Genomic DNA, 115,343 nt, shown 5'->3' on the forward strand with positions numbered 1-115,343 from the left:
AACGTTGTTCCTGATCGCCTCCGCTGCTTCCGCAGTCTGTCCTTCGCTTGGTGCACTGATTGCCATTCGCGCCATTCTCGGCCTTGGAGGAGCATGCCTGATGCCCGCATCGCTGTCGCTGCTTGCTCATGCTTTCCCAGAAGCAGGCGAACGTGCCCGAGCCCTCGGAATATGGGCTGCGGTTACTGGAGGAGCAATGGCCGCAGGACCAGTAGTTGGCGGCATCTTGGTGGATACTCTCGGCTGGCGCAGCATTTTCCTGGTGAATCTGCCGCTCGCCCTCCTCAGTCTGCTCCTGACTTCCCTTATGATTCGTGAAACTCCCCACAATCCGAAGAAAGGCTTTGACGCATCAGGCCAGTTCACGGCTATTGCAGCCATTGGCGCACTATCCTTCGCCCTAATGGAAGGGCAAGTGTACGGATGGGGTTCACCGATCATTATCTCTGCATGCAGTTTGGCGGTGCTCAGCGCCATCCTCTTCTTTAGGGTCGAGGCGATAGGAAAGGCGCCGCTTCTCCCATTAGCGTTGCTGAGGAGCCCGACTTTAGTAGCTGGAATTCTTGCTGGGATGGCAATCAACATCGGGCTGTCGGGGATTTTGTTCGTCATGCCGTTGTTCTTTCAGCAAGCCATTGGCTCATCCGCCCACATAGCTGGACTATCGCTTCTTCCGTTGACGATACCGTTAGCGTTTAATCCGATTTTTACGGGTCGGATCGTGGGCCAAATCGGGGCAAAGATACCGATGACGTTTGGCTTTTGCCTTGGGGCAATGGGGACACTCCTGCTGGTATGGGCGGATCAGAGCACGAGCTACGCCATCATGTTTTTCGGCTTGTTATTCATCGGTTTCGGTGTCTCTTTCACCATTCCCGCATTGATGGCAGCCGTGATCTCCTCTGCCCCCAAGGATCATACCGGTGCGGCAGCAGGCGCTTTAAACTCGAGTCGACAGCTTGGCGCGACGATTGGCGTTGCCATCATCAGCTCAGTCCTGACTGGCAGCGAATCTTTTATCACCGGAATGCATGGGTCTCTTATCGTTTTAACCATCATCTTAGTTGGCGGGAGTTTATTATCTTTCGCGTTTATCGGAGGTAGAAGAAAAACTGTGAATCAGAGTCAGGACGCTAAGGATTGATCATTTGTTGCCGTGTTAGGTTGCATCTTCACAATCACAAATTACGCGAATCATTTGCTATTTTTGTATATACCTGTTATGCTAAGGAAGAATTATTTTTGTTCGCATGAGAGGATCACATGGGTAACCATTTTTCGTCTAGATATTCCTGAGAGCAAGGATAGTAATAAATGTGTGTAGAACACTAGGAGGCAACAACAATGGAACAAGGTACAGTAAAATGGTTTAACGCAGAAAAAGGATTTGGATTTATCGAGCGTGAAGGCGCAGAAGACGTATTCGTTCACTTCTCCGCTATTCAAGGCGAAGGTTTCAAATCTCTTGACGAAGGTCAAAAAGTAACTTTTGACGTTGAAAAAGGCCAACGCGGCCCACAAGCTACTAACGTTCAAAAAGTTTAAGTAACGAACAAAGAAAAAGACTCTCTTTCAGGAGTCTTTTTTTTTATGCCTAGAGAAAAAAAGAAAAACCCTACTCGCAAATGAGTAGGGTTTTATTCAGGAACAGTAAATGGTAGACCCAGTATACCATAGTCTGCTGCGAATCCCTATTTTTTATGTTTTCAAATTTAGAACTACCCCGTAATCATCCGATTCACTTGCCCCGTAATCAGCAGCATCGTTTGCAGAACAGGCATCATGCTTACCACATCCGAAGACTGGAAGCGAACCGTGCGCCCTTCAATCAGCTCTACCCCCGGCATCCAGCTCACCGCTGTGGCAAACTGAGACTTGGTAAACTCCACCTGGATCGTATTCTCTGCCTGCTGCGGGAGCGGCTGCACCGTGCTGCGTTGGAGCAGCGCCTCTTTTGCTTTGCTGCGGATCAGCTCGCGGGCACGCACCGGGTGCATGGCCTGGGAAGAGAGCCCCGTGATGCCTGTTTTGACGACAGCCGTGAAAACTCCCGGGATATCCTCCTCCACCTCCTGCGCCGTTTGCGAGTCACCTGTCACCAGCACGACCGGCACGCCAAAATCTCCCGCGATCGCGGCATTCAATCCTGCCTCGCCTACCTCTTTGCCATTCAAGACAAGCCGATGAATGGCAAGGCCGGACAGCGTGTGATTGAGCACCGCATCACCCGTTCCCGCTTTTCCGTGATAGCCGATGAAAAAAGCGGCATCGCAGCTGCTGTCGATCCCCTGCATCATGCACAGCGGCTTGAAAAATCCGCGAATTACATCTGCCTGCGGGTGCAGCTCCTCCAAAATCAGATTGTTCATCGGGCCATGCGACTCGTTGACGATGATCTGGGTCGCCCCCGCTTCCAAAGCACCTTCGATCGCGGCGTTAACATCCTGCGTCAGCAGCCGTCTTCCTGCCTCGTAATGGCGCCGCCCCGGGATCGTATCCTCCCACTCCGTGATTCCGGAAATCCCTTCCATATCCAATGAAATAAACACTTTCATCCCTACATGCCTCCCGAATCGAGATTATGCTCCCGCTTCCACTTTTGGCAGCTGGCGAGAGAACAAAGCGAATCGCTTGATGACTCCCTCCGGATCGCGGACAAAGTGGACCGGAGTATCGATGTTGCGACGTGTGAACAGAAACGCATCCTCGCCGATCGGGCGAAGCGAAAGCTCAGTCTCACCCATGACGAGAACCAGCTTCCCTTCTGCCTCATCCAATCGGATACTCACTTGGTCCCCTTCCCCTGACTGGTATGTTCCTTGGTACTGCTCCAATCCGGCGAGCGGCACCTCGTATTCCGCAAAGGCAGCGTATTGGGTATCCAAGGGGCGGCCAAACAGGCTGTTCAAGAGCCCCAGCGTCAGATCCGTGATCGGTGCATCATCCACATTGGTCAGCAGGATTCCGGTCAAGCCCGCTTCTGGAACGATGAACATCTGCGCTGTGACTCCTTTTATGCCTCCGGTATGCTGGATCAGAGTATGTCCCTCGGAAAAAGGTACGATTCCCAATCCGTATCCGTAGCTGCGTACCGAATCGATCCTGGCATGCGGCTCTACCATTTGGGCCACGCTTTCTTTGGAGATGATGGTAGCGCCATGAGAGCTTCCCCCTGTACGGTACAGCTCGGCGTAGCGAAGCATGTCACGAGAAGAGGCTTTGAGGAAGCCCGCAGCGCGCATCGAGGGCGAATCCCACCAGACAGGAGCGCGAAGCACCTGACGAACGCCCTCTTTCACCTTGGGGGTATACAGCATGGCGACATTGTCGTTCTCGCCCAATTCCTCCACATGGAACACGGACCGATCCATCCCTAGCGGCTGCAAGATCTGTTCCTGGATGTACGACTCGTATGATTGGCCGCTGACGCGCTCCACAATGGTCCCGAGCAGCCCAAAAGCGTCGTTGGAATAGCTGAACTGCGTTCCGGGAGGCCCGAGCAGCTCAAACTTCAGCTCGCCGATATAAGCCATCAGCTGTTCAAACGTATCGATCGGCTCGTTTCCGTATTCGGCAAATTGCTTCAGCAGCTCTTCCGCGGTCGGGTCAGCCTCGAGGCTGCGCTGCATGGCAGGAATCAGCGAAGGAAGTGGCGGCAAGCCAAGCGTATGCGTCATGAAGTGATGAATCGTGATCGCCTTTGTATGTGCCTCATCCGGCGTTCGAAACTCGGGCAAGTACTTCACCACCGGATCGTTCACCGACAGCTTTCCTTCCTCCTGCAGCTGCATGATGGCAAGGCATGTGAAGGACTTCGTTATTGACCCGATGCCAAACACGGTATCGAGGTTAATCGGGGTGCCGTCTTCCCGATCCCGATAGCCAAACGTTCTCTCGTAAAAGAGTTCGCCATCCTTCGCCACCGCGACAATGGCTCCCGGCACCTGGAACTCATCGAGGAGATTTTGGACATACGTCTCATAGACGCCTTCCCATTCATGCCGTTTCATGGCACGCCTCCTTCGCCTGTTCCTTGATCAATTGGCGGAAGTGAAACGCCACGCGGATGACGGTGCCTGTCTCGTCACGAACAAAGCGGATCCATTTGGTCAGTCCCGTGGGCATTTGAAAAACAAAGCTGTCTTCCCCTACCGGACGAAGCAGGAAATCCGTTCCCAGCACGGTAAGGATGAGTCCGTCTTCGTTATAAGCGACGTTTACCTGCTCGCCCTCTCCGGAACGATATTCGCCGATAAAGGCTTTCAGCATGTCTGGTGTCACGGCATAATCTGGGTAGCTAGCGATCGGTTCTTCGACTGGCAGGGCTTGGGCTGTATTGATCGTGGCCGCAAGCAGCTCAGCGGAAGGGGCTCCGTCCAGATTGGTCAGGACGATGCAGGTGAGGTTCTCCTCGGGCAGGATGCATAGCTGGGCAGCAATGCCTTTTAGCGCTCCGCCGTGCTCGATCAAGGTCCCGCCGCGAAACTCTGGCGTCACCATAAACCCGTAGCCATAGTGGCGGGATGGCTCCAGTCCTGCATAGTTGCCGATCATCTGCCGGACGCTCTCCTCGGAAAGGATGCGCTTGTCACCGACTTTTCCACCTGTCCGGAAGATTTCGGCATACGCGAGCATATCGCGCCCTGTCGATTTCAAAAAGCCGGCCGCACGCATGGATGGAGCGTCCCACCAGAGCGGGGCGGCGATGACCTCTTTGCCTTCTTCGGTCTTTTTGTTCGTATAGAGAGTCGTTACATCGGAGTAATCGCCCAAGTCTTCCGTCAAAAATACGGTGTGCTTCATGCCAGCCGGATCGAGCAAGTGCTCCCTGACGAAGCTTTCGTACGTCTGGCCGCTGACTCGCTCAATAATCGCTCCCAAGAGAGCATAGCCGTCATTGCTGTAGCTAAACTCCGTGCCAGGTTCACCCAACAGCTCCACATCGAGGTCTGCAATAAAGGCCATCAGCTGCTCGTAAGTATCAATCGGCTCATGCGCAGCCAGATCGATTTTGCTTTCAGCCCCTTGCAAGGCGGGGTCGATCTCCATGCTGCGACGCATCGCATAATACAGGGAAGAGAGCGATGGCAGTCCGGATGTGTGAGACATGAAGTGTGCAATGGTGATTTTCTTCGTCCGCTCTTCGTCTTTCGTCCGAAACTCGGGCAAATAGGCAACAACCGGATCGTGAACGGACAGTTTGGCCATTTCCTGCAGCTGCATGATGGCTACGCAAGTAAACGATTTGGTAATCGAGCCGATGCCGAATACGGTATCCGGCGTCACTTCTGCCTGCTTTTCCGCATCGCGATAGCCGATCCCCTCTGCATAGATGAGCTCTCCCTCTTTGGCAATCCCGATAAATGCTCCCGGCAGCTTGGCAGTCTCCATCAATTTTTGTGCATACGCCTTCAATTGTTCCATCTCACGCTTCCCCCTTCACGCTTCGCTCCAGCACATAGGCATGCACCGGATCATCATTTTTTACCAAGCCCATGACTGCATAGCCTTTTGAAAATGCTTCCTTGCAAAGGCTGCGCAAAGCAAGCCTCCACTCCATCGCCGTGTCGAGATGCTCTTGCTTCATTTTTTGAATGGCCGCAGGGACACTGAGCAGGATTCCGTCATGCGCTCCCACGCCTTGGCGAATGACGGGACGCGGCTGCTGCCGCTCATTCTCCTCCCAGTCCAGCACCACCGGATAGCCTCGCCATTTGCTCTGTTCCAGCGACGTCCCCTGGATGGTGCTCTTCACCCGCTCCGAGCCCAGCTCCCACTCCAGCAAAAAACGGTCGGTCGGCATCCCCTTGTTGATGCCGTCCCCCATGTCGCCGTAGTAAGATTCCATGTAGGTCCTCACCGTCCCGCCCAGCTTGCACAAATTCAGGTAGGCGTTGCGTGCTTCGAGCGGATCGTACGTCCAGGTCATCTTTTCATAGCCGTTTTCCATCGCCCACTCACGCTGGCAGAGCTTCAGCTGCTTCCCGATTCCCCAATCGCGGTATTCAGGAAGGATTCCGAGCATGTGGGAACACAAATGCGCCTTCCCCTCTTTGAAACCGGCAAACCCATAGCAAAAACCAACAGGCTTCTCCTCGTGGTAGGCTGCAATCACGACACCGCCGTTGTGGATCGCCGCCATCAGCTGAGGAACGGGGGAAATGCTGCTCGCCCCCCAGATCCTTCGCTGCAAGTCTTCCATTTCCACCATCTGGGGAGCCGTCATCATGATGCGATACTCCAATTCACGCTGCATGGCAGAGTTCACCTCGAGATCATATCGTCACATTCGTCTGTGAATAGCTTTTCTCCATCACCTGCAGGGCTTTCACCACGTCCCAGTTGATCTCGTACCCAATGCCGGGGCCATCCGGGACTGCGAGAATGCCGGGCTTGGCGAACTCCACTGCTGGCGTGACGATGTCTCGCTCCCAGTAACGGCTGGATGTCGCGGTATCTCCCGGGATGGTGAAGTTGGGCAGCGACGTGATCGCGATGTTGTGCGCGCGGCCAACCCCGCTCTCAAACATCCCTCCGCACCAGACCGGCACATCATGAGCGAGACAGAGATCGTGGATTTTCTTCGCTTCCGTAAGGCCGCCCACTCGCCCCACTTTGATGTTGATGATCTTGCAGCTGCCCAGCTCAATGGCGCGCCTAGCATCTTCAAAGGTATGGATGCTCTCATCGAGGCAAATCGGGGTTTTCATCTGGTGCTGCAGGCGGGCGTGATCGACGATATCATCGTGCGCCAGCGGCTGCTCGATCATGATCAGATTGTAGTCGTCCAGCTCCTTGATCAAATCGAGCTGATCGAGGGAATAAGCGGAATTGGCATCAGCCATCAAAGGCAACGAATCGCCGAAGCGCTTGCGTAAGCCTTCAATCAGGGCAATGTCAAAGCCTGGCTTGATCTTCACCTTGATTTTCTTGTAGCCATCCGCCACGAAGCCTTCTACCTTGGCAACAACTGCATCCACAGACTTCTCGATCCCGACGCTTACGCCCACCTCGATCTCTTGGCGTGTCCCGCCCAATGCCCTCGCCAGTGAGATTCCTTTCTGCTTGGCATGCAAATCCCACACTGCGCTCTCCAATGCGGATTTCGCCATTTGATTTCGGCGAATGGGGGAAAAAAGGCGGGCCACGTCCTCAGGGGACTCGATGGTGCCGCTCAGCAGTTTGGGGATCAGAAAGGTTTCCAGCATGTACAGAACCGTTTCTGTCGTTTCTTCATTATAGAAAGGAGTAGGCATGGCTACGCTTTCCCCGTATCCCACTGCTCCTTCGCTGTGCACGCTGACCAGCAGAAAGTCTCGCTTTGTCTGCTGTCCAATGCTTGCCTCAAACGCTTCCTTCAGCGGCAGGTGCAATCGCTTGATCTCGACTTTTTCGATTTTCATTGAACGTGGCTCCTCTCGCCTTGCCCGTATAAATGGCAGGCTACGACATGATCTTGATCCATGGCAAGCTCAGTGGGCCGCACCGTCTTGCAGATCTCCATCGCATGGCTGCAGCGAGGGTGAAAAGCGCAGCCAACCGGGGGATTCGCTGGACTCGGCACATCGCCGCCCAGCACGATCCGCTCCTTCTTTTTATCAGGGTTGGGTACTGGCACGGCTGAAATCAACGCCTGCGTGTAAGGGTGCAGCGGCCTTTCAAAGAGGCTCTTTTTATCCGCGATCTCTACAATCCGCCCCAAATACATGACCGCGATGCGATCGCTGATATGGCGGATCACTCCTAAATCATGGGAGATAAACAAGTAGGTCAATCCCAAATCATCCTGCAGTTCATCGAGCAGATTCAAGATTTGGGCCTGAATCGAGACATCCAGTGCGGACACCGGCTCATCGGCTACGATCAGCTTGGGCTTGACCGCGATGGCACGGGCGATCCCGATGCGCTGGCGCTGCCCGCCGCTGAATTCATGCGGATAACGGTCAGCATGCTGCGGATTCAGTCCGACCAGACGCAGCAGCTCAAGGACGCGTTCCCGCATCGGGCGAGGATCAGCTTGGGAGGCTCCGACAGACAAGGCTTCGGCCAAAATGGTAGAGACAGTCAGGCGGGGGTTGAGCGATGAATACGGGTCCTGGAAGATGATCTGCATCTGACTGCGCTTGCTCCGCAGCTTGGCTTCCGGCATGGAGACGAGATCCTCTCCATCAAATCGGACGGAGCCATCCGTAGGCTTGATCAGCTGCAGGATGCTGCGGCCTGTCGTCGATTTCCCGCAGCCGCTTTCTCCCACGATCCCCAGCGTCTCTCCCTTCTTCACCCGAAAGGAGACCCCATCCACTGCCTTGACATGACCGGATGTCTGCCCGAAGAGCCCCTTTTTCATCGGAAAGTAGGTTTTGAGATTCTCCACTACCAGCAGATTCTCGCTCATATCGCCAACTCCTTATCCTGATAGACCCAGCATTTGACGGAGTGAGTCCCCGTCGAGATGACTGGCGGCTTTTCCCTCCTGCATCTCTCTACCGCATGCGTGCAACGGGAGCTGAACGGGCACCCTTCCGTTACCTCACCCAAAATCGGCACATTTCCGTCGATCGGCGTCAATCGGTTACTCTCGGTCTCCAGGCTGGGAATGGACTGCAGCAGCCCGACGGTGTACGGGTGCTTGGGATTCGAGAAGATCGTCCGCACATCCGCTTCCTCCACAATCTCCCCGTAGTACATGACCATGACTCGGTCCGCCATTTCTGCCACCACGCCCAAATCGTGTGTGATCAGCAGAATGGCCGTCTTGGCGTTTTGTTTCAAATCGTTCATCAAATCGAGAATTTGTGCCTGAATGGTTACATCCAGCGCGGTCGTCGGTTCGTCGGCGATGAGGAGGTCCGGCTCGCAAGCCATCGCCATGGCAATCATGACCCGCTGCTTCATCCCGCCCGAGAGCTGATGGGGATATTCGCCTGCGATGCTCTCGGGACGAGGAATTCCGACCTTTCGCAGCATCTCGATGGTCTTGGCACGCCGTTCTTGCTTGGTGAGGCCTGTGTGCAATCGGAAGACCTCGTCAATCTGCTTGCCGATCGTATGGACGGGGTTCAGCGATGTCATCGGCTCCTGGAAAATCATCGAGATATCACGACCGCGAATCTCGCGCATTTCACGTTCGGGCAAATCATTGAGGACCTTTTCCTTGAATCGGATACTGCCATCGAGCGATCCCGACTTTTTGGAGATGAGCCCCATGATCGACAGGGAGGTAACGCTTTTGCCGCACCCTGATTCTCCGACAAGCGCTACCGTTTCCCCTGCCCCGATCTGAAAGCTGACTTGATTCACCGCCGTAAACGTCCCCCTCTCTGTCTTCAGCTTCAGAGAGAGCCGTTCGATACTAAGCACGGTCTCGTTTTGCTTCATCGTGTAGCCCCCTATCCTGCGATGATCCGTTACTCGTTTCCGATAAAATGCTCATACGCGGTCTGCGTCAAACTGGCAATCATGCGCTCGCCCTCTTTCGTCGATGCGTTTCCGGTTGAGAAGACGGCGATGGTAAAGGCGCCTTTTCCCTCCGGAAGATAAACGATGCCCACATCGTTGACGACACTCCCGATGGTTCCCGACTTGCAGGCGATGATCGTCTTATCCGGCAGCAAATACGGAATGCGATTGCGCAGCTGCTGCCGCTTCATGATATCGAGGATCCCGTCGCAGACTTCCTGGGACACCAATTGCCCTGTGGCGATCAGCTCCAGCAGCTTGCCCATGTCTGACGGGCTGGACACGTTGTTTTCCGGAATCGGCTGAAAGATGACACTGTCCGCATCAATTCCCGTGGTCTGGAATTTTTGCTTCAGCTTGTGAAAGCCCTCCAGCCCTTTTTTCTCGCCGGCCAATCCCCCGCCGACACTGAGCAGCTCCCAGCAGCTGCTTTTGATGGAGATACGGTCTAGCCCCAGCTCTTTCATAAAGGCATCTACCCGTTCGGTTCCTACGAGCTCCAGCACTTTATCCGTCCCGAGATTGTCGCTGACGATGATCATCAGCATCGCCAAATCTTTTACCGCTACCTCTGCTCCCGGCAAAAACTCCTGCAGCACGCCCGATCCGGGTACCAAGTCATCCTCGGTCAGGCGGATGCGCTCCGCAAGGCTCAGCCTTCCTTCATGGACATCCCGGAACAAGGTCGCAAGGATCGGTACCTTGAACGTGCTCGCCATCTGGAAATAGTGATCCCCGTTGATGAGCGCTTCCTCCTGTGTCTCCAGGTGCTTGACTGCCACCCCGAACGTCGCATTCGTTTCCGACAGCACTGCCTCCAGCTTTTTCTGCAAACTCATGTGCATGCCCCTTTCGCAATGAAACCCGATTTATTTTGGATCAAGCGCATCGCGCAACCCGTCGCCCAAAAGATTGAAGCCGAGTACCACCAGCATGATCGCCATCCCGGGGAATATGGACATCCACCACGCCTGCCCCAGAAAGGCTTTGCCCACGTACACCATCGCACCCCACTCCGGAACTGGAGGCTGCGCTCCCAAGCCGAGGAAGCTGAGTGCCGCCGCCGCGAGAATGCTGCTGCCGAACTGCACCGTCATCAGGACGATGATGGGAGACAAAATATTAGGCAAAATGTGCTTCGCCAAAATCACCGCATCGCTGATTCCCAGCGCCCGCACCGCTTCGATGTACTCCTTTTCCCGAATCGAGAGAACAGAAGCACGTACGATCCGGACATAGGAAGGAATCACCGCGATGACGATCGCAATCATGGCATTCGTCAGCCCCGGCCCCAGTACCGCGATGATCGCGATGGCGAGCAAAAGCGCAGGCAGCGCGAGCAGGATGTCCATCACCTGCATGATGTAGATTTCGAGTCGACGGTAGTATCCCGCGATGATTCCCAAAGTCACCCCAATCGCAGATGCGATCGTGACCGTGATCAAGCCTGTCAGTAGCGAGATCCTGCCTCCATGCAGCAGGCGGGAAAAAATATCGCGGCCAAAATCATCCGTCCCCAGCAGGTGCTTGGCCCCAGGTCCCATCATCCGGTCCTTGAAGTTCATCTGATCGATCGGATACGGCGCGATCCATGGTGCCAAGACGCAGCCGACGGTAAATATCAAGAGAATCACGGCGCCTGCCATCGCGGTCTTGTTTCGAAGCAGCCGTTTGATCACCTGTGACCAGTAGGACGGCGATGGAGCAATCTGAGGTTCCACTGCTCGCACGGGAGGGTGCGTCTCATGCCCTACTTCTAGTTGGCTCAAGTTTCCACTCACGTTCCTCACTCCTTCCTACTCGTATTTAATCCGTGGATCAAACCAGCTGTACAGCAGGTCGACGATCAGGTTGGTGATGGCAAACAGAAAAGCGATAAAGAAAACAAGTCCCTGGATCGTAGGCAGATCCCGTTTGCCGATCGCTTCGATCGCCAGGCTGCCGAGGCCTTGCAGGGAAAAGATCGTTTCAGTCACGACGGCGCCAGCCAAAAGCGCGCCAAACTCCAGACCGATCAGCGTGATGACGGGGATGATGGCGTTTTGCAGGCCATGCCTCAGAATCACCCACTGCCGGGGTGCCCCTTTCGCCTGAGCTGTCCGCATGTAATCCTGCTTGATCACATCCAGCATGCTGGAGCGTGTCATCCGGGCAATCATCCCAGCCTCTCCCAAAGCAAGTGTCACCGCTGGCAAAACGAGCGAGAAGAAGCCGTCGTAGCCGGAAATCGGGAAGATCGGCAGCCTGTAGGCAAAAATCCAGATGAGAAACAGGGCGATCCAAAAGCCGGGAGCAGAAATCCCGATCAGCGAGAAAAAAACCACGACCCGATCCACCCAGGTATTTTGCTTTACGGCTGAGATCACGCCGACGATCACCCCGATGATCGTGGCCAAAACGACACTGTACAAGGCCAATTGGAAAGTAATCGGGAAACGGTCCACAATTTCCTGCCAGACGGTATAGCCCGTTATGTAGGAGGTGCCCAGATCGCCCTGCAGGAGCCTTCCCAAAAAGCTGAAGTATTGCATAATCAACGGCTTGTCGAGTCCAAGCTGTGCGTTCAGTGCAGCGATCGCCTCATCCGTGGGGTAATCCCCGAGCAGATACTGCACGGGGTCCCCTGGAATCAAATGCACCAGCAGAAAGATGAGGATGGTGACGCCGAGTAGCGTCCCCAAGAGCGACAGCAATCTTCGGAAAAGGTATCGTTGCAAACGCCCCACCTCCCTTTCGTTATTTGGTAATGCGGATGTCCGCAAACGGAATGTCGCCAGTGAATGGGTTGAGCTTGTAACCTTCGACATTGCGTGTCGCCGTTACGGATTCGCTGGAGTAGAGCGGCACCCATGGCGCATCGTTTACGAGAATCTCCTGCGCTTCCTCGTACACTTTCATGCGCTCTTCCTCGTTCATTGTCGTGCGTCCTTTGGCGAGCAGCTCATCGACTTTCGGATTCGAATAGTGCACGCGCTTGGAGTTGTCGGTCTGCATCAACAGGTACAAAATATCCGGGTCATTCAAGCCAAAGTAAAGGAGGAACAGCTCATGGTTTCCTTTGATGGCGCGATCCTTGACTGTCGCTACATCCGTCACGGCGATCTTGATGTCGACTCCAATCTCTTTCAGCTGGCTTTGCAGGATTTGTGCGACACGCTGGAGTGCTGGGTCATCGGATAGGAGCAGTTCAAACGAGAGTGGTTTTCCGCCTTTATCCGCGATTCCATCGCCATTGCTGTCGGTGTAGCCCGCTTCAGCCAAAAGCTGCTTTGCTTTGTCCACATTGTGGCCGTACATGTCCTTGGCCATGTTTTCGATCTTTTCACTGTATCCGGGAATGGTCGGAGGGAGTGGGCCGAAGATCGGCTTGGCGAATCCAGACAGCGCGAACTGCACGATCGGCTCGCGATCTACTCCCATCGCGATGGCTTGCTTGATTCGGACGTCTTTGAAAATCTCTTTCTGGTTGTTAAAGCCCAAGTACTTCATGCCTTGTTCCATGCTGGTCTCGATTTTGGTTCCGGGAATGGCCTTCAGCTCTTCCACATATGTGCTCGGCACCTCTTGCAGGATGTTGATGGTCCCTTTTTTAAACTCGAGGATGCGCGTGTCGTCATCCTTCAGGAAGCGGAAGACGAGCTTATCGACATGAGGAGCTCCCTGGTTCTCTGCGTATGGCATTGCCCATTTGTAATCCGGGTTTTTGACATAGGTCACGGATGCTCCGCGCTTGACCTCTGGATGCATGAAAGGCCCTGTCGCGAGGGGCGCTTCCCCGAATTGCTCGCCTTTTTCCTTTAGGCGCTGGGGATCGAAAGGAGAGAGGAACGTTCCCACCAGCATGTTGGCGAATGGGGCAAACGGCTCTTTGAAATACACCTTCACCGTGTTGGCATCTGCCGCCTCGATCTTTTCAATCGGGCCAGCGAGATCCTTGTTTGGCGAAATGGCTGCAAAGCGCTCGATTGATGCTTTCACCGACTCCGCCGTCAATGGGGCTCCGGATTGGAACTTCACGTCTTTGCGCAGCACCAGCGTCCAGACTTTTCCGTCATCCGAGACCTGCCAGGATTCCGCCAAATGCGGGACCAGCTTTCCTTGCATATCGCGGGTCAGGATCGAATCGTACGGCTGGCTGTTGGCATTGTCCAGCCACGTCGTCTTTTGCGGGTCCAGTGTATCCGGCTCGACAGGTGCAGCTACGACGAGTGTCCCACCCGCTGTCGCAGTCTGTGGAGCTGTATTCGAGTTCGTGTTGGTGCCAGCGCCGGTACCTGTGCCTGTCGAGCTGGTGCCTGTGGTCGACGAACATGCAGCCAGCAGCAAGGTCACACTGAGCCCGATCGTCGCCAAGCTCGTATAACGTCTCTTCTTCATGAACATTTCCCCCTCGGATGATTTACTGACTTTCCTGGACGAACGGATAAAATTGCTCGCTTGTCTGGTCGTACCGCTTGATGCGTTTTTTCACCCGCTCCCGATCCGCCTGGGACACCCCGCTCACCACCGCATTCAGCAGCGTAAAGATCGATGACATTCCGCGGAGCGTAGCGGGCGGCGGCGTGGTTACCTTGAGCAGCACATCTGCCAAAGGCCCGAGCGGACAAAGCTCATGATCCGTGACAACCAGAATCTTGCCTCCCTGATCCTTGACCGCATTGGCAAATGACAAGGTATCCTGCAAATAGCGTGGAAAAACGAGAGCGATGAGGAGCCAGTCTCTGTTTATTTCCGAAATCAACTGATTGCCATCGTCCAGCTGCCCCCGGTACAGATGCGTATCCCCCTTGATGATATTGAGCGCAAAGGATAGCCAGTAGGCAGGGGCAAAGCTCGTGCGGCCGCCCACCACAATGATCTTTTTGGCCTTCACGATGCTTTGGACCGCCTGATCAAACAGGTGACGGTCAAGCCCGATCAACGTCTTTTGGATAAAAGACACGTCCTGCTCCATGGTAAAGGAAATCACGTCATCGCTATCGTTGTACTCATAGGTCGCGTCATGATAGGTCTGTACCAAACTCTCACGGATGACCGGAAACAACAGCATTTGCCGAAGCTCGTTCTGAAGCTCGGTAAATCCGGAATAGCCCAGGGAGTAGCAGAGGCGAATCACGGTCGTTTCACTTGTCCCACTGTAGGCGCCAATCACTTTCGCTGGATGGAGAGCCACCTGATTCGGTTCATCGAGAATGTACCTTGCTACCAATTTTTGCTGGTTCGTCAACTGCTCATATGATTTGCGAATGCGCTCGTGCACGCTCCCCATCAAATCCCCCCTCTTTATCAGGTCAAGCCGGTCATGCCGTTTGTTTGCCGATGCTTTTGCTGTGCTAGGAACCTGCCGGGACGGGATCGAGAGGATGGACGGGTCTGTTCAGGCGTTTGTAGTCAAAGGATTGGAACCGCAGAGTCGTGAGTCCGGGAGAATCCACGGTAATGATCTGTGCACTGAGCGGTTCAAAGCTCGCCCGGAAATGCTGGCTGGATTTCAAAGAGACAATTTTGAATTGCGTGACATCGATGCCGTGAAGGAGGAAAACCTGCTCATCCAGCACCTGCGTCTTCACCGAGCAGACGAGAATATCGACCCCATTTGCCTGGAGGCGCACCGATTTTCCCAGATCCACCGGAGAGCCTTTGCCCATCGGAGACGAAGTAATGAACTTCCCATCTGTCAGTGCTTTGACGTACGCCGTAAGCGTAATCGGCTCGCCGTGCAGGTTGTCGGTCTTGCCCCCTAGCTGCACCTCAATCGTCGCCCCCACTCCTTTTTCATGAGCCAGTGCGGCAACCTCCGGATCGTAGATGAAGCCAAAGCAGGCATCCTGCAAGTCCGCTTCCAGCATCGCCCGCAGCAGGTAGGTGCCATCTCCCGGAGTCCCTCCGCCGGGATTGTCGGACGTTTCATTCAGGACGACTGGGAACTTTGTTGCTGCTTTGGCCATTTCCAGCCCTTCTCTTGGTGACAGGACTTGCGGTTCAAACTCCATTCGCTTTTCCCAGATCAGGCTCGCGACGTCCTCTGCAGCCCGCTTTGCCAGCTCTTCATCGCCGTTGGACACTGCCACCACCGTCACGCCCAGCTCGGGAATGTCCGTGTACGGGAAGCCGTGGAAGAATGCGCAGTCTACCATTCCCGGTTCCCGCTCCCATTTATAGCAAACTTCGTTGATATCTTTGGCTGGTGAGAGATTCGTCGTAGAAGTAGGAACGATCAAAGGCAGCTTCACGCGGTGCATGCGCGGTGCCAGCTCGCCCTTGACCATCTTTTCTGCCAGCTGGACCGCCTCCAGACCGCGTTCGTAGCAGTCTGTGTGGGGATAAAGATGCACGCCGAGCAGAATATCTGCTTGCTGAATCATTTCGTCCGTGATATTTCCATGCAGGTCCAGCGTGACAATCAGAGGGATATCGTAGCCCACCTGCTGGCGAACTGCTTTCAGCAAGGCCCCTTCCAAATCGTCAACGCCCTCCGCGACACCTGCCCCGTGAAGAGACAAGCAGATCGCGTCTACCTTCCCTGCGTTTGCAATTCCAGAGAGCAGTTCGTCCTGCAGCGAGTCAAATGTCTCCTTGGTGATCGTGCCTGCTGGATACGCATTCGCTGCAAACGCCCCCACCACTTCAATGCCGCGCTGTCTCGCGCCGTCGACCATGCCTCCCAGGAAATCCCGGACCCCGGCGTGCGCCGACACAATCTCGTCTCCTCGCGCCCACTCCCACAACTCAAAAAGCTCTCGAGTCGTCGGGACATTCGAGAACGTGTTCGTTTCGTGCATGACTTCCCCAATTACGATCTTCATCACTGCTCAGCCTCCATTATTTGATGGATTTTCAAGCACATTCCGTGAATCCGCGTTTTGAAGTTTACACTTTATGATGTATGCGAGAATGAAGTTCTAACTCTAGTTGCATTATAAGCGCGGAATCGGAAAAGCTCAATATCAAATTCTGAAAATAATCACTATTTCGGTTTTTTTGTCGGTAAATTTATTTCTCGCACGAGTGGTATCCACACGCATGAAAAAAGGCGCCTATTGATTAGGCACCTCACCACGCACTATGTAAGGGATATCATGAACTGTGACAAGATGTTAATCGTTTGGGGGGAATTGGTAACTATTGATAGAATAAATATGAAGATAAAATTGTGCACAGGAGGAGATAAAACGATGGAAAAAAACAAATTACTACGAATGGACAATGTTGGCATCGTAGTAGAATCCCTTGATGACGCAATCTCTTTCTTCGAGGAGATTGGCTTGAAGCTGGAAGGGCGAGCTACTGTCGAAGGTGAATGGGCCGGTCGCATCACCGGGCTGGGTTCACAGTGTGTAGAGATTGCTATGATGGTTACCCCAGATGGCCACAGCCGACTTGAACTTTCGCGATTTCTCACCCCACCTACTATATCAGATCACCGAACTGCTCCTGTAAATGCCCTCGGTTATCTACGAGTCATGTTTGCCGTTGAAGACATTGACGAAATGGTATCCAGACTCACTAAGCATGGTGCTCAGCTCGTTGGCGAAGTGGTTCAGTACGAGGACTCGTATCGGCTCTGCTATATTCGTGGAGTTGAAGGACTTCTAATCGGTTTGGCGGAACAACTCGGTAAAAAATAAGTGACGTTTAAAAGCAGTGTGAAAGTATTTCGAAGAAGTCGGGTGCATCGCCTAAACGATAGCTCAATAAGCCGCCTCTTCAACGAGGCGGTTTTCTGATTGTAAAAATCAACACCAGGATTTAACATAGCCTTTCTTTAAAAAAGTTGTCATCCAGTAAAAACTGGCTGACCACATAATACGAACGGGCAGGATCATTAAAGTTAAAGGGTGAATATTTCTAACTGTACGTTCTCTATTCAAGGAGGTAAGCATTATGCAAAGTAAAATAGAACAAGTCATTATTACTACGGCAGAAAGTTTCGTGAATAATTTTTCTGATAAAGGAAATTTTGATTATAGTGTGCAAAGTCTACGAAAACTGGACGAAATGTTAGAAGAGTTATGTCAGTATCAAATAGATGATGATACATTAGATTCTGTTTCCTCTATGGCTGGAAGTTACATTTTTGAAGTGGCAAGAAGGAATTATGGTGGACTGTACTTTTGGGTACAAGAAAGAGACCAGCCTGTGTTAGTTACTGGAGAGCCTGAATATTCAATTTCTATATTTGCATTCGATAAAGTTAGAGGCAGAATTCGGAATGGTAAAGAAGATGATATACCCTATTATTTCGATGGCTATATCGAAGCAGTTGAAAAAGGTAAGAATACAGGGTACAGAGCTACAATTGTTTAAAGTAGCTTAGGGGATTAAACTAACTTTTTCCCTAAATCAGATGTTGCGTAACCTGAATTTTCAAATCTCTATGTTTGTCTCCAAAAACTCAAGATACTTTGGGGCGTCTTCCATAAAAATCTCAATACCGGCGCCCATGTAAGCCCGAGTTAACTCGTCAGCTGCCTTTTCAAAGTTTTCCTGTTCGTAATATAACTGCCCCAGCCGAAGATGAATATACGGATTCCCCAACCCCTTCGGACACTGTACGGCATTAAAAAAGCACTTGAAGGCCTTATCGTAATTCTTCATAAGATAGTGGACATCCCCAATAGCTACATATATCCAGGTAGCTGCCTCCCATTCTTGATGATTTTCAGGCAATAAACGGAGGGCGGCAATATAATTTTGCTTGGCCGCATCAAGTTCGCCTGTCTTCACTAAAGCATCGCCTTGTTTACATAGAGCCCTAATTGCGGAATAAGTGGAATCTGAGAGCTGCAACGCGATCTCTCCTGTTCTATTCGATTGGATAAATGAATTTTAGCCAATGATCATTACATCCGACCACCTCCGCTTTTGATGCCCTTCAATGCGAAAAACCGCTATCACGGATGCGTCGGACTTGGCAAAAATTCAAAGGCATGCCCATTCAAACCGACACGGTCCATGATTTTGCGCAAATCGGTCGCAATCTGCATGAAATAAACATCGCGGTTCATGCCTCCTGCGTATTTCTCCAGATCGTAATCGTGAGCAACGGCAGAGGCCAAATGGTATAAATCGTCTACCAGGATCTTTTTGATGTCGGCCTTTGTGATGGATGGGTCGATCCCGCATTCGTTGACAAGGGTCTGCGGCGTTTGCGCAAGCGCCATGCTGTCGTAGCTTGGATGCGACAAGAGATGCATCAAATCGTACAGATCTTTAAACCGCGGCCTCACAATGGTTTGATGCAGCTTCCATGCGATCTGGACCGAAAGCGGCACAGTGTGCGGCACGACGAACCGATCGCCAAAGACGGGCTGATACTCCAAAGCGACCGGCTCCATGCCCATATCGAGGTTGAACGAAACATCGAGACAAAGCTCGTGGTACTGATCGTCTCTCCTCGTCTCCCCTTTCAAATAGTAAGCCAGGTCCGTATTGACCGTAGGAAAATCTTCCGCCATGGCGTAGTCGATCGATCGCCAAAACGCATTTTCCCGAAAACTACGGAAAACGATCCCGTCATCCAGATCCAGTTCGGTGGCTTGGATCATCCAGTCGGTAAACGTCTGCCGCGCATGCTCCGCATCGCGGATCTTCCCCGCAAACAAAAAATCGATATCCTCCACATACCTAAGATCGCGGTCCTGCAAATATTGCCTCGTGAGCAGACTGCCTTTTAGTAGAAAGGGCATATTCACAAGCGAAATTCTTCGTAACAATGCCTCCAACACGACGAGCTCTCTTACCTCGTAACTCAAATCTTTTAGGTTTTCCATTCTCGTCCTCCCCTCCCTTGCCAGGATCTTTATGAAATCCATCCGCTATCCAGCTCTTCTCTGCTGTCGTAGATGCATAATTCGTATTGTTCCTTCTGCAGCTCGATTCCGTTTTCGCGCAAAACGTCATGGATCTTCCCGACCCGCCCGTAAAACTTCTCCGCACTTTCATATTCTCGGACCGTTATAAATCTCACTCTCCCGTTCACATTCAGAGAGTTTCTTGAAATATGCCCGCCATGAGCGTTGCATAATTGTCTTAACCGTTCCACATCATCGACCTGCACTTTCCCATGCCACTCAAAATACGGTTTCGAGTGCTTACTTAGAGGCTGATGAAAATACGATTCTTCCTTTGGAGAAATCTCTACCTTTTTTCGGACGATCGAGAATCCGTTGCCCCGAAACGTCGCCGCAATCTTTTCCATTTCTTCATGCGCTTCTTGAAAATCGATATGTTCTATAACCCCTGTAATCATCGGTTGGTGGATGTACGTTCCTTGATCCAAAACGATCATCAGCGGTTTTACTCGCTCAGCATGACAAATCGCTAGGAAAGCTTCCTTTTGATCCACCGGCAAATCATTGAGTGTCAGGTGAAATTCAAATTCCATGACGTTCACTCCATCAATCATTTGTTTCATCTTAACACAATTTTCCCACAATATGTAAACTCACTCATTGCAGATGCCCCGCCGCACTGCATGTGATACGGATTGTTGCCAGGTAGCCGATCCGATACAATGAAAGGGATTAAACAAATTGGAAGCATCAGGAAAGATATAGAGAGGAGGAAACCGGAATGAACGTCTATCTTTTTGAAAAGTGGAACCTGACAAATATCCCTTGGCAAAGGCTGACCACCCCGTATGGCAGAGGCAGCGACTTGCCGGAGTTCATCGCAAACGGAAACTATGACGAAATCGCAAACTTGGTGGAGCATCAAGGCACGCTCTGGCAAGTGACCCCGTGGGTCCTCTCGTTGTTGCTAAGAGAGTTGAAAGCGAAGCGACTCGAAGATGTCTCGCCGGCAGAACTGCGGGTATACGAGGCAATCGCAGACTCCCTCACCGGAAGAGAGCTGGAGTCCATCCCGCACGTGACGCATCCCGAATTATTGCTGGAAGAAAACTATCTGTGGCCGATCGATGAGGAAGAGGACGAACTCATTTGGGAGGAGGAAGAACCTCCGGGCTACGCACAGCTGCCTTTCTCCAGCTACTATTATTCCAGCGGCTTGCTGCTACTGGAGGCCATCCCCGACTTTGAACGGCTGCGAGACGGAAATGCCGACCTGGCCACTCAAGTATCAGAGCTATTGAAAAAGCTGGATCCAATCGGATCTCCATCTAATAAGTAAGCATTTTCCACCGGACGCACGACCAAACAAGGAGAGTGAACAAGCCATGTCCACTCTGACAAAGGCGCTCCTTCTCGCTGCACAGGAGCACGACGGCCAGACAGACATTGGCGGAGCGGAGGCGAGCTCAGATAAAAAATCCCCTTCCAAGAAAAGGGGCGATTTTCCGCTCATGGCGGTCCCGCTCCCTTTCTAGAGAAGGAGTTGCTCTACATCTTCACCAGTGTGCTGTTGCCCTGAGATAATAAAGTTATCGACTAAATAATAATGTATTAGACTGGATAACAAAGTTCTAGACTGTGACAACCTCACGGGCTCGAAAGTGAAGAATTGATCGCCGGGCACTGCGGCGGGAAGACGAACGACGGGCAGCGAAATGACGGGCAGCGAAATGACGGTGTCGGGGACGGCACAGGAATGCTTGCCGGACGCGGCGAACAGAATTTCCCCAACACTTCCATTTTGATTTCCGCCTCCACCTGGATCTCTTTGCAGATGATGACTTCCAGTTCCACCATGCCACCCAAAAGAACCGTGTCGAACGGGTTGCATTCGACGGCGGTGATGCGGCAGAGGATGTTGGTTTCATCCAACGGCTCCGGCAGACAGAGCGAGATTTCGTCATCGAATTGGATGGTTGCGGGGAACTCGCATAGTAGCGTACCGTTGGCGAATACACGGATCAAGAGTATGGCGTCGAACAAGAAGCGGACGATCCCGACACGGACGACGTTTCCGCCTACGATGATGTTCTCGCGCCTGATGCCAACAACGTTGCAAGAAAAGTCCAGAAAGTGTGTCGGCTGTCGTTTGGGGATCAGTGGGAATGTCGGAGGAACGATTGGTTCCACGCATTGGATCGTGATGTTTTGACCCGCACGTATTGCCGCGTCTACCAGTGACCGGCAATCGTCGGGGATCGGAACTTTATTCCTTTCTCTGTTGACAGCAACTACCCAGTCGTACACCTTTTGGACGCGGATGCACTCTGCTTGAAGATTGTTCGGAATGGGAGGTGATACGGTCGGAGTCACCGTGTTTGTAACCGTCACGGTAAATGAGCAGGAAGCGGTATTTCCAGCCACATTGGTTGTCGTGCAAGTAACGACGGTGGTCCCTACAGGAAAGGTTCCTGTCTCGATCGCTATGGCTACCGGCAAAGCTGGAAAGACATGCGTTTCACCAGACGGAGCACAGGATATCGAAACGATGCCGCAGGCGGGACTGGACGCAGCGACAGCGTAGGTAACGTTCGCTGCATTGTTTCCAGGTTCGGCTGTTGCGGTTATGTTGGCCGGACAGATAATGGCTGGAGGCTCTGTCTCAAAGGTAATGATTACTTCGCCCTCGCCTGTTCCGACCCCAGACAAATTGATCGGATTGCTTCCGCCATTAAACGAACCGCCTCCGCCTCCTCGTCCGCCCAGATTGCCAGAAGGGGTGCCGGAACCGCCTCCGCCTCCACTAAAGCCTCCTCCGCCCCCGCCACCAACCGAGCTGCCCCTCCTCCGCCAAACCCACCCGCTTCCCCGATAGGGCTTGCAGCGCCACCCGTACCACCCATGTCAATCGCGGTTCCCCACCCGCGCCCGACATGGAAGAAACACCACTTCCGACAATGCCAGCGCCTCCCCCGCCTCCTATACCACTGCCTGAGCCGCCACCCAATCCAGCCGTGCCGCCGGCTCCTCCCGTAATGCCGCCTCCGGCAAGACCATTCGGACTGGTTGCCGTCGCATCTGCTCCGGACTCAACAGTGGTGCCGCCTCCGCCTCCGCCAGCTGCGACCATCAGATTGGCTGCTGTTACAGCAGCCGTAGTTCGCCATACGAACGAGCCCCCTCCGCCTCCTGCGCCGGTCAAAGGACTGTCGCCTCCAGCACCGCCTACCAAAATGGTTAATTGCTCACCAGGCGTTACGGCAAAGTCTCCCTGGACCAAGGCTCCTCTCCCGAAATTTCCTGTAGCGCCTGAGGCACCACCTCTTGCTCCCAGCGCCAGGATCGTAAGCGAAGTCACGCAAGGAGGAACCGTAAAGGTCTGCGGGCTGCCCGTAAAGACGAAGGTTGACACGGAAAAGGTTATGGTTACGAATCCGTTGCCTTCTCCGACGCCGAGTTGATTATTCTGGTTGATGCCGCCGTTAAACGATCCGCCTCCCCCACCACCCGTTCCATTAACCAAACCAGCGTCAGCCTGGCCACCTCCTCCTCCACTAAAACCCCCGCCTCCCCCACCTGCACCAGAGCCTCCCCCGCCGCCGCCAAAACCTCCATCCCCCCGCCTGAAGGCCCGCCGCTAGCCCCCCAGAACCATCAACGTCAATTGCTCTTCCACCGAAGCCTCCAGATTCTCCATCGCCGCCATTACCGATAATGCCGGCTCCTCCGCCACCTCCGCCGGTGCCTAATCCGCCGCCACCCCCTGATCCGGCGGTACCTCCCGTTCCTCCTTGTCCTTCTCCTCCTGTTCCGTCCGTGCTTGAATTCTGCGCGTCCATGCCAGCCGTCAGAGCAGCTGCTCCTCCGCCTCCCCCTGCTGCGATCAAGAGGGTATCCGTTGTGACAGGACCATTGGTGCGCCAAATGAACGTGCCACCTCCCCCGCCTCCGCCTCGGGAAGCCGCCTCCGCATTTGCGCCTGCTCCACCTACGAGAATGGTCAATACCTCGCCAGGGGTGACCGGAAAATCCCCCTGTATATAGGCTCCTCTTCCTCCTGCACGAGCAGCGGCAGCTCCGCCTACGGCCCCCGCCGCCCTGATTGTTACCGAGGTCACGGAAGGGGGAACCGTAAAGCTTTGACGCCCACCCGTAAACCCAAATGTCCGTATGGGCACGGATCATCGCTCCTTCCTATTTGTTTGACTACGCAGATACATTCCTTCCCATTCTATGTTTATGTCTACCTGGCATAAGTGGACTGGGCGGATACACGGTACATGGAAAAAATTAGGGGCTGTCACCCCAGTGGTGAGACAGCCCCGTTTTCTATCATTTCAACAACTGTTTAATCGATAGAATCTACTGAACCAGCGAATCCATTTCATGCTTGTTCAAGCCCTTGAAATTCCCCGTCTTTCGTTGGATTTTTCCTCCATTCCTATCCACTCATGGGATCGTGCTCATCGCTTATTAAGCATCTGTACATGCTGTTGGATAGACAAGAAAACGGCACATTCATCATGCAATGTCGCAATGGAGATGCTGTGGTTCTCATCAGCAGAATCATGCTTGCCGTCTGATCCCTTCAAGCCAAACGCTGTCGTGGCGTTGGTAACCAGAATTTCAAGGAAGAAGACGAAGACTAGTCCGCAGCAGGAAAGAAGTCGGGCCCATCCGCAAAGACTGGGATGGGCCCGGTTTACATAGGGGTTTTTACAATTCTTGTAGCAGCCTCACCACAAACGGAATATCAGCAGGTGCAAATGAATATTCTCGAAGCTCCTCACGGCTTGCCCAGCGGTACTCATCGTGGTCTACGAGGGATATGTCGCCGCCCACAAACCTAGCTCGGTGAGCGAACAGCCGAATCTGCGTCGTCCCGTATGCATGATCATTGACGCCGAACGGTTCATACGGCTCGATGGAGATGTTCATCTCCTCTTGTAATTCTCTTTGCAGGCAGGCTTCTACCGATTCACCCTGCTCGATCTTTCCACCTGGAAACTCCCACAAGCCCGCTTGCGATTTTCCCTTCTTGCGCCTCGCGATGAGGAGCTGGCCTTGCTCGTTTTCGATGATGGCTGCAGCTACTTCTAGCATTTTGCTGATCACTTCCTATATGATGGCCTTGTTTGCGATTGGTACCTTTGAGATCTATATATAAAAGATAGCTTTAAGCGTCAATCTTTATTCCTATCCTTTTACAATGAAATAAGCTCTATCTCATTTTGGCGATGGTGAAAAATGATCCAAGGTAAGGAATCGGAAAAAACCGTCACGAGAGAGACGGTTTTTCTGTTATTTGTTATTTGGTGTTTAATAGATACTATTTCGTAATTTCAGAGGAATTCATCGCGGGCTACGCAACAAATATCATTTCATTTTAATGAGTGAGACGGGCTCACCCCAAAGACTCAATAACCCCCTGAATCTCCCGCAAACTAGCAATCTCATGACTCGGCACAATCTCCCCTACACGAGGCACTCCATGCCGATTGATCCACATATTGCGCATGCCTACCGTATTCGAGCCCAGAATGTCCGTCGTCAGCTTGTCCCCGATCATCACGCCTTCTTCTGCCGTGATGCCCAGCAAGCTCATGGCGTGCTCGAAAATCGGCGCGGCAGGCTTGCCTTGACCGAAATCACCGGAAATGATGATATGGTCGAAATAAGCAGCGAGCTCTGGGACTCCGGCCAGCTTTTCCTTTTGCAGGTCAGGCGAGCCGTTGGTCAGCAGCAGGAGCTTGTATTTTCCTTTCAGCTGGTCCAGCACCTCGAAGGTTTCTTCATACACAATCGGGCGGCTTCTCCGCTCCGCCGGGAACATTTCCCCAAGTTTAGCGCCCAGCTCTTCGTTCTCGATGCCGAGTGCCCGCAAGCCGCGTGTCCATGCTTCCCTCCGATAGGTGGGGACGAACGATTGGAGCTTGCGAAACTCCTCTTGTTCCCCCTCGGCAAAGCGTGCCCATAGTCCCTCAAACGGATTGATCCCGATCATTTTGGTAAACGGGAACGCTTCAAAAGCTTCGTATATGGCCCGCGCTTCCCTGCGAACCGCCTCTTCCAGCTGCTCTGTGTCCACGTCGTGATACTTGGCAGCCTCCGCACAGGTCGCTTGAAACGCTTCCTTCACGCTGCGGTCGTCCCACAGCAACGTATCATCCAAATCAAATAAAACCGCTTTGATCGCCATCAGTTGATTCCCCTTTTTCTCCTATTTTGTCTCTTTTGTTCTATCATCACGGAAATGGGTCGGTTTCGCAACAGGTAAGGACGAGTTTTTCGTGGGATTCCGACTATTTTTCCTACCAGATAGAGAACAAGAGGGGGCAGCAGCCTGAAGCGATCCTCGCTCATCCCTTCAGCAAGCTTTGCAAGCTTAGGAGTTTTCTCTTCCGCTGCATCCGGGCTTCGATCGCTTGATCATGCGTCACGGCGATGAAGCGGGTTATCGAATGGGGTCTGGATTGTGCTACGAGATCCAAGTCTGCGCTGATCGTGGTTCCGATGGTGACGAACCCTCCTCCCGTCGTCGCATCCCGCAATAACAGGATGAGCTCTTTCTCATTCGGGATCATGATCGCGCCGATCGGATAGACGATATCCACGGTGTTGGATGCATTATTGCCCGCACCGAATGGGGGATCAACCGATTGGAAGGCAGCAGTCGCACCCGTATATCTGTACGCGATGTTGTTAGATTCGAGTCCAACCTGCCACTCTGAATTCAGGAACGCTTTCAATCCTTCGTCACTCAACCGATAGCTGGAAATGCCCATGACCATGCGGATATCGATGGAGGAAGAAAATCGGGGGAGATATTCCTCCGGGATTCGCGTCCCCACATGATGGAAGACGCCTGGCAAAGGCTCCCCGATGATTACCTCGTCCCCTGCAAGCAGTTTTCTTCCCTGAAATCCACCCAATTGACTCAAGGTGTACGTCGATTTCGAGCCGAGCACGTCGGGAACCTGAATCCCCCCTGACACGCACAAATAGGTTTTTACGCCTTTGGCCGTTGAACGAAGGGTGAGAACATCACCTTCTTGGACGCAGACCGACTCCCACATGGGGATGGGCTGCCCGTTCACTTTCACATCCATAGGGGCGCCCGTGATGGCGATGACCGTTTTCTTGCGCACTTCGATTTTGGGACCGAGCAGCGTGATCTCCAGAGCGGCATAGTCGATGGGATTGCCCAATAAAATGTTTCCCAGACAAAACGAATATCTGTCTGCTGCACCGGAAGGAGGAACCCCTAAGTGGTAGTAATCTTTTCGGCCCGAATCCTGCACCAAGGTTTGCAATCCACCGTCCAAGATGTAGAACAAGCTAGAACCCCTCCATCAATTGCTTCAGATAGCCTTTTCTGTCGGCGAAATAGTCTTCCGTCGAGAAATCTACGTATTTGATCCGGTATCGGTACGTCCCTTCATCGACCTGCTGGACAATCCGATTGTACTCGGCTTCGTCAACGGGACGATGCTTCCAGATATCTCCTGGCTTGGCCAAAAAGAAGGTATCCTTGAGATCGGGAAGCCTCTGCGATTGATCGAATACGGGAACCGCTGCCATCCCAATCAGCTGGTAGCTGCCGGGGGCACTCAGCGGATAGATCACTGTAAACGCCCCACCGATCCCGACAGCCTGGCTCGGTGTATCAGTCCGGGGGCTTATGTATTTAGGCGTCTGGATGATTTGCTCTTTCGTAAGACCGAGCGGATATTCCCATGCCGTTCCGGGGATAAATCCCATCATCGTGATCAGGTAGGGACTGGAGGAATGTGCCTCGATAAAGCGCTCCTTTTCGGCATAGCCGTTCAACTTCATGACCAGCTCAAAATTGCTTTTTGCCTCATGGGCGATATTGCGCTCCTGAAAGCGTCTGCTGTACTCCTGTGTCAGCGGATCGTCATACCAGATCGGGATCTCGACAATACGGACCTGCATGTTCAATTCGGACGGATTGCTTTTCGTGATGTCAATCTCTTTCAAATACTCCAGAAGGTCGGCGACAGAAATCACTTCCGGATCGAAACGGATGATATACGAAGAGTTGGAGGGACAAATATCTTGGATGCCAGGTATTTGCCGCTTCCGCAATTCGTTTGTGACGGCTAATGCCTTGAAATTGCTTTCCTCCCTCATGTCCCGGGAGATCTCCGCGTAGATGTACTCGTCACCGCCGAAGTCGAATCTGGTTTCTGGCAGGGTAAACATAAGCAACTCCTTTTCTATTGCAGAAATTTCTGAATTCTGCGACTAAGTGTAGCAGGACTTACGCCAAGGATTTTGGCAACTTTCGAGGCGGTGCCGTATTTTTTCAAAGCAAGCGAGATCAGTTGATTCTCCACTTCCTCGACCGCTTCTCTCAGCGGCATGATGTCCAGTACCAATGTTTTGTTCTCCCGACCGCGATCTTCTTCCACATATAAATGAGGGAGAACGTCTTCCGTACCGATATTGTCTTTTCTCGTTGTCACGACTAGTCTTTCGATTACGTTTTGCAGTTCTCTGACATTTCCTGGCCAAGCATAGCCCTCCAAGGCATTCAGAGCTTCCCGGGTCAGGCTTTTGTCGAGATGGTATAGGCTGTTGAATCGCTTCAGGAAATGAATGGCCAACGGAATGATGTCCGGCGTTCGCTTGCGGAGCGGCGGTATCTCGATGGGAATCACATGCAAGCGGTAATACAGATCTTCCCGAAATTTTCGACTCCTCACCAGTTCTTTGAGATTCTGGTTGGTTGCCGCAATCACACGCACATCGACGGGAAAGGTTCTTGTTCCTCCGACACGCATGATTTCCCGCTCCTGCAGGACACGAAGGAGTTTCGCCTGCATGGGGTATGGCAGCTCCGTCACCTCGTCGAGAAAGATGCTTCCTTTGTGCGCCAGTTCGAACAAGCCCGGCTTACCCTTTTGATCCGCTCCGGTAAATGCCCCTTTTTCATAGCCGAACAGTTCGCTTTCGATTAAACTTTCAGGGAGAGCTCCGCAGTTGACCCGAATGAACGGTTCATTCTTTCTTGCGCTGTACTCATGGATCGTTTGGGCGAAGACCTCTTTTCCCACACCCGATTCCCCCACAAGCAGCACCGTCGAATCCACCTGGGCGATATGCTTTACCTCGTCAACCAGCCTTTCCATCCCTTTGGAGCGGTAGACCAGTTTTCGTAGGTTATCCTGCCTGGTGAGGATCTCATCCATATCTGGATCATGATCTTTCGCTTTCCTTCCTGACATTTCCAATTCAGGGCGCATGACGTGGATCCCGGTGATATCCCGGGACAAGATCACGACCTTTTCCAGCTTGTCACCGTGAAATACCGGGGTGGCGACCGACCAGACCATTCTGCCCTTTTGGGATTCCTGGATCATGGACAGCTTTTTCTTCTGCGTCATGCACAAATCGGCAATGTTCGGATAAAAAATCCCTGCCCTTTCAAGCTGATAGACGTCCGAATCGATCAGCTGTTCGGGGGTTTGCACCTGCCAGAAATCACGCAAAAAGGTTCCCGCGATCCGGACGATTTTGCCGGCATGATTGACCACGATGATTTGCTCGTTTTCCGAGGAATAGATGGCCTGCAAATCGTCGCTGATATTGCGAACGAATTCGAGCTCATTCACGGCTTCTCCCAATCTTTCCCGGTGGGAGAAGATATGCACGATTCCGATGATCTTGCCATTTTCATAGAGGGGAGAAAAATTTCCGCTGATCCGTTTGTAGTTGATAGAGCTTTCCACGCTGAGCAGCTGTTTTCCTGATAAGACCTCTTCCAAATCCTTGTCGATGGTGAGCAATGTTTTATAGTTCCGATATTGCAGGACGGTTTTTGGCAACCCGAGGATTTGCTCTGCGGTTTCATTCATGAAGGTGATTTCAAAGTGAGGGTCTGTCGTGATGATGCCTATGCCTGAGCTGTTGAAGATGTGATTCAGCTGCTCTAGCTTGTACTGGCCGAGGTGATTTTTGGCCTCGCTGGCACTGGTATACCCCGCGATGTTTCCTGCCTGATCCATCCCCAATACGACATGGATATTGTGATAAAAGGAAATGGGGCTCTCGGCAGGCACCCGAACCATATCTTTTCGATACTCTACCTGTCCGGATAAGTCGCCGGACGCTGTGATCTGCCCCAGGAGGAAAGGTCGGTCGATATAGCCGACAATCCCTTGGTGCGAATCGTCAACGAGCAGCAGATCCAGTTTGCTCGATTCCAACAAGACTAGCGCTTCCTGTATGGTGCTCTCGATCGGTAACAAGATGGAAACCGGTCTCAAGATATCTTTCCATACCAGCAAGGTATCCCCTCCGAAAGAACATAGTGGACGTGTTTTTCCCTTGCTTCTAGAATACCAATCTTTCCCTAGAAATGGGCGCAATCTGTAAAAAAAACTGACCGCATGCTTGCGATCAGCTTTTTCGTATCGGTTCGATGGCAATGCCGGCAATGCGAAAGGCTTCGTGAATGTGCCTGGTCAGCTCTACCGCCCCTGGGGTATCGGCGTGGATGCAGATCGTTTCGGCATGCACCTGCGTTTCTTCCCCATCGGGAGTAAGCACGACGCCTTCTTTGACCATGCGTACCACGCGCGCTGCCATTGCTTCGTAGTCCTGAATGTTCGGGCCTGTTCGGGTGAGGACGATGGAGCCCTCTTTTGTATGCTCTCTGTCCGCGTATACCTCTCGCACGACCTGCACGCCCATTTGCTGTCCGACCCATTCGACCGCGGAGTTTTGCAGGGCGAAGACGATCATCTCCTTGGAAACGCTAACCAATGCTTCCAGTATGGCTCTGGCGATTTTTTCGTCATCCATGGCCATCATGTACAAGGCTCCGTGCGGCTTGCAATGCTGCAGCTCCAGCTGAAAGCACGAAGCAAACTCTCGCAATGCCCCGACTTGATAAAGGATATAGTCCCGGATCTCATCAGGCGTACACGTCATGTACCGCCGCCCAAAGCCCATCTGATCCGGAAAGCCAGGATGCGCACCGATCGCTACGCCATACTCCTTGGCCATTTGGACCGTTTTTCTCATGACTTGGGGATCTCCAGCGTGGTAGCCGCAAGCGATGTTGGCGGAGGATATGTACTTGATCATTTCCTCGTCGCTGCCCATTTTGTAGAGCCCGAAGCTCTCCCCCATATCACAATTCAGATCTACCTTCACTCTTTCTCCCCCCTGACGTTACTTGATTAGCGCGGATTCCACGAATTTCGTATCGTAAGTCCCTGCTTGAAAGGCTGGATCATCCATGATGGACGCAAGCAAAGGCAGATTGTTTTTGATCCCGCTGATCACGCATTGCTCCAAGGCATCTTTCATTTTTCGAATCGCTTCCTGCCTGCTTGCACCGTGCGTGATGATTTTTCCAATCATCGGGTCGTAGAAGGGGGTGACCTGATTTCCTTCGGTTACGGCAAACTCGAGACGCGCCCAGTCGGGGAGCCGCAGCGTCTCGATCTTTCCTGGCGAGGGCATAAAGGTGCGGGCATCCTCTGCATACAACCGACATTCAATGGAATGACCCTGCGGCGACAAAGGGATTTCATCCAGATCGAGCGGCAGACCAGCAGCGATTTTGAGCTGCCACTCCACGAGATCCACACCTGTAATTTCTTCCGTCACCGGATGCTCCACCTGAATGCGCGTATTCATTTCAAGGAAGTAGTATTCTCCCTGTCCATCCACGATGAATTCCATTGTCCCTACATTGGTGTAGCCGATGCTTGCCGCCCCTCTCACCGCTGCCGCACATAACGCTTCACGGGCCTGCGGGTCAAGAAAAGGGGATGGCGCCTCTTCCACTATTTTTTGGTTGCGCCTCTGGATGGAACATTCCCGTTCCCACAAGTGCACCAGGTTGCCGAGCGAATCCCCGACGATCTGTACCTCGATATGGCGCGGTGAGGTGATATACTTCTCCAGAAACAAGGTATCATCGCCAAAGTACGAGCCTGCACGCTGAGCCGTGCTCTCAAATGCTTTTTCCAGCTCCTGATCGCTGTGAACAATCTGCATGCCGATCCCGCCGCCGCCGGCACTCGCCTTGAGCATGATCGGATAGCCTATTTCGTTTGCCGCCCGTTTGGCTTCCTCCACCGAGGAAAGTCCGTGATCGACTCCCGGAACGATCGGAATCCCAGCGGCCTGCATCTGATTGCGGGCAGCTATCTTGTCGCCCATCAGTCGAATCACCGATGCAGATGGGCCGATAAAGGTGAAGCCTTCCTCGGTGCACCTTTCCGCGAATGCACCGTTCTCAGCCAAGAATCCATAGCCGGGGTGGATGGCGCAGGCTCCGGTTTCTTTTGCAGCCCGGATGATATTGTCCATATCCAGATAGCTTTTCTTGACGGGGGCAGGACCGATGCATACGGCTTCATCCGCTTCCCGGACAAACAAGGCGTCCTTGTCAGCCTCCGAGTAAACGGCAACCGTTTGAATCGACAATCGCTTGCAGGTGCGGATGATTCGGCGGGCAATTTCCCCTCTGTTGGCGATCAGCACTTTTTTGAAATAGCTCATGTTATCCTCCATTTTTCCAGAAGCGGTTTTTGCGCGCAGCACACCAAAGCTACTTCAAGGTGACGAGCTCCTGATCCACATCCACAATGCTTTCGTTTTCAACAGCGAAGCAGTCAATGACTCCGTCCACTTCCACTTTCACTTCGTAGAAATTTTTCATGACTTCGATGAGTCCGACGATATCACCGGCTTTGACCGAGTCGCCTTCCTGCACATAGTCCGGTTTATCCGGGCTGGGTTTTCGATAAAACACACCTGGCAAAGGGGAAAGAATCGCTCTTTTTTCGCTCATACCAGTTCCTCCTGTCCATTTATAGAGAAGCGGCGATGCGTCTCAGTTTTTCCTGTGTTTCTCTTCTGGCCTGCAGAGCTTCGATCATGGATACCGAAACAAAGCGAACCTTCTCATTCGTCTTGATTTGTCCCATGCGGTTCAAATCACTGCTGATGACCGTGGCGATCGTGGCATATCCGCCTCCCGTCACCGCATCATGCAGCAGAACGATCGGTTCCACACCATCCGGTACCTGAATGGATCCGATCGGATAGCCGAGATCGGTCACATTCGACGGATTGCTGCCGGCTCCAAAAGGCTGCTTTCGCTCGACGAACTGAAGTCGCTCTCCCCGATGGCGATACCCGATGCGGTTGGCCTCCGGAGTAACCGTCCATTCCGTCTGCAAAAACGACTGTTTGCTCTCTTCTGTCAGCCGATAGCTGCAAAGGCCGACGACGACCCTGATTTCGTGCGCTTTGCCAAAGGCGGGGATGTCCGCATCCGAAATCTTGCTGCCTACCGGAACATCCTTTTCCTTCATGTGTCCGGTTTGCAGGACATCTCCTGCAGCCAAGGGTCTGCCCTGAAAGCCACCGATGCCAATGAGCGTGTAGGTGGACCTTGAATTCATGATGACCGGGACGTCAATGCCGCCTTCTACTGCCAAATACACTCTCGCCCCTGACTTGACGAAATCGAAGGACAGGACATCTCCCTCACGTACCGCGAGCGTTTCCCACATGGGGACGGATTCCCCATTGATCTTGGGTGGCATGCTGCCTCCCGTGAGGCTGATACGCATGTCTTTTTCAAACAAAAGCTCGGGACCGAGATAGGTGATTTCCAGAGCAGCTGCATTCGGCTGATTTCCGACGAGCAGATTGGCGACCGTATAGGAATATTGATCCATCGCACCGGAAGGAGGCATGCCGATCTCATAGAAGCCGATTCGTCCCTTGTCCTGAACCGTTGTTTGCAGACCCGGTTTGCTCACCTTAATCATGGTACAACCTCCTCATTACGCTCTCCGAGAAAGACTCCAGATCCCCCAAAACCTCGCCGGGGGTAAAGGTAAACGCCTTTTTCTGATAGGTAAAGGTACCCTCGTCCACTTGCTTGCGGATGTCGTCGTATTCGTCGCGGGTAATGCTGCGGTAGCGGAAAATGTCGCCTTGCTGCGGGAATACCATGGAATCCTTGAAGTCAGGCAGCGTCTGCTCTTTTTGATAGATGGGAGCAGGAGCAATTCCATAGAGCTGATATCCGCCGGCACCCTGTACGGGGTAAATGACGGAAAAGGCTCCGCCAAAACCGAATGCGCGCTCTGGCGTAAAAGTCCGCGGGCGAACGTATTTGGGCACTTCGATCTGCTTTTCACGCGGAACCATCTGAAAGCACCATGGCAGGCCCGGAACAAAGCCGATCATGGAAACGAGGAAGGGAGATCGCGTGATGGCTTCGATGAAGTCGTCCGTATTCGCGTATCCATTGATGCGGGCGGAATATTGAAGGTCGGTTGCCTCGGGATCCTGGTGTCGATCCCGAAAACGCATCAGTGCTTCATGCGTCCACGGATCTTCAAAGAGGACGGGGACATCCACCAAACGGCTGGAGATCGTCACATCCAGTGGGTCGATTGTCCTTTCAATTTCCTTCAGCTCGTTCATCAGCACTTCCGGATCAAGGACATCCGGATCGAAGCGCACCATGTACGACGCGTTGGATGGACAAATATCGAGGATCCCTTCTACTTGCTTTTCCTTTAATTTCCGGGTGATCGCCATGCCGGCGAAGTTGGATTCCAGACTCATCTCTTCGGATAGCTGGACAAAGATGAATTCGTCACCGCCGTATTCATAAAGTGTATTCACGTCTCACTCACCTCCATAATGGGTCCTGCTGTGCATGCTTGCTCATGACGCATTCATCGCATTTGTTTAGCTGCTTCGAAATCAGCAAGCGTATCGATGTCAAAGTGGATGCCAGGATCATTGACAGGCAAAAGAATTCGCCGCTTCATGCTGGCAATGATCGCTTTGGCACCTTGGTCCCCTTCCAGCTCTTCAAACAGATGGCTGCTCACATTTCCGAAAAAGACGGGATGCCCGGCCCTCTCCTGATAGGCCGGCTGGATCACAAAAGCTTCCTGCTCCTGCTGCAGCATTTGATTCCCGCGCGACCATACCTCATGAACCGTTTGGCTGCAGACATAAGGCTGATCACCGAGGAATACCATGACCGAAGCGTGGGTTTCCAAGGCTTTTCGAATGCCCAGCTTGAACGATGTGCTTTGACCCGTCCGGTACAGCGGATTGAACACCCATTGAAAGCGCGGATCATCGATGGGGATGGAGCGCGAAATCTTGTCAGCCTCGTGGCCAATCACGGCTGCTACTTGGGCAAACTCCTCTTTTAGCGCCAGCCCTATGACGTGTTCGAGCAAAGGACGTCCATGCAGGTCCAGCAGCTGTTTGGCCGAACCCATTCGGGAGGACATTCCGGCTGCCAATATCACAGCGCAAATCTGTCTCATTTTGAACAGTCCTCCTGCTTGTCATCTCGCTGTAACAGGGATTCGGTGGATGCGAGCTTTGTCCCGCAGGCGTCCGCCTTCGTGCCCGCTGCGCATGGCAATGATTTCTGCCAGAATACTGACGGCGATCTCCTCTGCGGACTCTGCTCCGATGTCGTGTCCAATCGGGCTAAACAGACGCTCCAACTGGCGGTCGCCAAAAAGACAACCTTCCTCTCCAAGGCCCTCCAGAATGCGGTTGGCACGCGATCTCGGTCCCAGCAATCCGACGTACGGCGCAGGCGTGGACAGCACGTATTTCAACGCTTCCCGATCCCTCTCCAGATGGTGGTTCATGATGATGACATAGGTCCGCTTGTCGATCATTACTTTTTCACGATACTGACTCGGTTCGGTCAATATACGAGTCGCCTGGGGAAATCGATCCACCGTATTGTAAGCGGGACGCGGGTCGATTACGGTAGTCGGAAATCCTAATGATGCGCTGAGCCTGGCTACGGGAACGGCATCGTGGCCGGCACCGAATATCATGACTGCCGGTGCCGGAACGGAGATGTCGACGAACAAGTTTACCGTTGTACCGTCCTCCAAGGTGAGGGAGCGGCTTTCGGATTTTGGACTTTGCTCATGGAACAGTTCGCTCGCCCACGCTGCCACCGTTTGGTTTACCCTCTCGTCTCCGAGGCATCCCGCTGCATATCCATCTTCTGAGAGGAACATCCGGCTTCTGTTCGCTGAATCGCTGTCTGTTCCGGCTGCAGGTTGCACCGTGCACAAGGCTGCAGCTCTGCCTGTGCGAAGGCTTTCGATCCAGAGCGCAAAGGCAGGCTGCCATTCAGAGACTGCCGATACAGGCTCCAGATAGATATCGACCGTTCCCGGACAGCCCAGCCCGAGACCCCAAACCAGATCTTCTCCCAGCTCATATCGTTTGATCAGCGGCATGTTTTGCTCCATGACGGTCCGCGCCGTTTCAGCAACGTCCGCCTCGAGGCATCCGCCCGAGATCAAGCCGACATGATGGCCGGTTTCATCGACGAACATTTTCGCGCCTTCTCGCCGATAGGCTGAACCCTTGATTTGCACCACCGTCGCAAGTACGCCTTTTTTCCCGGCTTTGCGCGCTTCCACAAGCGCTTGCAGGACTGCCTCGTTTTCCCTCATCCCTACACCTCCGTTCGATACAGGCAGCTCATTACAAAAGAATTTGGGTCAACGCTCTCTGGGTATATACCGAAGCGAGATGGCGCCGGTATTCTTCGGAAGCGAACAGATCGCTGCCAATCTCTCCTTCATTTGCAGCGAGTGCTGAGGCAAGGCGAATCGTATCGGCTGTCGGTATCTCTCCCAGCAGCGCTTGCTCGACGGAAGTGGCGCGATAGGCGATGTCGGCGGCTCCATTGATGCCGATCCGCACGAAATCGATCCGGCCATCCTGCCCCACTCCTGCAATGGCGCATACGCCGACCACTGCATAGCCCGAAGCCGGGTGCGCGTATTTCAGATAGACACTCTTCGCATGGGCAGGAGGGATCAGGAAGGAGACGGATGCAAGCACGCTGGTCTCCGGCAAGGCGGTGACAAGCGGCCCGAGAAAGAACCCTTCGGCGTCCAAGGATTCCTTCCCATCTTCCCCTTGCACTTCCATGAACGCATCCAGCGCAAGCGCCACACCTGGAAGGTCTGCGGCAGAATCGGCATGGGCAAGATTGCCGCCGACTGTTCCCCGGTTGCGAACCTGCATGTCCCCGATGGTCCGGGCCGCTTCTGCCAATACGGGAATGTTTTGCTTGACCAGCTCATCCTGATACAATTGCTTATGTGTGGTCAAAGCTCCCACCACCAGTCTGTTTCCTTCCTTGCGAATGCCTCTGAGATCTGTAATTTGGCTGATGTCAATCAGCTTGCCGGGGTTGGTCAAGCGGAATTTCATCAACGGCACAAGACTGTGACCGCCCGCAATGAACTTGCCCTCACCGCCGCTCTCCTGCATCAGTCGAATCGCTTCCTCGATGGAGCCTGCCTGTACGTACTCAAACGAGTTGGGTATCATGCGTTTTCCCTCCTGTTTTGCATCGCTCTCCATACTTTTTCCGGTGTGAGAGGCATATCCAAATCCTTGATCCCAAACGGTCGCAAGGCATCCATGACCGCATTTACGACTGCTGGCGGCGCCCCCGTGGTTCCCGTTTCCCCCACGCCTTTTGCCCCCAGAGGATTGACCGGCGATGGCGTCTCGATAAAGTGGGACTCGATCGTCGGGAAGAAACGTGCTTTCGGCATGGTGTAATCCATGAATGTCCCTGACAGCAGCTGACCATTTTCACTGTAGACGGCACCTTCCCACAGCGCTTGGCCGATCCCCTGAACAATCCCGCCATGCACCTGGCCCTCCGCCAGCATCGGATTGATCACGCGGCCGATATCATCCACGGCAACATAGCGTTTCAGCTCGATTTCCCCCGTTTGCGGATCCACTTCCACCACGCAGATATGAGCGCCGAACGGATAAACGAAATTCGGTGGGTCAAAGAACGATTGCCCTTCCAAGCTAGGCTCTACGCCATCCGGCAAATTCCAGGCAAAGTTGGCTGATTTGGCAATTTCTCTGAAGGAACGCTTTCGCTCCGGAGCTCCCTTGACGGCAAAAATACCTTCTGAAAATTCCAACTCTTCTACGGACGTTTCCAGTTCGTGTGCGGCAATCTTCTTCGCCTTTTCGATCACCCGATCCGTCGCGATGGAAACCGCTGCGCCGCCTACCGCTGTATTTCGCGAGCCGTACGTGCCCCAGCCCATGGAGACGCTCCGGGTATCTCCGGAAATCAGCTCGATATCATCAATGGAAATGCCTAATTTTTCCGCGACGACTTGCGCAAACGTCGTGGCTGTTCCCTGGCCATGTGGAGATGTTCCCGTAAAAACGGCGACTTTACCGCTCGGATGGACGCGCACGGTGCTGTTTTCCCAGACTCCGCCTTGGAATCCGATGGCTCCCGCAACTTTTGATGGACCAAATCCGCACAGCTCCACATAGGTAGAAATACCGATCCCGAGCAGCTTCCCTTGCTCACGCATTTTCTCCTGTTCTTTTCGCAGGGCAGGGTAGCCTGCAATGTCCAGCGCGCGATCCAGCGTATCTTGGTAATTGCCGCTGTCGTAGCTGACGCCCATGGCGGTGCTATAAGGGAACGCTTCCTTTGGGATCAGATTTTTCTGCCTGAGCTCTACCGGATCCATCCCGATCTCCTGGGCGAACAGATCCACGATGCGCTCGATCTGGAAGGCTGCTTCCGGTTTGCCTGCACCGCGGTAGGCGTCTGTCGGAGTCGTATTGGTGTAGACGCCGTAGGTAACCACTTCAGCCTTGGGGATGGTGTAAGCTCCTGTCACCATCAAGCCAAAGTCGATGGTCGGGCAACCAGCTCCAAACGTGGACAGGTATGCGCCCAGGTTTGCGGTATTTTTGACGCGCAGGGCCGTGAAAGTCCCGTCTCGCTTTCCAGCCAGCTCAACTTCGATCACTTCATCACGCGCATGCGTAGTGGCCATGAAATGCTCTTTGCGTTCCTCGATCCATTTCACCGGCCTCTTCAGATCGCGTGCCGCGTGCCCGATCACTGCCTCTTCATTGTAGGTGGCGATCTTTGATCCAAATCCGCCGCCGACATCGGGAGCGACAATTTGCAGCTTGGATTCCGAGATATCCAGTACGTCCGCATACACCATCCGATGGATATGCGGATTTTGCGAAGTACACCAAATGGTCAACTCGCCGCTTCCCGGGTTGTACTGGGCGACTGCTCCCCGCGTTTCGATCGGATTGGGAATCACGCGTTGGTTGTATAACCGCTGACGGACGACGACTTCGGCATTTTGAAATTCTTCGTCCGGAATCTCTCCCGCTTTCCACAGCAAAGCCAGGTTGTTCTCGACGTCATCATGAACGAGCGGCGCTTCAGGGAGAAGGGCTGCTTCCTGGTGGACAACCGCCTGCAGATCTTCGTAGTCGACTTCGATCAAATCCAGGGCATCACGGGCAATATACCGGTTTTCCGCTACGACCAGCGCGACGCATTCACCGGCGTAGCGGGTCTTGTCGACAGCGAGCGTGCTGCGGTCCTTTGGCTTCAGGTCAGCACCGGGCAAGAACCACATGGCGGGTACCGCTTTCACTTTTCCCACGAGATCGTTTCCCGTATAGACAGCCGCCACTCCGGGAAGCTCCAGTGCTTTGGATGCGTCTATTTTCAAAATTCGCGCATGCGCATGCGGGCTGCGCAAGAATGCACCGTACAGCATCCCCGGAAGTTTGATATCATCCGTAAAATGGCCGTTCCCGGTAATGAGCTTCGGGTCTTCCTTTCGTTTCTGCGGGGTTCCAATCAGCTTTGCCATCGTCAGCGTCCCTCCCCTGCACTGGTAATCGTTTCTTTCGACTGGTTGGCTTCAGCGATCAGCTTGGCGGCATGCTGCACGGCGCTGACGATAAATTGGTAGCCGGTACAGCGGCAGATGACTCCTTCGAGCGCATCCCGAATCTCCTCCTCGGATGGATCCGGATTCTCCTTTAATAGGCCAACCATCGAAATCATCACACCGGGTGTGCAAAAGCCGCATTGCAATCCGTGCTTCTCCCAGAATCCTTGCTGGATCGGATGCAGCTGCTCCATGTCTCCGAGCCCTTCGACCGTGGTGACATGTGCACCGTCCGCTTGTACGGCAAGGACCGTACAGGATTTGACCACTTCTCCGTTCAGCATCACCGTACAGGCACCGCACTGGCTTGTGTCGCAACCGATATGCGTCCCAGTCAGGTTGAGGTCTTCGCGCAAGAAGTGAGCCAGCAGCAGGCGCGGCTCCACTTCCGCCTGTTTTTGGACTCCGTTAACCGAAAGCGCAATCTTCTTTGTGAATGTCATCACAGAGCACCCCCTTGTTTCGTTTTCATTCCGAATGTGATGCCAGCTGCTTCATTTCTTTGTCCACCGCTTTGAAAAATTGACCCAACACCATTTTGGCGACGCCGCCCATGACACGCTGACCGACGGATGCCAAAACACCGGTGACCTGGACTTCTGTGGAACAGGTGAGTTGGGTTCCCTGATCAACCTCGTCCAGCCGCATGTCGGCAACGGCGTCAATCTCTCCCGGCAGCCCCTTCCCGCGGACCAGCAAGCGGTAGAAGGACGGCTCTACCTGGTCCACCTGTTGAACCTGTCCTGCAAACACCCCTTTCACCGGTCCCACGCTCACGCCCATTTCCGCGTGATAGACCCCATCCTCCATTTTTGAAAAGGATTTACATCCTGGAATGGACTTCTTCAAGACTTCTTCGTCTTGAATCAGCTTCCACACGATGTCTCTTGGAATGTCAAAGGTGTATGTATGCTCTAGCTTCAAGTCTTTCATTCCCCCCTGTTTGTTCACATGTTGGTTCCGACGTGTTGCTTTGAAAGGGAGCAACTTTCGTGCCATTCGGTTTTCATTGAGTTTGGGGTGTTCATGAGCGGAGTTCTTTCATTTTTGAAAGATTGGATTTCAGAAATGAAAGGGGGGTGCCGACCGTACTCTTCATCGAAACAAAAAGAAAAAGCAGCCCTGATCACTCAGTAGCTGCTAACACGTAATTCAAATGCCATGCCCCAGTAGCTTATTTCAGGTCGAAACGATCTGCATTCATTACCTTGACCCAAGCAGCTACAAAGTCACGCACAAACTTTTCTTTGTTATCGTCCTGCGCATAAACTTCTGCAATGGCACGCAGAACAGAGTTGGAACCGAACACGAGGTCGACAGCAGTCGCTGTGCGCACGACTTCACCCGTCTTGCGATCACGTCCTTCAAATGCGCCTCCGTCTACAGGCTTCCACTGTACTCCCATATCCAGCAGGTTCACAAAGAAGTCGTTCGTGAGTGTGCCTACACGATCCGTGAATACGCCATGCTTTGTGCCACCGTGGTTGGTACCCAGAACACGCATTCCGCCCACAAGCGCAGTCATTTCTGGTGCTGTGAGAGTCAGCAGCTGCGCTTTGTCTACGAGGAGCTCCGCAGGACTTACGCTATACTGCTTCTTCTGGTAGTTCCGGAAACCATCTGCCACCGGTTCGAGTACGGCAAAGCTCTCTGCATCCGTTTGCTCTTGTGTTGCATCGCCGCGTCCAGGAACAAAAGGAACCGTAACATCAAAGCCTGCCTCTTTTGCAGCTAATTCTACTGCGGCACTACCGCCGAGCACAATCAAATCCGCCATGCTGACTTTCTTCCCAAAGTCCTCTTGAATGACTCCCAGGATTCTCAGCACTTTTGCAAGCTGGTTTGGCTCATTCACTTCCCACTCGTTTTGTGGAGCCAGACGGATGCGAGCACCATTGGCGCCGCCGCGCATATCCGAGCCGCGGAAGGTACTAGCGGAAGCCCAAGCCGTCGTTACCAGCTCACTGACGGTAAGTCCCGAGTCAAGGATCCGTGTTTTCAGCTCTGCTACATCTGCATCGGTCAATTCATAATCAGCAGCGGGTACAGGATCTTGCCAGATAAAATCTTCTTCCGGTACTTCCGGGCCTAGATATCTTGCGCGAGGCCCCATGTCACGGTGAGTAAGCTTGAACCATGCACGAGCAAATACATCGGCAAACTCGTCTGGATTCTCATAGAAACGACGGGAAATCTTTTCGTATGCGGGATCCACACGCAGCGCCATATCCGCAGTGGTCATCATCGTTGGAACACGGACGGATGCATCTTCTGCATCTGGTGCGAGATGCTCTTCAGCAGGATTTACTGGAGCCCACTGATGTGCACCTGCCGGGCTCTTGGTCAGCTCCCATTCATACCCGAACAGTGTTTCAAAGAAGCCGTTATCCCACTTAGTCGGATTCGCAGTCCAAGCACCTTCAATACCGCTGGTGATGGCGTCCCGGCCTTTACCGGAACCGTGCGTGCTCAGCCAACCTAAGCCCATTGCTTCAACAGGAGCAGCTTCCGGCTCTGGGCCGACAAGAGCTGCATCTCCTTCGCCGTGCGCCTTACCAAACGTATGGCCGCCTGCCACGAGTGCAACGGTTTCTTCATCATCCATTCCCATGCGTTTGAAGGTTTCGCGAATGTCGCGAGCACTTGCAAGCGGATCCGGGTTCCCGTTCGGACCTTCAGGGTTCACATAGATAAGACCCATCTGAACAGCAGCGAGCGGATTCTCCAGCTCACGGTCGCCGGTATAACGCTTATCATCGAGCCATACCTTTTCAGCACCCCAGTAAATGTCTTCTTCCGGATGCCAAACGTCCGCGCGTCCGCCTCCAAAACCGATTGTCTTGCCGCCCATGGATTCAATAGCGGCGTTACCTGCTAGAATGAGCAAGTCGGCCCAAGAAATCTTGTTGCCATACTTTTGCTTGATCGGCCACAGCAGTCTGCGAGCTTTATCGAGGTTGCCGTTGTCTGGCCAGCTGTTAAGCGGAGCAAAACGCTGTGTGCCGGTTCCAGCACCACCACGGCCGTCGCCTGTACGATATGTACCAGCGGAGTGCCAAGCCATACGGATAAACAATGGACCGTAATGCCCGTAGTCTGCAGGCCACCAATCCTGGCTGTTTGTCATGAGATCGTAAAGATCCTGCTTCAGAGCCTGGTAGTCCAACTTTTTGAATTCTTCTGTATAATCGAAGTCTTCGCCCATCGGGTTCGATTTTCTGTCATGCTGATGCAGAATGTTCAAGTTCAACTGGTTGGGCCACCAGTGCTTATTCGACGTAGCACTAGGATGGTGACTGGTAGTGCTACCATGCGAAAACGGGCACTTTCCAGTGTTAGCTGTTGCCATAGAGTCCATTTGTACCTCTCCCGTCATTTAAATTAAGTATTAGATAATAATACTTCTAATTAATTTATATAGTAATTGAGAACAGAAATCAACAACTATTTGGTTCTTTTCTTTTCATTTTCGCTATTTTCGTAAGGATGTGAGGGTGGACAGTGGTTGGGATGATATTAATGGGCGAGTAATATTCGACGTTTTTGGTGGTCTATCGGTGCGGAAATCATCATGGTAAATGTAGCGGCGATCATGACTTGAACTACTAGATTATGACCTCCCTCCCAAGTGGAGAAGGGAATCGCTGCGGGCTGGGGCTGTGAAAGGCTAAGAACGAAAAGAACGGCAGGACACGATGAAATATATGAAATAACTCATCCATTTACAGAGTTTATGCTCATCCTAACGTATGCAAGGGTCGTCTAGATTATGATCTTGTCACCATTTCGTTTGCCTGTTTTCCGGGCGTAATGATTTTTATCGACTAAGCCGGGGACTGGTCCTCCCCTTGTCCTTCGCCGAGGAAGGCAGGCAAGTGATACCCTCTGTGATACCCTCTTGATTTGGAAAGGGACGGGGGCTTATCCTGAATTTTAATGGGGACTAGTAGAGGTACAGAGCCTCCACTTGTAGATTCGTCCAATCGATGAGCGCTGAAATAGATTTGACGTTGGAAAGGAATTTGAGAGGATGTTGGTCAAGATGCGGTAGGTCACCGGTCTGAAGATGTAGGTGCTTTGGAGGATTTTGATTTTGTCATCCTTCATAGGAGTCGACTAGCAAGTCGTATCTTTCTCTCCTGATTCAGGCACGAGAATGCGAGAAATGGCAGCATTTACACTCACTTACAACTCTATTTATTTGCACACGGACAATCGGTTCGTTCCGTGTGACCACTTCATTGCATAATTGCAGTCGCTTTGGCGCCCGCACTATCAAATCCGTAGCGGCCATCTTCCAGATTCGTTCAAATAACATAAAACACGATAACCACGTGATTTCACGTGGCCTTTTAGCGAAGCTCTGTTTGCTGGTGTCATTTTACGAGAGTTGCTTTCCCAAAACATCAACCATATTTTTATGTTCATCCATCTGGCTATTTATTTTCACGAACCCATTTTTGCTCCAGAAAGAGGCACCCCGATCGTTTCCATTTTGAACCAAGAGTCTCACACGGTTAATGGATTGTTCTAGTAGAATTTGCTCAAATAATCCCCATGCCTTTGTCCCCACGCCTCCCCCTTCATCATTTTTATGAATGGCAAACAAGCCGATCCAGGTATGTTTGACATGCTGACTCTCAGGAAGATAAGTGATGATTCCTATGCACTCATCATCCTGTTTTATGTGCAGCGTCTTTTCACCCATTTTCAAGTTTTCAGAGGTCTCTGTCATGATACCTTCATCAGTTAAAAACTCCTTGCCAACGACGACTAGATTATACGAAGGATGAGAGTTCAAAATGGATTTGTGGATTTGAACATTCTCCTGCGAAATAGGATCGTTCACCGTTTCTAAGTAGATCATACTTGCCTCCTAATGTGATTAGATGATTGTCTAATTAGATTATAATCAAAAGTCCTTTTTCTTGCAATTTTTTGTTATGAAAAGAGTTAACCGGAGGATGGGCGAAAAATTCAGGTCGATAATATGGCAGTTATGACAGGTATGCGGACAGTTCTAAAATGAATGACTGGAAAACCTTTAACAGCAAACAACAAATAAACCCTTGATTTCTCAAGGGTTTTAACTTTTATATATGGTGATCCGGACTGGGTTCGAACCAGCGCCCCCCTGTCAAGAGTGGGCTGTCGTAAAATCCAAGAAAACTATAATTAGATACTATCTCCTTATTGAAACCTCATGGTGAAGTATTTTCTATAATTCTAAAATATTCTCAGATACCACTGATAATAAATTTGGTACCACTTTGGCACCAATAGTAAGCCCTCTAACGCTAGTTGCGATCCTGTTGTTGTTTACTTACAGTGAAAACAAATAATTGTTGTGTCCTAATGAATGGTGTTTGCTCAACCAAGTCCGCCAAAAAAGAAATGGTTACTTACTTTAAATACCTAAGTAATCACGAAAAACCATGTAGTTGTCTAAATCTATAAAATCGTTTCCAAAACTCCTATAACCAGGTCCTAAGTGAGTAGTAACCCCTTCTATACTCTGGTTAAATAACTCACGATATTTAATATAATTTCCAAAATGACTTAATTCGTCACCCGAAACTGAAAAGACTGAACCATATAACTCCAATCGATTTTCAAGAAACCCAATAAAAAAATCAATATTATAATCGTACATGCATTTTAATAGTATCTGCTCTAGGGAAAATATATCAATCGACCAAGGTTCCTTTATTACACCTTCTTTCTTGAGCATTAAATGAATATCTGTACCGAGATTTAGGTAAGGAGTCAGGGTTACAACTATGCTTCTGATTGAAGCAATTTTGATTTCTGTTAAGTCTATAACTAGTTCTCTCTTTTCTCTATTACGAGAATTGTAAAACTTCGCAGTACCCTTATTCATGTGTTTAGCTATTCTTTCAGACTGTTCATATGCCTTTTGTAATGAAGGCTTAAAGTTTCGCTGCAATCTTGTTTCTGATTTCTCTTTGTTAATAAAAGGTTCCTTAAATTTAGTTGCTTTACACTCAAAGGATAGAAGATATCCATTATATAACACTATGATATCCTGGTCGTCTCCGTTTTCATCGAATAAATTTTTATAAACGTTCTTTTCCCCAAAGAATTTACAAATAATTTCGTAAGCTCTATTTTCTAAGTAATCTCCTTTTCTTTTATCAATATATAAATCACTGTCCTCAATAATATTAAACAAACGATCTAAAATATTATGATTTCTTGGCAGTAAGATCGCCTCATCATATTTTATTCCAAAATAACTTCTATACTTCTTATAAATATTTGTTGGATACTCAAAGGAAATTACTTGTTGTTGTTGCACTTTCAAGAACATCGTATCAATAAATGTGTCTGCCGGAATATCGAATTTATTTAATAACATACGAATGGAATCAGTAGTAAAATGAGTTCGTACCTTTAAGCTAATTGGTGCATCAAATCGCACATCAACAAAACAGTGGCTGTCTCTTATTTCTTGCCACCTTTTTTGCATCCTCAACTTTAAAGATTTTTTACATGCTCTTTCGTAATTCAACAATATTAGGAGGCCTTTGATAATCTGATCACCGGATAATTCAACCCTATCAAAATAATGTTCAAGTATGTCAACGTGCTCGTATAAAAAATCCAAGTATTGCCTTATAGATATATCAGGGAAGTTAAAGTGAAAATTCATATATACATTTGAAGCAATGTCTTCATGCAAATGGTGCGTATTTGCTCCTGAAGTTGCCTCATTGTAGTGACAGTAATAAAGGTCTTCTAGCAGATCTACTAAGTGGTTAAAAGAAGAGTCATAGTCACTAATTCTGTTCACACCATTGCATGCGTTCTCAGCATACATGAACGGTAAGTTAAGCATTAATTTAGGTGAAACTTTATATCCACTAGAAGTAGCTGCTTCATGATTTAAACGAATGTAAGAGTAACCAATAAGTCGAAATACATCTTCTATTTTAAACTGCCTAAGATAGTGTAATATGTCAACACTGCATTTTTCGATAGTGTAATTTTCCGGATGCAATAATGGTTCCATTGACAAAACAAGTTCCCCCTTATTACTTGAACAACATGTCGTATTTGAAGCAATCCACCCATATGTACATCGTATAATTTATTAATAGCATTGAGCATACAATAATTAAACAACCTGATCACGTAGTAGTCTGCTTGTTGTATTCATCGACCTCGGAAGAATCAATGAACTGATTGGTCAGTCCTAATGAATTAGCTTTTGCAACAAGTTATAGAATTTAAATATAAGTAATTATCATTTATTGCAGTTATAGTATCAATTGGTTCACTTACTAATTATTATGGTTTAATTATACAAGAAAAAGGTATAGCCTCCTCTTTTTTTGAGGGGTGTAGATTCTTAGTAAGAGCTTAGTCTGATCGACTGTATATTGCCTTTTTACTTGCGATTACAACAGGTATGAAGCAAGGAGAGATTTAAGGAGTACGATGGAAGGATATTGACTTTGATCATAATTCATTAAGCATTCGTCATACGCTCAGTCATGATGGAAAGACTCTAATATCAGAGGCGAAGACAAACTCCTCACTACGCTTAATCCATCTGCCTAAAGAAACTATACAAGCCCTTAAAAGGCATCGAAGCATCATAATTCAAGAAAATCTTAAAACGGGTTGGCAATATAATGATCATGGTCTTGTAGTATGTACAACAATTGGTACACCTACTACACCAAGAAATCTTAGTAGAACATAGAATAGACTTATCAAAGAATCAGACGTAAGCCCTATACGTTTTCATATCTTCGTCACACGTACGCCACCCTACTTTTAAAACAATGGATACATGTAAGAACGACTGGAACATAGCAACACATGGATGACATTAGACACATACAGTCATGTTCAACCTGCAATGAAAGCAGAAGCATCGAGAGCAATTGACCAGTTATTGTTCAAAAAAACTATTAATTTGAGCCTATGGTCACCAATTGGTCACCACATTGCAATTAGGTGACCTTTCTTTCATACTCAATCAGTAACAAGAAAAAACCCCTGATTTCTCAAGGGTTTTTTCTTGTTACGTATGGTGATCCGGACTGGGTTCGAACCAGCGACCCCCACCCTGTCAAGAATCGTCCCAACTGTTTCCTCGGATAAAAATAGATCGGTTATTGATTCGACCCTTATCCCAACTGTTTTCAGAGACTTTTCATGACTTTCATTCAAATATCAGACCACTATCTTTTAGATCATATAACATTTATTATATGGTGGTCACGAAATTAAATCAAGTGGTCGCAGTTACTCATTTCTCTTGCTTTTTTTCTTGCCTTTTTTCTTGCTTTTTCTCTTGCCATTCGTTTTCTATCATCTGTTTCAACTTTATTGCTTCTGAAAATAAAGGATCAATCAATAGTATTCGATTAACTGAATATAGAGCCTTCCCTCTTTTCCCCAAGAAAAAATTAGAAGTAGCAAATTCAAATAGAACATGTGGGTTTCTGGGGTAAATGCTCTTTGCAAACAACGAAATTTTCTCACTCTCATTAAACTTACCCATACTATTGAGTAAAGCTGATTTATTTATTAGAGCCTGCAAATCAAATTTATTTCGTTTTAAAACTTCATCACAGTAACCAATAGCTTGCTCCAATTTTTTATCCTCATTGAAATAGTGTCTTAATAAATGGGTTGAAAAGTTTAAATATGCTTCAATAGGAACATCAACTTGGGATAATAGTTTCTCGTAAATCATGTCAGCCATGTCAACTATTCCTTCTCGTGATAATATAACTGCAAGATTAATCCCTACTCCTTCCAATTCAATTCCCGTTTGTAATAATAAGTCAAAAGCTTCTTTGTGATTTCCAATATTAATTAGGGATGACGCAATGTTTACGTTAGCAACATTGTTGTTGTCTGCATTATTAGTGCGACAGATTTCAACGTCATTTTCATTAAAAACCTCAGAAAGTTCTAAAAACGTAGGTCTATTATTTGGATCCTTTTGCAAACATTTAAGAATAATTGAAGATATCCAATGTGGAACAAATGTTAAAGGCCGCATTGTGTAATTTTTATGTCTATTTATTAAATCATCCTCATTATAATAATTATTAAAAGGATGCTTCCCTGTAAGGACCTCATACATGATGAGACCAAAAGAGTAGATATCTGACTTCTCAGACTTAGGGTTGCCATCAAAACATTCTGGTGCTAAGTATAGCTTCGTTGAAATTCCATGAGATCTAAATAGATCTGCAGTTGTAGTTCCAGACAACCCAAAATCACCTATTTTTAGGTTCCCATAATAATCAATGAATAAATTCTCTGGTTTTAAATCACCGTGTATAAAATTTGGTATCTTGTACCGGCAATAGAGCATACCTTGAATAATATCTCTAAACATATTGATTTTTATTTCATTAGTTTTATTCTTGCTTTTTCTAACCCAGTCTTCTAGTGTAACTATTTTGGAAAAAGGGTTGATTGCTTCCATTACTAAGATTAGTCGATTATTACTTTCAACCACAACATTTAGCAGGTTCACTATGTTTTGATGATACGAAAGTTTCAACCATGTTTCCGCCTCATTTTTTAGTAGGGTTACGTCTATGGTTTCTGGTTTAAGATCTAAAGTTTTACAAACTACTAATTGAATGGATTTATCCCTTTGATCAGTACACAAATAAATTTTCCCCATGCTTCCATTCTTCTCACCAATAATTTTGTACCTACCGGCAATTTCACCAAATGGCAAGAACGTATTATTTTCTTTATACTCATTTATCTGTAATTTATTATCACTTAGGTAAGGGCCACTGTTTGGTATTTTCCAGGTTTCTTTTACCCTTTGAGCAAATTCAAGTGAACCTCCGTTTATAGATTTCGTGATATTAAAAATGTAATCTCGTTGAATATGACAATTCGAACACTCAACTGTTACTGTATCAATGAATTGATCATTTTCCTTATCAACTTTCGAAAATTTGAAATGGTAGAACCCTTTGCAATTACACCTTTGTTTCGCTATGTACTCATGTATTTCTAAAGTATTGGATACTTTAATCAAAAATATCACCCCTTCTTCATTAATTACATACATATTTAAGCTTTTAATAAAGGACCAAACCAGCTAAAGTTACTTCAATGAAAAAAACATACACTTTTGGCAATTTTTATCTTTTGCCTACTTTCTCGAATTGTTTAATCGTATTCCCCTTTACCATTTCCCATTTTTCTAATGCTTCTTTTAAGTAGTTAATTCCATTTTTCAAGTCTTCTTGTACAGTTGTTCCTACCCCAATGCTGTACGATGATATCTCGTAATCTTCGTCCCAGATGTTGATTGCTCCTTCATCTCTCATAGTTCTGGGATTAGGATCCGATAAGTTTACAAAGATATTTGTAGCTCCATCTAATAGAATAATAAATTGCTTAAATAATTCCTCATTCTTTCCGTCATATAAGGGCCCACCGTAACGGAACATTTCTAGTGTGTCAAAAAAAATAGACCAGCCATTATGTACTCTTCCACGACCGAAAACCTCATGATCTATCATTTTTAGTCTTTCAATAATATCGTTAATTTTCAGCATACTATGATACTCTTGAGTTACCATTTCTTTTACAATATCCAATGAAAAATTATTTAACTTATTTTCAACTTTTTTGTTATCCTTAATTTTTTTATACTGTGAAATATCTCTCAAACCCACTGTTAACAATACTAACCCTAATGAAAAAATAGTTGCAATATCTCCAATTATTGATAATTGATCCTTATAAGTTGTGAAGTAATTTGGGAATATCAAACCCAATAAAAGAAGACCAAATAAAAATATCGAAGTAATAATAGCCATTTTTTGGTATTTTTCTTTTGATGTAATTTGATTGACAAAATCTTGCACTGTAAACGCAACTGCAGAAATTGAAAATAATGCTATGACTTGCGAAGGAATAATAATTCCAATTCCCCTTAGGATCGACAATATAAAGCAAATAACACCAATTGCTATGGCAAAATAAGGCGATTGCATAATTCTCCTCCAATAGGTCTGACTATTCTGTTTCTTTTATTATAACCATTATTAATATCCTTAAATTTTTAAATTTCCTTAATACTATTGCATGTTCGTTTTTTGAACACAATTATTCCGAAAAGACACGTTTTCACTATTAATATTATGGTTCCAACCAAAAAAATTCTACTATCTATGATATTTCTAATAATAATCTTTATAGTTCGAAACATCATATTAATGACTTCGTTTCACAAATGAAAAGGGTCAGTTAGTATAAGCGAGATAATACTAAGCTAACCCTTTTAATAATTGTGGAATGACTGGACTCTGAAGTTTCTCTACAGCTCATTCCCATTCAATTTTAGTTATTTAAAATTCTTAAAACTTCTCTGTACTAGGAATAATTAGATCACAAGACTAACTAATCTAGTTGTTACAACTACTTCTTAATCCTTCTCTTCTTTATATATTTACTTAAGCAATGTGAAATAATCGCATATTGTAATTTAGCATAATGATCTTCTAACCACTTATCAAAATTAGGAACTGGTTGAAGTTCACTAAACCCTTCAATAATATCAACTGTATTCTCCTTTACTTCTATTCTCCATTTATCCTCCTCATCCTCACCTTGAGCATTTACTATTCCATTAACTATATAACCCCTTGGGGATAAAATGTTATCAATTAAGTACATAATCCACTCATCTGCATTATAAAATTTGATCCCACGATCCCAAATAATTCTCTTCCTATCCTCAGTCGGAATCCATTGAAGAAAAATCCCAGGCTGTCTTCCCGGAGGTTCATTTTGATTAATAATTGATGGGCAATAATCGTTGGTTTTCCCTGCTGGTTCAACATATAGCTCCCCATCTATCCCTAAACTTTCCGCCGTTCCATATCCAAGTTGCTCCAGTATTTGTGGATCTCTTTTTATTCTCCTTGTTCTCGCCAATCCTTTCAACAATTCAAAACTATCGTCATCCAGTTCCTTATCTACTTCCAAATATCCTTCAAAAGCTGTTGAGTAACCCAATATTTTCATTCCTCCTTTATTTTTTATTCCTTATATGCAGATTAATTTCAAAATATTCATTTTAGCAATTAGCTATATGTTGTAAGACTATATATAAAGAAGTTCTTCTCAGGCTTCTTAATGAATTCATTTGCTTTTAGGCAACCACAAACTTTTATCGAATGTCTGGTGTTCCAATGCAATGGCTTTACAATTGTTGTTATGCAACACATAGCCTCTGGTTCACAAACTCATTTTAATCTTGATTACAATACTTCCTAAATCGTCAATATTGCATTATGATATGTACCAGTTACTAAGCAACGTTTTGGCACGTTACAAGCGGACTCCTTGTTTATGTAAAAATGTATACTTTCTGGTATATTGCTTTACTCATTACCAGTATGTATACCCAGTATTGCATAATAAGTCCTCGCAATAAAATAATGATATTTGTGTGTTATCCCTCCACCTAATATTCCAACCTCGACATCTACCTTCAGATTAGCTTGGTCCTTAAATGCATTTTGTAAAACTTCTTTGATTTTACTCCGTATTCCGTCTTTTTCTTGATCAACATGGGGAGGATATAATTCTTCCAACTCTTTCGACTTCCTAATCAAGCCTAACTCCATTGTGTCCCCTGGTATGTGTAAATATCTTGCAACGCTGTGGGTGTAAATATCTTCTTTGTCTAGTACATTGAGGTATTCCTCATCTGGAAGGTAATGCGAGATAAAAAGCACTTGATATTGACTAATGTTACTATTTTTGAGTTGGTTGACTATATTTAACCTAGAATTAATGTCTCTTAACACTACCTTTCTAATACCACTATTTCCACTCTTACCCATGAATTCGTTACCATAGATTATTTGAGTCAAAAGAAAATGTTTGAATTCAATCATTGCAACGACTCTTTCCACGATTGGCCCCTTCCCTTGTAAAATTGCTAAATCAATTACTTTCCCATGTATTTTCGTTTCCTTAGAAAAAAAAACGTTCCAGTCTTCAGAGTGTTGATTGTGATTGTTATTTGCTAAATAGTAAGCTAATCGATCTCTCAATGTATCTTCACTTTGGCCCGAAATACTTAGATATGCAAGTTCATTCTCGAAAAAAGGCATGTTTTCAAGAGCATTCTTTAGCTCTGTCATAATAAAACTCGACATAAACCTCAGTCCCTTCTAATTTCAAACTGTTACTCTTTGACCTCGCTTAAGCGAATGAAACAAATTTCACATTTTCATCGTGATAATTCCACATCGCTAATTCTATCTTTTCTGTATTTTTCATAGCACAGGATATCATATATAAATTGGGCTTCCTAGTCATAAACGAACTCCGTCTGTATTTCACTCAAACTGTGATAGCAGAATCTAGGTGATGGATGGATATTTTTGGGTAGTGGGGGGATTGTAATAAAGGTAACATCTGAATAATTGTCAGCGGGGGTTTTGTACACCATGAAACTTATTATGACATTAAACAATGGTCGTGCGAGGTATGAGTGCTATTGTGGATTATTACTGGAAACCACCATTCATTATAAAAGTAGATATAAATGTTCTGGATGCGTAAGGAGATTTAGCGGTATGAATGAAAAAGTGTACTTGAATGAATTAATAAACACATACGGCTATTTTGTCCTACAGCATTATGGCTCAGAAGAATTAACAGGTAAAAAAGGCGGGCGATTGACATATGATATTGCATTATTACATACCCCATACGATCGAAATCCATTTATGAACTATGAAATATTAAGCTTCAACAACACTTCAAACACTAATCAAGACAATGGAAGGGATCATTACATGATGAAGGTAATTTATGCTCGTAATAAACTACAGGTACCACTAGCCGAAATTGATCCTGGCAATGGAAAATCAGTCAAGGATGCTATTAAAACAACAATTGACAATTATCTTGAATTAACATCGATTAAAGATCCGTTATTTTTACGAAAAGAGTTAGATAGATTATTCTACAATGAGATTTTCGATAGGATTGGGAGATATTTCTTCAATTTAAATGGTCATACTCTCGATTTTTGATTTCTTATCTCTTTGTATGAAGGGAGCAAGGTAAGTCATCACTTGGTCCTCCTTCACTAAATATTCACTTATGTTCTGATAGTTACAGCATTTTTACATACTTTTCATTCGAATTTGTTCCTGAACTCATTTTAATCAGACGAACAAAATGTTCCGATATCACGAACCTAAGGAATTTTGGTTCGAACAGATACTTCAAATTTTCCCTTCGACTTGTCAATAGATTTCTTCACTGATATCATGTCCGTTATCTCAAAAACTTTCACTTTACCTTAAGTGTCCTCATATACCATAAGCTTTAAGTTACATTTATTCGTCGTAAATTCAGAACTTAGTATTTTTCCTTGTTTGTCGATTGATTTCAAGTTGAAAATGCTTTTATTAGTGTTTTTTCAATCATTTTCGTATAGTTCTTACCATCATTTGTATTACTAAATGTCTTGATTAATCTTTTCTCCTTCTCTACAACTTTTTCTGAAAACTTTTGGAAAGAAAACAGTTTCCACTCCCCATCACCACTTCCGAAAGCTGTTTTCACCTTTTCGACAAAAGTATTCATCTCATAAAGAATACTCTCCACTAACTGATATGCCAGCCTCTTTTGTAGTTTGTTTTCAATGTTGTCAATGTATCTCATTTACCACCACTACTTTTATAGTTTTTGTTATTTCAAATGATACACATATTCCGCTTTGTTGATTACCGACATATGGTTGAAGCCTGTTTTACTATAGTGAGGGATAAATAGTATTGAATCTGAATAATCAGCGACCATAGATTATGCATGTTTCTGCTTCCCTTCGATTTCGATTTTCACTTTGTTCATCATTTTCATCGTCATTTTAATAATTTCCACCGTTCCCTCATTTAGTGCTTCAAAAGTAGCTTGACTCATATATCCAGATTCGAACGCTTTTTCAAGTAATGCTTGAGTCTCTTTCGTTTTGTTTAACGCATTTCGATACGACTCCCGCTCTACGGCCAAATAGAACTGCGAGTTGCCTCGTGCGATTAGAGCTGGAACCATCACACTGCTTTTCCATATCTTCTTGGACCATCCCTCCGACTCCTGATAACGAAATGATTGGGTGATCTCTCTAATCCGTACAACCCAATCCATCACCTTCTCATAAAGCAACAACGTTCTTACATCCCGATCTTGTAGTTCTCTAATTTTCTTCATTTATTCTTCTCCCCCTATATCTCTTGGTACTCAAGCCACTTCTTTCTCGTCCTGAATCTCTACTAATATCTTTTTCATGATGGCCAGAAGTATTCTACGAATCTCTATCACTTTTTCATACAAAGCATCAAAAGTAGTCTTATCAATATATCCACATTGGGATAGAATCTCTAACCAGGTACAAGTCTCTCCACATGAACCAAGTGCTGAACTTAAGTGTTTGAAATAGACTGCAAAAAAAACTTGTGTTGCTCCCTCACTAATATTTCCAGATATTGAGGTCGCCGATCTCCAAATTTGGTCCCCAAGTATATTCTTCTCCCGCCAAGGTAATGCTTCCTTGATGATACTGATTTCCTTCACCAAATCTAAAGATTTTTGATATACCACCAGTTTCCTAACATCTCTATCTTGCAACTCCCTGATCTTCCGCATAATATTTCCCCCTCTAAGTTCTATTTCGCTCTTTATGCCACTTTTCCAAAGTCTCTTCCATTTCGGGTATCCAGAACCAGCTAATGGTATCCCAGTTCGAGAAGCGGTTCTTCACTCGATTACGGTAATTGATTCCATGTTTTTCACACCATTTATGGAGGGGGTTGTTGGTCTTTTCTCTCTCAAACATTTGCAGTTCATCAACCGTTAATATATCTTTCGGCTTCATGGATTGGAAATCGATTTCAAGTAGAACCAAATAGGACATGTCCGTATTAAAATCAAATATGTCACCACCTTCAATTTTTCCAGTGGAAAGATTCAGGTTTGTATGAATGCTCAGCATACCTGGATAATATTGTTCCCATGCACAGTTGAATATTTGCTCACCAGTGAGATGCTTCAATATATGGCCTACCTCTTCACGATTTAACAATTGTTTTTCCTCTTTACCAAACAATAGAGTGCCAATTTGCCACATCTTCATTCCTCCTCATGTTTTCATTTTTTACTTTCTTTTACTGTAAAGGGTGTCTCCAAAATGATAAAGGCTTTATTGGTCGAATACCGTTCAAGTAACTCCCTAATTCATATGATTGAGAACATATGTTGTCAGATAAGAAAGATAACTACTTTAACCATTGCATTGTTTCAATCAAACTTAAGAGAACAAAAGGATCTGTTGAACAGTAATCCATTGTAAATTTCTTCAATGACACCTATCGTAGATTCTTAAAGCCAGCTCGCACACTTATCTGCTCCCTTTTCCCCAAGTTCTCAGCAATTCGAGTGAGCTTCTCCACTATTTTTGTCAACATCACCTTCAAGCTCTTTTTTTTGTTCCCATTTACATCATCGTACTCCTTTGTTTAGTCATTGCGGACTAAAATTGGGGGAACCTCGTTCGAGCTTTTGGAGAGAACTGTTTTTTTGAAAGCAGACCTCATACCGCCTTTGGCTTGTTTCCACAATTGATTTCAATCCAACCCCATTTAGTGCATGCCCATATAAAAGTTGTATTGTACATTCGCCTGGATAAAAAATGAAATAATGCTGGTCATAAATCCACGTTAAAGAAGTTGTATCGAATGCCTTCTTATATAGAAGGAAGCAAAATATTCAGCACAACTTTTTACAAGAACCCGAAGTTTACTATTAAAATTGAATGGTCGACGTTGGCAGGATTGTCAATGCACAATAAAATGCTGATCCTTTTAATGTAAAACCTGCGTTAAAGATTGTTGTGCATGGCATATCCGATATGTGCTTAGTTACCTGATTACGAATTTTCATGGATATAAATCCACAACTAATGCTACATCAAAACGAGCATGCCACGACCTACACAAGGCTCTCAACTTTGGCAGGTTAGCCAAATAATAAAGAACGGGTAACTTTTAATGTAAAACCTACGTAAAAGATTAATTGAAGCATGGCATAGTCAATATGTGCTTCATTGGTTTGATAATCTCATAACTTTTTTAGGTGAAGTATCAGCTTACTCTTTAACTACACCGATGCAGACATGCTAGTCCCCAAGCACGTCTTTGTTTTCAAATCGCAACCTTTCAGTATATGCCGTCCCATAACGTTACCTGTTTGGATGGCAAGCACAAGCACCCTTGCCCAGTAATTCGAACACCCTTTACCACATAATGATATTGGAATTCATTTCTCTGACCGTCGATGCGTATCTTTAAAATTACATAGAAAAAGGATGCCATCAGACATCCTATTATTTACGCAGACTTACCAAGATTGCGGTCAAGATCCTCTGTATTGGGATCATGGATCAAAATTAATTTTTGACCGCTGTTAATAATATTGAGTTGTTCGAAAAATAGTCCCATCACTCCAAGGATTTTGGAGAAGTATGCAGGGTCACTGACACCTACTTTTTCTCTTAGCTCCTTTTTCTTTACACTACTTATTCCTTGCCCCTTCAACTCGATAAGAAGGTTTTTAATTTGTTCGATGTTTTTTTCAAATAATGAGCTTTCCTTTCTATTAGAGCTGTCGTACTTCCGTTTGCTTACTAGATCCATCTTTTCCTTTCTGTATTGAATATTCGGCAGTTGATATAGGACAATATCTATGGCATCCTGATTACTTGTGAAAACATATATCTGTGAATTCTGGCTATTATCCCGATTGATTCGCTTAATGGCTTGATAGATCTCCCCAGCTACCGTGGCTTTTCTGATGTTTTCTACCCCGTCATGACTAAAGATTGGAACACTTTCCACTGGTCTATTGTTTTTCGTTTGATAGAAGAGATACGTCAATGCATACGTTAAATAGTCAAAGTTCGGTGTTTTCATAACCACGACAGTATCGTAATCCCGATATTGATTTACCCCAATGATGTTTCCAAAATAATCCACGCTAAATTTACAGCTCATTCTATTTTCAATCTCCAGTAAGGTATCCCCATATTGTGAAAAATGATAACATAATGATCCTTCAACATTTTCTTTATTTGCCATATCCGTTATCAACAAGACACTCTTTCTATCCTCAAGAGAAATGGTATCAAGCACTTTCTCAGGAAAGTTGATATATTGGGCAAGATCCTTTTTTCCTGTATTTATTTCAAAGTGCATGAATGTAGAGTTGGAATAATCAAAGACTTTATCCTGGTTTCGTACAATAAATTTGTGGAATAGTTCATAACGAAAATCAAATCCAGCATTTGCATCAAGGATGATATTATTATTAAGCATTTTATATTCATATTGATTGTCAAACGTGTAAAACTTCCCTTCATAGAAGAAGCAACCATTTTTCATGACTTGCTCAAACTTATTCAATAACTTTTCATGTGCTTTGTCACTGATCTTTTTCTTAATGGCAGGTATTGCTGTGCGATACTTTTCATACTGTGTTGAGTTGAATTCCACTAATTCCATTGTTTTGATTTGCGTCAAGGCTCTACTCTCATAACTGTACAACTTTTCCCGAAAATCCTTTGCCAGTTCTTCAATAACATCAAATCCGTGTGTTGGGTAATACCCCCACAGATAACAAATATCCTCAAGGGAAACTGTAATTCTTTCTAACAAATCAGGGTACTCATCGATGATTAGTATTTGTCTATTCCTTATTAACTCTTGATGTTCATCTTTGCAAATTTGGCTATACATTTTATGTGTAATACAAAGGACCTGAGCTTCTTCTGCCCTTTTCTTGCGAACTTCTTTTTGTGTGTCCTCCTTTGCAAAGCGTTCAGCAATTGTTTTCCCAGCATGCTGATTAATTGCCAAAACAGTATTATCTAATTCATCATCCCTAACAAATCGCTGAACATATAACACTCTAAAAGGATGATCTTTTGCCATTTCTCCAATAATCTGATGGGCAGATCTGCTTTTTCCTGTTCCCGCCTCATGATTAAATACATGAAAATGTGCACGATCCCATTTTTCTTGATTGGTTATTTGTTCCTTCAATTCTTCAAAGTAAGTATTGTTTAAAATCACTTGCCTCATCCTCCTTTATAGGTTTTTGTTGCCTATAAAGGATATTAGTCGTGTTTCGCTTTCTGTACTATAGCGTAACGGTTCTATATCGCTTTACAACATTTTGCCAAAGATTGTGGTTGAGTAGATTGATCTCTTTCACAAATCGAAAGTTACTGGGAAGCTCCTGAATTAAGATTTGAGTAACCAATGATTGGGGTAATTTGGACTAACAGAAGAATTAAGGATAGCAAGTAACTCAAATAGAAGACTGCGGGACAGACCTCCCTAATCTTTCACGTTCTATGATTAAGCTGTCCGAATTCCACTTGATAAGTTTAGGGATATCGATTGTTGAATAATTTTTGATGCAAGAGGATCATCCATGTAAGCCCTTCTCAATAAGTAGGCTACCTTTACATGGTCTCTGATCTTTCATGCCTTTTTCTCTAATATTTACTCTGCAATCTCTCTGCTTTATTAGAAAGAAACAAACTAAGTATGCGTATTTTCTTCGATGTGATGAAAAAATGCGTATTTGGAACCTAGGTAACATTTTGTAATGATACCAGCATCATTTGATTATTGATAAAACCTAGTACGTAACTTTAGTCTTATACATACCTTACTATCTAGAACAATTCAGAAAAGTGCACTCTGCTGTTTTTGAATCAAAACGTTGTTTATGCACCCGCACCCAAAATCTTTACGCAGAAACTCTTTTGATTAAAAGTTGGAACGTAGGTTTTGTCTGCGTTCCTCGGTTCTCATCTGTTGAAAAACTACCATAAACGATATTCATGCTATCTGTAATTTCATTGTACAACCGTAGACCATTTAATAATTATCGAAGTTTTTGATTAAAATTCAATCGCTCATTGGTAAGCACAATCTAGCAATGGAGAACGCTTAGTTTCGTGTGTACTTTATGTGCATGTTGCCTTAAAAAGCTAGCCCAATATCAGAATGAACATCTTTCTCTTTGTACAAGTATCGCTTGGATGGCTGTGAACAACTAAGAGCGAAGGCGAAACATTAAAATTCGAATGTCGCTCTTTTTTGGCTGGCAGTCTTGTAACAGATGGTTGCAATCGTGTAGCTTTCGCCATGCTTGAAGAGCAAGCAACCTACTAGGGTGAACTTCTGCACCGTAAGTATAGGTTAATGTAGTCCGAAAGTCGGTGTACGTATATTTCCAGAAAATATTTCAAAGAACGTGTTCTATGCAAATCCTTAGCGTAGGCTTTACATTAACAATCAATAACGCTTATGCATGGCAAGTAATCTACTGGACACTGAAACCAGTATCGATTTTGGCAATCCACGTGTAGATTTTGAAGAGCCCGCACCATAAACGAAGAACTTTTTGCATGCATATAGGTATTATGTTTTCTGAAAGTTGAACGTGAATTATTTCACTTAGTTCTTTAGTCCATAAATTCCCCACTCTTTGCCGTTGGTTTCCTCCTCCCCCTTCAATCCCTCGAAACACACGACCTTTTCGCCTATTCAAGCAGTATTCGACAACTATGGTACGAACTTTTCTTATAAATTCGCCTCCTCCTGTATAAGATACAAAATCAAAAACAAAGGAGGGAAATATTCATATGAATAACAAGTTTCAAATTGCCATTGATGCAGGAAAACATTTTATTAAATCCATTATGAAAGAAGGAGAGGTAATTCACCGAGTCCTTTTTCGGAACAAAGTTCAAGAGGTAGATAGCCTTGGAGCTGAGCTTTCACCGAATTCGTACAAGATTCAATTTGAGGGTAAAACCTATTTGCTAGGGGACATGCTCCCAGAAGAGCGAACATCCTTTGATCTGTCAAAGAACTCCTTCGAACATATCCTGAGTATTTATGTAGCCATCACTCAGTTGTTGTTGAAATCAAAACAGTCAATCGGACTGGCAAATATCTACCTAGCCGTAAACATCCCCGTTAGTCTTTACAAGAATGAGGAGCATAAGTTTGCTTTCCAGGAAGCCATTAGACGAAATGGAGAGCCAATCTGTATTGCCGTAAGTGGTAAAACCTTTGCCTTTAAACTGCAGTCTGTTTTATTGCTACCAGAAGCGATTGGTCCGACCTACCTTAACACGAATGAATTTAGAAACAAAAAGATTCTTGTAATGGACATTGGAAGTCTTAATACAAGCTTCATGGAGATTGACCGACTTGTGCCTAAATTTGATCGAATGGTTTCCTCAAACCTAGGAGTAAATGTGATGAGAGCCAGGCTTGCAGATACGCTCACTACAAAATACGGAATTAACATTACTGATGATGACTGCGAAATAATTTTCAGAGATAAGTATTTGATTATTGCTGGCCAAAAACGAGAAGATAGCCGTGAAATAATCGAAAAATTGTTCTCAGAGCATGTAGCTGAGATCGTTAATTTTGCAAAGAGCAGAAAAATATCGTTTAACAACTTGGAAATTTTACTTGTTGGGGAGGAAGCCTATTATTGAGAAATCAACTGATCAATGAGTTCCCAGGAGCAACCATCTTTCATGAAGCACAATTTGCTAATGTACTCTCGTTTTTGAAAGTTTTAGAGGCGAAGCATAATGGAAAAGCTTAAAGTTTCCTTGAGCTTTCGTCGACAGTATAAACACATATACGATCACCTTATCCTCCAGCCAAATCGGAGCGATTATGTCTGTAGGCTAATCGACACAGATATGAATAAGAAGGGTCAGTTGTCAGAGGAGGAGATTAGAAGGGTGGTGATGGAGGTACTTCAAAAAGAAGGTGGGGACATGATAGGCTTAGGTATCGAGACCAGGAGCAATCTTTCTCATGATGACGTTGATCTAATAAATCAATTATTCTAACTAACTTCATAGGGGACCAGAAGAGTTTGCTACCGACTCTTCTGGTCCCCTATCATTGTTTCAAATCCACTCTTTACAGTTCCCTCACAATTTCATCATCTAGAATTGCTTTTCGCTTTTCCCAATCTGGCATTAACGAAAAGAGCATATTGTAGAAACTATCCTTATGGTCGTTGAATTGAAAGTGAATTAACTCGTGCAATACCACATAATCAATACAATGCTTAGGAGCTTTTATCAACTCAGAATTAAGCAAAATAGTGTCCGAATCAATAAGTGCCGAGCCCCACCGTGCTTTCATGAGACGAAGATCAATTTTCGGTTTTTTTATTCCATATTTTTGTACCAATGGATACTGCTTATATAATGACTTTTCAAATACTTTAAGTGCCTTCTCTCGATACCAATCATCCATCAATTTGGCTTTTCGAGCGTAATCATTCGGATCCCGCACCATCAAGATAATAAAACCCCGATAATACTTAACCCGTTCTTCTTCGGTTGTAATTTCCACACGTAAACGATACTGCTTACCTAAATATTTGTACGATTCCCCGCTAACATATTCTCGTTCACTTTGTTTGTATGGCTGTACATTTTCAAAGGTTTTTACGTTTTTTAAGATCCAAGCACCTTTACTTTTCACAAAATCATAAATAAAACTTAGTGGGACTTTCTCCGAAGCAGACACCATAATCGTCATATCAGGTTTAATATTGAGATTCACGTTCTTTACTTTCTTTCGTTCTATCTCAAACTCGATTGTTTGATTGGCGTATACAATCTGATGTTTATCCATGTTGTCACTACCCTAATAACGTCGCAAAGCTACCGTCTTTATTTGCTCAATAATCTTATCCACTTGATCAAAATCCAGGTTCACTTTATGCTCTTTCGTAAAATCAAAGATAAGGTCATCTAATTCCTGGGCAATCCGATTGTGTACTTCCATGTTATCATGCCAATCCACCTTGGTGTAAGCACGAATAATATCTTCCATTTTCAATGCTAATTCAGCTAATAATTCTTCGCTCATCTTTTGCTCTCTCATGATGTCTTTCGTCACCCCATAGAAAGCCTGAGCATTTGCATTTTTCTTGATGCTATCGGGATAATTTTCTACGGGCTCTCCTTGCTGGTATTCCTTTTTGAGATCATTCATTCTTTGCAAATACTCAGCCTCAGAAATACGTTGTTGCTTGTAAGCATCGATTGCTTCCTTTATCCGTTCGGAAAACTTCTTGTAGTATGCGGGGTTCTCATCCCATTTAGTATTGATACTTTTTGTAAGACGAGTACGAATCGCATCTGCTTTAGCACGTTTCGATTCTAACCGCTCCAGTTCTTCTTCAAATGCTTTTTCATTGAGTATATCTACTGGGTTAGTGATACGAATGACTTCTTCTGCAGAGATATAATGATCCATAAGATTCTGCATTTTTGCTTCATATTCTTTATGGTCAATCGTATCAGAATACCGTAGCTTTACCGCTTTCCGAAGTTCTTGAAAGAACTTCAAATCCTTCTTATACTTTTTCAATTCCTCTTGTGGCAAAGCATTATAGATCTTTTCAGACTCTAATGCGATACCAAGATTTTGTCCAAATTTAGAGAGGACTCCGTAAAACTCTTGCCTACGCTCCTCATCTTCCAACCACACCTCATATTCTTCCGTATCCTGTTTGTTTTTGATTGGAGCAAAAATTTGAAGTAAGTCGGAGTGATATTGCCTCAATGAACCAATAACACTAATTACATCGTATATAGCTCCTTGTAAATCTTTCGGATCAAAGTTCTCCAGACCTGCACCTGAGTACATTTCCAGAGCTTGATCGAGTCGATCCAACAACCCTCTGTAATCGATTATAAAACCATAGTCCTTACCATCATACAAGCGATTAACCCTGGCTATGGCCTGTAGTAGAGTATGTTCTTTCATAGGCTTATCAATATATAAAACATGCATCGAAACCAGTGAGAAGCTTATCAACGACAATCAATAGTTCAATCTCATCGCCATCAATGAAATCCTCTTTTATGGCATCTTCATATGATTCATCGTCACCATAGCGGGTCATCATCCGATTCCAGAAATTAAGTACCTTGTCTTTTGAAACTTCATCAACAACCTCATGTCCTTCTCGCTGATCAGGCGGAGAAATAACAACTGCACAGGTCAGATCGCCAAGTTCCTCGAAAGCCTCCAAATAACGGATTGCTTCGATCTTACTGTTGGTCGCAAGCATAGCTTTAAACTGGCTTCCCTGTGTTTTATAATTGTCCAGAAAGTGCTGATTAATATCAAAGGCAATCATGCTAATCCGTTGATTGGAAGATGCAATCCGTTCGAACTGACTCCACTTTTTCATGACTTCATCTTTTTGCTTGTCATTCAAGTTACGAGTGATCATCTCCAGGCGAGTATCAATCGCCTTCTGATTGACAGTCTGATCGACCATTTTTCCTTCATATAGCAGAGGAACAATCGCTTTGTCTCTCACACCGTCAGCAATAGTATAGGTATGAATCAACTTACCGAACTTAATCATCGTACTCTTTTCTTTCTTCATGAGTGGAGTACCCGTGAATCCTAAATAGCATGCATTCGGGAAAACTTTTTTCATTTTGATGTTGAGTTCGCCATACTGAGTCCGATGTGATTCATCAACTAAAATGAAGATATCTCTTGATTCTATAGGTTTTTGTTTCGCTGATGCTGTATCGAACTTATGAACTAATGTGGTTACAATATCCGCATTGTTGTCATTAATCAAATCTACCAAATGCGTACCTGATGTTGCCCTACTCGCCTTAAGCCTGGTGTGTTTAAATGTCTTATGTATTTGTTTATCCAGCTCCACCCGATCCGTTACGATAACCACTTTCGGATTATACTCATTCATCTCAGAAAGAATGTATTTTGCAAGCATCACCATCGTTAAGCTCTTACCTGATCCTTGCGTATGCCAAATGACCCCAGATTGGCGGTTGCCATTTTCATCTCGTTCCTGGATCGTCTTGATGATCTCTTTGATCGCAAAATATTGCTGGTAGCGTGTGACCTTCTTTACGTCTTTATCGAACAGAGTGAAGAAGTGAGTCAATTCTAACAAGCGTTCGGGATGAAAAAGCGAGAGAATATTCTTATCTTGCATCGTCGGTAGACGACCTTCAACAGTTTCGTCCAGTAATGCTTGCAACCACTCTTCCTTCTCTTCCTTCCAAACCGACCAGAACTTTTTCGGTGTATTGCATGTTGCATACTTCGTCTCATTCTTATTCGTGGACATGACGATTTGTACAAACTTAAAGAGCTGAGGGGCATAGTCCTTCCCCTGATTGCGAATCATCTGACTAATGCCTTGCTCCATCGAAATGGATGCCTTTTTGCATTCAATAACAGCAAATGGGATCCCATTCACGAACAACACAATATCTGGACGGACCGTACCACGACCATCCATCCGTTCTACAGCAAATTCTTCAACCACATGAAATACATTGTTCTCGAAGTTATCCCAATCAATGTACTGAATTGTGAATGACTTCTTGGAGCCATCGGGTAAAAACTCCGTATAACTTCGCCCTAGCATCAAGGTCTCGAAGATCTTCTCATTCGTCTTCACTAGTCCATCTGTTAATGGCTCATCCAGATCCTGCATCGCTTGTTGAATATTAGTATGACTGAATTTATATGTAACGCACTTGTACTCATACGAGTTGAACTCTTTCAATTTTTCTTCCAATACCGTTTGCAACAAAACATCATTGAAACCGCCACGCATTATTTCGGCTTGCTCTGGGGCTACCAACTTGTAATCTAAGCCCTGTAATACCTCAAGAGCAGGCTGTTGACTTATGTATCGCTCATCATAGCTATTCGTTCGTTCCACTTTCACACCTCCAATGCAATTCTTAGGGAAAAAGGGCAAAGGTTAGACCTTTACCCGCACTTTTCCTGTTAACAAGAGTTGTATAAGTCCCTTTTTTTGTTGTTTAAGAAACTCAAGTTCATTTTCGATAAGCTCTATGTGTTGATCGTGATAGAGTAATACTTCTGCAATAGCCTTTTGCTCGCTTACGTCCTGCGGAATTATTACCTTAATTACTTTTAAATTCTCATATTTTAGGTTCAAAGTATCATCAACTAAACCCTGGGAATATCTTCTAAAGAGGTTAATTGTGTGAGGGAGTTTAAATAGATAGCCCACAAAATGAGAATTTACTCGGTTAGTAGGCTTCAAAATAGTATATGCGGGACTTACTATCCCTTCATACTTGGAAACACCAGATACACCTTGCCACATTCGCATTGTGTTGTAGCCAATATCCAAAGGCATTATTCGTTTGTACTTTGATTTATCTTCACTTGAATTATCCTTAATATCAACTTCAGTACGTCGCACTATACCTCTCAAAGAGGTAATAGCCAATAACTCAAGATCATTATATCCAATCTCTTTTCTTTCAATTAACAAATCACCCAACTTGGCTTCTACCCATTTTTCATTAAACCCTGACAATCTAACCTTCCCCGTCAACAGCTTCTGCATTAACCCTTTTTTCTGCTCTTTTTTCTGCTCAATCAACTTTTCTTTTAGCTCAATTGCTTTGTCCCAGGTGGAGAGGATTGATGCGAGTTCTTGTTGTTCTTCATATTTAGGGAATGGTATCTCCAAAGATAAAAAGTTTTCTTTCGATATATTTTTCATACTATTACTCGTACCTGTAGCTAATACTTTTATTCTATTTTTTACACTTGGAGATGATAATATATTTGCCAGCCATTTTCCGTCTACCTTCACTTTATAAGTAGCTTGCCAAATTTTATCCGACAAATAGAGATTTTCATAATCTTTATCTACGTACCCAACCTCACCTACCAATTCAGGAGTATTAGCTCGACTTATTAGTATTGCCCCTTTTTTGGGATTCAACCTTGCCCTTCCCAATTCATCATCCAATATTTTTTTATTTTCTTTTATGTGAAAATATCCGTTTGATACTGCACTTGTTTTTAATACACCAAACTCTCCACTTGCAATTGGGGAATCTGTGGAATTAACACTAACCCCTGAATCTAACGATTCAATTATTTCACTCAATCGGCGTATCTTCCATTCGTTAAATGTGGAAGTATTATCTTTAAGTTTTTTCACAGTTCCTATTTTATCCATTATTTCACCTACAGTCCAAGCTCTTTGAGATACTTTTCCATCTGCAACTCAACCTCTTGTAGCTCCCGCTTTATATTCTCAATATTCTCTTTAAGTTTTTCCATATCAACCTGCTCTTCTTCCTCAAATGTATCAACATAACGTGGAATATTCAGGTTATAATCATTCTCTCTGATCTCTTCAACAGTAGAAACATACGAATATTTATCAATGGCTTCATATTTCTCATACGTTGCCATGATTCGTTGCAGATCTTCTTCACGCAACTTGTTCTGATTCTTACCCTTTTCATAATTCTCTTCACTTGAGGCATCAATGAATAGTACATCTTTACGCTTACGATCTTTCTTGAAAACCATAATACAAGCTGGGATACTTGTACCGAAAAAGAGTCCTTCTGGAAGCCCTATTACGGCATCTAAGAGGTTCATTTCGATAATTTGCTGACGAATCTTCTCTTCACTTGATCCACGAAATAGAACCCCATGAGGCAGGATAGTTGCCATACGACCATTTTCAGCTAAAGAGTATAGCATGTGTTGAACAAACGCATAATCGCCTTTGGACGCAGGTGGTACGCCCCACTCAAATCTTCTATGCTGATCCAGGCTTGCTTCCATCTTAAATTTCTCGTCTGTATTTCCTTCACCAGCAAAACCCATTGCCCATTTATCCAGAGAAAAGGGTGGATTGGCAACGATCACTGAATGCTTCATCAACTTTCCATCTTCTAAATGAAGAGGATTCGACAAGGTATCTCCCCACTCAATCTTTGCATCATCAATTCCATGCAGGTACATGTTCATAAGAGCTAATGAGTGCGTTTGTCCATTTCGTTCTTGACCATAGATGGCGACTTTTTTATTCGGCACTTGATTCGCTACCTTAATCAGCAGGGAGCCTGATCCACAAGTTGGGTCATAGATACGATCGTTTTCGTTTGGCTTAACCAATCGAGCGAGAAGTTCCGATACCATTGATGGTGTAAAGAATTCTCCACCCTTCTTCCCTGCATCTGATGCGAAGCGTTCGATCATAAATTGATAAGCATCACCGATTACATCTTCGCTTCCAACAACTGAAGGCTTCAGAGTAAGTTTATTGAAATCCTCCAATAATGCTCTGAGCATCGCATTTCTTTCTTTCGCTTTACCAAGTGTTGCTTCGCTATTAAAGTCGATATTGCGAAATACACCACGTAGTTTCCCCGTGTTCTCGTTCTCCAAACGTTCCAACGCTTTATTGATAATCTCACCAATTTCAGGATCAGTTCGTTTGCTATACAGATAATCAAAAGTAGATAACTCATCTAACACGAAACGCTCCCTGGCTAAAGCACGTTCAATGCGTTGTTTGTCCCCGTCATAACGCTTTGTATATTCCTCCACGTGCTCTTTATACGAATCACTCAAATACTTGATAAACAGCATCGTCAGGATGTAATCCTTGTATGTACTGGAATCAATTTTTCCTCTAAATGTATCGGCCGCTTGCCATAAAACTGTATTTATCTGTTGTGAAGTGACTTGTTCACTCATTACTGTTCCCCCTAAGATTGTCTTCATTTTGATATTCAAACTCTATCCAATTAAAAATAACAAATACCTTCTTTATAAGTATACAAGATAGGAAGGGGAGCGAGTATATCTCCCCTTCTAACACTTAATGGGGTTTTAGTTTATTTCCACAAAAGAGTCGGAAATTCCCATCAACTGATAACTATCCTTGTAGCTTTGTTCATGCACTTTTCTCGCTAGTTCAATCGCTGTATGGTAAGCTTCATCTGATTGAAGTAACATCTCAGCAATTTCACGTTGTTTTTCAATCGTAAGATTTGGCAACTTGATTGAAGCAACATCCCTATGGCTAAGTACAGTCACAGTTGTGCCACGTTGATATGCCTGCAAGTAATACTGCCCGATAGGACTTTCGAGAAAAGCTTTAATGTAATGCGGTTCATACTGAGCAAAATTCGACACACGGATTCGAAGGAAGTTCTGCGAGAATACAAGCGGTTTCTCTTTGAGATCCTCTGGTGTCACCACGGTCATTTTAAGCATAGTTCCTCTACTGGACAATAATATATCGCCTGATTCAAGCTCATAATCCCGTGCTCTTTTTGGACCTAATACAACTCCCTTCAGTTCATCAGCAATAATCTTACCTTCTTGCACATCAACTAGATTAACCAAATAGTGAGTGGATTCAATATCATCGGTTTCATTTTTAGTAGGGTTAAGTCCCCTTTCGACCTCGGCAATGTTCCCCAAAGTTATTTTAGGAAGATCCGATTGCTCGTATTTTTTACGGTTAATATTCGTCTTCCCGATCTTAGATGATACCTCAGCTTTCTCGAAGTATCTCAGGGGATGCAAGCTCCAGTCATTCTCTGAGAGCTCACTTATCGGAACAATTCGGCTATACCCATCGATCGGTTTAAGATTATGGTAAGCATCTACAATATCTTCGATGTCTGACTCACGCAATACATTCTGATTACGCATTGCTTTTCCAAAACCGTCTTCTGCGTTTATGAACAGTATCCGATCTTTGAGGCTTTCAGGTTTACTCTTATTGATAATCAGTACCGCTACAGGTATTCCAGTTCCTATAAAGAGATTCGACGGCAAACCAATCACTGCTTCAATCAAGTTTTCTTGAATCAGATTGGCACGAATCTTCGCTTCAGATGCCCCTCTTTGAAGGACTCCATGTGGAACTACAATAACTGCCTTACCGTCCTTCTTGAGAGATGCAACACTATGGAGAACAAATGCCATGTCACCATAAGCACGACTCGGCAAACCATATCGAAAACGTCCATATACATCTTTCTCAGCTTCTTCATATCCCCAGTTGCTTACTGCAAATGGTGGGGAAACCAGTATACCATCGAACTTCATTAGTTGCCCTTCTTCATCTTTCCACTGAGGATTTGTGATTGTATTCCCAAGTTTCACATCTGCAACTTCATGATACATACCATGAATGATCAGATTCAAAATTCCCATTGCACGAGTTTGTGCATTGATTTCTTGACCATATAGACTAACTTCGCTCTGGTTCAGTTGAGCATACTTATAAGCCTCAATTAGAAACCCGCTTATACCTGAAGCGTGATCGCTTATCGTTCCACTCGTTATATCCAGGAGACGTGGAAGAAGTGTAGTTATACTTTTGGGACTGCTTACCTCTCCGCCGTATACACCCTCTCTTGAAACGAAGGCCTCAAATAATCCCTCTAAGTATCGAGTCACTGTACCTGTTAATGGACTTGAGTCATCATAAGATTCTCGACAATAGGATTGGCGATTAAGAACAGTGTCTGCTACTTTGTACAGACTTAGATCATCTTGAAAACGAGTAAAGTCAGTTATTGTAAAGACATCTTTTAGAGATGGATTCATGCTCTCCAATTCTTGGAATGCTATGAACATTTTTTTTCCAAAGTCTATTCCGTTTGATGTGAGTGCCTCCCAAGAATAGCCTTCAGGAATGATAAAGTTATGATCCAAATTCTCACACAATAGCTTGTATGTAGCCATCGGTTGCAAGTAGTGCCTCATCTCACTTACCTGCATTTCGCCTCTCCAGATATCACCAATAACCCACGCATCTTGTTCAGCACCAGCCATGATTGCATTTTTCAAACAAATCCCACCTTCCCCATTTCGTTAATATACCTTTTTTGTGTATTAATAATATACTTTTAAAATCGTTGTTTATTACCCTTCTGAAATGTAATCTCTTGCTTGATTCCTATAATAACCAACTCATTCACATTTGTCAAATGTGTATTTTAAATACCTTTTCAGTGAATGATCGATTCTTCTTTATTTTTTGTCCCATACACCTATTTTAACTAAACTTTTAGATTGGCTATAAAAAGGAAAACCACTGTGACAGTACAGTGGTTCAATCAGCAATCATTAGATAAATTGATTATTGGCACATGTGTTACTGTACACCTGCCATAATAGTCCTCTTTTGACATCTACTCCGTAACTATAAGCTTGGCTACTGGTAAGTACACCTTAACCCATTTTCACATTTGTTCGGTGATACCTACACCAAAGCAGTATCATTACTTTCCAAGCTCAAACCTTATCTCTTCACCATAATAGGTATATGAAGTAAAGTAGTTGATCATCTTTTCTAAGATCTCCGCAATTCGTTGGACGGTATCCTGCAAGTCCGAGCATGGCTTAAAGTACACTCCAATTCTCCCTTTTCCCATGACGATATCAGGGTGTACACGTTCCTTTATTGAAACGTAGTGATTCTGCAACCACTCGTACAATATTTTTTGATTATGGCAAAATGAAGTTCCACATAAGCAAGGTTCCTCCTATCCTGAACCGAGCAATTATAGTTAATACCATCCCGTCCGCCACCGATCACAATTCTTCGATTGCTCTCATTATGCTTCTTTGCTTTGTGTAGGTTGATATACTGTGGTAATCGTTCTCGTAGCTTCTCCATAGTATAATTTTTCACATCGTCAAGGCGTGTGAAATCATATTGATCTACCGCTACTGCTTTTCCAACATGAGTATGAGGAATCTGCTCGTGCCAGTCAACCAATCTAAATGGCTTTTGGATCTGGTTGATAAGATCTAGGTTACTCCATATATCAAGTTTATACATGGTATTCAGTTGCTCAGTACAGGTAGTATCGTCTGATTAATTTCTACTGCATAAAAGTTTATATACTTCTGTCGCCTATGATCTTTCAGGAGAGACCTTACTGCCTTTATGTGCTCAGGATTAAATTGAGTGGCGAGCCAAACGACCAAACCTTCGCTAAGCGACATGATGATCGGCTTCACCTTTTGTACAAGATGCTCCATATTCGAGGGGTGACCTGGCTCTCCAAAAACACTTCCAGTCGTCGATGCTTATTAACAGCATAATAATCGATCTTTTTGCCACCGTTTGATCTTTCAAGTTCAATATTGGATAACTCTAAACCAATCACTCGCTCTAATTCACCTTTGTATTTTTTCAGATATAAGGTCAATATCATCTCTTTTTGAGAATTCTTAATGCTCATTGACATCATCCTTTATGTTTATGAAAAAGAGGATGAGCCTTGGCCCCCTCTTCCTGGTCTTTTATGAAACCTTTCTTAATCGATCAATCATGTCGGCCAAGTTGCAGGATTCTCGCATTTTCGTTTCGGATGTCCACTCACAAGAAAGGATATGCTTTACGATAGCAAGCAGATGTTCCTTTATTTCTCTGTTTACTGGTTCATCATTCACAAGGTAGTCACTGCAAATAAGTAATTCTTCGAGCGACAAATTGCGTTCTTTTGGAGCTTTTTCATGAAAGATTGCCTCAAACAATACGTCGCTTGGAATCTTTAAAGCTTCAGCAAATCGTTTCACAATTTTAATGCTCGGTGAGTCCCTCTGTCCCTGCTCCAATCTGTTTAGATAAGATGGCGAAATCCCACTCACCATATACACATCGTTCAACGATAGTCCTCGAAGCTCTCGAAAATATCTGATGAGAACGCCTAAGTTTTTTGCCAATGCATCAATCTCATCATTAAGCTGATCCACATCACTTTTGTTCTTCTCCTTCAATTTATCATCATTCATGTAACCGACTCCTCCTCATATCTTTTCTCTAACGAGAAACCTGTGTTCTTTTGAACTCTATATTCTAAGCATTGCCCATAAGGTCAATAACTCTTGAAACCTATTTCCTTTCTTTTTCCCTAGCTTTTGCTACATAGTTCCCGATAGTTACAGCTACTGCAGGTCCTAGGATTTTGGGTCTTGGGAAATGCCTCGAATCCAAACGGCTTATTTTGTTCAATATCCTCTATGTATCCACACATGAGTTCCATAGACATTCGAAATGTATTCAGCATATTATCTATGTCCATCTGCTTAACTTGAATACTTTTCTGCTTACCTATCTGTAGGTACTCAATTTTGGCCTCAATTTCACCTAGATCGATATTCAGTTTTTCATGCAAGAACCAAACGTAGAGGACTACTTGGTAAAAATCATCAGGTCTTTCCTTTCCTGTCTTCCAATCCACGATGACATAACGTCCATTTTCTTCTTGATAAACAAGATCCAAGACAGCAAAGATGTTTATGCCATCAACTTTCATGACACGAAACCGTTCTGCATCAACAATTTTTACTTTCTGGTTGTGACTAATTACGTTGAAGGTCCGACTGCTTACAAAATGATTCACACTTAATCTCGTACGTTCTTGAATATCGTGTATTTTCTCTTTTGTTAACGAACCATCGTAGTAAATTTCTTGGAGCATGGAGTACTTGCTGGGCTTTTCAAACCACTGTGCTCGTCTATGTATCGAGTCAGCGTATGCAGTGTTCAAATCGGCCCGTATACTTTCAACGAGGTGGCTCTCTGATTGGATTTTCTCTTCACTTTGAACGTGACCTATCACCTGTTGGATCTGTTTATGAACAGAATTTCCTAGGAGAATTTCTGTGGATACCATTTTCTTTAAACGGTAAGCATGCTTGGAAACACTGCTGGCTTTTTGCAACCACCCATTATGGGATAGGTAATAAGTAAAAAAATACTGCATTTGGCAGTTCATCAATGTTTTATGGCGACTAAGGCTCCAGCTCATTTCAGGAAACTGCTTCACTTCAAGCATTCGCAATCCCTCGCATAACAGTCTGTTGTTCTCAATTACCCCTTCCCTATGGAACCTCTCGTGCAACTTCCCCCTGTCCTCTATTCCAATGGTGTTTAGGTTGCAACCTAATAAAAAATGCGTCTACTCCATCATGTTTTGGAGTGACGCACCTTGTATTTCGATTTGAAATTCCTCTTCTATTCTTTTTCCTCAATCGCATTTAACATCTCCTCCATAAGAACTGACGTTTGTATATTTATATTAAAAACTATATCATGACCTATTACCTTACAATATTTGTCTATATGAATTTTCCCATCGGTTATTGCCTAAAAAAGCAGGGGATAGTTGAACAAGGGCAAGGTAGATATTCAGATTGTATCCACAGATACCTTTGTGGATAATGTTGATATCCTGAAGGTTGAATAGAATTACGGGAATCTAAAGCTTTACGTATCGCTCTCTTTTCCCCACCCTTGGATTCTGTAACTAATCTCATACTTTCTGCATAAGATGCTCATATTTTTCCCTACAATTTGTGAATGTTCTTCATATATTGTATGCATATTGTTTATATGGCATCTTTACCATCTGACTACTTCATACGCCATTTTAAATTATGAGTCCTTACCTTATGCATAACCAAGTCATAAATCTCCATTCCAACACATATTTTCAGCATTTCTCTTTCATTGATATCGCTCAGAAGATGATTGGCAATATCCTTATCCATGTAGTCATGTGTAAGGACACCATACGCAAATAACTGTAAGCCATGATGAAAGTCATCAATTGGGAACATATATTGTCTTCCTGCAAGATTCCCTCTCAGCATTCGTAATACACCAAATCCGCACTGCTTTGCATTGACAATGTGGATCTCAGCTTCCTCATTCATTTCAAATCGGAATGCTACATCAGTACATTCAGGAATATCGTCTTCACGTATGGCTAAACGGAAAGAAACTTCTTTCGGTACATGATCTTCAGACAGATATTCATTTCCTTCATCATCAAAGATCACTTTAGAAATCACTTCAAAGTCCCAGTTCCTTCTCAATCCATTGAGATCAATTGCTTTAATTTTGCCAGCTTTTTTAGGCCTAAACAGTCCCATTCTTTTAAACATTTGATCATATCTCCTTATTTATTAACAGACCTAAATACAATCCCTAAGATTACTTGACTTCCATCGTGAGATTTCCTGTAATCAGTTGATCACCACAGCAATTTCCCGATTATGTCCCTACACTCAAATCAAAACCTTTGAACATTTATTAATAACAATTAGAAGCAGGCCAATATATCCCTGCGAATCCGAATTGTATTATCCTTACCATCAAGGATGTCTGATCGACCTGTACCATAAGCCTTAAGGCCGTGGATTCCTTTTTCCGATTTGATGGTTATACGATAACTCTCACGTTTATAGTGGAGATCCAAGCAATCCTTTGCTTCTTCGAAAGATAATATAGCAATTTCACTATCCTGCAGTTTTTCTTGACCACAAATCAGAGCAAAACATAATTTCCTTCCATTTTTTCTAAAGTTTTTAAGAAATTCAATTTCATCATGCGAAAAAGCAAATTGCCAAAGTTGAGTATCCTTATTTTGTCTCTTCAAAGGTGCGGATACATACTTCGAATATATTTGATAATCACCTTTATCTGTTGAAACTGAATAGATTCTTCTAGACTCACCAGGTTCAATGATCGCTGGGGCCAATCCGTTGTTGATAAGTCCAGATAGCATTGATCCGAAATAAAAATCAGCTTTTCTAACAATACTCATTACATTCTTCCTCCTATTTATTAATTTGTGTAAACCGTTGTGATCTTTCGCTTTCACTTTTGCTGACATTACATATTCAGTGCTAAAACACGTTTTTCACACGTAGGATCAAAAACTTCTTCAGTTATTTTTATCCCTTTCAACCAACACCTTTAGCTGATTCCCTTCGAATGATACGCAACGAAGACGTGATCACAAAAACGTTTTTCTGTGTGAGCTGTACTGTACTGTCCCTACATTTAAAACACCAGAGATCTTTCACATGGTACTTTTCACGTTGCTGTCCTCTCAATCCTGGCAAGGGAGTCATGCTTCCACAAGAGCTACAATAAAATTCACTGATTCTGTATCCCCTCATTTGCTCTGTACCTCCATTTTCTTTTTTGACTTCATCTTTTATTAACTATCAAACACAGAAATGTACACGCTGAATGAAATATTTTTTGTACCGATGCCAATAAAAAGACCACAGCAACGTAGCTGTGGTTGAAATGTCCTCCAGGTTCCCATAATGGCCACCCTTTACTTTGGTATTCGTTATATATTCACCACAAAGGCGTACCTTACACACAAGGAAACAGTACAATTTTACAATCCTAGCTTTTCGTCAATACACACCTTTTTTGACACAGCATCGAAATCCTATAATAATTTCGGTTAGGGAAAGTCTTGAAAACTCACTTTGTCATATAAAGGTACAAGTGTCTAAATGTTTGCTAAACTCATAACTTTCAAAAGCCGTTTACACATAGAATGTCAATTTGAAACTGGCTAGATTTTTTGATAAAAAACGGTAAATATTAATTGACTGATCATCTCAATCGGTCAGTGATGAGTAAAAAAAGAAGCAGGAATTAAATGCATCATGAATGATCGATTTCATGATTCCGAAATGGAGTTAGAGCGGGTATGGTTTTTCACATAAGGACTCATAGAAAACTATTTCCAAAATGGGTGTTATTAGATATTGGTATATGTGCTTTGAGGGGCCATTCATGAATAATATCTAGGGGATAGGATTTTGAAAGGAAAGGAATAGCGATTAATATGATACATGTTTTCTTCTGGGGTTCAACGATCCTTTCTATATTCACTGCGTTGATTGCAATATTATCTCGGAATTGGCGATACATGATCGTAAGTGCAATTTTGTATTATCCTCTCGCTTGGTACTTGAACGCAACACCCCGTTTCGAAGGAGCTTTACTTTTATACGTTTTTCATTTTTTGATCGCTCATTCAGTCCATAGCAAGCGAAACCTGATTTGGCTGGCTTGGGTTTCATTTATACCGCTCGTTCTATTTCCGCTTTGGATTACGTTCCTAGTATTATACCAGTAGTTTGAAGGTATCACGTTTTGAGAGTGACATATGATTGATTACCGTCACTCCCCTCCCTTGATGCTTTGCCTGTAAGAGGCACTAGGAATGCCCTTGAACACTCTTACAGGTAGGGTTACGTCCAAGGGAGCGTAATGGAATTGAAACCTCATCGTACGAATTGAATTCGAGTTTATTACTGACAAAAAATGGAATGCTCATTGATATGGCAAAAACATCGAGACTTCGCTCTTTTCGCCAAAATCATGCATGCAGAAGTTTCATATCAACACGAAAAAAAACATTCAACGGTACACTTGCAAGTAATACTACGATTACGCCTCGCATGTGAAACAGAAAATGAAGGTATTTGATTTAACGTCTATTTCTTTTTCGGATAGTGAAGGTATTCAGACATCCATGCTTAACCCACTTGCAAAAGAGGGAGTCTCTACCAAAATCGTTTTCTACTTTAATAAATACCGAATCCTGACTTAAACAGTAATGGAGAAGTGCTTCTCTTTCCTCTGGATGATGAGAATCACTTAATGCGAAGAAATTAATGGTGTCTCCTCTATAACTTTCAAGCTCCCAATACGCATCATCTATTTCTGTTAAATGAACAGGAACGGTAAAGTGCCTGACAGAGAATCCTTTCTCCCATTTCTCCTTAAATACACCTTCAACTCTGATTAGATACCGTTCCTTGCCTAAAAACACTCTTTCTCTTGTAACTTCGGTTTTGATAATAATGATTTCAATTCCGTTTCTCATTGTGACTTTTTCAACTAAGGATTCGACTTTCATAATATACCCCCTAATCCCTTTACCTTGTTATCATTATCTTTCACCTTTTAAACGCTGAAGATGGTACTCAGTATTTTGTCTCTCCCTTTCTACCGTCCCATCTTTTTGACCAATTAACCTTCTCCGATTATATTCAATTTTCCGAAGACGGAACGCCTGATCTGGTGACAAAGAAGCAATATCAATGTTTTGATCCAGCAACTCCATCAACATTTCTGCCTCGGAAGAATACAGGTTTACATCACGAAGACAATCGTTTATGTATTGATATGCTCGTATCTCAAAGCGATATTTTTTAAATTCACCCATGATATACTGAACATCTGTAGTAAGTGGTTTAGTTATCGGAAGATCATGTCCATCAGCTTTTTGGTTGTGATAAAACTCATACGCATTCCCTAACTGATATCCCAGTGACAATGGCTTGTCTTTTTTCCCGTCTCTTGTTATTGCAACTATCAACATGAACGGCAAATCATCGTACTTTGCACACGCTACATCCATATTACTGGGGTCAGCCCAATGCTCAAAATATTTGTCATAAGGATGGCTGTGATAAGTGCCAATAAGTCGTGAGGTTGAGAGAATTTGCCTTGCATTATTAATCGCATTGTCAATTTTACTATTTGGCTCTACTTCATCCTCAGCTCTTTTTGTTACATTGCCAACAGGAAATACGTAGTCACATTCCAGGATCTCATTCGACTTGATTCCGAATAGAAGACCGTGAGATTCTGCTTGCATCTTCTTGATTTCCTGCGGAAAGAATTGGATAGCATCCAATAATATCGTTGAGAAAGCATTCTGTGAAAGATTGAAAGAATCTAAAATTACGTCAGCGTGAATATTTGATCTGTTTCCCATTACCAATACCTCTCCCTACTCAAATCAGCTAATCGCACCATCGGGCACATCGGGCAACTGCGGGACATCTCCATGACTCTCGTACACTTCTTCAAACTGCTCCAGTATCAAATAAAGAGAAGACAACGGATCCTGTAGATGGTTATGCGTTGTCCCTACCATGGTCGGAAAGGCAACAAGATGACCTTCCATCGCATCCGCCTCACAGTGTAGGCTTCGAACTAAAAAATCATCACCAGTCAATGTTCCATTATCCCACGTTACTTCCGTTTCTTTACCATTGTATTTCCCTTTTATCGTAAACAAGCCCACTCCCCCTTACCGCCTCTATCCCCGCACCATCTCGATACATTCAGGTGAATCGTTCTTCACATTCCCGACCAGCGTTGATACTGGATACGCTATCATTTCTTCCGCTGGATACGGTTGTAGCAAATCCAATATCTCATCCATATTTGTATTTCCCCTGTCCAACCAAATCCCCTCTTTTTCCCTGCTTAGAATAACTGGCATCCGATCATGGACCTCTTCAACTAACCTGTTAGGTTTTGTCGTGATGATCGTAAAGGTACCGAGCCTTTGACCATTAACTGGATTGATCCAAGTATCATAAAGCCCAGCTAAACTAAAAATACACTCATCTCGCATCATGATCCTCATCGGTTGCTTCTTCTCGTTCACATTTTTCCATTCGTAAAACGAGTCCGCAGGGATAATGCATCTCTTTCGGTAAATTAAATTCTTGAACGAAGCTTTATCTAATACGGTTTCCGCTCTTGCATTGATCATTTTTCCTGCCATGCTTCCGTCTTTAGCCCATGAAGGAATAAGTCCCCATCGAAGTTGATCTATCCGATTTCTTTTACCATCATTGATGACCGCAGGAGTCATCTGCATAGGAGCTACGTTGTACCTCGCACTGTGAAAAAGATCAATCGCTTCAGCAATTGAAAATCGGAGAAGTAGATCTTCATGAGAAACTGCAATCGTAAATCGACCACACATCAAGGTCTCCCTCCCTTCTTTTCATAATGATACCCCATCATTGTCTCTTTCTTCGCCTATTAATACGCCTGACCCTTTTATAAAGCAGACAATCGCAATCGAAAATCTTTCTAAGCTCTCCATAAACCCGTACAGGCACATCAGTAAATACAAAAATGGTATTTTCCCCTCTCATCTCTATCTGAAACTCAACTGGCATACCTTGGAGTTTTTCAATAATCTTCTCTATACTATTGTCCTGTACAATGAAATACATCGATTTCCCCATCTTGAATCGCCCCCTATTTAACTTGCCATAGTCAATTGGGACAAAAAAAGAAAAAGAAGAAGTCCAACAGTTTAGCCAGACTTCCTCCTTGTTGTTACGACCATCTTTGCTTGTTTCCCCTGTTTTGACTAATGTTGATTGTATTTTCACAGAGAGGATAATTTGAACAACCTAAAAACTCACCCCTTTTTCCAGATCTCTTTACCATATAACCATTGCATCGTATACAGAAAATTTGGTTATTAAGTATTCGGACATCATTATAGGTCTGATCACAACGAGGATAGTGGCTACATCCTAAGAAACTTTGGTTGCGATCATTTTTCCTCTCAACTAAAATTCCAGTTTTACATTTCAAACACTTAGGGTTATTTGAAATTGGATTCTTGATTAATCCCGTCTCAAATGGAATCTTATAATCTTTTACTAACTCATTTACGAACACTGAAGGGTCCTTCTCAGGAGCGAGGATATAAAGATCGCCCTTTGTTCGAGTCAAAGCTACATAGAACAACCTGCGTTCTTCAGCAAAGGTATAGGTATCTTGATCAGTAAGTACCCAAAACAGCACAGGATCATCTGCAATTCGATTAGGAAATCCTAGAAGGTCATTCTTAGCATTGATGAGAATAACATGATCCGCCTCTAACCCCTTGGATTTGTGGGTGGTCATGAAGAAAATATTTAGTGATTTATTGTCCTCGAGCTGGATCTTGACTTCTTTGTTCTTCTCAATAACCTTGAATCCTGGAGCTTCATTCAGGAAATTGATATCAAAATTGTTTCTTCCTAGTAACATGATGCTTTGACTATTGCCGTACTTATCAATTATCTCCTGAATAGTAACTCTAAGTGACTCTATAATGTTTTGGCTGTAGCCAATAATTCTGATCGGCTGAGGGTTCATTTTATCAGATACAAGATTCTTCTTTAGTTGGTTTTGATTCTTCATAACAAAGCTACCCGCAATATCAATGAGATGTTGAGAGTTACGATATGTTTTCTCAATCTTTAACAATTCATATTTTCCAAAACACTCACCAAACCTGGTGAATAGCTGAACATCACTTCCTGCAAAACGATAGATGGATTGCCAGTCATCCCCAACACTCATTACTTTTGCGTTAGTCTTTTCTTTTATGGTTTTAATGAGTTTAAAACGGCTATTTGAGATGTCTTGATACTCATCGATAATAATGTATTTATACGGAAAGGTTGTTAAAGGAAGTCTGGCTATATCAGTGGCCATATTAATCATGTCATTGAAATCGATTTGGTTTTGTTTTTTCAGTATCGATTGGTAATACATGAAGATTGGCTCAACTAGAGTAAGAAATAGCTCGTTTCGATCTCTCATGAAAGCATTATTACTGTTCAGTTTCTGATTTTCCTCAAGTAGAAATGCAAAGTGTTCCTTTTTGTATCCATTCGATTTGAATAAATTAATAAAGGAACAGATTAATTTAATGAACTCTTCAAAATGCTGATCTTTTCCATGATTCCGTATTACTTCATAAATACTTTTCAAATCGACCTTCTTGAAAACCACTCCATGGCTTCGAAGATTTTCCCCCAGCCTCTTGAAGAGAATACCATTTTTGTTGTAGTAGGAATATGACTCGAGAAGAGTTGTTTTCTTTTCTTGGTGAATAGCTCTCTTCCAATGGACTCCCTTTATATATTTTTCTTCCTCAATTGGACTGAGCCAAGGGGTACGCATATCTTCCGTAATCCCGAAATGTTCAATATAAATTCCATACTGTGGTAGGTAGAAATCAGGTTTGTATTGCCTATGGTATTTCGTTGCTGTTGGATACTCGTAGTCCTTTTCGTAAACATACTCAATACCATTTAGAAATAAGAAGTTTGCGATCAGAGTTTCCTCTAGACTTTTTACCGTCTCACCTTTTATGGTCTGCAGATTTTGAGTTATCTTTTGTAGCTTTCCTTTTAATGTTTCATAATCGAGGTTCTTTGTATGTTCAAGATATTCACCCAAGCTATTAAACACTTCAAGATCCTTGGGGATATTCAAATACATCCCGAAGAATGTAATGATTTTCCCAAGAAGAACTGGATTTGAGTATACTTCTGTTCTGAAAAACGCTTGCACGATGGGCTTCATCTCATTAAGCACATCAGGTTTTTGCTCTGAATGTCTTGCAATTATCCCCATACCAAGCTTGTGAAATGTTTTTACGTCAACATTCACACCGAGCTTTTGAACAATTCGTTCGTGCATTTCCCCTGCGGCCTTGTTTGTGAATGAAATCAACAGGATATCTTCAGGGTAAACATTTTTTCTCTGCGTTAAGAATTTCACCTTACCCGCAATCGTCAAAGTCTTCCCACTGCCTGCTCCCGCAAGAACTAAGTTATTATCTTGATCTGTCAGTACAGCTATCCGTTGTTGCTCGTCAAGTGACTTTCCATCAATATCATCAAAAAACTGCTTATTGTTTTCAAGTTCTCGATGAATATATTCTGTATTCCAAGCTGATACCTGATTATCCATATCTCTCATGATATTGATAAAAGAAGCGACTAATAGTTCTTCAATTTCATTTGGATTCGTATCCTTATAGAACTGGTAAAGCTCCTGATGCCGTTTCACAAAACCATTCTTTACTGACTCTGATATGTAGTCTTGTTGCAAGACATGTAATTCATCGAAAAATGACTGTAACTTTATGTTATAGAACCGAACGAACTCCTCCATTTCCTTCGATTTCTTATCAACCTCAATAAAAGCATCTGTAAAGACAGTTTTAAGGGAATGAAATTTTCGCAAAAGATCATCATGTTCTGGAAGCTTGGTTAACCATGGTTTTAGGCTTATGTACTGCTCCTCAACTGTAGGTGATATGAGAAATGGAGATTCACCCTCTATATATGTTCGGTATGAGTCAATGCCTTTCAATAGTGAATCAAAATGTGACCTTGGAATATACCGTATCTTTTCATGTGAGTCCTGAGATTTCAGGCTCATAGAGCTGTAATTTCTATGCAACTCAGTAATATAAGAGTTGACTTTCCCGATCAGAACGATTGATTTTCGATTTTTAAAATAGGCAACTATCTTTGAAATGAAGTTTAGCATGTATTTTTCTCCCATGTTCCATAATCACAAAAATTCAATTTCTTCCCAATATATTATAATTCTCGTCATCCCCTTTGTCGCTTAGTGATTTTCCAAAATAAGAATCAAACATCTTTCCACCTATACTTCTTTTCTCAGTTTGTAGATAAAAAAAGACCAGCAGATATACCATCTACTGGTCAATAGTTTAGTCGCTAATTTATATTAGTTGGTTTCTAATCTTGCTTATTCATCATCCCGATGCTTTTCAAACGACTGTTTGATCAAGAACATGGTATATTCAATATCATCAACAGAGGAAACTCCTATTTCCACATCACCATTGCCCCAACGACCAACATTGCTCACGTCCTTACAAATCCCTTGGGGATCGTTTATCTCATGGAACGCCATATTTAAACTTAATCGAAGCTTACTTTTCTGTGGCACGATATCGACGAAGTTCGTTGTCGTCTTGAAAGCTATGTACAGCTTTTTGAACTCCATGCGAACGGAACTATCCAAGTTACAGATTCGCTTACTCAATTCCTCGAATAAAGCCAACATTTCACCTTGCAACTCTGGATGGTCATTAATGGTATATGTAACAGCTTCACCTTCCGAGTCTTTTTTGGTGTATTTTGAAAGCAAATCATTCGAAAATTGTGGGTATTCCCAAACTTGTAAAGCTTGGTCTGCGAGTAGGCGAGCACGCTTAGTGATTTCATCTTCATTCCAGACATCGAGTTTGCCAAGCCCTTTATTCAACCGCAATGGACTGTCTGCAAAGCCACCCTCCAGATCCCTTTTATCCTTAAACGGTCGGTCACTCAACTCAGAATTATAGCGAGTCAGCGTCAGATTGCCCAACGTATGCAAATATGTCCTGTGTACTTCTTCCCAATTCGCCCCAAGATCTTGCCTCCACTCAGATGACAGGTTCTGATTCTGAGGCATAATATGTTCGATGGTGTAACTCTCAATATCCACAATCTCTTTACGATTGAAGTTCTCCAACTCTCGAAGCAAATAGTTACGATTCCTAAAATTGTACACATCCTTGATGACCAATTCTTGTACAAATTCTTCGTTTTTTGGAAAACGTCGATGTGATTCTTTAAGTAAAAAGACTGCCGTTGTACTCTCCAAATAACTTTCTTTATCGATCTCCTTGATGATCGTCGCAAATGTTTTATTCAAAGAATTCGTAGCAACTCCACAAATGGCTCTGCGGAATACATACGCTTCAACCAATTTAAGAATCGCAATGAAGTCTTCCTTCGATAGCTTTTGGTGTTCATAATCATCGTATACTTCAAGTAAGAATGGATACGATACATCGACCTTTAGGGTGTTGATATCGACTAATACCTGGTTGATACTCTTATCTTTTTCCGTCTGAAATGCCAGCTTCACAAAATGCTTCGAGAATCGATATATGTCTTCAATGATATCTTTTACCGTTTGTTCACTGTGATGATATACATAATCCTTAAAAACTGCATAAACGTCTAGGATATTTGGAATTTTCCCTGTCTTCACCGTTAAGTAATCACGCATGAAGCGGTCAAAAAGAGCCGAATCGTTTAGATTACCAAAACTACGCTCCATCGGATACCAATATTCGGTATAAAGATCGGTTTGTTCTTTCGGTTCCAATTTCATTAGGACGAAGTTACGGATCAGATCTGCTTGCGACAAATCAAGTCCTGTCGAGTTCAGGCTTTCGAAAATCAATTGCGGATTATCATGATCACGATCCAAAGATATATCTACAACAATTAGTTTAGCGATGCCCTGATATAACTTGTTCAAATCGATTTCACTCTTCTTGATTACTTCCAGGAAAAACGTGAAGTTTTCGTACACTCTCTGCGAGTATTCATCGCGGAGTTTTTTATCCGAAATCAAGTTAATTAAGGTGTCTTTGTCGCTTTTCGTTAAAATCAGTTTATGGTACAGCTCGCCCTCTTCATCATTGTTAACTAAGTAATAGTTCATGATCTTCTTTTTTGTTATATCGCATGGCTGATCGCTTTCTTCAATAGCTTTTCCCAAAGCAAGCAAGAACAGGGTCAATGTGGTCATCCGTTGCTGTCCATCTATAACAAGTAACTGAGGAACAGAAGATATCTGATACAAACCTCGTTCAATATAAACAATCGAGCCAACAAAGTGACCCTTTACATTCTCATCTTCCGCCGATCGCACGATATCGTTCCAAAGTTGTCGACATTGGTTAATTGTCCAGCTATATTTTCGTTGATAAATCGGAATGATGAATTGTTTTGTACCTTGCAGGAATTTTAATAAATTTGTCTCTACCGCCTTCACTGTATCATCTCCTCCATGAACGAATACTCCTTCAAGCCCCCTTTATTTTACGACTTATTGGGCAATTGTTCACCCTTTATTCCCCCAAAAGACTACCATAGTACCACTCATACAGCTCTTCATCAGTCCTAAACCTTGGTACATCTCCTTCAACATAACACCGCCAAATCAAGTCGTACTCTTCTACTGTTGCTACTCGGAAGGTCATAACTTCCCTTTTCTCCGTGAGAAAAACAAATCCATCGTCTTCCTGAACCAAGACTTCCCCTTCGAATCCCCTCCCACGATTTGTATCGAAAAACTGTACCTGCTCCCTTCCTTTCTCTTTCCGAATCTCGACATCCAATGCAAGCAAAAAGTTCTTCTTGGTGTTAACGTCAACAAAATACAGTTTCCTGCTGACGCTGGCCAAAGGCTCAAATAGCCTATATAAGCCCCGATGAATTCTTTCATAATCATTATATGTCACTGCATGATTAGCATTGGCATTCACGCAACATCTGGATGTGATGTGTGTCCGAATGGTCGAGGCATTCAAGTTTGGGTTCTGGTTCAGCAAGTGCTCTACAACCTCCCCAACTTGGAACTCGTTTAGGCCCTTTGTCTTTACGATCTGATGCACAGCGGATAATATTTCATCTCTGTAGTTAACGCTATTGTTAAAACGTTCCTCCATCCTACATCCCCTAGAAACCTTTATTCCCCTGTTCCAATCTTATCTTGTATGGCTAATACCTGGACCAACAAGTCCCTGATTTCATCTTCATTAAAGTCGTGAACATGTATCCATCCTCGTTCATCAACTCTATACCTATCCGTGAATTCCGCAATATCTTTGCCCCAAACGTAAGCTACGGTGCTTCCTTTATACATTTCCCTTACTATGACTTTACCTTTATATCTGAAGTTCGTCTTATCAGGCTTAATAGAGTATCTTTCCATTCCGTACTGGCTATCCTCAAATATCGCGATTTTTTGATCAAATGATAAAGCCATTCTGCACTCTCCTTTCCAAATGCTTAGCCCTCAAGATTTGCTAGTGATGGTATTTTAGAAACAATCTCTTCAGTGAATGGTCGTTTAGGAGTATCTTCAAGAAATATGTACTTGTGATTATAACGATTCTCGAACTCACGAATCCAAAAGTCATCTTTCATCTTTTTTCGCCCAAAAATGACTGTTACGGATTCAAATCTTTCTTCCTGAACCTTCTGGATATTTTCAATTCTCGCCATGTCTTGCAATAAGGTGGGAACACCGATTCGTTTCCCGAGCTCATATTTACGATTGTATTCCTCAACACTTTTTACAAAATGCTCTTTATACCGTTCAATGACTGGATTAGAAAAGTCTGCCCCATCCAGATAAGCTGACGTTGAAGTGCTTACCTTAATAGATACTCCAATCTTTAACTCAGATCCTTTTTAGAATGGAAATGTCCAATGTTTGACTTCCTATTTCAGCTTTATACTTTTTCTCTAATCTGAGTATGACAGCCCTCTTCATAACCTCGTTTCCGTAAAGGCTCTGGTTCATCCCTAAATAATGGTGAAACCAACGCTGAATAATAGCTTCCGTTATCCTTGGCTTCTTAATGAACCTCGAATAAAACTTATCCTTCAGCACTAATAGCTCTGAACACGTTATATTAGGATTATTTAGAACCTCATCGTGATCAAGAATAAAATCTTTTATTACCTCTTTACTCAACATCAACTGCCCCCCAATGATGAATTGTTTTGGCCACTTAATCTTTATTATCTTCCATGACATCTCTGTAAAAATAATAGTCTGAGCCCAGTTAGAGGATAGTTCCCCTCTCGGCTTGTCATTTCTCTTGTTGTAATCGTAGGTTTTACTTTAATCACCTTTTGCGTTTCAATGATTGAAAAAAGCTTTAAGGAGTCGATATTATGACTCATACGAGAAGGATGCCTGGTATGTCTTGACACCGCTACATCTAAACAATAAGAATGTAGCATTCGGATCCAACATATTCGAAGTAGCTGACGTTAAAAAACTATTATGTTATGGTAATTATAACAAGAGCTGAGGTGTTTCAGATGACAAAACCAATAAAGAAAGGGTTAAAACGGAGAAAAAATGGGGTGATGAACCCGAATCTTCACCCTCGAACGTCATTTCAACAGAACATGGGTTTAGAGCATATTCTTAATAAATTGAATGTGGCAATAAAAATCATGAACGTGCAACGGTAGGTGGGATAAATGGATGAAAGTAAAATTCTGAAGGAAGCCCTTGATGTAATCGATAATTTTGATGATGCCTTTCCGAATGGAGTATTTGCAACACCTAGACTTCCAGGAGAACACAGAGTAAAAGTTCGAAAGCTAGCTGATTACTGTAAAACAAAAGGAATACAACCATCTGATTTGAGCCGAGAAGAAATGGAACAATTCCTTGATTGGGGAAAGGGTAACATTCAAATGAATCGACTGGAGTGATCTCAGTGAGGCATACAAAAGTCGGAAGAATTTATGAGAAAGAAAAAGAAGAAGCTGTCGAAAAAGCTGTAAAAAGGGTAGGGATCCTGTTCGAATTGAATCTTTACGATCTGATCCCTCAAGAAACATTGCTTAAAATGATAATGGTAGAAACAGATGAGGAATTTATAGAGATACTGAAAGGGCTAAGACTTAGTGTTAGAAAAAAATAAAAAAGGGAGCCTAAAGCCCCCTCTTCCGTGGATTCCTGTCGATCTCGTTCAGCAAGATCAAACAACCCCCAACGCCGTCCAAGCGACTTTAGTATACCATAATCTGTATAATGGGAGAAACGGAAAAGGAGTGTGATGCATTTGAAAATCCGTAATTAGAAGCGATAGATAACTTTGAGCTGTCGAACGGTTGCGACAGAACATTCAGTTGCCCAAATTGAGTAATCACTCGAACAAATCGTTTATCCATCCGATGTATGCGGAAGTTTTATATCCCTCCTCAGCTTTTCCCCCTCCAGATACCTACTTTGCGTGCCTTTGCTCCACCACGAACCTTCGCTATAAAACCGATAGGATTGTAGAAGAAAAGTCTTCCAGCTAACAATCAGGTAGGGCTAGAATATTTTTAATATATGCTACTCTTTGCTTATTCACATTCTTGTTTATTTGACCATCTTGTATGTTTTTTTATTCTCCGCAAATAGTTCAATAGACGTTCGTTATCCCTGGAGACCGAAAAAGTCATATCTAATACTCGCATATCCTTACGATTTGGATTTTTTATTGAGTGTTTCCTTTTCAGCGACATCACTTACTCCCCCCTCCATTTGCAAATCACTTTCCTTGTTTCTCCCCATTTGCTCTCGGTGATAATGTTGAATGGAGTTTAGGATACTCTCGAAGTCCTCACGGGATCGATCGTTAGTATAAATACGATCAAATAACTGTTCATTTAGATCTCGGTCGTGTATTTCAAAAAGTTTGCCGATGTATTGAGACTTCATATGATCAAAGTATAATTCGACAAATTTGCATATCGATCTATTCAATCCAGTAGAAATGCCTAGTTCATAATCCTCATGGTTTTTGATTCGTTTTCCCATGAACTATTCCCCATTTCCCTGTAATAAGATTACCTTCGTAATGATCTCTTCCAAGACAACGATATTTTCTAACCTTCGACCAAGAATTGGCTCATCCCTCATGATAAGAAATGGCTCACCATCCTTGAGATCATCTATAATCTTATTGATCATTTGCTCAATTTGGGATTTCAACTCATAATCTAGATCGATTTTAAAAATGACCACGGTGGAATCTCTTTGTTGCCAATCGATTTCCATCAGTTTAAGTCGATAAGCAACTTTCAATAGAGAAGGAAGGCCAGTGTTTGATTCATAGGTCACGTTCCCGCAGAAATCACAACGAAAATGGGGTATGTTGTGAACTTGGATACGTGATTCGAATATGAAATTGTCGACTGTTCCGATTTTTAGGGTCTTTCTTTCACCGCAAATACAGGCAATTTCAGTTCTTTCTCTTTTATTCCCTTGAAAACCTATATCCATATCGTCACACATCCCTATTTGGATTTAATAGGGAGCTACCCTCGACTTCGTTTACCTTGTTGGTTGAGAAACTCGTATCACCAACGGACATTTGTCTCCGACTTGATATTATTCCTTTCTTCGCTCTCCACCGTATTAACCGAATATCTTTCCCCTTTCATCTACACAATATGTCCTTAAACTCTTGCTTACTTTCATCAGGTAACATTCTGGAAAGACCCATCAATCCAACGCTAGAAATTGCCATAAGGAGGAACCTTTTTGCTTCATCTGATGACCACCACAAATCCTCCCCAGTAAAATGAAAGTCCTTATTCAGTTCAGCATCTGCATATTGTTCATGCGTAATGATCTGTGGCTCTTTCCGTGGAATCATTTCCATATTGAGATCGTCCTTTCCGTGATACAGGTAACAAGGATTAGTAATTTACCAAAAGGGCAAATTATGTTCCTTTTGGCTCTTCGTGATAAAAATCATCCTTCATTTGCTCAAGTTCGCTAATGGAGAAACCAGTCTGTTCAGATACTGATTCCAGATTCACGCCTTTTCGAATCAAGTTTTTGGCTGTAATGATTCTTTTGATGCTGTAAACAAATGCCAACTTTACTTGTGTCAGCTCTGCAGTTAGTACTGGATCAAAACCTTTCTCCAGCAATCGGATAGCCATCTCTATTCTTGTGATCCCACTGCTGATATTTCGAAGCTCTTTGTCTGATGTCTCAAGGTAGGCCTTGATTCGATCCCATAGATTACTTTCCATCAACCTTCCTCCCCTAAATCTGCTTCCAAATCTACCAGCACTCTGTACATTGATTTCATCCTGATTTTTACTGATAACAAGCTCAGCTCCTTTAAACTTTCCGCCTAATCTGATTAGAACATCACATATTTCAGTAAACTGCCAATGTGGAAGCCAGCCCAGATCATCAACAAGTCAGCAGTAACTTCAATGACGAAATTCTGCACAAAAACTCTATCGTTTAGTTTTGTAAACATAAAGTCACCTCCCTTCAAGGGTCTATTTCGGGGTCTAATAATGTTGCCTTGAAAACGAAATAAAAACACCCAGTCTGGCGACTGGGCGTTAATTTTGAAAATCTATGAAAATAGGATAGTCTTTTAGAAAATCCCTAATCATATCGATTCCATCCTTTTTCTCATGTTTAGGGCTTCATCGTAACATATCTCATATTGATAATTCAAGATATTCCCAATTCAGTTATATAGAAAACAATAATGATTTATATTCTCTTACTAAGTCCTACCTTCCCTCTACAAGGAATTTTCAAAAAAATGTTGACATTTCGAATGTGCTTATTGTACATTACCTTTACGACCTTTTTGAGCAATCCTTTTCTTTTTCCTTTTAGTCAATACCAGCCACTTAAGGCTGATTTACTTAGAGGTTTTACATTTTTTGTAGGTTTATTTTATTAAGCAACCAAGGGATTTCTCTGCCCATTGGTGCTTACAACCTATCTTAAATGTACTTCTAAGTAAATCAGTCTTTTTTTGTTCTTTGAAAAGTGAATATCGAATGAAAGGGGAAATGAAGGAACAAACCAGGTAGAAATTTCCAAGTGATCATAGGGATTAACCACTCCCCATTCCCCAATCAAACGAAACGAATGGAGGAATCAAAATGAAAAACATTACTGCGATGAATAGCTGGAAATTTGATAAGAAAGACAATCTTGTACTTCAACGAAATGCTGTTGTCTCACAACTTGCCCCTGCAGTGTATATGTACGGCGACAATTCTGATGAACTATGCGGAACGTTATATATTATGGATGATCTTGAATCAGCCAGTATTGAAGCACTTCGACAAGACATTCAAGATCAGCGGGGAGCTTTAAAAATCGGTATAGACAAGCATGGAAAAGCGATAGATTTTGATTCAATCCATCCCTGGGACGAAGAAAGATTTTTGGTTTGCAAGGAAGGTGTCTTTCTTTGGGACTGGGAGACGGAAAATTACATACGTATTGGTATGGTTAAAGGAACAGAGAAACGAAAAACAGTATCACTAAAAAAAGATCTAGTGGTTCACTTAGTCGAATCAGATTTCCGTCTTGAACGTGGTACTTCATATGATTTAGTAGGCGAATATGTCACGTACAGCGAGAGTTTGCATCCTGTGGTTATGCTAGTCATTCATCAGCATAGATGTGTTCCGTTAGCAGTTCCTTATTATAGAGAAAATATAATGATCCATAATCACGATTATGTTGATTGGAGATTGAATAGATAGTCTGAGTTCAAATAGAGGAATGGATGGAAAGGTTCTAAAGATGATATCTCTTCCATCCCTTTCTCCCTGCAGTAAGAGGTTAGACGCTGTTCGACCGTTTTCCTCTTCTCGCCCGTTGACGAACTAACTATATTGTGAAAACAGACACCAGATTGCGAGGGAGCTAGGGATCATACATAATCCCCCTCCCCTTCTAGAAAACTAAACCCAATTAAAGGAGAGACGAAAAATGAGCAACGTAATCGCAATGAATAACTGGATAAAAAATACAGAGGAAGAAATTCGTATACTACATCGAGAAGAAGATGATCCTGAAATGGTTCCCGTCAAGTATATGTACGGCGACAATGAGGAAGGACTTTGTGGGACCCACTCTATCATCGACCATCGTGATTTTGCAAGTATTGTAGCAGTACGAGAGGATATCCAGAAACAGAGGGAGGCCTTAGAAACAGGCTTCGATAAGTTCGGTGAAGAAATCGACTTTTATGAGATCGTACCTTGGGATGAGGATGATTTGTTAGTTTGCCAAGAAGGTGTGTTCGTATGGGATTGGAATACTGAAGATTACGAGCTAATCGGCAAGGTACGCAGAACAGAAAGACGAAAAATAGTAACCTTCAAGGATAATTTTGCTGTTAAGATGGGACAGAGTAATATTCTCCTAAATCCAGGTATCTTCTACCACATAGATGGAGAATACATTGCGTATACGGAAGACAGAAATCCTGTAGTTATGCTTGTAATCAACGCAAATGATTCCATTCCCTTAGCTGTGCCGTATGATCCTTCTGTGCTTTGGATATATCCACACGACTATGCGTTGATTGTGGGTATTCATGAATAAGAAGTAATAAGTTGGATTCAATTTTTTGAATAGCAAAAATCAAGCTCGACCGTATTGAAAAAGGGATCGAAGGCGGGTGATTTCCGATTCTTCCGATCCCTACATTACCTATTTGATATTACCTCAAACAGCCACTTCTCCAAGCTTGTTGCATTTGAAAGAGACTTTTTAAACCTAATTACTCAAGGATAATCTTGCTTCCTCAAAGCTTGTACAAATTGATCATGTTCAGCATCTGAAAGTAGCTTTCCAGCCATCGCCACCATAATCTTAATCACTTTTTCCCTTTTTTCTTCATCAAACAACTGTTTAGCGATCTGCACTGACTCCATTGCCCTTTGGAATCGCGAAACTTTCGTATTCATGAATGGTAGCATTACAAGCATGGATAATTCTTCGTCCTTCAGTTCCGAATCCCCATTAATACCCTCTATGATCTGATCACCATTCCATCTACTTAGCCACACAGCTTCCGTAATCTTATACTTGATGGCTCCGAGATCCCTGCTAAGCTCTGCATTGTTTATCTCTGGTCCAAAAACAACTATCGTACTTATTAATCTCTCGTGCTTTTCGTAGATCTTCAAATCATATTCCATTAAACGATCCAGTAATCGATCTAAATCATCTGGATTTGCAGATGCTTGAAACACGATATGGAGTAGCGTATCGTCCACTAATCGTAATAGATCCTCGATCATAACTTTCTCTTTGCGTAGAGTTAAAATCTCTGTTGGAACGTGCTCAACAATTTGATCTAATGAAATGTCGAACGCAGAAAAAAAATGATTCCCGTAAGCCTGAATAACCGAGTTTCCATGCATGTTGCCATATCCCTCTTGCCTTGTCTCGTTATTTGAACTGTTCATTTCCTATCCCCCCTTTTTACTCATCAGTGCTCCTGATTTACTTTATCTCTGTAATTCCAAACCTAAGGCTAATCGCCTCCAATGCCAGCCTCCTATTTCTCTCATCCAGATTCGCAAACAGATCGACTACCGTCCCGCATGGATAGTTATTGTACAAGTTGAATGCCAATTCCACCAATGCCTTTGATCCACTCGTCAAATCAACCTCTTCAAAGCCCTCTGGACGGATCATACGACCTTCGATGTCGTAGAAGTGCTTAATTCTATCCCCTAGGTCCCCGAAGCCAGTAAAGACGTAAAATAATGCTTGTCTCTCCCTGTCTTTGTTGTGAGTCCCGTCCTGCTTTATAAACTGCTCAAACCTCTCCTGATGATCTGGAAACAAAAACATAGAAGTCCCCTCCTGTTTGATTAGAACTTCTATGTGATATGCAGAAGAGCAGGGATTGAAAACATACAGAGGGGATAAAATGTTTAAGAACAGCAAGAATTAAATAAGATAAATTCTTGTTGTTTTTATGATTCTTATTCGTTATGATGTAACCATAAGGAAAGGAGAGATTACCTTGAACAATTCTTATAGCTTTTTCTATTTCGACTTGAAACTGAAATCTCCAAGCGATATGGCACTCAAAAGAGGTTTGGATGACTTTGCAGAAGATACCTATGATTCCGCAGAGTTTTTCAATAATCGCTTTCAGGGTATTAAGAAAATTACGGTTCTGGAAGTTGAAGGAGTAGCACTACGCCTGATGCTTGTATATGAAAGAAGCACACCTGATAAAGTTACAGCCAAAGAGCTAACCGTTTTCAGTAGATTTCTTTACAATGAGCGAGGATGGGACAAGTTTACAAAGGAATCTTCCAAACTGTTTATCCCTACTAAAATTGTACCCATGGAGTGGCATGAAGCTCATTTTACAATCACTGCAGATTTCGAAAGAGATTCTGAAGACGAAAGAAATAAACGGTGGCCGTCCCTTTGGCCAGACTGGGCAGAATATGAATTTGATCCAGATCTTGAGGAAACGAACACTGCTACGGTTAGTTGTGAGGAAGACGATGATATTTCTTACGAAGATGAATTAACCGATCAGCAATTAATAGCAGTTTTAAACAGTATCCTGGCTACACAAGATCTTGGTTCCAAGGATGCAAAAGAAGCAAAGAAATCAACCATCAAGCAAATCAAAAAACTTATCACACCCTGGGCAATATACGGGTAATGATCGGAGGAGAACTTATGCCTGCAGAAGCATCGTTGCAAGAATTACAGTTAGTCTACTCAGGGATTCAATCGATAAAAGTAGTCTATCCTGTTTATTATGAGAAGTTACTATTACTGTTATTCAAAGCTGACAGATATAAGATTCCTTTCGGTTATGTATGCCAACGGATCATGGATGTAGAAATCAAGGAACGATACATAAAGGCAATTCATAATCAAAGCAAACTTACCGAGATTCATCACGATCTTTTCCTCTTGAAAACTGAGCACTATGAAGGTTATCGCTATTTATCTGATTTCTTGAAGAACAACCGCCTGACTGGGTACAACAATATTTGTAGGATGGTACTCGGAGATAAACCAGAAGATTTGAAAAGAGGGTGTTGCGGATGAGTGTTATCAGTCATTTTACAAAAGGTATTGAGATCGAGGATTATCGTGGTCATATGCACTTAGGAAGGAATGAAGGTAATATTAGCCTAATCCAAGAATATTTCAACAATAAATATCGACACCCTCTTTACTCTAATCCAAGTCTTATAAAGAGAATCCAAGTTTCCGACCATGCTTTGAATCGATGGAATGAACGAGTTGGTCCCATAACAGATAAGTATACTCTTGAACAGGTAATCAATACCCTTTTCTTTCAAATTCGTTGTGGTGTTGAATTTGAACCACAAGATGTGGGCGTAATTGATAACGATATCGTATTTACCTATTACAAAGAGAACGATACGATTGTCATCTCAACATTCTATGGTCGAAAATCACTTAACTTTATCCTAAATAGCTTCATCAAACTCAGAAGATTCAATAAATATAAGTCGGAGAAAATTGATCTTTCTATACCATCTGAAGTCTTGGACTCACAGTTGTTGCCACCGATCCCCAGCGAAACTATGATATTTCAAGGCTCTTGGACAAAATACTATATGGAAAAATACACTGATTATGGTTCATCTTGGCTTTTCATTCATGAGCTCTCAGGTGAAAAACACGGGAGAGTCATACCAGTTGATTTAACCCTGCCACCATCTGAAAAATTAAGTCAAAGCATTCTGAGAGCAATCTATCTTATGGGCTATAGTGATTACGTTTACCAGCACGTCCAACATTTCAAAGGTGAGCAACTTCAGAAATACCTGCAAAAGCTCCAATTACATATCCCAGCGTAGAGAGAGCCTTGGAAAATCGGTTCTCTCTTTTTGTGCTTATTTGTACGATTACTAAATCAAAAAGGAAAGCCCTCAATCTGAGAACTTCCCTTTTTGATATTTAATGATAAATGGACGGGGAAGATTTCAAGCTGAAGATTCAGAGTTCCATCAAAGTTACTTGGAAAACAAGCCGAATCTAATCAGGAGAAAAAATCCAATTGCTGTAAACCCTCTTCATATTCTCGTACTTCATCCAACTTATGCTTCTCAAGTACTTTCTTAAAATCCTCATTTTCGTAAATTAGTTCATCAGACAAATCATAATAATCTAATAGAATATCAATTCTTTCTAGGATGTCATCCTCTTGAGGGAATTTCAATTTATCATCAATAAAATCGTCTACAAACTGGTTTACAACTTCTTTCTTAGTTAATTGTTTATTCTCATAAGCCCACTTAAATGATCTACGGTCTTTTAAGATTCTTTGAAAGAAACCTTCATCGTTTTCGCACTGTTTTTTTAAGTAATTAGCTAACTCTACTCTGCTTTTCGTTAGTATTGTATTGATTCCTGTTTTAAAACTATTCTTTTCTTGTGAATTTGTTGCTTGCTCCTTAATTTTTTCAAATCTATTTTCTGCTTTGGGATTTCCCTTAATAAAAGATATAAACTCTTCTTTCACTTCCTGTATTTTCGTCGAATATTCATATTTTTTATCAGTTTGAATTAGATATCCAAACCTACCTGAATCGAACAAATATTGTGAATTTATTGCTTGAATCTCACTCTGAAACATTGTCATGTCCTCAAGGTCCTTTACATCTTCTTGTAAGAAGATATCCCAACTACTGTTTAATCTCTCCTGAGTATCGCTGAGTAATTTATAAAATGGCTTAATATTAATTTTTCTATTTTCAATTTTGACTCCCCTTAGCTGAATTTTTAACAATTTGAAGTTATTACGATAAAAATGAATCCTTTTCAATTTATTCGGATCGACTGGTGGGTTATCTTCTAACTTCTTTAGTACATCGCCGAGTTCCTTATCAACAATCTCCTGATGAGACGATTCAATTTGTTTTAGTTCAAAAGGAATTCGGTACTCCTCCATCTCAGGAACATCTATCTTTGTGACTGGAAATTTATCTAAAACCAACCTTGTAATATCCGTATCTCCAAACAAACCATTTGGAAAATTATTATGATCATCCTCTTCGTCCAAAAAGATAATTTTCGGCATGTAAAATAAAGTTCGATTGTCTACTACAATAATCGCCATTCTAATACTGTTTTTTACTTGAGGATGCAATAAGTCTTTATTCTCATTAATCATTTTTAATGCATGTATGTCACCAAAGCCTGCTCTAATAGCATTATCATTTTTTTCTACATATAACTCGCAATAAACTTGTCTTTCTTTAATAATATTTAAGACTAAATCAATTTCCCAATTATAAAAGGCAGGCTTTACAAAGATAATTCTCGTTTGGGCTTGATTAATGAACTCAGTAATTCTTGCATCTGTTACGTTTGCAAACTGTAAACTACTCATAAAACATCTCCTTCTCCTGGCACACCACCATTTATATATTGAGGATTCTTCCTTGCACTCCTATTTGGTAATATTACCCTGTACATTGACTCAATCCTGCTTCAAATTAGAAATACCTATGCTATTCCCTAAACAGAAGATACAGACGAACTTAGGGAGGGTATATATATGGTAAAACTTGAATTCTGTTCTGTTGGTGAAGTTGCGGAATTATTGAATGTTACGACAGAGTGTGTGTATCAACTTATGGAAGCACCCCGACTCCCTAAGCAAAGGTCCGATATGAAAGCGGTCATGGTATTACACAGGAAATTACTTCACAGCAGATGATAATCGTCCTTAAAGCAAATGGATGGCTGGAGTATTACCGTTCGCTGGCAAGAAATCCTTTAGTTTAAATAAGGATGTAAATAATACCCATTACAAAACCCAGCCCGTAGTACCAATTAATGTAACTCCAGGTCGGATGAAAACTCTGGCACGCTACCCTCGATCTTGCTTCTCCAGTTCCTATCAAATTCCTCAACAGCTGTCAGCCGAAATAGGAGATCTAATGATACACTACTACTTAGAACTACAACTTCCACCTTTGTATACCGTCACCCATAAACGTTGATACTTGGTATCTTTTTTACTTGAGTATTGTAAATAGCCTTTCTCTTGAAGTATCTCCTTTGCATGGTTTACATTTTCAACTATTCGACTAATTCTATCTCTAGTCTCTAATTCTTTTTTTCGCTTCTTCCGTTCTCTGGATTTTCGGTTTTTTTTCTTTTTCTCTAGCTTAATAGCTCTCTCCTTTTCTCTGATTTCTTTATCTTCTGGTGTTTCTGTCAACAGGGTTAATTTATGTTGATAAGTGGATACCTTACCTTTTATTGAGTTGTAGTAGGCCTTATTTTGAATCCTCTAGATTGTCCCCAACTCTTTTTGAAGCTTTTTAATATCTTTTCTCAAACGATCTACATACATTGATTCGTATTTGTTCCTTAATATGATGATAGAAAATGCAACTTCTGGCGAATTACTATTAAAGCAGTAAAATTCATCTGTTTTTGCAAACCTTTCGAGGTTTACCCTTATGATCAATCGCCATCTATTTTCAGAACACCTCACGAATATTCGATGATTCTTAGATTCAAATTTTTTTTTCGAAATTACCCAAATCAAATTTATGTGAATTAAGCTTGAGTCTACATGAGAATTTAGCATCATTTTCGTTTGAGGATTTATACTGAATGGTGTAAATATTATCGACAAATTGTTTTTGCAACTCATTATCACTTACTGTAATATCCAGGCTTTCAACTGAGGATAACTTAACTTCCACCTCAAACACCTCCACGGACAAATGTCGTGTTAAGTAACTGCTTTCTTTTTATTCATATTTTCTATTCCATAGCATCATATATCCGCTTCCCAATTTAACTCGCACTAAAACCTAATGACAGATTACAATGACTTGATGAGGGACAGTGCATTAAATTTGTTCACTTCCCCTACACTGTTACTGCCAACGTTGAAAATCGTGAAGAACTGTTATTAGTTTTAATATGTGCTAATTGGTTAAGTATGTCATTTAGCAAACAAATCGACCGACAACTGTCTTACACGGATCATAGTTGTACAAGTGTACAAGTTGAATACTAACTCCACTAAAGCTTTTTAGCCACTCTGCAAATCCACCTCTTCAAAGCCCTCTGGGCGGATCATTCGACCTTCAAAATCGTAAAAGTTCTCAATCCTATTCCCTAAGTCCCTGAAGCCAGCAAAGACGTAAAATAACGCCAGCACTTCCTATCCTTTGGCGGCTGGGTCCCTCCTGTTTGATTAGAACTTCTATGTAATATGCAGAACTACAGGGGGGGGTTGAAAAATCATATAAATGAAAAGTAGACACTTACGTGGTAAAGGAAGATTCGCTTCTTTGAAGAAAACCATCTTGAAGGGAGATGGAACTTGAATGAAAGATGTCAAGAACACAATGAGGGTCATGAAAATCAGAGAGATCCTATTCAACCATACAGATGAAAATCACCAGCTATCTATACGGGAGATTATTGACCAGTTAAAGATTCACTTCGGAAGTGATTATCACATCTCGAAAAACACTGTAAAGAGCACTATCCAGGAACTGGGGGAATCTGGATTCAACATTGAGGAAAGTGTTAAGGAAAATAACACCGTTTATTACAGTCATCAATATCGAAAATTTGAAATTCATGAACTTAGAATGCTGGTTGATGCGGTGTCATCTGCCAGATTCATCACCTCTCAAGAGTCAAAACAGCTCATCGAAAAAATTAAAACATTAACAAGCAAGCAACTAGCTAAAAAGCTTCACCATCAGATTTCAGTCGATCCAGGAGTAAAAGCACAAAATAAGGATGTACGGTATCATATCGACAAAATCCATACCTCTATAACTACGAAAAAAGTTCTCACCTTTCAATATGGAAATTACAACCTCAAAAAAGAGTTTGTCCTTCGACATCACGGCAAAATCTATACGGTTGTTCCATTGGGGCTGGTTTGGAATCATGACTATTATTATCTCGTCGCAAAGAATCCTCTAGAAATGGAGATTAAACATTATCGGGTTGACCGAATGGAAAATGTGTCCGTCTCAGAAGAACGATTTGTTCCAACTGACTTTTCAATCTCCGACCACATGAAACAAACGTTCAATATGTATCCTGGAGTTGTCGAATACGTTGAGATCCAGTTTGATAATCATCTTGTGAATGTGGTTATTGACCGATTCGGGAAAGATATCACCCTCCGAAAGGTCGATGATCGTACCTTTTCGATCAAAATCAAAGCGGCCATTAGTGAAGGCTTTATCCGTTGGCTACTCATGTGGGGAAGTGATGCGAAAGTTATCTCTCCCCAGCACCTTGTTGTAAAAATGAAGGAAGAGGCAATAAAAATGAGTAAGCTCTATTCATGAGAGATCTCTGTAGATGCCTCATTTTCTTATCAAGGGAGGTGCTCAAAATTTTGAGCACCTCCTGATGTTTACTAAACCCATAAGCAAATAATCGGAGGTGTCAGTTGATGATTGCTACATGGCTAAAAGAATCTAGACATATCGTAATTTTTACGGGTGCAGGCATGAGTACAGAAAGTGGGGTTCCCGACTTTCGATCTAAACGTGGTTTATGGCATGGCAAAGACCCTCAATCGTTGGCAAGCACCAATGCCATGAAGCATAACCAGAAGGAGTTTGTTGATTTTTACCGTATGCGAATTGAAGCTTTACAAAATGTCAAGCCACACAACGGCTATAACATCTTAACAACCTGGGCCAAGTGGCTACAATTGAAATCAATCATTACGCAAAACACCGATGGACTGCACGAACAAGCTGGAAACATCAATGTCATTCCATTACACGGTACGATCCGACAATTGCATTGTCACTCTTGTGGAGTTGTTTACTCAACGGAGAGATACTTCCACGGTCATCTGTATTGCAATTGCGGAGGATTTATACGTCCACCCGTGGTGCTATTTGGAGAATCATTAGATTCAAATCTGTTAACCTTGGCAGAAAAAGAAGCACAACAATCCGATTTGTTTATCGTGCTTGGCTCTTCCCTGGTTGTCTCCCCTGCCAATTCTTTTCCCATTATCGCAAAAGAACACGGTACTAAATTAGTCATTGTCAATCAAGATCAGACCCCTTTAGACTCCATCGCTGATGCCGTCATTAACAATCGTAAAATTGGGGATGTTCTTCGAGACATTTCTGAGGAGTTCATTATTTGATCGGATCCCATGATACTTTTTGGTGGAAGACATAAGGAAAGGTTGGGGTCCGCTTATGATTTGGTTCCTATTCCTCTTTATCCTATTCTTCTTCCTTACGTTGAGGCTGGGTAAGCAAGTAGATGATAAATCCTCCTATGTTCCAAATCCAAACGGACATTGGATTAATAAGGGTACGGATTTTAACGAGGAGTGGGAATGGTGGGAGCCAGATAAGATTAAGGCATTGCTGTACGTGAGTGTCGGTCACAATGATAGCGGTTATCACATTGTTATTGCCGATCAACCTCCTGATATCGGAATTGAATACGTGGATTGCGAAGATAAACGAGAAGCAGAAATAGCTGTATCCCTTTTTACTGCGTACTATGCCGTCTTAGGTAGTGTAACTTTCTCCGATCTGGTCGGGATAGACCTCAATAAGGACATGGATGGAGGGTTAAAATGAATCAACCTAAAGCTTTTGGAGCGTTTGTGAAACGAGGGGACCACACTTTTCGAACGTCTGCATACATTCAGTGGGGCGAGTCTGAAAAATCCATCGGCTCGTGTCTATTGCTTAACCCAGGATCGGCTGACTTCAATAAAATCAATCCCGATCTAAGGGAGAAGCTGAATACAACAAACAAAGCAAACGGTGAGATTAAAACCGATCCTACAATGGGACAGTTAATAAAACTGGTAGATGGCATCAATAGTTCAAATCAAGTAATTGAAGGCAGATTTCATATTTACAATCTATTTAGCTTGCAAGATGCCTCTGCTAATAGTGCCATTTGCAAGTTCGAAACCCTTGTTAAAAATAAAGAGTATGATCTAAATGAATCACTGGTATCGATTAACGAACTACAAGTTCAACCGTGGATTCTCCTTGGGTGGAGCCTTAAACGGCATGGAAATTGGGGGAACCTTAATGAAATTAAGAAAAGATGGAAAATGCAAATTGCCGAATCCAAGATACCTTCGTTTGGAAAACAAGACCGTATTAGTAAAGATTATTATCATCCCAATCCCCGTAACCCTACACATAAGCCCATTATTCTGAAGGAGCTGATCGACCTCTATGCAAAAATATAACATCCAACAATTTCCTCCTTCTGCAACTAAACCTAATCTGCTCGCTAATCCTACTCCAGTTGAAAGTTATGATGAATTTGACTTTGGTTGGTTTCGAACACCCGCAAATCCAGAATCAATCGTAATGGGCTTTTCCCATCTTCGTATAAAAGACGGTTATAAATTAAGGGCTTATCAGTACATGGAAGGAGGCAACGGAAACGGAGTTGTATGGGCTATTCCCATCGATACAGACTTACCAGATCCAAATGAGTGCGAGCGATTGGAGGAGCATTTCCTGTCCGCACCGAAACCAGCCTTTGCCCTGGATGATTTCATGCAAGGTATCGATGGCGACAAGACCCCCCTGTCCTATTTGCAAGCATCCATTGCATTTCATGAGCTACATGAATTCGGAGCTTTCTGGCACGGAACATCATGGGGTAGAGATATAATCCTACCACTGAAGGATGATCAAAAATCACATTATGACCTTTATGAATGGGAAATGATTGAGGATGAACCTGAAATCATTGAGCCTCACTTTTATTACGATATTGAAGGTAATCCTGTCATTGTATTCCACACCATAAATGACATCGGAAACATAACCTTGAATCGTTATGTTCATACCTTTAGTAAAAATGACTATACAGCACATGTTGAACGAACCTGTATCGCAACTGCAGGTGGTGGAATTATCTTCTAAAGAGGTGAACGGATGGTTGTATTTACCCATAAGAGTGGGAAAGGTCAAATTGACTAATTGAGGATGGAAGCGTTAGATTTAATGTGACGGGAGATGATCATCTTCTCCAGACGTTACAATTAGAGTTTTCGAAGGGCGTTCCTTCTTTAGAGGCATTTCAACAGAAAGGTATACCTGGGAAAATGAGAGGGTATAGGAAGGTCGAGAGGACAGAGGATCTCCTTACTCTACTGAAATCGTTTCAGGAGCAATATCCCCTATTTGATATCATGATCAAGAACAAAGTTGAAAGTCAAGAAATCAAAAAGAGGTACACCCTACTAAAGTGGAATGGGGAATATGGAGATGAAGCCATCTTTATCGTCAGGGATAATTTGAGGGCAAGACAAAGCTTATTTACTCCAGGGCGTTGTGAAGATTTATTTTGGTTTCATGCAGATTTGGCAAACGATATAGCCGTTTCAACGTGGGAAGAATTCTGCGAGGAAAGTTTCGATGAGTTGGAGCCTATCGCTTTTTAATGGAGGGATTTGAATGAGTCGGAATTGGGAAGAAATCATCGTATTGTCTGGAGAAGGAGGAAGAATCACTTTATTCGGATCAAAGACTTTAGACGGTACTTGGATATTCATGAAGGAAACGAACGAAACGGCTTTGGCCGACATCTTGGAAGATGAGGATCTGTCTGCTCTTGTACATCAAAAATCAAAAGAGGTAACGGATTGGGAACAGGCGATTGCACTTTTGGGTCGATCATGGATGAGATTGCGACCTCGATATATTCATCCTGTATTCAAGCAACAAATTTGGAGTGAGGTTACTTCAAAGGACGATGATCACGATCTGAGACATTGGGAAAGGCTTTGTATGAATCATGATAATGCTTGAATGCATCCACCTCAAACATCCAAACAAGGGAAAGAGGGGCTTGGGGAAAGATCAGAGTAGAAAGAATTAAGGAATAACACGATTTTCCAAGGATTGGATAGAACTGCGTCATCCTTACCTGACTTCCAGAAGATAAAGAAAAGCCGACGAAAAACAGGAATGGTTACCTGTGTTTCACTCGGCTGTTGGCAAGCTATTTAAGCTTTTAGCAAAGTTTTTATGAACTCGTGGGCGGATTAAAATTGCTTTCTACAAAATCTGTTTGATTTCTCATTTAACCATTGTTTATATTCCGATTCATCGGTATGGAATGACTTTATCAAGAGAATCCCTTCCAACTAAACCCAAGACTCTTCTTCAATTCTTCAATACTGACCATGGGGATTCGATGTATCATCCGATGACAGTTTGAGCATAGCATTCCGATATCCTCTACTTTGGTCGTCTCGCCTTCCTTCATCTCGGAAACAGGCTTCTTATGATGACCTTCGATAAAATCCTTCCCCCGCTCACCATACATCTTCTCGAAATTGATTCCACAAGCTTCACAGAATAATTCTCCATGCTTTTTCTTGAATCTCCTCTTAGCTTCCTTAATAAGCTGAGGATCCCTTTCACGGATCTTGTGTAACCGAAGCTTTTCCTTCCCCTCTTCATATTCATCCGTCCCTGATTCGACTTCGTTAAAAACTTTTTTCGAGTTAATATCCGTTGACCGTTCTAATGAGGATATGACCATCGAAAAGTCGCTACCGCTAGCTCGCCTTAATCTCTCTATGGCATCAGACATAACCAAGCTCTGGAAGATACCTTTATGCTTATCTCGAAGCCCTATGTAATGCAAAATTCCCATGGATTGATACCCACGACTCTCATCAGAATTCAGTCCGATAATATGTTCATCCAACCAACGATGTGTTCGTGAATGAAACAAGTATTCAACTACAATGCGATCCCGAATCGTCTGTGAGTAACTTTCATACTCCCTTGCTCGTACCTTTGGCTCCAACGGCGGAATCCCTTCGTTGGACTTCATAACTTCGAAGCCCAATTTGTTTAAAACACTGTTAGTCTCATCTCCGCCACTGAATTCAGAAACATCAAGTTCTTGTCCATTTGCATATACATTCGCTCTCGAAATGACATACTTCGGAGGATACAGTTTGTTGTTATAGAAAAGATCATATTTAGTTGATTCTTTTTTCGGTGGAACTCCATGCTCGTCTATATATTTTATAGCATTAAGGATATGGTCCTTACGAATGTTTTTAGGAATTGGCATAAAATCACCTTTTTAATATATTATTTCTTGCTGTTTACATAGTAAGGAATATGCTTAATCGGGATGATGTAAGGATTTCAGTTCTTACATGGGAGCTTAGCAAGAATCTCAAATTTTATTCTTGATTCTTCTTTTCATCATCCGTACCACTAAAATTAAATCGATCAAATTTGAACTGTTAACAACAGTCTTTACTCCCGAAAATTATAAGGTAATTACAAGAAATAGGGAGCAATACACCCTAAAGTTATTTCAAAATCTTTAGGATTTCATATTCAAAATCATTAAGATTAAATCGAGTTCCTTCTTTCTTCCCAATTAGTATCTTTTCCATTGGAGCCATAAATTCATGTTGATAATACGATTCCACAGGTACTTCAAACTGCTCCCCAGTCCTTAAATCCATTACAACCACTTTGTCACCATAGTTTACCTCTTCAGTCATATCCTCAATAACCAAGGACTTAGGATGTGTTGTTATCGTTTCAAATCCTTTTGGCACTTCCTTGTTTGCTGAAAAATGTGTTCATTATGATACTCCACATACCTAGGGTTAATTTCATGCTTTAGAATTAACGGTTGGTTATGAATCTTATGGGTAGGACAAACATGTAGTACCAGTTTCTTATCTAGTTCTATGGAGATCGCCCCCCTATCAAACATAGCGTGATGATTCGGACATAGAACAATCATGTTATCTATGGAATCCGAGCCATTGTGAGAACCTAATGGCTGGATATGGTGAACTTCTGATAAGGTTTCTCCGTTGGTTCCGATCAATAAAGCTTCATGGCAAACTTGGCAAATATCCTTATACATCTCTTTCAAGTAAGAAACGATATTTTGTTTTCTCTTTGCTAACGTTACTTGACGATCAACCTTGTCGGGAATAAGTTCTGTAGAATTCCCCATTATTTCAACCACATTTTCTGATGTTACCTTCACTGGAGTAGTTTTTCTGGTTTCTCTGTTTGTTTTTAGGATCAATCCTTTTTGTCGCTGTTCCATAAAGCGATTAACATCTGAAAGATCATGAATTTTTATCGTATTAGGGATAATAATTTTTCGATTTTCCAAAAAGGGGTCTTCTTTTATCCGAAGCTTCTCTACATAGTCTGCATAATCAATTAATTCCATAAGGGTATATTGCTGTAACTTTTTTGTTATCGAATTTACTCTTATTAAATCTTCTTGTAGAATGTCCGCCTTCCCATTTGTAAAACTATAAACCATTAGAACATTTTCAAACATTAAGCTCCCTCTATTGATAACCGTGTAATTGAATGGAGAAAGTTGTGAAGATCCTTTTAACCAACGATGTACACGCTTCAAAATTGGTCGAGTTATGATAAATTTATTTTGCTTCGTTCTTTTTAAATCAAAAGATGTTAATTCCTTGTTTGTAAATTGTTGAATATAATTATATGCCCTAGATAATTCAGTATCTTGAATTACAACATGAGCTCCCTCTACTGTACATTGGATATCCACTAATATGAATCTTCCATCTTCGAGTTCCTTAGCCACTCGCAAACTCTCCTTAGTGCAAACTTTTATAAAAGAGGGAACCCCCTCTCATTTTTTAACCTCCTCTAATAAAAATCGAGAAAAAGGAGGATGTACCATCATGGAAAAACAGGAGTGGCTTCCTGATTCTCGTTCGGTCTACATGTGGCCAATATTAGCATTATCGGCCACATGCAATTCGGATTAACCCCATCTCTTGGCAGATTCAAAACTCTATTGCCTTGTTACATAGAGACTGTTTCTTGTGTTTTGAATTCTTTTACTATTTTTTCGATACTTCTTAAATTACCTCTACCTAATTTGCCATAATAAATCGTATGTTGACTCACTGCCTCTAAAGCTATCTGCACTTGATTGAATCCATAGTCTATTTTTATATTCTCTAAGTAATAACGAGTAGCTTCAGCATTGATGGTCCGTTTATACCCGTTTCCTTCCATCATCGAGCAAAAAACTCCAATGTAATCATTCGCACTTCCCTGATGCATACCAACTTCACTATACAGGCTATTCGTAGCTGAGGTTCGGTCAATTTGCTTGTGAAAAACCTTTTTTGCGTATAGATAGCTTGCTGTAATCATATCTGTTGTTATCCTCACAACAATCGCCCCTTATCGTTTCTCTATCCTTCAAAACATTAACATAAAAAAATGCAGTTGTGTTTTAGCAAAATCGTTGTTTAAAGATATCGCTTTATAACAATTGATTAAACCTGATTGCATACTGCTACTCTCTCGAATCAAAATGGTTTATATGAACATTGTTCAATCTTCAACCTCTACCCTTCCCCAATACAAACAGGCTCGATTAAGTCCAAGTCTCGCTTTTTCAATTCCTACTATAGTAATCCGCAAAAATAGTCTGCCCACGCTTGTCACCTTTCCTCAACGCCCTCTCCTCTCACTCCCCCAAGGTTTCACAATCTCTCTCACCAATATGTTTGCATGAAAAGCAGGGGAAAACAGAGTCAGAACGGGGAAATCGGGGGCAAATAAGCAAAATAAGTATGCCCGTGAGGGCAGGCAGAGCAGGAGAGGACCAAGGGGAAAAGATGGGGCTTGGGGTTGAATGACAGCAGTTTATCAGAGAAAAAATTCGTCAAAAATGCCTGGGGAATGTTTCGAATCTTCAGCTGGAAAAATTTTTAACGAATAAAAACCTAATGCCTTAGAGGGACAAAGAAAAAAATAGTCATACATTGGTAAATATTTCATTTAATAAGATAAAAAACATTTCAATAAAGCAAAAAAAGAGCGTCCTTAGACCCTCTTTAAACACGATGCGTATAGAATATCGAATTTTGTAAAAATTAGTAACGTATTTCTAGTAATATGGTAACATATTTATAATGTTAAACCATTTTTAAGGAGCAGGATACTATGAGTATTATTCACGTTAATCAGATTAGAAAAAAATTGGAATCCGATTTTCAAGGAAAAATAGATTTGACTGACGTTTCAACTGCAAAACCAGAAGATCAGCTTAATTTTTTCCTGACGAGAGCACTTTCCGCATACACAATAAAGCACTTCTCTCAGGTAGACCCCGATGTTGCATCAAGTGCTGTCGTCGATGGGGAGATGATAACGGAATTGATGCTATCTATTATAATGATAAAACAAAAACTTTATATTTGGTTCAATCAAAATGGATGCATGACGGAAAAGGTGAACCATCAAACGGAGATTTAAAAAAATTTTTTGATGGTATTAGGGACTTGTTTAACTCAAGATACGATATTTTTAATCATAAAGTAAAAAAAAAGCAAGCTGAAATTGAAAATGCACTTTATGACGTCCAAACGAAATACAAAGTCATTGTTTCATACACAGGGCTTAATTTCTCCCGACATAATCAAAAAGAGGTTGACGATTTTCTGGCAGAAATGAATGATGCCAATGATGTTGTGACGGTATCACTTTTTAATCAAACCAGATTACATGATTCGTTAAAAATTATTGGGTCTGCAGAACCCATTAACCTCAATATCGTTCTTAAGGAATGGGGGAAAAAAACAGTACCTCATAAAGCTTTTTATGGTCAAGTTAATGCCTTAGAAATTGCAGAATGGTGGAAAAACAATGAAAACAATTTGTTTTCAAAAAACCTGAGAGAATTATTACCAGATGCAGACATTAATGAAGAAATCCGTCAAACACTTGAACAAGAACCGGAGAAGTTTTGGTACTATAACAATGGTATTACAATGGTTTGCAAAGACGTAAATAAAACTATGCTGGGCGGACCAGATAATGATTTCGGACAATTTCACTGCGAAGATGTGAGCATAGTTAATGGAGCTCAGACTTTGGGAACTATTGGTAAGTACGGTCAAAAAAATAATGCCGAAGAATATTTAAAAAATATTTATGTTCAAGTACGCATTATCTCCTTGGATAATGCCATGGGGGATTTCGGAAAGAAAATAACAAGAAGCAACAATAGACAAAACAATATTGAAAACAGGGATTTTGTTGCTTTAGACCCTTTACAACAAACTTTGCAAACGGAACTTGCCATCGATGGTATTTCGTACCACATTATGCGGTCAATCAATGAACAAAAGAATGATACTGACACTTCCTTTAACATTGTTGAAAGTACAATTGCTTTAGCTTGTTCTCACAAGGATGTTTCATTGGCAGTACAGGTGAAAAGAGAAATAGGTAAGTTATGGGAAGATATTGAAAAGGCTCCATACAAATCGTTATTTAACCCTCAACTTTCCGGTCTTTATATGTGGAGATGTGTTAGGATCCAACGAAAAATCGATTCTGCAATTCAAACACTATCTAGTCAGAAAACGAATCGTGAACATAGTATTGTCATCCATGGCATGAGACTATTATCGCATTTGGTTTTCCAAGAAATTGACCTAAAACAGTTAGGCAATCCACTCTTCGACTTTGACACCTTTTTAAATACATTTGATTTTAATAAGTCGATTCTAGATAATTATGGTTGGTTAGTAGACGAATTAGATAAAAATTATGGAAACACGGCTGTAATACCAACTTTATTTAAGAACTCCACCAAATGCACTAACTTAGTAAGAAAGATCAAATCAAGTAAAAAAAAGCAAAGTACCTAATGTTTTTCTAACCTTTAGATTAAAAAACAATCTAAAGGTTTTTTAATTCCCCCTGTTATTTCAAGGGGGTACCACCATTACTTCTCAATTATTTATCCTTCCTCACTAACAGTGAACAGCATTCCACATGCCCCGTAGCGGGAACATACCTATTTGGTTCCCGGTCCTCTATGTTTATGAATTGTAACAAGAATTTTTTTTACCCTTGCATTACTCTTGCTTTCTTACTCTTGCTTCAAATGGGAAAAGGTTTCGTGAACATTTTGATTTCTTTTTGTGTGAATTTTGACAGCCATCACACTAAATAATTATGTTATTCAATGGATTATAACGATCATTCTGTTCCTTTAGTGCAGTTCCCCATATGGCAAGATAACGCTGTGTCATCGCAATGTTGTTATGTCTGAGCATTTTTTGTAGGGTGAAAACATCACAACCATTCATTAGCATCCGATGTGCGAACGAGTGCCTGAATGTATGGGTGGATAGACGTACATCAGTAAAATTCATAATTGTTTTTAGCCTCTTAAATATAAACTTCAAAGCATTCTCTGAAAGCTTTTCGTTTTCGGTGGTAGTAAAGACATAATCACTGACTCTACCAAAAACTTGTTGGCAGAAGACTTTATACTCACATAGCTCCTTCATTAACTTATCTGTAATCGGTATACTGCTTTGCTGACGTTTCTTCCCCCAAACAGTAATGGTTCCGCTAACCATGTTAATATCCGACCATCTTAGATTAACAAGTTCTCCAAGTCTAACTCCTGTTCCAAGCAAGAAAACAATAATCGTATAATCTCGATAAGCATAAAAGGATTTTTCACGTTGCTTTATTCTCTGATAGTACCCCAGCATCTTTTTTATGTGGGAATCTTGAAATACTTCAATTTTAATTTCCTCTTTTCCGTACTTCATACGTTTTGTTGGATTTTCTTTTTCTGTAATTACTTCGATCTCTTGGAGATAATTAAAAAATATTTTAAGTACATGCAGTTTACTATTTGACGTTGTGATGTTGTTTTTCTTCTCTCTTTGGCAATATAGCAAATATTCCTTAATGGTGTTTTGGGTAACATCTGTAACATTGAGTATTGATTTACCGACACAATAATCATGGAACTCTTGCAGATTGCCTAAGTAATTCTCAATTGTCCGTGAGGACAAATTCTTATACTCTCTGTCATCCCGAAAATCTTTGATTGCAAATTTCAACAACATAAAAGCACACTCCTTTTAGTTTTAATCAACCAAAAGATAGTGTGCTTTCTCTAAGGAAATCGGTTTGTACTCGACCACAATCTTTTACCTAAGCCCTGTAGCCCTACAAACCCTGATTTTTGAATGTATGGTGATCCGGACTGGGTTCGAACCAGCGACCCCCACCCTGTCAAGATGGTGCTCTCCCAACTGAGCTACCGGATCATGGGATATGTTTGTGATCTCCAACGACTATGTACTCGTTTAATGGTGGGCCCTGTAGGACTCGAACCTACGACCAATCGGTTATGAGCCGACCGCTCTGACCAACTGAGCTAAGGGCCCCAATCGCACCGGACGTCGATCACATTTATTACTATACAGCATGGAAAAATGAATTTCAAGAGGAAAAACATAATTTCTAGTAAATTTTTTCACTCCCACCAAAAGGTCACCAAGAAACGTGATTCCTGGGCGATTTCTGAGCCACGTCAAAGCAGGTTCACTCCTGCTATTTCCCTTTATCCAATGGCCAAAAAACAAATGGTGGCAAACACTCCGCACAATCACCTGAACTCATCTAATGACATCAAAAGGTAAAGCCACTCTCCGCTCATGGGTGATTACACCCCGAAGTGATCGGAATCAAGCACTTCTCTATGAGCAAAAGAATGGCTCCCTCATTCCGTTTAACGGTTCCTAGTTCCCTATTTCCCCATTCGTTAGCTTTTCAGCCAAAACAAAAATGGTATGATTTCTTTCACCCATGATTGCTTATAAGGGACAAATTCGCGACCCGGAGCGACCCAAAGCCACCCTACCCAGCCTGCTCCGTCCCCTTCCCCTCATCCTCGTCCGCAACCTTCAACTCCACACCCATGGCTTCCACCCGCGCCGCCTCTGCCTCCTGCTCATCCCGCATGCGGTGAGCCATCCGACTCGAGGCATTTGCAGCCACGCTGGCCACGAGGTCATCCAGGAATGTGTGGACTCTTCCTTCTGCCGACTTGGTATCCAGCCGCTTGATGACCCCTACCTTGTGCTTATCCAAATGTCCAAAAGTCGTCACCGCGATGCTTCCGTATCCGAAGACGGAACCGAGCGCCAATGTCTCGTCGCAGCCAAAGAGGCCTTCGTCTGAGGCAATGATCGATTGGAGCGGCTCGGACAAAAGGCCCTTCTCCGCTAACGTATCCAACTCAACGCCAACTAAAATGGCGTGCTGCATTTCCCTTTTTTCCAATACCGCTTTCACGCTCTCGATGCATGGTGCCATCGTCAGGTCGGGATGGTAAGGCGACTGCATGAGGTACACGATCTCTGCGATGTCCTCCACCGTTACTCCTCGCTCTGCCAGGCGTGTGAGGGCGGCGTTTCTGACTTCGATGCTGTGCACTTGCTTCTTCATAAGAGACAACCCCTTCCGCAAATCGAGTGAAGTCGTTTTCTACCATAGTATCATATGGTGACAAAATTGCGACAATGTTTCAACTGTAGTGGAAATGTCCACCTGTTTCCGATTCCCACACACCGCCCTCGTCCAAGTCCGTCCTCTCCTGTATAATATTCAGCAGAACATCCATAAGGGGGACAAGCTTGTGGCTCTTGAGGAAATCATCTTGGACAGCCGGCACCTGGGAACGCCGGAGAAGCTGATCGTCTACACCCCGGAGCGCTATTCTCCGCTCTATTCCTATCCCGTCCTCTACGTGCAGGATGGCGACGACTACCTGGCGATGGGCCGGATGGCTACACTGCTCGACCGAATGATTGGGGAAAAGGAACTGCCTGACCTGCTAGCCGTCTTTTTGCCCGTGGACAAAGAAAAGCGCCAGAACAGGTACCATCCGGATGGACGCGAGCATGTGGCCTACCGGCGCTTTCTGGCGGAAGAAGTGGTCAGTTACATGGATACGCATTACTCGACTGAGACGCTGGGGAATGCACGGACGCTCATCGGCGAATCGCTCGGCGGCGTGGTTTCCTTGTTTACGGCCCTGGCTTATCCGCACACGTTTGGGCAAATCGCGTGCCAATCGATTGCGATGGACGCACAGCTGAATCGCCGCGTCGCCGAAATGGCATTTGAAGTTCCTTACACGATCTATCTGGAGATTGGCACATGGGAGACTGCTGTTTCCTCCGCTCGCGGACCGCTTGATCTGGTCGCGGCGAATGAGGAGCTGCGTGACATCCTGAAAACGAAAATGGCCACCCTGGTCTATGAGACCTTTGAGGGTGACCATACGTGGGGCTACTGGCAAGCAAACCTACCGCGTATGCTGCGCGCGCTGTTTGGGTAAACTTACCGTGGCTGTTCTTCCTGCGGACCTTCGTCCTTCACTGGCGTGACCAGCGCCTCTTCAAACTCCACTTTGCGGATGGCTGAGAGGATGGTGAAGGTCAGCACAGACAGCAGGAGCAGGACAAGAAAAATAAATGTGATCATCATGGCCATATACATGCTGTACGGCACCTCCTTGCACTACACAGTCTTTCCTGCGGCAGGAGGAATATACAGGCCCACGCATAACATTACACAAATGAAGAATTTTCTGTTAAAATAGCTAGATAACCAGAAAAATAAGATACTTGATAGATAGTGAAGGAGGAGTGGTTCTCATGATGTACAGTATCGTTGTATTCCCATCCAGCAAGGTGCAAGAGGTCGCCAACTCTTACCGCAAGCGTTATGACTCGACATATGCCCTCGTACCGCCGTACATCCGGCTGAAAGAAGGCTTTGAACTGGATGAAGCTAAATTGCCAGAGCTGGTGGGTCACCTGGAGCAGGTAGCTTCCTCTACGGAAAGCTTCACGGCTCATTTCCACCGGGTATCGTCTTTCCACCCGACGACCAATGTCATCTATCTGGCTGTGCAAAATAAAGAGCCATTTACGGAGCTGCACCAAAAGATCGCCAACCAATGTGTGAACGAAAAGGAAACCTACGCCTATGTTCCTCACCTGACCATCGGACGCGATCTCTCGGACGATGAGCTTCGCGACGTGACAGGGCAGCTGAGCATGGCGAAGATCGATCTGACTTCCGAGATCGACCGTTTCCACCTGATCTATCAACTGGAGGACGGCATCTGGAGCGTGTACCAGACCTTCCTGCTGAAAAAGTAAACGGATGCTGTAAATCAACGACCCTCCCTGTCAGCACTCAGGGAGGGATCTTTTGGCTTTTGCCAGTAAAAGGACGTGCCCACCCATGAACAAAACGTATCAGATCCATCCTGTCCAATCCGAGAAAGAAATGGCGGATGCCCTGTCTGTGCGCAGACTCGTGTTTATCGAGGAGCAGGAAGTGCCAGAAGATCTCGAGATCGACGAGCACGATGAAGCGAACAGCGGAACCATTCACTTCGTCGCCTATGCCGGAGAAACTCCCGTGGGCGCCAGCCGCTTGCGCCCCTATGCGCCAGGCGTCGGCAAAGTCGAGCGTGTCGCCGTCAACAAAACCGAACGCGGAACAGGACTCGGCCGTCAAATCATGCTGGAAATGGAAGATGTCGCCCGCAAGCAAAACTTCGAGACGCTAAAGCTGAATGCTCAGACGCACGCTCGGCGCTTTTATGAAAAGCTCGGCTACGAGCCTCACGGGGATGTCTTCGACGAAGCGGGAATTGAACATATCGCGATGGTAAAATCTCTGCGTTAATCGTGAAACCGAAAATTAGCCCTACCCTCCGCTTTATCAATTGGACGAGGGAAGGGCATTTTTCATTTGACAGGACACTCTCCCTGGAATAAGATGGGAACAAAAACATACGCCACCGTATCTTTGAGGTGAAGCATGCAATACACACGCGAGGATTGGATCAAGGCTGGCCTCGATGCTCTGGCGGAAACAGGCGTCGATGGGGTGCGGGTAGAAGCGATTGCCCGCAGGTTGAACATCAGCAAGGGCAGCTTTTATCATCATTTCCGGGACCGTCAGGATTTGCTGACGTCCATGATCGACTATTGGGAAGAACACGCGACAGAGCGCATCATCAGCGCCCACGGAGCAGACCGTACGCTGGAACAGCTTTTGACCTTTGTCTTTACGACCGACAAACAGAGGGAAGCCGCGATGTATGCGTGGGCTAAACAAAACGCCGCTCTCAGTCAGCGAATGGCAGTCATCGAGAAACGGCGCATTCATTACGTCACCACTCTCTACCAGAAAAAAGGGCTGCCATCAGCTGAAGCAGGCGAGCGGGCACACCTCGCCTACCTCCTGTACGTAGGCTGGCTGGTACGTTCCGAGCTGGACACCCCGTTCCCCCTTGAGGACCCGCTGGAGCTTTTATTGAGATGGGCCTGACGTATCTTTTCTCGAGAAGGTCATGATGGATCTATGCGACGGGTAGACTACACCGTCGCCTGCCCAAAACATACGTCATCGTATCTTTCGCTGTGACAAAAGGAGGTTCTACTCATGAAAGCAGCTTTTATCCTCACTTCCGCAGCCTTTTTGCTTTTCATCTCTCTCCTTCACCTGTATTGGGCGGCAGGAGGCAAATGGGGGCTTGAAGTGGCAATCCCACGTACACCAAGCGACTCCGAGCATCTCTTTCGTCCGGGAAAAGGCGCGACTGTAGCCGTTGCCATCCTCATTTTGGGGGCCGGTTACCTGCTCCTTGCAAAAAGCGGCTTCGTTCCCCCTCTCCTGCCGCAACAGTTCCTCCAATGGGGCTGCATTCTGTGCGCCGCTGTCTTTTTCATCCGGGCAGTGGGCGACTTTCGCTATGTAGGTTTTTTCAAGCGGGTCCGTCAGACGAGATTTGCCCGAATCGATACACGGCTGTACAGTCCGTTGTGCGTGTGGCTCGGCCTCGCATTCGTTCTTGCACTGACTGCATGAGAAATGCCACGTGATGCACACGCTTACCGTTTTGGTACTGCCTGCGTAAGTGGGAACGGCTAAGGGACGAAGCAGCCGAAAAAACCAGAAAACCCCCGCTCCACAAGCATTCATGCTTTGCGTACGGGGGTTGCGACCTCCTATTTCCCTTTCCGTTTCGCCGCCACCTCGCGCAGCTGCTCCACCGCTTCCATCGGTGCGGTATGCGTGCCCAGCATGGCGTGGAACGGCTCCTCTCCGCGCCATCCGTGGAAGTCAGAGCCGCCGGTCATGATGAGGCCGTGCTCCTGGGCCCAAGCCGTATAGCGGGCTCGCTGCTCGGCATCGTTATCCGGATGATTCACCTCGATGCCATCGAGGCCAAACGAGATCAGCTCCTGCACCAGATCATCCGCGTCGTACAGCCCCGGATGAGCCAAAACCGCCGCGCCACCTGCTTCCTTGATCAAGGTGATGGCTTCCTGCGGAGTAATTCGCGGAGGATTCACGTAAGCCGCGCCTTCCCTGCCCAAATATTTCTCGAACGCCTCATTGATCGAGCCGACCACGCCCAGCTCCATCAGTTCCTCGGCGATATGAGGACGCCCGATGTTTTTGTCGGTGGTTCCTTGCTTTCGGCGGTATACATTCTCCAGCGTAATCGGAATCCCCAGCTCCTGCAGACGTCCGAT

The 115,343-nt window shown here is 44.0% G+C and carries 112 protein-coding genes, 2 tRNA genes and 1 pseudogene (2 of these 115 cut by a window edge); 29 read left to right on the plus strand and 86 right to left on the minus strand.

The window, feature by feature from the left end; genetic code table 11:
• Nucleotides 1–1,144, plus strand: the 3' portion of a protein-coding gene (locus JNE38_RS20335; RefSeq protein ID WP_238933393.1) for an MFS transporter. 275 nt of this gene lie to the left of the window's left edge; the window shows 1,144 of its 1,419 coding nt (coding positions 276–1,419); its start codon lies off the left edge, out of view; its stop codon occupies nt 1,142–1,144.
• Between the two features lie 200 nt (nt 1,145–1,344).
• Nucleotides 1,345–1,545 carry a cold-shock protein gene (locus JNE38_RS20340; protein WP_055746500.1) on the plus strand — a complete coding sequence of 67 codons (201 nt, stop codon included), beginning with the start codon at nt 1,345–1,347 and terminating at the stop codon, nt 1,543–1,545.
• A gap of 173 nt (nt 1,546–1,718) precedes the next feature.
• Here the strand turns inward: JNE38_RS20340 and JNE38_RS20345 are convergent, their stop codons facing one another.
• From JNE38_RS20345 to JNE38_RS20405, 13 genes are all read right to left on the minus strand, one after another.
• The gene (locus JNE38_RS20345; protein WP_203352981.1) at nt 1,719–2,555 is read right to left on the minus strand and encodes a M55 family metallopeptidase; all 837 of its coding nucleotides are present in this window, start codon (nt 2,553–2,555) and stop codon (nt 1,719–1,721) included.
• A 24-nt stretch (nt 2,556–2,579) separates the two neighbouring features.
• Nucleotides 2,580–4,010 (minus strand): serine hydrolase domain-containing protein, encoded by a 1,431-nt coding sequence (locus JNE38_RS20350; protein ID WP_203352982.1) that lies wholly within the window; start codon nt 4,008–4,010, stop codon nt 2,580–2,582.
• Complete coding sequence (locus JNE38_RS20355; protein ID WP_203352983.1) at nt 3,997–5,424, minus strand: serine hydrolase domain-containing protein; 1,428 nt, start codon at nt 5,422–5,424, stop codon at nt 3,997–3,999. Before JNE38_RS20355 ends, JNE38_RS20350 begins: the two co-directional genes overlap by 14 nt.
• A 1-nt stretch (nt 5,425) precedes the next feature.
• Nucleotides 5,426–6,256: a GNAT family N-acetyltransferase gene (locus JNE38_RS20360; protein ID WP_203352984.1), complete on the minus strand. Its 831-nt coding sequence runs from the start codon at nt 6,254–6,256 to the stop codon at nt 5,426–5,428.
• A 19-nt stretch (nt 6,257–6,275) separates the two neighbouring features.
• Nucleotides 6,276–7,403: an o-succinylbenzoate synthase gene (gene menC / locus JNE38_RS20365; protein ID WP_203352985.1), complete on the minus strand. Its 1,128-nt coding sequence runs from the start codon at nt 7,401–7,403 to the stop codon at nt 6,276–6,278.
• Complete coding sequence (locus tag JNE38_RS20370; protein ID WP_203352986.1) at nt 7,400–8,395, minus strand: ABC transporter ATP-binding protein; 996 nt, start codon at nt 8,393–8,395, stop codon at nt 7,400–7,402. Before JNE38_RS20370 ends, menC begins: the two co-directional genes overlap by 4 nt.
• On the minus strand, nt 8,392–9,378 hold the full coding sequence (locus tag JNE38_RS20375; RefSeq protein ID WP_203352987.1) for an ABC transporter ATP-binding protein: 987 nt from the start codon (nt 9,376–9,378) through the stop codon (nt 8,392–8,394). The genes JNE38_RS20370 and JNE38_RS20375 overlap by 4 nt, the downstream gene beginning before the upstream one ends.
• A gap of 29 nt (nt 9,379–9,407) precedes the next feature.
• Nucleotides 9,408–10,298 (minus strand): serine hydrolase, encoded by an 891-nt coding sequence (locus tag JNE38_RS20380; protein ID WP_203352988.1) that lies wholly within the window; start codon nt 10,296–10,298, stop codon nt 9,408–9,410.
• A 30-nt stretch (nt 10,299–10,328) separates the two neighbouring features.
• Entirely contained in the window at nt 10,329–11,189 is an 861-nt protein-coding gene (locus JNE38_RS20385) for an ABC transporter permease (protein ID WP_428993734.1), read from the minus strand.
• 66 nt (nt 11,190–11,255) lie between these two features.
• Entirely contained in the window at nt 11,256–12,176 is a 921-nt protein-coding gene (locus tag JNE38_RS20390; RefSeq protein WP_203352990.1) for an ABC transporter permease, read from the minus strand.
• A gap of 19 nt (nt 12,177–12,195) precedes the next feature.
• Complete coding sequence (locus tag JNE38_RS20395; protein WP_203352991.1) at nt 12,196–13,836, minus strand: ABC transporter substrate-binding protein; 1,641 nt, start codon at nt 13,834–13,836, stop codon at nt 12,196–12,198.
• A 22-nt stretch (nt 13,837–13,858) separates the two neighbouring features.
• On the minus strand, nt 13,859–14,728 hold the full coding sequence (locus tag JNE38_RS20400; protein ID WP_203352992.1) for a MurR/RpiR family transcriptional regulator: 870 nt from the start codon (nt 14,726–14,728) through the stop codon (nt 13,859–13,861).
• A 64-nt stretch (nt 14,729–14,792) separates the two neighbouring features.
• Nucleotides 14,793–16,265 carry a M81 family metallopeptidase gene (locus JNE38_RS20405; RefSeq protein WP_203357665.1) on the minus strand — a complete coding sequence of 491 codons (1,473 nt, stop codon included), beginning with the start codon at nt 16,263–16,265 and terminating at the stop codon, nt 14,793–14,795.
• Nucleotides 16,266–16,634: 369 nt separating this feature from the next.
• On the opposite strand from JNE38_RS20405, the gene JNE38_RS20410 reads away from it, so the two are divergent.
• Together JNE38_RS20410 and JNE38_RS20415 are read left to right on the plus strand one after the other, a co-directional pair.
• The gene (locus tag JNE38_RS20410; RefSeq protein WP_203352993.1) at nt 16,635–17,087 is read left to right on the plus strand and encodes a VOC family protein; all 453 of its coding nucleotides are present in this window, start codon (nt 16,635–16,637) and stop codon (nt 17,085–17,087) included.
• Nucleotides 17,088–17,343: 256 nt separating this feature from the next.
• A complete protein-coding gene (locus tag JNE38_RS20415) occupies nt 17,344–17,766 on the plus strand; it encodes a hypothetical protein (protein WP_203352994.1) in 423 nt (140 codons plus the stop codon).
• Between the two features lie 60 nt (nt 17,767–17,826).
• On the opposite strand, the gene JNE38_RS20420 is transcribed toward JNE38_RS20415, so the two are convergent.
• The 3 genes from JNE38_RS20420 to JNE38_RS20430 form a co-directional block, all read right to left on the minus strand.
• Nucleotides 17,827–18,249, minus strand: coding sequence for a tetratricopeptide repeat protein (locus JNE38_RS20420; RefSeq protein WP_203352995.1), 423 nt, complete (start codon nt 18,247–18,249; stop codon nt 17,827–17,829).
• Nucleotides 18,250–18,353: 104 nt separating this feature from the next.
• On the minus strand, nt 18,354–19,232 hold the full coding sequence (locus tag JNE38_RS20425) for a nucleotidyl transferase AbiEii/AbiGii toxin family protein (protein ID WP_203352996.1): 879 nt from the start codon (nt 19,230–19,232) through the stop codon (nt 18,354–18,356).
• 29 nt (nt 19,233–19,261) lie between these two features.
• A complete protein-coding gene (locus JNE38_RS20430) occupies nt 19,262–19,876 on the minus strand; it encodes a hypothetical protein (protein WP_238933394.1) in 615 nt (204 codons plus the stop codon).
• A gap of 158 nt (nt 19,877–20,034) precedes the next feature.
• Between JNE38_RS20430 and JNE38_RS20435 the strand changes: the two genes are divergently transcribed.
• Together JNE38_RS20435 and JNE38_RS20440 are read left to right on the plus strand one after the other, a co-directional pair.
• The gene (locus JNE38_RS20435; RefSeq protein WP_203352997.1) at nt 20,035–20,592 is read left to right on the plus strand and encodes a hypothetical protein; all 558 of its coding nucleotides are present in this window, start codon (nt 20,035–20,037) and stop codon (nt 20,590–20,592) included.
• Between the two features lie 46 nt (nt 20,593–20,638).
• Nucleotides 20,639–20,788 carry a hypothetical protein gene (locus JNE38_RS20440; protein ID WP_203352998.1) on the plus strand — a complete coding sequence of 50 codons (150 nt, stop codon included), beginning with the start codon at nt 20,639–20,641 and terminating at the stop codon, nt 20,786–20,788.
• 112 nt (nt 20,789–20,900) lie between these two features.
• Here the strand turns inward: JNE38_RS20440 and JNE38_RS20445 are convergent, their stop codons facing one another.
• The 26 genes from JNE38_RS20445 to JNE38_RS20570 all read right to left on the minus strand — a co-directional run bounded on the left by JNE38_RS20445 (nt 20,901) and on the right by JNE38_RS20570 (nt 52,275).
• Complete coding sequence (locus JNE38_RS20445; protein ID WP_203352999.1) at nt 20,901–21,962, minus strand: BMQ_0737 family morphogenetic spore coat protein; 1,062 nt, start codon at nt 21,960–21,962, stop codon at nt 20,901–20,903.
• 94 nt (nt 21,963–22,056) lie between these two features.
• Nucleotides 22,057–22,776, minus strand: coding sequence for a hypothetical protein (locus tag JNE38_RS30990; protein WP_203353000.1), 720 nt, complete (start codon nt 22,774–22,776; stop codon nt 22,057–22,059).
• A 31-nt stretch (nt 22,777–22,807) separates the two neighbouring features.
• A complete protein-coding gene (locus JNE38_RS20455; RefSeq protein WP_203353001.1) occupies nt 22,808–23,431 on the minus strand; it encodes a hypothetical protein in 624 nt (207 codons plus the stop codon).
• Between the two features lie 538 nt (nt 23,432–23,969).
• Nucleotides 23,970–24,356: an 8-oxo-dGTP diphosphatase MutT gene (mutT, locus tag JNE38_RS20460; RefSeq protein ID WP_203353002.1), complete on the minus strand. Its 387-nt coding sequence runs from the start codon at nt 24,354–24,356 to the stop codon at nt 23,970–23,972.
• A 301-nt stretch (nt 24,357–24,657) separates the two neighbouring features.
• Nucleotides 24,658–25,452, minus strand: coding sequence for an HAD family hydrolase (locus tag JNE38_RS20465; protein WP_203353003.1), 795 nt, complete (start codon nt 25,450–25,452; stop codon nt 24,658–24,660).
• A 160-nt stretch (nt 25,453–25,612) separates the two neighbouring features.
• The gene (locus tag JNE38_RS20470) at nt 25,613–26,590 is read right to left on the minus strand and encodes a 5-oxoprolinase subunit C family protein (protein ID WP_203353004.1); all 978 of its coding nucleotides are present in this window, start codon (nt 26,588–26,590) and stop codon (nt 25,613–25,615) included.
• A gap of 1 nt (nt 26,591) precedes the next feature.
• Nucleotides 26,592–27,479, minus strand: coding sequence for a 5-oxoprolinase subunit B family protein (locus JNE38_RS20475; RefSeq protein ID WP_203353005.1), 888 nt, complete (start codon nt 27,477–27,479; stop codon nt 26,592–26,594).
• Between the two features lie 14 nt (nt 27,480–27,493).
• Nucleotides 27,494–29,566, minus strand: coding sequence for a sigma 54-interacting transcriptional regulator (locus JNE38_RS20480; RefSeq protein WP_203353006.1), 2,073 nt, complete (start codon nt 29,564–29,566; stop codon nt 27,494–27,496).
• A gap of 112 nt (nt 29,567–29,678) precedes the next feature.
• Nucleotides 29,679–30,437, minus strand: a complete 759-nt coding sequence (locus tag JNE38_RS20485; protein WP_203353007.1) for a LamB/YcsF family protein — start codon at nt 30,435–30,437, stop codon at nt 29,679–29,681.
• Nucleotides 30,438–30,455: 18 nt separating this feature from the next.
• Nucleotides 30,456–31,796, minus strand: a complete 1,341-nt coding sequence (locus tag JNE38_RS20490; RefSeq protein ID WP_203353008.1) for an acetyl-CoA carboxylase biotin carboxylase subunit — start codon at nt 31,794–31,796, stop codon at nt 30,456–30,458.
• Between the two features lie 49 nt (nt 31,797–31,845).
• Complete coding sequence (locus tag JNE38_RS20495; RefSeq protein ID WP_203353009.1) at nt 31,846–32,088, minus strand: acetyl-CoA carboxylase; 243 nt, start codon at nt 32,086–32,088, stop codon at nt 31,846–31,848.
• A gap of 19 nt (nt 32,089–32,107) precedes the next feature.
• The gene (locus tag JNE38_RS20500) at nt 32,108–33,076 is read right to left on the minus strand and encodes a 5-oxoprolinase subunit C family protein (RefSeq protein WP_203353010.1); all 969 of its coding nucleotides are present in this window, start codon (nt 33,074–33,076) and stop codon (nt 32,108–32,110) included.
• The gene (locus tag JNE38_RS20505; protein WP_203353011.1) at nt 33,069–33,944 is read right to left on the minus strand and encodes a 5-oxoprolinase subunit B family protein; all 876 of its coding nucleotides are present in this window, start codon (nt 33,942–33,944) and stop codon (nt 33,069–33,071) included. The genes JNE38_RS20500 and JNE38_RS20505 overlap by 8 nt, the downstream gene beginning before the upstream one ends.
• Before the next feature lie 53 nt (nt 33,945–33,997).
• Nucleotides 33,998–34,606 (minus strand): nucleotidyltransferase family protein, encoded by a 609-nt coding sequence (locus tag JNE38_RS20510; protein WP_203353012.1) that lies wholly within the window; start codon nt 34,604–34,606, stop codon nt 33,998–34,000.
• 21 nt (nt 34,607–34,627) lie between these two features.
• The gene (locus JNE38_RS20515; RefSeq protein WP_203353013.1) at nt 34,628–35,770 is read right to left on the minus strand and encodes an XdhC family protein; all 1,143 of its coding nucleotides are present in this window, start codon (nt 35,768–35,770) and stop codon (nt 34,628–34,630) included.
• 31 nt (nt 35,771–35,801) lie between these two features.
• The gene (locus JNE38_RS20520) at nt 35,802–36,659 is read right to left on the minus strand and encodes an FAD binding domain-containing protein (RefSeq protein WP_203353014.1); all 858 of its coding nucleotides are present in this window, start codon (nt 36,657–36,659) and stop codon (nt 35,802–35,804) included.
• Nucleotides 36,656–39,004, minus strand: a complete 2,349-nt coding sequence (locus JNE38_RS20525) for a xanthine dehydrogenase family protein molybdopterin-binding subunit (RefSeq protein WP_203353015.1) — start codon at nt 39,002–39,004, stop codon at nt 36,656–36,658. Before JNE38_RS20525 ends, JNE38_RS20520 begins: the two co-directional genes overlap by 4 nt.
• A gap of 2 nt (nt 39,005–39,006) precedes the next feature.
• Nucleotides 39,007–39,528, minus strand: coding sequence for a (2Fe-2S)-binding protein (locus JNE38_RS20530; RefSeq protein WP_203353016.1), 522 nt, complete (start codon nt 39,526–39,528; stop codon nt 39,007–39,009).
• Between the two features lie 25 nt (nt 39,529–39,553).
• Nucleotides 39,554–40,009 (minus strand): SRPBCC family protein, encoded by a 456-nt coding sequence (locus JNE38_RS20535; protein WP_203353017.1) that lies wholly within the window; start codon nt 40,007–40,009, stop codon nt 39,554–39,556.
• Between the two features lie 250 nt (nt 40,010–40,259).
• Nucleotides 40,260–42,443, minus strand: coding sequence for a catalase/peroxidase HPI (gene katG / locus JNE38_RS20540; RefSeq protein WP_203353018.1), 2,184 nt, complete (start codon nt 42,441–42,443; stop codon nt 40,260–40,262).
• 1,023 nt (nt 42,444–43,466) lie between these two features.
• Nucleotides 43,467–43,952 carry a GNAT family N-acetyltransferase gene (locus JNE38_RS20545; RefSeq protein WP_203353019.1) on the minus strand — a complete coding sequence of 162 codons (486 nt, stop codon included), beginning with the start codon at nt 43,950–43,952 and terminating at the stop codon, nt 43,467–43,469.
• A gap of 540 nt (nt 43,953–44,492) precedes the next feature.
• A complete protein-coding gene (locus tag JNE38_RS20550; protein WP_203353020.1) occupies nt 44,493–46,118 on the minus strand; it encodes a hypothetical protein in 1,626 nt (541 codons plus the stop codon).
• 1,248 nt (nt 46,119–47,366) lie between these two features.
• Nucleotides 47,367–49,133 (minus strand): serine/threonine-protein kinase, encoded by a 1,767-nt coding sequence (locus JNE38_RS20555; protein ID WP_203353021.1) that lies wholly within the window; start codon nt 49,131–49,133, stop codon nt 47,367–47,369.
• 106 nt (nt 49,134–49,239) lie between these two features.
• Nucleotides 49,240–50,100 carry a hypothetical protein gene (locus JNE38_RS20560; RefSeq protein WP_203353022.1) on the minus strand — a complete coding sequence of 287 codons (861 nt, stop codon included), beginning with the start codon at nt 50,098–50,100 and terminating at the stop codon, nt 49,240–49,242.
• A 424-nt stretch (nt 50,101–50,524) separates the two neighbouring features.
• The gene (locus tag JNE38_RS20565; protein ID WP_203353023.1) at nt 50,525–51,133 is read right to left on the minus strand and encodes a hypothetical protein; all 609 of its coding nucleotides are present in this window, start codon (nt 51,131–51,133) and stop codon (nt 50,525–50,527) included.
• 359 nt (nt 51,134–51,492) lie between these two features.
• Nucleotides 51,493–52,275 carry a hypothetical protein gene (locus JNE38_RS20570; protein WP_203353024.1) on the minus strand — a complete coding sequence of 261 codons (783 nt, stop codon included), beginning with the start codon at nt 52,273–52,275 and terminating at the stop codon, nt 51,493–51,495.
• A 423-nt stretch (nt 52,276–52,698) separates the two neighbouring features.
• Between JNE38_RS20570 and JNE38_RS20575 the strand changes: the two genes are divergently transcribed.
• The gene (locus tag JNE38_RS20575; protein WP_203353025.1) at nt 52,699–53,160 is read left to right on the plus strand and encodes a hypothetical protein; all 462 of its coding nucleotides are present in this window, start codon (nt 52,699–52,701) and stop codon (nt 53,158–53,160) included.
• Nucleotides 53,161–53,521: 361 nt separating this feature from the next.
• Here JNE38_RS20575 and JNE38_RS20580 read toward each other — a convergent pair whose 3' ends face one another.
• The 5 genes from JNE38_RS20580 to JNE38_RS20600 all read right to left on the minus strand — a co-directional run bounded on the left by JNE38_RS20580 (nt 53,522) and on the right by JNE38_RS20600 (nt 58,257).
• On the minus strand, nt 53,522–53,797 hold the full coding sequence (locus JNE38_RS20580) for a hypothetical protein (RefSeq protein WP_203353026.1): 276 nt from the start codon (nt 53,795–53,797) through the stop codon (nt 53,522–53,524).
• Nucleotides 53,798–53,938: 141 nt separating this feature from the next.
• Entirely contained in the window at nt 53,939–54,343 is a 405-nt protein-coding gene (locus JNE38_RS20585; protein ID WP_203353027.1) for a four helix bundle protein, read from the minus strand.
• A gap of 30 nt (nt 54,344–54,373) precedes the next feature.
• Nucleotides 54,374–54,778, minus strand: a complete 405-nt coding sequence (locus JNE38_RS20590; RefSeq protein WP_203353028.1) for a four helix bundle protein — start codon at nt 54,776–54,778, stop codon at nt 54,374–54,376.
• A 13-nt stretch (nt 54,779–54,791) separates the two neighbouring features.
• Nucleotides 54,792–55,259 (minus strand): hypothetical protein, encoded by a 468-nt coding sequence (locus tag JNE38_RS20595; RefSeq protein ID WP_203353029.1) that lies wholly within the window; start codon nt 55,257–55,259, stop codon nt 54,792–54,794.
• A gap of 1,258 nt (nt 55,260–56,517) precedes the next feature.
• The gene (locus JNE38_RS20600) at nt 56,518–58,257 is read right to left on the minus strand and encodes a hypothetical protein (RefSeq protein WP_203353030.1); all 1,740 of its coding nucleotides are present in this window, start codon (nt 58,255–58,257) and stop codon (nt 56,518–56,520) included.
• A 1,586-nt stretch (nt 58,258–59,843) separates the two neighbouring features.
• On the opposite strand from JNE38_RS20600, the gene JNE38_RS20605 reads away from it, so the two are divergent.
• On the plus strand, nt 59,844–60,713 hold the full coding sequence (locus JNE38_RS20605; RefSeq protein WP_203353031.1) for a ParM/StbA family protein: 870 nt from the start codon (nt 59,844–59,846) through the stop codon (nt 60,711–60,713).
• Between the two features lie 439 nt (nt 60,714–61,152).
• Here JNE38_RS20605 and JNE38_RS20610 read toward each other — a convergent pair whose 3' ends face one another.
• The 20 genes and pseudogenes from JNE38_RS20610 to JNE38_RS20700 all read right to left on the minus strand — a co-directional run bounded on the left by JNE38_RS20610 (nt 61,153) and on the right by JNE38_RS20700 (nt 85,354).
• Nucleotides 61,153–61,878 carry a M48 family metallopeptidase gene (locus tag JNE38_RS20610; RefSeq protein WP_203353032.1) on the minus strand — a complete coding sequence of 242 codons (726 nt, stop codon included), beginning with the start codon at nt 61,876–61,878 and terminating at the stop codon, nt 61,153–61,155.
• A 12-nt stretch (nt 61,879–61,890) separates the two neighbouring features.
• On the minus strand, nt 61,891–63,018 hold the full coding sequence (locus JNE38_RS30760; RefSeq protein WP_238933397.1) for a type I restriction enzyme endonuclease domain-containing protein: 1,128 nt from the start codon (nt 63,016–63,018) through the stop codon (nt 61,891–61,893).
• A pseudogene (locus JNE38_RS30765) lies at nt 62,992–64,978 on the minus strand (type I restriction endonuclease subunit R); the annotation flags it as partial. The pseudogene JNE38_RS30765 and the gene JNE38_RS30760, both read right to left, overlap by 27 nt.
• 36 nt (nt 64,979–65,014) lie before the next feature.
• Nucleotides 65,015–66,256 carry a restriction endonuclease subunit S gene (locus JNE38_RS20620; RefSeq protein WP_203353033.1) on the minus strand — a complete coding sequence of 414 codons (1,242 nt, stop codon included), beginning with the start codon at nt 66,254–66,256 and terminating at the stop codon, nt 65,015–65,017.
• Nucleotides 66,257–66,264: 8 nt separating this feature from the next.
• Nucleotides 66,265–67,794, minus strand: coding sequence for a type I restriction-modification system subunit M (locus tag JNE38_RS20625; RefSeq protein ID WP_203353034.1), 1,530 nt, complete (start codon nt 67,792–67,794; stop codon nt 66,265–66,267).
• A 135-nt stretch (nt 67,795–67,929) separates the two neighbouring features.
• Nucleotides 67,930–69,906 carry an N-6 DNA methylase gene (locus JNE38_RS20630; RefSeq protein WP_203353035.1) on the minus strand — a complete coding sequence of 659 codons (1,977 nt, stop codon included), beginning with the start codon at nt 69,904–69,906 and terminating at the stop codon, nt 67,930–67,932.
• 1,175 nt (nt 69,907–71,081) lie between these two features.
• On the minus strand, nt 71,082–71,309 hold the full coding sequence (locus JNE38_RS20635) for a hypothetical protein (RefSeq protein ID WP_203353036.1): 228 nt from the start codon (nt 71,307–71,309) through the stop codon (nt 71,082–71,084).
• A gap of 61 nt (nt 71,310–71,370) precedes the next feature.
• Nucleotides 71,371–71,862 carry a helix-turn-helix domain-containing protein gene (locus tag JNE38_RS20640; protein WP_203353037.1) on the minus strand — a complete coding sequence of 164 codons (492 nt, stop codon included), beginning with the start codon at nt 71,860–71,862 and terminating at the stop codon, nt 71,371–71,373.
• A 119-nt stretch (nt 71,863–71,981) separates the two neighbouring features.
• Nucleotides 71,982–72,908, minus strand: a complete 927-nt coding sequence (locus tag JNE38_RS20645; RefSeq protein ID WP_203353038.1) for a PD-(D/E)XK nuclease family protein — start codon at nt 72,906–72,908, stop codon at nt 71,982–71,984.
• A 577-nt stretch (nt 72,909–73,485) separates the two neighbouring features.
• Entirely contained in the window at nt 73,486–74,019 is a 534-nt protein-coding gene (locus JNE38_RS20650) for a hypothetical protein (protein WP_203353039.1), read from the minus strand.
• Between the two features lie 158 nt (nt 74,020–74,177).
• On the minus strand, nt 74,178–74,681 hold the full coding sequence (locus JNE38_RS20655; RefSeq protein ID WP_203353040.1) for a hypothetical protein: 504 nt from the start codon (nt 74,679–74,681) through the stop codon (nt 74,178–74,180).
• 1,695 nt (nt 74,682–76,376) lie between these two features.
• On the minus strand, nt 76,377–76,808 hold the full coding sequence (locus JNE38_RS20660; RefSeq protein ID WP_203353041.1) for a hypothetical protein: 432 nt from the start codon (nt 76,806–76,808) through the stop codon (nt 76,377–76,379).
• A 33-nt stretch (nt 76,809–76,841) separates the two neighbouring features.
• Nucleotides 76,842–77,672 carry an MPN domain-containing protein gene (locus JNE38_RS20665; protein WP_203353042.1) on the minus strand — a complete coding sequence of 277 codons (831 nt, stop codon included), beginning with the start codon at nt 77,670–77,672 and terminating at the stop codon, nt 76,842–76,844.
• 24 nt (nt 77,673–77,696) lie between these two features.
• A complete protein-coding gene (locus tag JNE38_RS20670) occupies nt 77,697–77,978 on the minus strand; it encodes a hypothetical protein (RefSeq protein ID WP_203353043.1) in 282 nt (93 codons plus the stop codon).
• A gap of 21 nt (nt 77,979–77,999) precedes the next feature.
• Nucleotides 78,000–78,677: an SOS response-associated peptidase gene (locus tag JNE38_RS20675; RefSeq protein ID WP_203353044.1), complete on the minus strand. Its 678-nt coding sequence runs from the start codon at nt 78,675–78,677 to the stop codon at nt 78,000–78,002.
• A 37-nt stretch (nt 78,678–78,714) separates the two neighbouring features.
• The gene (locus JNE38_RS20680) at nt 78,715–78,945 is read right to left on the minus strand and encodes a hypothetical protein (protein WP_203353045.1); all 231 of its coding nucleotides are present in this window, start codon (nt 78,943–78,945) and stop codon (nt 78,715–78,717) included.
• A 94-nt stretch (nt 78,946–79,039) separates the two neighbouring features.
• Entirely contained in the window at nt 79,040–82,045 is a 3,006-nt protein-coding gene (locus tag JNE38_RS20685) for a UvrD-helicase domain-containing protein (RefSeq protein WP_203353046.1), read from the minus strand.
• A 225-nt stretch (nt 82,046–82,270) separates the two neighbouring features.
• Nucleotides 82,271–84,358, minus strand: coding sequence for a DUF262 and DUF1524 domain-containing protein (locus JNE38_RS20690; protein WP_203353047.1), 2,088 nt, complete (start codon nt 84,356–84,358; stop codon nt 82,271–82,273).
• A gap of 76 nt (nt 84,359–84,434) precedes the next feature.
• Nucleotides 84,435–85,034, minus strand: coding sequence for a DUF7669 domain-containing protein (locus JNE38_RS20695; protein WP_203353048.1), 600 nt, complete (start codon nt 85,032–85,034; stop codon nt 84,435–84,437).
• Nucleotides 85,035–85,054: 20 nt separating this feature from the next.
• A complete protein-coding gene (locus JNE38_RS20700) occupies nt 85,055–85,354 on the minus strand; it encodes a hypothetical protein (RefSeq protein WP_203353049.1) in 300 nt (99 codons plus the stop codon).
• 1,232 nt (nt 85,355–86,586) lie between these two features.
• On the opposite strand from JNE38_RS20700, the gene JNE38_RS20705 reads away from it, so the two are divergent.
• Together JNE38_RS20705 and JNE38_RS20710 are read left to right on the plus strand one after the other, a co-directional pair.
• Nucleotides 86,587–86,823 carry a hypothetical protein gene (locus JNE38_RS20705; RefSeq protein WP_203353050.1) on the plus strand — a complete coding sequence of 79 codons (237 nt, stop codon included), beginning with the start codon at nt 86,587–86,589 and terminating at the stop codon, nt 86,821–86,823.
• Nucleotides 86,824–86,828: 5 nt separating this feature from the next.
• Complete coding sequence (locus JNE38_RS20710) at nt 86,829–87,035, plus strand: hypothetical protein (RefSeq protein WP_203353051.1); 207 nt, start codon at nt 86,829–86,831, stop codon at nt 87,033–87,035.
• Nucleotides 87,036–87,580: 545 nt separating this feature from the next.
• On the opposite strand, the gene JNE38_RS20715 is transcribed toward JNE38_RS20710, so the two are convergent.
• The 4 genes from JNE38_RS20715 to JNE38_RS20730 form a co-directional block, all read right to left on the minus strand.
• Nucleotides 87,581–87,919 carry a hypothetical protein gene (locus JNE38_RS20715; protein WP_203353052.1) on the minus strand — a complete coding sequence of 113 codons (339 nt, stop codon included), beginning with the start codon at nt 87,917–87,919 and terminating at the stop codon, nt 87,581–87,583.
• Nucleotides 87,920–87,922: 3 nt separating this feature from the next.
• Nucleotides 87,923–88,384, minus strand: coding sequence for a hypothetical protein (locus tag JNE38_RS20720; protein WP_203353053.1), 462 nt, complete (start codon nt 88,382–88,384; stop codon nt 87,923–87,925).
• A gap of 157 nt (nt 88,385–88,541) precedes the next feature.
• Nucleotides 88,542–88,766 carry a hypothetical protein gene (locus tag JNE38_RS20725; RefSeq protein WP_203353054.1) on the minus strand — a complete coding sequence of 75 codons (225 nt, stop codon included), beginning with the start codon at nt 88,764–88,766 and terminating at the stop codon, nt 88,542–88,544.
• A gap of 61 nt (nt 88,767–88,827) precedes the next feature.
• Nucleotides 88,828–89,145: a hypothetical protein gene (locus JNE38_RS20730; RefSeq protein WP_203353055.1), complete on the minus strand. Its 318-nt coding sequence runs from the start codon at nt 89,143–89,145 to the stop codon at nt 88,828–88,830.
• 882 nt (nt 89,146–90,027) lie between these two features.
• Here JNE38_RS20730 and JNE38_RS20735 point away from each other — a divergent pair.
• Nucleotides 90,028–90,639, plus strand: a complete 612-nt coding sequence (locus tag JNE38_RS20735; RefSeq protein WP_203353056.1) for a hypothetical protein — start codon at nt 90,028–90,030, stop codon at nt 90,637–90,639.
• Nucleotides 90,640–90,868: 229 nt separating this feature from the next.
• Nucleotides 90,869–91,486, plus strand: coding sequence for a hypothetical protein (locus JNE38_RS20740; protein WP_203353057.1), 618 nt, complete (start codon nt 90,869–90,871; stop codon nt 91,484–91,486).
• A 182-nt stretch (nt 91,487–91,668) separates the two neighbouring features.
• On the opposite strand, the gene JNE38_RS20745 is transcribed toward JNE38_RS20740, so the two are convergent.
• Both JNE38_RS20745 and JNE38_RS20750 read right to left on the minus strand, forming a co-directional pair.
• Nucleotides 91,669–92,355, minus strand: coding sequence for a hypothetical protein (locus JNE38_RS20745; RefSeq protein WP_203353058.1), 687 nt, complete (start codon nt 92,353–92,355; stop codon nt 91,669–91,671).
• Between the two features lie 37 nt (nt 92,356–92,392).
• A complete protein-coding gene (locus JNE38_RS20750; RefSeq protein WP_203353059.1) occupies nt 92,393–92,746 on the minus strand; it encodes a DUF6075 family protein in 354 nt (117 codons plus the stop codon).
• A gap of 175 nt (nt 92,747–92,921) precedes the next feature.
• On the opposite strand from JNE38_RS20750, the gene JNE38_RS20755 reads away from it, so the two are divergent.
• From JNE38_RS20755 to JNE38_RS20765, 3 genes are read left to right on the plus strand one after another with little or no spacing between them, the layout of a single operon-like run.
• Nucleotides 92,922–93,581, plus strand: a complete 660-nt coding sequence (locus tag JNE38_RS20755; protein ID WP_203353060.1) for a hypothetical protein — start codon at nt 92,922–92,924, stop codon at nt 93,579–93,581.
• Between the two features lie 17 nt (nt 93,582–93,598).
• On the plus strand, nt 93,599–93,976 hold the full coding sequence (locus tag JNE38_RS20760) for a hypothetical protein (RefSeq protein ID WP_203353061.1): 378 nt from the start codon (nt 93,599–93,601) through the stop codon (nt 93,974–93,976).
• Nucleotides 93,973–94,758 carry a hypothetical protein gene (locus JNE38_RS20765; RefSeq protein ID WP_203353062.1) on the plus strand — a complete coding sequence of 262 codons (786 nt, stop codon included), beginning with the start codon at nt 93,973–93,975 and terminating at the stop codon, nt 94,756–94,758. Before JNE38_RS20760 ends, JNE38_RS20765 begins: the two co-directional genes overlap by 4 nt.
• A gap of 182 nt (nt 94,759–94,940) precedes the next feature.
• On the opposite strand, the gene JNE38_RS20770 is transcribed toward JNE38_RS20765, so the two are convergent.
• The 3 genes from JNE38_RS20770 to JNE38_RS31240 form a co-directional block, all read right to left on the minus strand.
• A complete protein-coding gene (locus tag JNE38_RS20770) occupies nt 94,941–96,293 on the minus strand; it encodes a hypothetical protein (RefSeq protein ID WP_203353063.1) in 1,353 nt (450 codons plus the stop codon).
• 1,138 nt (nt 96,294–97,431) lie between these two features.
• Complete coding sequence (locus JNE38_RS20775; RefSeq protein WP_203353064.1) at nt 97,432–97,623, minus strand: hypothetical protein; 192 nt, start codon at nt 97,621–97,623, stop codon at nt 97,432–97,434.
• 335 nt (nt 97,624–97,958) lie between these two features.
• The gene (locus JNE38_RS31240; RefSeq protein ID WP_428993669.1) at nt 97,959–98,087 is read right to left on the minus strand and encodes a DUF6075 family protein; all 129 of its coding nucleotides are present in this window, start codon (nt 98,085–98,087) and stop codon (nt 97,959–97,961) included.
• 169 nt (nt 98,088–98,256) lie between these two features.
• On the opposite strand from JNE38_RS31240, the gene JNE38_RS20780 reads away from it, so the two are divergent.
• The 7 genes from JNE38_RS20780 to JNE38_RS20810 all read left to right on the plus strand — a co-directional run bounded on the left by JNE38_RS20780 (nt 98,257) and on the right by JNE38_RS20810 (nt 102,717).
• Nucleotides 98,257–99,243 (plus strand): helix-turn-helix transcriptional regulator, encoded by a 987-nt coding sequence (locus tag JNE38_RS20780; protein ID WP_203353065.1) that lies wholly within the window; start codon nt 98,257–98,259, stop codon nt 99,241–99,243.
• A 107-nt stretch (nt 99,244–99,350) separates the two neighbouring features.
• Entirely contained in the window at nt 99,351–100,064 is a 714-nt protein-coding gene (locus tag JNE38_RS20785; RefSeq protein ID WP_203353066.1) for an NAD-dependent deacylase, read from the plus strand.
• 55 nt (nt 100,065–100,119) lie between these two features.
• Entirely contained in the window at nt 100,120–100,512 is a 393-nt protein-coding gene (locus tag JNE38_RS20790; protein WP_203353067.1) for a hypothetical protein, read from the plus strand.
• Nucleotides 100,509–101,141: a hypothetical protein gene (locus tag JNE38_RS20795; protein WP_203353068.1), complete on the plus strand. Its 633-nt coding sequence runs from the start codon at nt 100,509–100,511 to the stop codon at nt 101,139–101,141. The genes JNE38_RS20790 and JNE38_RS20795 overlap by 4 nt, the downstream gene beginning before the upstream one ends.
• Nucleotides 101,128–101,829 (plus strand): hypothetical protein, encoded by a 702-nt coding sequence (locus JNE38_RS20800; RefSeq protein WP_203353069.1) that lies wholly within the window; start codon nt 101,128–101,130, stop codon nt 101,827–101,829. The genes JNE38_RS20795 and JNE38_RS20800 overlap by 14 nt, the downstream gene beginning before the upstream one ends.
• Nucleotides 101,830–101,912: 83 nt before the next feature.
• Complete coding sequence (locus tag JNE38_RS20805) at nt 101,913–102,350, plus strand: hypothetical protein (protein ID WP_203353070.1); 438 nt, start codon at nt 101,913–101,915, stop codon at nt 102,348–102,350.
• A gap of 13 nt (nt 102,351–102,363) precedes the next feature.
• Nucleotides 102,364–102,717, plus strand: coding sequence for a hypothetical protein (locus tag JNE38_RS20810; RefSeq protein ID WP_203353071.1), 354 nt, complete (start codon nt 102,364–102,366; stop codon nt 102,715–102,717).
• Between the two features lie 319 nt (nt 102,718–103,036).
• On the opposite strand, the gene JNE38_RS30770 is transcribed toward JNE38_RS20810, so the two are convergent.
• The 4 genes from JNE38_RS30770 to JNE38_RS20830 form a co-directional block, all read right to left on the minus strand.
• Entirely contained in the window at nt 103,037–103,999 is a 963-nt protein-coding gene (locus tag JNE38_RS30770) for an HNH endonuclease (protein ID WP_238933399.1), read from the minus strand.
• A 247-nt stretch (nt 104,000–104,246) separates the two neighbouring features.
• Nucleotides 104,247–104,501, minus strand: a complete 255-nt coding sequence (locus JNE38_RS20820; protein WP_203353072.1) for a hypothetical protein — start codon at nt 104,499–104,501, stop codon at nt 104,247–104,249.
• Entirely contained in the window at nt 104,477–105,526 is a 1,050-nt protein-coding gene (locus tag JNE38_RS20825) for an HNH endonuclease (RefSeq protein ID WP_203353073.1), read from the minus strand. The genes JNE38_RS20820 and JNE38_RS20825 overlap by 25 nt, the downstream gene beginning before the upstream one ends.
• Nucleotides 105,527–105,750: 224 nt before the next feature.
• Nucleotides 105,751–106,107: a hypothetical protein gene (locus JNE38_RS20830; RefSeq protein ID WP_203353074.1), complete on the minus strand. Its 357-nt coding sequence runs from the start codon at nt 106,105–106,107 to the stop codon at nt 105,751–105,753.
• A gap of 798 nt (nt 106,108–106,905) precedes the next feature.
• Here JNE38_RS20830 and JNE38_RS20835 point away from each other — a divergent pair.
• Both JNE38_RS20835 and JNE38_RS20840 read left to right on the plus strand, forming a co-directional pair.
• Nucleotides 106,906–107,217, plus strand: a complete 312-nt coding sequence (locus tag JNE38_RS20835) for a hypothetical protein (protein ID WP_203353075.1) — start codon at nt 106,906–106,908, stop codon at nt 107,215–107,217.
• Nucleotides 107,178–108,617 carry an AIPR family protein gene (locus JNE38_RS20840; RefSeq protein ID WP_203353076.1) on the plus strand — a complete coding sequence of 480 codons (1,440 nt, stop codon included), beginning with the start codon at nt 107,178–107,180 and terminating at the stop codon, nt 108,615–108,617. The genes JNE38_RS20835 and JNE38_RS20840 overlap by 40 nt, the downstream gene beginning before the upstream one ends.
• 300 nt (nt 108,618–108,917) lie before the next feature.
• On the opposite strand, the gene JNE38_RS20845 is transcribed toward JNE38_RS20840, so the two are convergent.
• The 4 genes from JNE38_RS20845 to JNE38_RS20860 all read right to left on the minus strand — a co-directional run bounded on the left by JNE38_RS20845 (nt 108,918) and on the right by JNE38_RS20860 (nt 111,225).
• Nucleotides 108,918–109,838 carry a tyrosine-type recombinase/integrase gene (locus JNE38_RS20845; protein WP_203353077.1) on the minus strand — a complete coding sequence of 307 codons (921 nt, stop codon included), beginning with the start codon at nt 109,836–109,838 and terminating at the stop codon, nt 108,918–108,920.
• Between the two features lie 128 nt (nt 109,839–109,966).
• Nucleotides 109,967–110,042 (minus strand) — tRNA-Val (locus tag JNE38_RS20850).
• Between the two features lie 43 nt (nt 110,043–110,085).
• Nucleotides 110,086–110,162 (minus strand) — tRNA-Ile (locus JNE38_RS20855).
• A gap of 472 nt (nt 110,163–110,634) precedes the next feature.
• Complete coding sequence (locus tag JNE38_RS20860) at nt 110,635–111,225, minus strand: phosphatidylglycerophosphatase A family protein (protein WP_203353078.1); 591 nt, start codon at nt 111,223–111,225, stop codon at nt 110,635–110,637.
• A 190-nt stretch (nt 111,226–111,415) separates the two neighbouring features.
• On the opposite strand from JNE38_RS20860, the gene JNE38_RS20865 reads away from it, so the two are divergent.
• The gene (locus JNE38_RS20865) at nt 111,416–112,120 is read left to right on the plus strand and encodes an alpha/beta hydrolase (RefSeq protein ID WP_203353079.1); all 705 of its coding nucleotides are present in this window, start codon (nt 111,416–111,418) and stop codon (nt 112,118–112,120) included.
• 2 nt (nt 112,121–112,122) lie between these two features.
• On the opposite strand, the gene JNE38_RS20870 is transcribed toward JNE38_RS20865, so the two are convergent.
• On the minus strand, nt 112,123–112,281 hold the full coding sequence (locus JNE38_RS20870; RefSeq protein ID WP_203353080.1) for a hypothetical protein: 159 nt from the start codon (nt 112,279–112,281) through the stop codon (nt 112,123–112,125).
• Nucleotides 112,282–112,439: 158 nt separating this feature from the next.
• Between JNE38_RS20870 and JNE38_RS20875 the strand changes: the two genes are divergently transcribed.
• The 4 genes from JNE38_RS20875 to JNE38_RS20890 all read left to right on the plus strand — a co-directional run bounded on the left by JNE38_RS20875 (nt 112,440) and on the right by JNE38_RS20890 (nt 114,672).
• Entirely contained in the window at nt 112,440–112,949 is a 510-nt protein-coding gene (locus tag JNE38_RS20875; RefSeq protein ID WP_203353081.1) for a YjcG family protein, read from the plus strand.
• A gap of 85 nt (nt 112,950–113,034) precedes the next feature.
• On the plus strand, nt 113,035–113,484 hold the full coding sequence (locus JNE38_RS20880; protein WP_203353082.1) for a GNAT family N-acetyltransferase: 450 nt from the start codon (nt 113,035–113,037) through the stop codon (nt 113,482–113,484).
• A gap of 135 nt (nt 113,485–113,619) precedes the next feature.
• The gene (locus JNE38_RS20885; RefSeq protein ID WP_203353083.1) at nt 113,620–114,132 is read left to right on the plus strand and encodes a TetR/AcrR family transcriptional regulator; all 513 of its coding nucleotides are present in this window, start codon (nt 113,620–113,622) and stop codon (nt 114,130–114,132) included.
• Between the two features lie 114 nt (nt 114,133–114,246).
• On the plus strand, nt 114,247–114,672 hold the full coding sequence (locus JNE38_RS20890) for a DUF3995 domain-containing protein (RefSeq protein WP_203353084.1): 426 nt from the start codon (nt 114,247–114,249) through the stop codon (nt 114,670–114,672).
• A 140-nt stretch (nt 114,673–114,812) separates the two neighbouring features.
• Here JNE38_RS20890 and JNE38_RS20895 read toward each other — a convergent pair whose 3' ends face one another.
• Nucleotides 114,813–115,343 carry the 3' portion of a PHP domain-containing protein gene (locus JNE38_RS20895; protein ID WP_203353085.1) on the minus strand. The gene runs 321 nt beyond the window's last position, so only the last 531 of its 852 coding nucleotides appear in the window; its start codon lies beyond the right edge, outside the window; its stop codon occupies nt 114,813–114,815.

This window comes from Brevibacillus choshinensis, from assembly GCF_016811915.1.
GTDB classification, from domain to species: Bacteria; Bacillota; Bacilli; order Brevibacillales; family Brevibacillaceae; genus Brevibacillus; species Brevibacillus choshinensis_A.

Bases quoted from the DNA above. Each gene is read 5' to 3' on its own strand.
- JNE38_RS20570 (WP_203353024.1), bottom strand. From the start codon at position 52,275: ATGTCGAGTTTTATTATGACAGAGCTAAAGAATGCTCTTGAAAACATG.
- JNE38_RS30770 (WP_238933399.1), bottom strand. From the start codon at position 103,999: ATGCCAATTCCTAAAAACATTCGTAAGGACCATATCCTTAATGCTATA.
- JNE38_RS20860 (WP_203353078.1), bottom strand. From the start codon at position 111,225: ATGAAGAAGCAAGTGCACAGCATCGAAGTCAGAAACGCCGCCCTCACA.
- JNE38_RS20545 (WP_203353019.1), bottom strand. From the start codon at position 43,952: ATGATCTACTTAGAAACGGTGAACGATCCTATTTCGCAGGAGAATGTT.
- JNE38_RS20645 (WP_203353038.1), bottom strand. From the start codon at position 72,908: ATGCTTGAAGTGAAGCAGTTTCCTGAAATGAGCTGGAGCCTTAGTCGC.
- JNE38_RS20665 (WP_203353042.1), bottom strand. From the start codon at position 77,672: ATGGGAAACAGATCAAATATTCACGCTGACGTAATTTTAGATTCTTTC.
- JNE38_RS20800 (WP_203353069.1), top strand. From the start codon at position 101,128: ATGCAAAAATATAACATCCAACAATTTCCTCCTTCTGCAACTAAACCT.
- JNE38_RS20705 (WP_203353050.1), top strand. From the start codon at position 86,587: ATGGATGAAAGTAAAATTCTGAAGGAAGCCCTTGATGTAATCGATAAT.
- JNE38_RS20640 (WP_203353037.1), bottom strand. From the start codon at position 71,862: ATGAATGATGATAAATTGAAGGAGAAGAACAAAAGTGATGTGGATCAG.
- JNE38_RS20510 (WP_203353012.1), bottom strand. From the start codon at position 34,606: ATGAGACAGATTTGCGCTGTGATATTGGCAGCCGGAATGTCCTCCCGA.
- JNE38_RS20380 (WP_203352988.1), bottom strand. From the start codon at position 10,298: ATGAGTTTGCAGAAAAAGCTGGAGGCAGTGCTGTCGGAAACGAATGCG.
- menC (WP_203352985.1), bottom strand. From the start codon at position 7,403: ATGAAAATCGAAAAAGTCGAGATCAAGCGATTGCACCTGCCGCTGAAG.
- JNE38_RS20830 (WP_203353074.1), bottom strand. From the start codon at position 106,107: ATGATTACAGCAAGCTATCTATACGCAAAAAAGGTTTTTCACAAGCAA.
- JNE38_RS20725 (WP_203353054.1), bottom strand. From the start codon at position 88,766: ATGGAAATGATTCCACGGAAAGAGCCACAGATCATTACGCATGAACAA.
- JNE38_RS20610 (WP_203353032.1), bottom strand. From the start codon at position 61,878: ATGGATAAACATCAGATTGTATACGCCAATCAAACAATCGAGTTTGAG.
- JNE38_RS20720 (WP_203353053.1), bottom strand. From the start codon at position 88,384: ATGGATATAGGTTTTCAAGGGAATAAAAGAGAAAGAACTGAAATTGCC.
- JNE38_RS20375 (WP_203352987.1), bottom strand. From the start codon at position 9,378: ATGAAGCAAAACGAGACCGTGCTTAGTATCGAACGGCTCTCTCTGAAG.
- JNE38_RS20730 (WP_203353055.1), bottom strand. From the start codon at position 89,145: ATGGAAAGTAATCTATGGGATCGAATCAAGGCCTACCTTGAGACATCA.
- JNE38_RS20890 (WP_203353084.1), top strand. From the start codon at position 114,247: ATGAAAGCAGCTTTTATCCTCACTTCCGCAGCCTTTTTGCTTTTCATC.
- JNE38_RS20350 (WP_203352982.1), bottom strand. From the start codon at position 4,010: ATGAAACGGCATGAATGGGAAGGCGTCTATGAGACGTATGTCCAAAAT.
- JNE38_RS20770 (WP_203353063.1), bottom strand. From the start codon at position 96,293: ATGAGTAGTTTACAGTTTGCAAACGTAACAGATGCAAGAATTACTGAG.
- katG (WP_203353018.1), bottom strand. From the start codon at position 42,443: ATGGACTCTATGGCAACAGCTAACACTGGAAAGTGCCCGTTTTCGCAT.
- JNE38_RS20585 (WP_203353027.1), bottom strand. From the start codon at position 54,343: ATGAAGAAAATTAGAGAACTACAAGATCGGGATGTAAGAACGTTGTTG.
- JNE38_RS20410 (WP_203352993.1), top strand. From the start codon at position 16,635: ATGGAAAAAAACAAATTACTACGAATGGACAATGTTGGCATCGTAGTA.
- JNE38_RS20875 (WP_203353081.1), top strand. From the start codon at position 112,440: ATGATGTACAGTATCGTTGTATTCCCATCCAGCAAGGTGCAAGAGGTC.
- JNE38_RS20735 (WP_203353056.1), top strand. From the start codon at position 90,028: ATGAAAAACATTACTGCGATGAATAGCTGGAAATTTGATAAGAAAGAC.
- JNE38_RS20810 (WP_203353071.1), top strand. From the start codon at position 102,364: ATGAGTCGGAATTGGGAAGAAATCATCGTATTGTCTGGAGAAGGAGGA.
- JNE38_RS20685 (WP_203353046.1), bottom strand. From the start codon at position 82,045: ATGCTAAACTTCATTTCAAAGATAGTTGCCTATTTTAAAAATCGAAAA.
- JNE38_RS20495 (WP_203353009.1), bottom strand. From the start codon at position 32,088: ATGAGCGAAAAAAGAGCGATTCTTTCCCCTTTGCCAGGTGTGTTTTAT.
- JNE38_RS20845 (WP_203353077.1), bottom strand. From the start codon at position 109,838: ATGTTGTTGAAATTTGCAATCAAAGATTTTCGGGATGACAGAGAGTAT.
- JNE38_RS20520 (WP_203353014.1), bottom strand. From the start codon at position 36,659: ATGATACCCAACTCGTTTGAGTACGTACAGGCAGGCTCCATCGAGGAA.
- JNE38_RS20660 (WP_203353041.1), bottom strand. From the start codon at position 76,808: ATGAAAGTCGAATCCTTAGTTGAAAAAGTCACAATGAGAAACGGAATT.
- JNE38_RS20870 (WP_203353080.1), bottom strand. From the start codon at position 112,281: ATGTATATGGCCATGATGATCACATTTATTTTTCTTGTCCTGCTCCTG.
- JNE38_RS20490 (WP_203353008.1), bottom strand. From the start codon at position 31,796: ATGAGCTATTTCAAAAAAGTGCTGATCGCCAACAGAGGGGAAATTGCC.
- JNE38_RS20560 (WP_203353022.1), bottom strand. From the start codon at position 50,100: ATGCAATCGCCTTATTTTGCCATAGCAATTGGTGTTATTTGCTTTATA.
- JNE38_RS20345 (WP_203352981.1), bottom strand. From the start codon at position 2,555: ATGAAAGTGTTTATTTCATTGGATATGGAAGGGATTTCCGGAATCACG.
- JNE38_RS20530 (WP_203353016.1), bottom strand. From the start codon at position 39,528: ATGACATTCACAAAGAAGATTGCGCTTTCGGTTAACGGAGTCCAAAAA.
- JNE38_RS20580 (WP_203353026.1), bottom strand. From the start codon at position 53,797: ATGAGATACATTGACAACATTGAAAACAAACTACAAAAGAGGCTGGCA.
- JNE38_RS20835 (WP_203353075.1), top strand. From the start codon at position 106,906: ATGAGTATTATTCACGTTAATCAGATTAGAAAAAAATTGGAATCCGAT.
- mutT (WP_203353002.1), bottom strand. From the start codon at position 24,356: ATGCTAGAAGTAGCTGCAGCCATCATCGAAAACGAGCAAGGCCAGCTC.
- JNE38_RS20405 (WP_203357665.1), bottom strand. From the start codon at position 16,265: ATGAAGATCGTAATTGGGGAAGTCATGCACGAAACGAACACGTTCTCG.
- JNE38_RS20620 (WP_203353033.1), bottom strand. From the start codon at position 66,256: ATGGATAAAATAGGAACTGTGAAAAAACTTAAAGATAATACTTCCACA.
- JNE38_RS20565 (WP_203353023.1), bottom strand. From the start codon at position 51,133: ATGAAAATATTGGGTTACTCAACAGCTTTTGAAGGATATTTGGAAGTA.
- JNE38_RS20590 (WP_203353028.1), bottom strand. From the start codon at position 54,778: ATGCGGAAGATCAGGGAGTTGCAAGATAGAGATGTTAGGAAACTGGTG.
- JNE38_RS30760 (WP_238933397.1), bottom strand. From the start codon at position 63,018: ATGAAAGAACATACTCTACTACAGGCCATAGCCAGGGTTAATCGCTTG.
- JNE38_RS20760 (WP_203353061.1), top strand. From the start codon at position 93,599: ATGCCTGCAGAAGCATCGTTGCAAGAATTACAGTTAGTCTACTCAGGG.
- JNE38_RS20440 (WP_203352998.1), top strand. From the start codon at position 20,639: ATGTCCACTCTGACAAAGGCGCTCCTTCTCGCTGCACAGGAGCACGAC.
- JNE38_RS20785 (WP_203353066.1), top strand. From the start codon at position 99,351: ATGATTGCTACATGGCTAAAAGAATCTAGACATATCGTAATTTTTACG.
- JNE38_RS20340 (WP_055746500.1), top strand. From the start codon at position 1,345: ATGGAACAAGGTACAGTAAAATGGTTTAACGCAGAAAAAGGATTTGGA.
- JNE38_RS20715 (WP_203353052.1), bottom strand. From the start codon at position 87,919: ATGGGAAAACGAATCAAAAACCATGAGGATTATGAACTAGGCATTTCT.
- JNE38_RS20415 (WP_203352994.1), top strand. From the start codon at position 17,344: ATGCAAAGTAAAATAGAACAAGTCATTATTACTACGGCAGAAAGTTTC.
- JNE38_RS20435 (WP_203352997.1), top strand. From the start codon at position 20,035: ATGAACGTCTATCTTTTTGAAAAGTGGAACCTGACAAATATCCCTTGG.
- JNE38_RS20675 (WP_203353044.1), bottom strand. From the start codon at position 78,677: ATGTGTGGTCGATTTACGATTGCAGTTTCTCATGAAGATCTACTTCTC.
- JNE38_RS20885 (WP_203353083.1), top strand. From the start codon at position 113,620: ATGCAATACACACGCGAGGATTGGATCAAGGCTGGCCTCGATGCTCTG.
- JNE38_RS20655 (WP_203353040.1), bottom strand. From the start codon at position 74,681: ATGAGTATTGTTAGAAAAGCTGATTTTTATTTCGGATCAATGCTATCT.
- JNE38_RS20880 (WP_203353082.1), top strand. From the start codon at position 113,035: ATGAACAAAACGTATCAGATCCATCCTGTCCAATCCGAGAAAGAAATG.
- JNE38_RS20795 (WP_203353068.1), top strand. From the start codon at position 100,509: ATGAATCAACCTAAAGCTTTTGGAGCGTTTGTGAAACGAGGGGACCAC.
- JNE38_RS20500 (WP_203353010.1), bottom strand. From the start codon at position 33,076: ATGATTAAGGTGAGCAAACCGGGTCTGCAAACAACGGTTCAGGACAAG.
- JNE38_RS20840 (WP_203353076.1), top strand. From the start codon at position 107,178: ATGCATGACGGAAAAGGTGAACCATCAAACGGAGATTTAAAAAAATTT.
- JNE38_RS20750 (WP_203353059.1), bottom strand. From the start codon at position 92,746: ATGTTTTTGTTTCCAGATCATCAGGAGAGGTTTGAGCAGTTTATAAAG.
- JNE38_RS20740 (WP_203353057.1), top strand. From the start codon at position 90,869: ATGAGCAACGTAATCGCAATGAATAACTGGATAAAAAATACAGAGGAA.
- JNE38_RS20595 (WP_203353029.1), bottom strand. From the start codon at position 55,259: ATGTGGCAAATTGGCACTCTATTGTTTGGTAAAGAGGAAAAACAATTG.
- JNE38_RS20475 (WP_203353005.1), bottom strand. From the start codon at position 27,479: ATGTTTACCCTGCCAGAAACCAGATTCGACTTCGGCGGTGACGAGTAC.
- JNE38_RS20400 (WP_203352992.1), bottom strand. From the start codon at position 14,728: ATGGGGAGCGTGCACGAGCGCATTCGCAAATCATATGAGCAGTTGACG.
- JNE38_RS20575 (WP_203353025.1), top strand. From the start codon at position 52,699: ATGAATGAAAAAGTGTACTTGAATGAATTAATAAACACATACGGCTAT.
- JNE38_RS20370 (WP_203352986.1), bottom strand. From the start codon at position 8,395: ATGAGCGAGAATCTGCTGGTAGTGGAGAATCTCAAAACCTACTTTCCG.
- JNE38_RS20635 (WP_203353036.1), bottom strand. From the start codon at position 71,309: ATGAGCATTAAGAATTCTCAAAAAGAGATGATATTGACCTTATATCTG.
- JNE38_RS20525 (WP_203353015.1), bottom strand. From the start codon at position 39,004: ATGGCAAAGCTGATTGGAACCCCGCAGAAACGAAAGGAAGACCCGAAG.
- JNE38_RS20790 (WP_203353067.1), top strand. From the start codon at position 100,120: ATGATTTGGTTCCTATTCCTCTTTATCCTATTCTTCTTCCTTACGTTG.
- JNE38_RS20650 (WP_203353039.1), bottom strand. From the start codon at position 74,019: ATGTTTAAAAGAATGGGACTGTTTAGGCCTAAAAAAGCTGGCAAAATT.
- JNE38_RS20425 (WP_203352996.1), bottom strand. From the start codon at position 19,232: ATGGAAAACCTAAAAGATTTGAGTTACGAGGTAAGAGAGCTCGTCGTG.
- JNE38_RS20515 (WP_203353013.1), bottom strand. From the start codon at position 35,770: ATGAGGGAAAACGAGGCAGTCCTGCAAGCGCTTGTGGAAGCGCGCAAA.
- JNE38_RS20695 (WP_203353048.1), bottom strand. From the start codon at position 85,034: ATGGAGGAACGTTTTAACAATAGCGTTAACTACAGAGATGAAATATTA.
- JNE38_RS20765 (WP_203353062.1), top strand. From the start codon at position 93,973: ATGAGTGTTATCAGTCATTTTACAAAAGGTATTGAGATCGAGGATTAT.
- JNE38_RS20605 (WP_203353031.1), top strand. From the start codon at position 59,844: ATGAATAACAAGTTTCAAATTGCCATTGATGCAGGAAAACATTTTATT.
- JNE38_RS20355 (WP_203352983.1), bottom strand. From the start codon at position 5,424: ATGGAACAATTGAAGGCGTATGCACAAAAATTGATGGAGACTGCCAAG.
- JNE38_RS20395 (WP_203352991.1), bottom strand. From the start codon at position 13,836: ATGAAGAAGAGACGTTATACGAGCTTGGCGACGATCGGGCTCAGTGTG.
- JNE38_RS20625 (WP_203353034.1), bottom strand. From the start codon at position 67,794: ATGAGTGAACAAGTCACTTCACAACAGATAAATACAGTTTTATGGCAA.
- JNE38_RS20700 (WP_203353049.1), bottom strand. From the start codon at position 85,354: ATGGCTTTATCATTTGATCAAAAAATCGCGATATTTGAGGATAGCCAG.
- JNE38_RS20780 (WP_203353065.1), top strand. From the start codon at position 98,257: ATGAAAGATGTCAAGAACACAATGAGGGTCATGAAAATCAGAGAGATC.
- JNE38_RS20680 (WP_203353045.1), bottom strand. From the start codon at position 78,945: ATGGGGAAATCGATGTATTTCATTGTACAGGACAATAGTATAGAGAAG.
- JNE38_RS20360 (WP_203352984.1), bottom strand. From the start codon at position 6,256: ATGCAGCGTGAATTGGAGTATCGCATCATGATGACGGCTCCCCAGATG.
- JNE38_RS20745 (WP_203353058.1), bottom strand. From the start codon at position 92,355: ATGAACAGTTCAAATAACGAGACAAGGCAAGAGGGATATGGCAACATG.
- JNE38_RS20465 (WP_203353003.1), bottom strand. From the start codon at position 25,452: ATGGCGATCAAAGCGGTTTTATTTGATTTGGATGATACGTTGCTGTGG.
- JNE38_RS20550 (WP_203353020.1), bottom strand. From the start codon at position 46,118: ATGGAACCATTATTGCATCCGGAAAATTACACTATCGAAAAATGCAGT.
- JNE38_RS20430 (WP_238933394.1), bottom strand. From the start codon at position 19,876: ATGAAACAAATGATTGATGGAGTGAACGTCATGGAATTTGAATTTCAC.